The 112,371-nt window shown below is 70.4% G+C and carries 108 protein-coding genes, 3 tRNA genes, 1 other RNA gene and 3 pseudogenes (2 of these 115 cut by a window edge); 64 read left to right on the top strand and 51 right to left on the bottom strand.

The annotated features are described in order from the left end of the window. Both FK529_RS10185 and FK529_RS10190 read left to right on the top strand, forming a co-directional pair. A protein-coding gene (locus tag FK529_RS10185) for a sulfate/molybdate ABC transporter ATP-binding protein (protein WP_146560869.1) crosses the window boundary here: on the top strand, window positions 1-245 show its 3' portion. It extends 754 nt beyond the left edge of the window; 245 of the gene's 999 nt are visible here — the last part of the coding sequence; the start codon falls outside the window, past its left edge; the stop codon is at window positions 243-245. A 27-nt stretch (window positions 246-272) separates the two neighbouring features. Further along, complete coding sequence (locus FK529_RS10190; protein ID WP_146560870.1) at window positions 273-1,514, top strand: GNAT family N-acetyltransferase; 1,242 nt, start codon at window positions 273-275, stop codon at window positions 1,512-1,514. Between the two features lie 22 nt (window positions 1,515-1,536). Here FK529_RS10190 and FK529_RS10195 read toward each other — a convergent pair whose 3' ends face one another. From FK529_RS10195 to FK529_RS10210, 4 genes are read right to left on the bottom strand one after another with little or no spacing between them, the layout of a single operon-like run. After that, complete coding sequence (locus FK529_RS10195; RefSeq protein ID WP_146560871.1) at window positions 1,537-2,814, bottom strand: sulfate adenylyltransferase subunit 1; 1,278 nt, start codon at window positions 2,812-2,814, stop codon at window positions 1,537-1,539. Then, entirely contained in the window at window positions 2,814-3,755 is a 942-nt protein-coding gene (cysD, locus tag FK529_RS10200) for a sulfate adenylyltransferase subunit CysD (RefSeq protein ID WP_146560872.1), read from the bottom strand. The genes FK529_RS10195 and cysD overlap by 1 nt, the downstream gene beginning before the upstream one ends. Then, window positions 3,752-4,498 carry a phosphoadenylyl-sulfate reductase gene (locus FK529_RS10205; protein ID WP_231703025.1) on the bottom strand — a complete coding sequence of 249 codons (747 nt, stop codon included), beginning with the start codon at window positions 4,496-4,498 and terminating at the stop codon, window positions 3,752-3,754. Before FK529_RS10205 ends, cysD begins: the two co-directional genes overlap by 4 nt. Beyond that, window positions 4,495-6,219, bottom strand: coding sequence for a nitrite/sulfite reductase (locus tag FK529_RS10210; protein WP_146560873.1), 1,725 nt, complete (start codon window positions 6,217-6,219; stop codon window positions 4,495-4,497). The genes FK529_RS10205 and FK529_RS10210 overlap by 4 nt, the downstream gene beginning before the upstream one ends. A gap of 257 nt (window positions 6,220-6,476) precedes the next feature. On the opposite strand from FK529_RS10210, the gene hemW reads away from it, so the two are divergent. Next, window positions 6,477-7,649, top strand: coding sequence for a radical SAM family heme chaperone HemW (gene hemW / locus FK529_RS10215; protein ID WP_146560874.1), 1,173 nt, complete (start codon window positions 6,477-6,479; stop codon window positions 7,647-7,649). A 1-nt stretch (window position 7,650) separates the two neighbouring features. Here the strand turns inward: hemW and FK529_RS10220 are convergent, their stop codons facing one another. The 3 genes from FK529_RS10220 to FK529_RS10230 all read right to left on the bottom strand — a co-directional run bounded on the left by FK529_RS10220 (window position 7,651) and on the right by FK529_RS10230 (window position 9,441). Next, the gene (locus FK529_RS10220; protein WP_146560875.1) at window positions 7,651-8,382 is read right to left on the bottom strand and encodes an SIMPL domain-containing protein; all 732 of its coding nucleotides are present in this window, start codon (window positions 8,380-8,382) and stop codon (window positions 7,651-7,653) included. A gap of 67 nt (window positions 8,383-8,449) precedes the next feature. Then, entirely contained in the window at window positions 8,450-9,076 is a 627-nt protein-coding gene (locus FK529_RS10225; RefSeq protein WP_146560876.1) for an SIMPL domain-containing protein, read from the bottom strand. 11 nt (window positions 9,077-9,087) lie between these two features. Next, window positions 9,088-9,441: a type II toxin-antitoxin system VapB family antitoxin gene (locus FK529_RS10230; RefSeq protein WP_068521295.1), complete on the bottom strand. Its 354-nt coding sequence runs from the start codon at window positions 9,439-9,441 to the stop codon at window positions 9,088-9,090. 60 nt (window positions 9,442-9,501) lie between these two features. On the opposite strand from FK529_RS10230, the gene hrcA reads away from it, so the two are divergent. The 12 genes from hrcA (at window position 9,502) to FK529_RS10290 (ending at window position 19,739) form a co-directional block, all read left to right on the top strand. Then, a complete protein-coding gene (gene hrcA / locus FK529_RS10235; RefSeq protein WP_146560877.1) occupies window positions 9,502-10,536 on the top strand; it encodes a heat-inducible transcriptional repressor HrcA in 1,035 nt (344 codons plus the stop codon). 128 nt (window positions 10,537-10,664) lie between these two features. Then, the gene (gene dnaJ / locus FK529_RS10240; protein WP_146560878.1) at window positions 10,665-11,816 is read left to right on the top strand and encodes a molecular chaperone DnaJ; all 1,152 of its coding nucleotides are present in this window, start codon (window positions 10,665-10,667) and stop codon (window positions 11,814-11,816) included. A 6-nt stretch (window positions 11,817-11,822) separates the two neighbouring features. Continuing rightward, window positions 11,823-12,599: a 16S rRNA (uracil(1498)-N(3))-methyltransferase gene (locus FK529_RS10245; protein ID WP_146560879.1), complete on the top strand. Its 777-nt coding sequence runs from the start codon at window positions 11,823-11,825 to the stop codon at window positions 12,597-12,599. Window positions 12,600-12,620: 21 nt separating this feature from the next. Then, entirely contained in the window at window positions 12,621-13,340 is a 720-nt protein-coding gene (locus tag FK529_RS10250; protein ID WP_146560880.1) for an alpha/beta hydrolase family protein, read from the top strand. A gap of 124 nt (window positions 13,341-13,464) precedes the next feature. Next, window positions 13,465-14,511: a PhoH family protein gene (locus FK529_RS10255; RefSeq protein ID WP_146560881.1), complete on the top strand. Its 1,047-nt coding sequence runs from the start codon at window positions 13,465-13,467 to the stop codon at window positions 14,509-14,511. Beyond that, entirely contained in the window at window positions 14,508-15,047 is a 540-nt protein-coding gene (ybeY, locus tag FK529_RS10260; protein WP_146560882.1) for an rRNA maturation RNase YbeY, read from the top strand. The genes FK529_RS10255 and ybeY overlap by 4 nt, the downstream gene beginning before the upstream one ends. A gap of 3 nt (window positions 15,048-15,050) precedes the next feature. Further along, complete coding sequence (locus FK529_RS10265; RefSeq protein ID WP_146560883.1) at window positions 15,051-16,373, top strand: hemolysin family protein; 1,323 nt, start codon at window positions 15,051-15,053, stop codon at window positions 16,371-16,373. Continuing rightward, window positions 16,370-16,693 (top strand): cytidine deaminase-like protein, encoded by a 324-nt coding sequence (locus FK529_RS10270; protein WP_146560884.1) that lies wholly within the window; start codon window positions 16,370-16,372, stop codon window positions 16,691-16,693. Before FK529_RS10265 ends, FK529_RS10270 begins: the two co-directional genes overlap by 4 nt. Further along, window positions 16,690-17,634 (top strand): GTPase Era, encoded by a 945-nt coding sequence (gene era / locus FK529_RS10275; RefSeq protein WP_146560885.1) that lies wholly within the window; start codon window positions 16,690-16,692, stop codon window positions 17,632-17,634. The genes FK529_RS10270 and era overlap by 4 nt, the downstream gene beginning before the upstream one ends. 113 nt (window positions 17,635-17,747) lie before the next feature. Further along, window positions 17,748-18,545 carry a DNA repair protein RecO gene (recO, locus tag FK529_RS10280; RefSeq protein ID WP_146560886.1) on the top strand — a complete coding sequence of 266 codons (798 nt, stop codon included), beginning with the start codon at window positions 17,748-17,750 and terminating at the stop codon, window positions 18,543-18,545. Beyond that, complete coding sequence (locus tag FK529_RS10285) at window positions 18,523-19,335, top strand: isoprenyl transferase (protein WP_146560887.1); 813 nt, start codon at window positions 18,523-18,525, stop codon at window positions 19,333-19,335. Before recO ends, FK529_RS10285 begins: the two co-directional genes overlap by 23 nt. Then, entirely contained in the window at window positions 19,332-19,739 is a 408-nt protein-coding gene (locus tag FK529_RS10290) for a hypothetical protein (RefSeq protein ID WP_146560888.1), read from the top strand. Before FK529_RS10285 ends, FK529_RS10290 begins: the two co-directional genes overlap by 4 nt. Window positions 19,740-19,758: 19 nt before the next feature. On the opposite strand, the gene FK529_RS10295 is transcribed toward FK529_RS10290, so the two are convergent. Genes FK529_RS10295 through FK529_RS10305 form a run of 3 tightly spaced genes read right to left on the bottom strand, consistent with a single transcriptional unit; the run spans window position 19,759 to window position 21,664 of the window. Beyond that, complete coding sequence (locus FK529_RS10295) at window positions 19,759-20,754, bottom strand: zinc-binding dehydrogenase (RefSeq protein ID WP_146560889.1); 996 nt, start codon at window positions 20,752-20,754, stop codon at window positions 19,759-19,761. 35 nt (window positions 20,755-20,789) lie between these two features. Beyond that, window positions 20,790-21,212, bottom strand: coding sequence for an organic hydroperoxide resistance protein (locus tag FK529_RS10300; protein WP_146560890.1), 423 nt, complete (start codon window positions 21,210-21,212; stop codon window positions 20,790-20,792). A gap of 26 nt (window positions 21,213-21,238) precedes the next feature. After that, window positions 21,239-21,664: a MarR family winged helix-turn-helix transcriptional regulator gene (locus FK529_RS10305; RefSeq protein WP_146560891.1), complete on the bottom strand. Its 426-nt coding sequence runs from the start codon at window positions 21,662-21,664 to the stop codon at window positions 21,239-21,241. Window positions 21,665-21,872: 208 nt separating this feature from the next. Between FK529_RS10305 and FK529_RS10310 the strand changes: the two genes are divergently transcribed. Genes FK529_RS10310 through FK529_RS10330 form a run of 5 tightly spaced genes read left to right on the top strand, consistent with a single transcriptional unit; the run spans window position 21,873 to window position 25,301 of the window. Beyond that, window positions 21,873-23,135, top strand: coding sequence for an alkane 1-monooxygenase (locus FK529_RS10310; protein ID WP_146560892.1), 1,263 nt, complete (start codon window positions 21,873-21,875; stop codon window positions 23,133-23,135). Next, window positions 23,132-23,293, top strand: a complete 162-nt coding sequence (locus tag FK529_RS10315; RefSeq protein ID WP_146560893.1) for a rubredoxin — start codon at window positions 23,132-23,134, stop codon at window positions 23,291-23,293. The genes FK529_RS10310 and FK529_RS10315 overlap by 4 nt, the downstream gene beginning before the upstream one ends. 33 nt (window positions 23,294-23,326) lie before the next feature. Next, complete coding sequence (locus FK529_RS10320) at window positions 23,327-23,515, top strand: rubredoxin (protein ID WP_146560894.1); 189 nt, start codon at window positions 23,327-23,329, stop codon at window positions 23,513-23,515. Further along, complete coding sequence (locus FK529_RS10325; RefSeq protein ID WP_146560895.1) at window positions 23,512-24,696, top strand: NAD(P)/FAD-dependent oxidoreductase; 1,185 nt, start codon at window positions 23,512-23,514, stop codon at window positions 24,694-24,696. Before FK529_RS10320 ends, FK529_RS10325 begins: the two co-directional genes overlap by 4 nt. Further along, complete coding sequence (locus FK529_RS10330) at window positions 24,693-25,301, top strand: TetR/AcrR family transcriptional regulator (protein WP_146560896.1); 609 nt, start codon at window positions 24,693-24,695, stop codon at window positions 25,299-25,301. Before FK529_RS10325 ends, FK529_RS10330 begins: the two co-directional genes overlap by 4 nt. A 14-nt stretch (window positions 25,302-25,315) precedes the next feature. Here the strand turns inward: FK529_RS10330 and FK529_RS10335 are convergent, their stop codons facing one another. Both FK529_RS10335 and FK529_RS10340 read right to left on the bottom strand, forming a co-directional pair. After that, entirely contained in the window at window positions 25,316-25,744 is a 429-nt protein-coding gene (locus FK529_RS10335) for a Fur family transcriptional regulator (protein WP_146560897.1), read from the bottom strand. A 2-nt stretch (window positions 25,745-25,746) separates the two neighbouring features. Further along, window positions 25,747-26,094, bottom strand: coding sequence for an ArsR/SmtB family transcription factor (locus FK529_RS10340; RefSeq protein ID WP_438947189.1), 348 nt, complete (start codon window positions 26,092-26,094; stop codon window positions 25,747-25,749). Between the two features lie 167 nt (window positions 26,095-26,261). Here FK529_RS10340 and FK529_RS10345 point away from each other — a divergent pair, with 167 nt between their 5' ends. Next, window positions 26,262-27,665: a glycine--tRNA ligase gene (locus FK529_RS10345; protein ID WP_146560899.1), complete on the top strand. Its 1,404-nt coding sequence runs from the start codon at window positions 26,262-26,264 to the stop codon at window positions 27,663-27,665. A gap of 19 nt (window positions 27,666-27,684) precedes the next feature. Here the strand turns inward: FK529_RS10345 and FK529_RS10350 are convergent, their stop codons facing one another. Next, the gene (locus FK529_RS10350; protein ID WP_158635096.1) at window positions 27,685-28,095 is read right to left on the bottom strand and encodes a lipoprotein LpqH; all 411 of its coding nucleotides are present in this window, start codon (window positions 28,093-28,095) and stop codon (window positions 27,685-27,687) included. Between the two features lie 85 nt (window positions 28,096-28,180). Here FK529_RS10350 and FK529_RS10355 point away from each other — a divergent pair, with 85 nt between their 5' ends. Then, window positions 28,181-28,651, top strand: a complete 471-nt coding sequence (locus FK529_RS10355) for a cold-shock protein (protein WP_146560901.1) — start codon at window positions 28,181-28,183, stop codon at window positions 28,649-28,651. Beyond that, entirely contained in the window at window positions 28,652-29,980 is a 1,329-nt protein-coding gene (locus FK529_RS10360; protein WP_146560902.1) for a deoxyguanosinetriphosphate triphosphohydrolase, read from the top strand. 56 nt (window positions 29,981-30,036) lie between these two features. Here FK529_RS10360 and FK529_RS10365 read toward each other — a convergent pair whose 3' ends face one another. Beyond that, a complete protein-coding gene (locus tag FK529_RS10365) occupies window positions 30,037-30,309 on the bottom strand; it encodes a hypothetical protein (protein WP_146560903.1) in 273 nt (90 codons plus the stop codon). Between the two features lie 163 nt (window positions 30,310-30,472). On the opposite strand from FK529_RS10365, the gene dnaG reads away from it, so the two are divergent. Further along, window positions 30,473-32,404: a DNA primase gene (gene dnaG / locus FK529_RS10370; RefSeq protein ID WP_146560904.1), complete on the top strand. Its 1,932-nt coding sequence runs from the start codon at window positions 30,473-30,475 to the stop codon at window positions 32,402-32,404. Here the strand turns inward: dnaG and FK529_RS10375 are convergent. Further along, window positions 32,401-32,643, bottom strand: coding sequence for a hypothetical protein (locus FK529_RS10375; RefSeq protein ID WP_146560905.1), 243 nt, complete (start codon window positions 32,641-32,643; stop codon window positions 32,401-32,403). The genes dnaG and FK529_RS10375 overlap by 4 nt on opposite strands. Window positions 32,644-32,676: 33 nt before the next feature. Here FK529_RS10375 and FK529_RS10380 point away from each other — a divergent pair, with 33 nt between their 5' ends. From FK529_RS10380 to FK529_RS10390, 3 genes are all read left to right on the top strand, one after another. Beyond that, window positions 32,677-33,423, top strand: a complete 747-nt coding sequence (locus FK529_RS10380; protein WP_146560906.1) for a YggS family pyridoxal phosphate-dependent enzyme — start codon at window positions 32,677-32,679, stop codon at window positions 33,421-33,423. 10 nt (window positions 33,424-33,433) lie between these two features. Beyond that, window positions 33,434-33,976: an Imm51 family immunity protein gene (locus FK529_RS10385; RefSeq protein WP_146560907.1), complete on the top strand. Its 543-nt coding sequence runs from the start codon at window positions 33,434-33,436 to the stop codon at window positions 33,974-33,976. Window positions 33,977-34,107: 131 nt separating this feature from the next. Further along, window positions 34,108-35,115: a DUF5685 family protein gene (locus tag FK529_RS10390; RefSeq protein ID WP_146560908.1), complete on the top strand. Its 1,008-nt coding sequence runs from the start codon at window positions 34,108-34,110 to the stop codon at window positions 35,113-35,115. 56 nt (window positions 35,116-35,171) lie between these two features. On the opposite strand, the gene FK529_RS10395 is transcribed toward FK529_RS10390, so the two are convergent. From FK529_RS10395 to FK529_RS10405, 3 genes are all read right to left on the bottom strand, one after another. Next, window positions 35,172-36,686: a glyceraldehyde-3-phosphate dehydrogenase gene (locus FK529_RS10395; RefSeq protein WP_269432090.1), complete on the bottom strand. Its 1,515-nt coding sequence runs from the start codon at window positions 36,684-36,686 to the stop codon at window positions 35,172-35,174. 98 nt (window positions 36,687-36,784) lie between these two features. After that, window positions 36,785-37,201 (bottom strand): VOC family protein, encoded by a 417-nt coding sequence (locus FK529_RS10400; protein ID WP_146560910.1) that lies wholly within the window; start codon window positions 37,199-37,201, stop codon window positions 36,785-36,787. 53 nt (window positions 37,202-37,254) lie between these two features. Next, complete coding sequence (locus tag FK529_RS10405) at window positions 37,255-37,659, bottom strand: pyridoxamine 5'-phosphate oxidase family protein (protein WP_231703026.1); 405 nt, start codon at window positions 37,657-37,659, stop codon at window positions 37,255-37,257. 204 nt (window positions 37,660-37,863) lie between these two features. Here FK529_RS10405 and FK529_RS10410 point away from each other — a divergent pair, with 204 nt between their 5' ends. After that, on the top strand, window positions 37,864-38,781 hold the full coding sequence (locus FK529_RS10410) for an esterase/lipase family protein (RefSeq protein WP_438947190.1): 918 nt from the start codon (window positions 37,864-37,866) through the stop codon (window positions 38,779-38,781). A 52-nt stretch (window positions 38,782-38,833) separates the two neighbouring features. On the opposite strand, the gene FK529_RS10415 is transcribed toward FK529_RS10410, so the two are convergent. The 4 genes and pseudogenes from FK529_RS10415 to FK529_RS10430 form a co-directional block, all read right to left on the bottom strand. Then, window positions 38,834-39,652 carry an SDR family NAD(P)-dependent oxidoreductase gene (locus FK529_RS10415; RefSeq protein WP_146560913.1) on the bottom strand — a complete coding sequence of 273 codons (819 nt, stop codon included), beginning with the start codon at window positions 39,650-39,652 and terminating at the stop codon, window positions 38,834-38,836. A gap of 257 nt (window positions 39,653-39,909) precedes the next feature. Continuing rightward, window positions 39,910-40,260 (bottom strand): annotated as a pseudogene (locus FK529_RS10420) (recombinase family protein); the annotation flags it as partial. Between the two features lie 87 nt (window positions 40,261-40,347). After that, window positions 40,348-40,833 carry a hypothetical protein gene (locus FK529_RS10425; RefSeq protein ID WP_146560914.1) on the bottom strand — a complete coding sequence of 162 codons (486 nt, stop codon included), beginning with the start codon at window positions 40,831-40,833 and terminating at the stop codon, window positions 40,348-40,350. Between the two features lie 383 nt (window positions 40,834-41,216). Next, window positions 41,217-41,290: transfer RNA gene (locus FK529_RS10430), tRNA-Ile, on the bottom strand. Between the two features lie 252 nt (window positions 41,291-41,542). Between FK529_RS10430 and FK529_RS10435 the strand changes: the two genes are divergently transcribed. From FK529_RS10435 to FK529_RS10460, 6 genes are all read left to right on the top strand, one after another. Next, the gene (locus FK529_RS10435) at window positions 41,543-43,423 is read left to right on the top strand and encodes a carbohydrate-binding domain-containing protein (protein ID WP_146560915.1); all 1,881 of its coding nucleotides are present in this window, start codon (window positions 41,543-41,545) and stop codon (window positions 43,421-43,423) included. 342 nt (window positions 43,424-43,765) lie between these two features. Continuing rightward, window positions 43,766-45,334 carry a hypothetical protein gene (locus FK529_RS10440; RefSeq protein ID WP_146560916.1) on the top strand — a complete coding sequence of 523 codons (1,569 nt, stop codon included), beginning with the start codon at window positions 43,766-43,768 and terminating at the stop codon, window positions 45,332-45,334. A gap of 100 nt (window positions 45,335-45,434) precedes the next feature. After that, a tRNA-Asn gene (locus tag FK529_RS10445) sits at window positions 45,435-45,507 on the top strand. 120 nt (window positions 45,508-45,627) lie between these two features. After that, window positions 45,628-46,176, top strand: a complete 549-nt coding sequence (locus FK529_RS10450) for a pyridoxamine 5'-phosphate oxidase family protein (protein ID WP_146560917.1) — start codon at window positions 45,628-45,630, stop codon at window positions 46,174-46,176. A 235-nt stretch (window positions 46,177-46,411) separates the two neighbouring features. Continuing rightward, on the top strand, window positions 46,412-47,233 hold the full coding sequence (locus FK529_RS10455) for a serine hydrolase domain-containing protein (RefSeq protein WP_146560918.1): 822 nt from the start codon (window positions 46,412-46,414) through the stop codon (window positions 47,231-47,233). A 136-nt stretch (window positions 47,234-47,369) separates the two neighbouring features. After that, window positions 47,370-47,885, top strand: a complete 516-nt coding sequence (locus FK529_RS10460; RefSeq protein WP_068521214.1) for a DUF3145 domain-containing protein — start codon at window positions 47,370-47,372, stop codon at window positions 47,883-47,885. A gap of 130 nt (window positions 47,886-48,015) precedes the next feature. Here the strand turns inward: FK529_RS10460 and FK529_RS10465 are convergent, their stop codons facing one another. The 6 genes from FK529_RS10465 to aceE all read right to left on the bottom strand — a co-directional run bounded on the left by FK529_RS10465 (window position 48,016) and on the right by aceE (window position 56,110). After that, on the bottom strand, window positions 48,016-48,936 hold the full coding sequence (locus tag FK529_RS10465; protein WP_146560919.1) for a type IV toxin-antitoxin system AbiEi family antitoxin: 921 nt from the start codon (window positions 48,934-48,936) through the stop codon (window positions 48,016-48,018). A 294-nt stretch (window positions 48,937-49,230) separates the two neighbouring features. Further along, window positions 49,231-50,538 (bottom strand): KasA/KasB family beta-ketoacyl-ACP synthase, encoded by a 1,308-nt coding sequence (locus FK529_RS10470; protein ID WP_146560920.1) that lies wholly within the window; start codon window positions 50,536-50,538, stop codon window positions 49,231-49,233. Window positions 50,539-50,542: 4 nt separating this feature from the next. Continuing rightward, window positions 50,543-50,848, bottom strand: coding sequence for a meromycolate extension acyl carrier protein AcpM (gene acpM, locus FK529_RS10475; RefSeq protein ID WP_126197080.1), 306 nt, complete (start codon window positions 50,846-50,848; stop codon window positions 50,543-50,545). Between the two features lie 115 nt (window positions 50,849-50,963). Further along, on the bottom strand, window positions 50,964-51,866 hold the full coding sequence (locus FK529_RS10480) for an ACP S-malonyltransferase (RefSeq protein ID WP_146560921.1): 903 nt from the start codon (window positions 51,864-51,866) through the stop codon (window positions 50,964-50,966). Between the two features lie 137 nt (window positions 51,867-52,003). After that, window positions 52,004-53,293 carry a PucR family transcriptional regulator gene (locus tag FK529_RS10485; RefSeq protein WP_146560922.1) on the bottom strand — a complete coding sequence of 430 codons (1,290 nt, stop codon included), beginning with the start codon at window positions 53,291-53,293 and terminating at the stop codon, window positions 52,004-52,006. Window positions 53,294-53,299: 6 nt separating this feature from the next. Then, a complete protein-coding gene (gene aceE / locus FK529_RS10490; RefSeq protein WP_146560923.1) occupies window positions 53,300-56,110 on the bottom strand; it encodes a pyruvate dehydrogenase (acetyl-transferring), homodimeric type in 2,811 nt (936 codons plus the stop codon). A 279-nt stretch (window positions 56,111-56,389) separates the two neighbouring features. On the opposite strand from aceE, the gene FK529_RS10495 reads away from it, so the two are divergent. The 5 genes from FK529_RS10495 (at window position 56,390) to FK529_RS10515 (ending at window position 58,693) form a co-directional block, all read left to right on the top strand. Beyond that, on the top strand, window positions 56,390-56,776 hold the full coding sequence (locus FK529_RS10495; protein WP_146561059.1) for a DUF3052 domain-containing protein: 387 nt from the start codon (window positions 56,390-56,392) through the stop codon (window positions 56,774-56,776). Continuing rightward, window positions 56,773-57,273, top strand: a complete 501-nt coding sequence (locus tag FK529_RS10500; RefSeq protein WP_146560924.1) for a peroxiredoxin — start codon at window positions 56,773-56,775, stop codon at window positions 57,271-57,273. Before FK529_RS10495 ends, FK529_RS10500 begins: the two co-directional genes overlap by 4 nt. Beyond that, window positions 57,264-57,337 (top strand) — tRNA-Val (locus FK529_RS10505). The genes FK529_RS10500 and FK529_RS10505 overlap by 10 nt, the downstream gene beginning before the upstream one ends. Before the next feature lie 172 nt (window positions 57,338-57,509). Further along, window positions 57,510-57,731, top strand: a complete 222-nt coding sequence (gene infA, locus FK529_RS10510; RefSeq protein WP_146560925.1) for a translation initiation factor IF-1 — start codon at window positions 57,510-57,512, stop codon at window positions 57,729-57,731. Between the two features lie 29 nt (window positions 57,732-57,760). After that, complete coding sequence (locus FK529_RS10515) at window positions 57,761-58,693, top strand: cobalamin biosynthesis protein (RefSeq protein ID WP_146560926.1); 933 nt, start codon at window positions 57,761-57,763, stop codon at window positions 58,691-58,693. Here FK529_RS10515 and FK529_RS10520 read toward each other — a convergent pair. Further along, window positions 58,632-59,501 carry an SURF1 family cytochrome oxidase biogenesis protein gene (locus FK529_RS10520; protein ID WP_146560927.1) on the bottom strand — a complete coding sequence of 290 codons (870 nt, stop codon included), beginning with the start codon at window positions 59,499-59,501 and terminating at the stop codon, window positions 58,632-58,634. The genes FK529_RS10515 and FK529_RS10520 overlap by 62 nt on opposite strands. Continuing rightward, window positions 59,494-59,964: a low molecular weight protein-tyrosine-phosphatase gene (locus FK529_RS10525; protein ID WP_146560928.1), complete on the bottom strand. Its 471-nt coding sequence runs from the start codon at window positions 59,962-59,964 to the stop codon at window positions 59,494-59,496. The genes FK529_RS10520 and FK529_RS10525 overlap by 8 nt, the downstream gene beginning before the upstream one ends. Before the next feature lie 73 nt (window positions 59,965-60,037). Here FK529_RS10525 and FK529_RS10530 point away from each other — a divergent pair, with 73 nt between their 5' ends. From FK529_RS10530 to FK529_RS10540, 3 genes and pseudogenes are all read left to right on the top strand, one after another. Further along, window positions 60,038-61,153, top strand: a complete 1,116-nt coding sequence (locus FK529_RS10530) for a Nif3-like dinuclear metal center hexameric protein (protein ID WP_193559684.1) — start codon at window positions 60,038-60,040, stop codon at window positions 61,151-61,153. A 10-nt stretch (window positions 61,154-61,163) separates the two neighbouring features. Then, on the top strand, window positions 61,164-61,922 hold the full coding sequence (locus FK529_RS10535; RefSeq protein WP_146560929.1) for a zinc ribbon domain-containing protein: 759 nt from the start codon (window positions 61,164-61,166) through the stop codon (window positions 61,920-61,922). 17 nt (window positions 61,923-61,939) lie between these two features. Then, window positions 61,940-62,566: pseudogene (locus tag FK529_RS10540) on the top strand (histidine phosphatase family protein); the annotation flags it as partial. On the opposite strand, the gene mhpA reads toward FK529_RS10540, so the two are convergent. From mhpA to FK529_RS10555, 3 genes are read right to left on the bottom strand one after another with little or no spacing between them, the layout of a single operon-like run. Then, window positions 62,544-64,115 carry a bifunctional 3-(3-hydroxy-phenyl)propionate/3-hydroxycinnamic acid hydroxylase MhpA gene (mhpA, locus tag FK529_RS10545; RefSeq protein ID WP_146560931.1) on the bottom strand — a complete coding sequence of 524 codons (1,572 nt, stop codon included), beginning with the start codon at window positions 64,113-64,115 and terminating at the stop codon, window positions 62,544-62,546. The pseudogene FK529_RS10540 and the gene mhpA overlap by 23 nt on opposite strands. Window positions 64,116-64,135: 20 nt before the next feature. Next, complete coding sequence (locus FK529_RS10550; protein WP_146560932.1) at window positions 64,136-65,080, bottom strand: fumarylacetoacetate hydrolase family protein; 945 nt, start codon at window positions 65,078-65,080, stop codon at window positions 64,136-64,138. Further along, window positions 65,077-66,216: a VOC family protein gene (locus FK529_RS10555; RefSeq protein ID WP_146560933.1), complete on the bottom strand. Its 1,140-nt coding sequence runs from the start codon at window positions 66,214-66,216 to the stop codon at window positions 65,077-65,079. Before FK529_RS10555 ends, FK529_RS10550 begins: the two co-directional genes overlap by 4 nt. Before the next feature lie 218 nt (window positions 66,217-66,434). On the opposite strand from FK529_RS10555, the gene rnpB reads away from it, so the two are divergent. The 8 genes and pseudogenes from rnpB (at window position 66,435) to FK529_RS10595 (ending at window position 72,936) form a co-directional block, all read left to right on the top strand. Further along, window positions 66,435-66,847: RNase P RNA component class A (gene rnpB / locus FK529_RS10560), an RNA gene on the top strand. Between the two features lie 59 nt (window positions 66,848-66,906). Further along, window positions 66,907-67,643 (top strand): annotated as a pseudogene (locus tag FK529_RS10565) (DUF2127 domain-containing protein). Window positions 67,644-67,652: 9 nt separating this feature from the next. Beyond that, a complete protein-coding gene (locus tag FK529_RS10570; protein ID WP_146560934.1) occupies window positions 67,653-68,126 on the top strand; it encodes a DUF6194 family protein in 474 nt (157 codons plus the stop codon). A 34-nt stretch (window positions 68,127-68,160) separates the two neighbouring features. Further along, window positions 68,161-69,147: an ATP-binding cassette domain-containing protein gene (locus FK529_RS10575; RefSeq protein WP_146560935.1), complete on the top strand. Its 987-nt coding sequence runs from the start codon at window positions 68,161-68,163 to the stop codon at window positions 69,145-69,147. Continuing rightward, the gene (locus FK529_RS10580) at window positions 69,144-69,983 is read left to right on the top strand and encodes an ABC transporter permease (RefSeq protein WP_146560936.1); all 840 of its coding nucleotides are present in this window, start codon (window positions 69,144-69,146) and stop codon (window positions 69,981-69,983) included. The genes FK529_RS10575 and FK529_RS10580 overlap by 4 nt, the downstream gene beginning before the upstream one ends. Window positions 69,984-69,993: 10 nt before the next feature. Next, on the top strand, window positions 69,994-70,782 hold the full coding sequence (locus FK529_RS10585) for an acyl-[acyl-carrier-protein] thioesterase (RefSeq protein ID WP_231703027.1): 789 nt from the start codon (window positions 69,994-69,996) through the stop codon (window positions 70,780-70,782). An 11-nt stretch (window positions 70,783-70,793) separates the two neighbouring features. Continuing rightward, window positions 70,794-72,200 (top strand): RNB domain-containing ribonuclease, encoded by a 1,407-nt coding sequence (locus tag FK529_RS10590; protein ID WP_146561065.1) that lies wholly within the window; start codon window positions 70,794-70,796, stop codon window positions 72,198-72,200. 4 nt (window positions 72,201-72,204) lie between these two features. Further along, window positions 72,205-72,936: a cutinase family protein gene (locus FK529_RS10595; protein WP_146560937.1), complete on the top strand. Its 732-nt coding sequence runs from the start codon at window positions 72,205-72,207 to the stop codon at window positions 72,934-72,936. 17 nt (window positions 72,937-72,953) lie between these two features. Here the strand turns inward: FK529_RS10595 and FK529_RS10600 are convergent, their stop codons facing one another. The 4 genes from FK529_RS10600 to FK529_RS10615 are packed head-to-tail and all read right to left on the bottom strand — an operon-like array spanning window position 72,954 to window position 78,089. Next, window positions 72,954-74,450 (bottom strand): CYTH and CHAD domain-containing protein, encoded by a 1,497-nt coding sequence (locus tag FK529_RS10600; protein WP_146560938.1) that lies wholly within the window; start codon window positions 74,448-74,450, stop codon window positions 72,954-72,956. A 2-nt stretch (window positions 74,451-74,452) separates the two neighbouring features. Then, window positions 74,453-75,445 carry a prolyl aminopeptidase gene (gene pip, locus FK529_RS10605; protein WP_146560939.1) on the bottom strand — a complete coding sequence of 331 codons (993 nt, stop codon included), beginning with the start codon at window positions 75,443-75,445 and terminating at the stop codon, window positions 74,453-74,455. Then, on the bottom strand, window positions 75,445-76,305 hold the full coding sequence (panB, locus tag FK529_RS10610) for a 3-methyl-2-oxobutanoate hydroxymethyltransferase (protein WP_146560940.1): 861 nt from the start codon (window positions 76,303-76,305) through the stop codon (window positions 75,445-75,447). The genes pip and panB overlap by 1 nt, the downstream gene beginning before the upstream one ends. Window positions 76,306-76,358: 53 nt before the next feature. Beyond that, a complete protein-coding gene (locus FK529_RS10615) occupies window positions 76,359-78,089 on the bottom strand; it encodes an NAD+ synthase (RefSeq protein ID WP_146560941.1) in 1,731 nt (576 codons plus the stop codon). A 53-nt stretch (window positions 78,090-78,142) separates the two neighbouring features. Between FK529_RS10615 and FK529_RS10620 the strand changes: the two genes are divergently transcribed. The 4 genes from FK529_RS10620 to FK529_RS10635 all read left to right on the top strand — a co-directional run bounded on the left by FK529_RS10620 (window position 78,143) and on the right by FK529_RS10635 (window position 85,141). After that, on the top strand, window positions 78,143-79,729 hold the full coding sequence (locus FK529_RS10620; RefSeq protein ID WP_205124379.1) for an alpha/beta hydrolase: 1,587 nt from the start codon (window positions 78,143-78,145) through the stop codon (window positions 79,727-79,729). A 65-nt stretch (window positions 79,730-79,794) separates the two neighbouring features. After that, the gene (glnA, locus tag FK529_RS10625; RefSeq protein ID WP_146560942.1) at window positions 79,795-81,135 is read left to right on the top strand and encodes a type I glutamate--ammonia ligase; all 1,341 of its coding nucleotides are present in this window, start codon (window positions 79,795-79,797) and stop codon (window positions 81,133-81,135) included. A 13-nt stretch (window positions 81,136-81,148) separates the two neighbouring features. Continuing rightward, the gene (locus tag FK529_RS10630) at window positions 81,149-84,178 is read left to right on the top strand and encodes a bifunctional [glutamine synthetase] adenylyltransferase/[glutamine synthetase]-adenylyl-L-tyrosine phosphorylase (RefSeq protein WP_146560943.1); all 3,030 of its coding nucleotides are present in this window, start codon (window positions 81,149-81,151) and stop codon (window positions 84,176-84,178) included. A gap of 24 nt (window positions 84,179-84,202) precedes the next feature. Further along, complete coding sequence (locus FK529_RS10635; protein ID WP_146560944.1) at window positions 84,203-85,141, top strand: endonuclease/exonuclease/phosphatase family protein; 939 nt, start codon at window positions 84,203-84,205, stop codon at window positions 85,139-85,141. A gap of 49 nt (window positions 85,142-85,190) precedes the next feature. On the opposite strand, the gene FK529_RS10640 is transcribed toward FK529_RS10635, so the two are convergent. The 3 genes from FK529_RS10640 to glnA (FK529_RS10650) form a co-directional block, all read right to left on the bottom strand. Further along, window positions 85,191-85,739, bottom strand: a complete 549-nt coding sequence (locus tag FK529_RS10640; protein WP_193559685.1) for an FKBP-type peptidyl-prolyl cis-trans isomerase — start codon at window positions 85,737-85,739, stop codon at window positions 85,191-85,193. 91 nt (window positions 85,740-85,830) lie between these two features. Continuing rightward, complete coding sequence (locus FK529_RS10645; RefSeq protein ID WP_146560945.1) at window positions 85,831-86,022, bottom strand: hypothetical protein; 192 nt, start codon at window positions 86,020-86,022, stop codon at window positions 85,831-85,833. 112 nt (window positions 86,023-86,134) lie between these two features. After that, window positions 86,135-87,568 carry a type I glutamate--ammonia ligase gene (gene glnA / locus FK529_RS10650; RefSeq protein WP_146560946.1) on the bottom strand — a complete coding sequence of 478 codons (1,434 nt, stop codon included), beginning with the start codon at window positions 87,566-87,568 and terminating at the stop codon, window positions 86,135-86,137. 187 nt (window positions 87,569-87,755) lie between these two features. Between glnA (FK529_RS10650) and FK529_RS10655 the strand changes: the two genes are divergently transcribed. Further along, window positions 87,756-88,238, top strand: coding sequence for an RDD family protein (locus FK529_RS10655; protein ID WP_146560947.1), 483 nt, complete (start codon window positions 87,756-87,758; stop codon window positions 88,236-88,238). 59 nt (window positions 88,239-88,297) lie between these two features. Here FK529_RS10655 and FK529_RS10660 read toward each other — a convergent pair whose 3' ends face one another. Together FK529_RS10660 and lipA are read right to left on the bottom strand one after the other, a co-directional pair. After that, window positions 88,298-89,059 (bottom strand): DUF4191 domain-containing protein, encoded by a 762-nt coding sequence (locus tag FK529_RS10660; RefSeq protein ID WP_146560948.1) that lies wholly within the window; start codon window positions 89,057-89,059, stop codon window positions 88,298-88,300. A 39-nt stretch (window positions 89,060-89,098) separates the two neighbouring features. Next, window positions 89,099-90,127, bottom strand: a complete 1,029-nt coding sequence (gene lipA, locus FK529_RS10665) for a lipoyl synthase (protein WP_146561069.1) — start codon at window positions 90,125-90,127, stop codon at window positions 89,099-89,101. 98 nt (window positions 90,128-90,225) lie between these two features. Between lipA and FK529_RS10670 the strand changes: the two genes are divergently transcribed. Further along, the gene (locus FK529_RS10670; protein ID WP_158635097.1) at window positions 90,226-92,040 is read left to right on the top strand and encodes an HNH endonuclease signature motif containing protein; all 1,815 of its coding nucleotides are present in this window, start codon (window positions 90,226-90,228) and stop codon (window positions 92,038-92,040) included. Window positions 92,041-92,046: 6 nt separating this feature from the next. Here the strand turns inward: FK529_RS10670 and lipB are convergent, their stop codons facing one another. From lipB to FK529_RS10690, 4 genes are all read right to left on the bottom strand, one after another. Further along, window positions 92,047-92,757, bottom strand: a complete 711-nt coding sequence (lipB, locus tag FK529_RS10675; RefSeq protein ID WP_146560950.1) for a lipoyl(octanoyl) transferase LipB — start codon at window positions 92,755-92,757, stop codon at window positions 92,047-92,049. 10 nt (window positions 92,758-92,767) lie between these two features. After that, window positions 92,768-93,676 carry a TIGR01777 family oxidoreductase gene (locus FK529_RS10680; protein WP_146560951.1) on the bottom strand — a complete coding sequence of 303 codons (909 nt, stop codon included), beginning with the start codon at window positions 93,674-93,676 and terminating at the stop codon, window positions 92,768-92,770. 21 nt (window positions 93,677-93,697) lie between these two features. Next, window positions 93,698-95,452, bottom strand: coding sequence for a 2-oxoglutarate dehydrogenase, E2 component, dihydrolipoamide succinyltransferase (gene sucB, locus FK529_RS10685; RefSeq protein ID WP_146560952.1), 1,755 nt, complete (start codon window positions 95,450-95,452; stop codon window positions 93,698-93,700). 155 nt (window positions 95,453-95,607) lie between these two features. Beyond that, window positions 95,608-97,137, bottom strand: coding sequence for a leucyl aminopeptidase (locus tag FK529_RS10690; protein ID WP_146560953.1), 1,530 nt, complete (start codon window positions 97,135-97,137; stop codon window positions 95,608-95,610). A 145-nt stretch (window positions 97,138-97,282) separates the two neighbouring features. Here FK529_RS10690 and FK529_RS10695 point away from each other — a divergent pair, with 145 nt between their 5' ends. From FK529_RS10695 to FK529_RS10715, 5 genes are all read left to right on the top strand, one after another. Beyond that, the gene (locus FK529_RS10695) at window positions 97,283-98,599 is read left to right on the top strand and encodes an alanine racemase (RefSeq protein ID WP_146560954.1); all 1,317 of its coding nucleotides are present in this window, start codon (window positions 97,283-97,285) and stop codon (window positions 98,597-98,599) included. Continuing rightward, window positions 98,596-99,933 carry a D-arabinono-1,4-lactone oxidase gene (locus FK529_RS10700; RefSeq protein WP_146560955.1) on the top strand — a complete coding sequence of 446 codons (1,338 nt, stop codon included), beginning with the start codon at window positions 98,596-98,598 and terminating at the stop codon, window positions 99,931-99,933. The genes FK529_RS10695 and FK529_RS10700 overlap by 4 nt, the downstream gene beginning before the upstream one ends. A 20-nt stretch (window positions 99,934-99,953) precedes the next feature. After that, a complete protein-coding gene (locus tag FK529_RS10705; RefSeq protein ID WP_146560956.1) occupies window positions 99,954-101,204 on the top strand; it encodes a uracil-xanthine permease family protein in 1,251 nt (416 codons plus the stop codon). A gap of 10 nt (window positions 101,205-101,214) precedes the next feature. Further along, a complete protein-coding gene (gene gcvT / locus FK529_RS10710) occupies window positions 101,215-102,315 on the top strand; it encodes a glycine cleavage system aminomethyltransferase GcvT (RefSeq protein WP_146560957.1) in 1,101 nt (366 codons plus the stop codon). A gap of 86 nt (window positions 102,316-102,401) precedes the next feature. Then, on the top strand, window positions 102,402-103,505 hold the full coding sequence (locus tag FK529_RS10715) for a branched-chain amino acid aminotransferase (protein ID WP_146560958.1): 1,104 nt from the start codon (window positions 102,402-102,404) through the stop codon (window positions 103,503-103,505). Between the two features lie 81 nt (window positions 103,506-103,586). Here the strand turns inward: FK529_RS10715 and FK529_RS10720 are convergent, their stop codons facing one another. The 4 genes from FK529_RS10720 to FK529_RS10735 all read right to left on the bottom strand — a co-directional run bounded on the left by FK529_RS10720 (window position 103,587) and on the right by FK529_RS10735 (window position 107,975). Further along, window positions 103,587-104,723, bottom strand: a complete 1,137-nt coding sequence (locus FK529_RS10720; RefSeq protein ID WP_146561071.1) for an oxygenase MpaB family protein — start codon at window positions 104,721-104,723, stop codon at window positions 103,587-103,589. 139 nt (window positions 104,724-104,862) lie between these two features. Further along, window positions 104,863-105,618 (bottom strand): adenosylcobinamide-GDP ribazoletransferase, encoded by a 756-nt coding sequence (locus FK529_RS10725; protein WP_331456323.1) that lies wholly within the window; start codon window positions 105,616-105,618, stop codon window positions 104,863-104,865. Beyond that, window positions 105,615-107,285, bottom strand: coding sequence for a nicotinate-nucleotide--dimethylbenzimidazole phosphoribosyltransferase (gene cobT / locus FK529_RS10730; protein ID WP_146560959.1), 1,671 nt, complete (start codon window positions 107,283-107,285; stop codon window positions 105,615-105,617). The genes FK529_RS10725 and cobT overlap by 4 nt, the downstream gene beginning before the upstream one ends. A gap of 3 nt (window positions 107,286-107,288) precedes the next feature. Next, window positions 107,289-107,975, bottom strand: a complete 687-nt coding sequence (locus tag FK529_RS10735; RefSeq protein ID WP_231703028.1) for a DUF3043 domain-containing protein — start codon at window positions 107,973-107,975, stop codon at window positions 107,289-107,291. Window positions 107,976-108,096: 121 nt separating this feature from the next. On the opposite strand from FK529_RS10735, the gene FK529_RS10740 reads away from it, so the two are divergent. Continuing rightward, entirely contained in the window at window positions 108,097-108,444 is a 348-nt protein-coding gene (locus tag FK529_RS10740; RefSeq protein WP_146486505.1) for a HesB/IscA family protein, read from the top strand. A gap of 90 nt (window positions 108,445-108,534) precedes the next feature. After that, the gene (locus FK529_RS10745; RefSeq protein ID WP_146560961.1) at window positions 108,535-109,524 is read left to right on the top strand and encodes a carbohydrate kinase family protein; all 990 of its coding nucleotides are present in this window, start codon (window positions 108,535-108,537) and stop codon (window positions 109,522-109,524) included. Between the two features lie 150 nt (window positions 109,525-109,674). On the opposite strand, the gene asnB is transcribed toward FK529_RS10745, so the two are convergent. Beyond that, a complete protein-coding gene (asnB, locus tag FK529_RS10750; RefSeq protein ID WP_146560962.1) occupies window positions 109,675-111,639 on the bottom strand; it encodes an asparagine synthase (glutamine-hydrolyzing) in 1,965 nt (654 codons plus the stop codon). A 232-nt stretch (window positions 111,640-111,871) separates the two neighbouring features. Between asnB and ctaC the strand changes: the two genes are divergently transcribed. Continuing rightward, window positions 111,872-112,371: the 5' portion of an aa3-type cytochrome oxidase subunit II gene (gene ctaC, locus FK529_RS10755; protein WP_438947191.1), read on the top strand. 607 nt of this gene lie beyond the right edge of the window; the window shows 500 of its 1,107 coding nt (coding positions 1-500); it begins with the start codon at window positions 111,872-111,874; the stop codon falls past the right edge of the window.

Here is a 112,371-nt window from a genome sequence, read left to right on the forward strand (position 1 = left end):
GCCGTACGCCAGAGCTGGCCCGCGCCGGTGAGCTCTCCTCCGAGCAGGCGGGCGTCCTGCGCGCCGAGGTCGAGCGCGTGGTCTACCTCGGCTTCGAGGTGCGCTTGGAGCTCAAGAACGCCGCGACAGGGGAGCGCTTCCAGGCGCAGATCACCCGTGGCGACGCCACCGCTCTGGACCTGTCCGAGGGCGACGATGTGTACGTGCGCGCCACCCATGTCCCGGAGATCGTCGCGCCGAAATGATGTGGTGGTGTCGGTAATGTTGCCGGCATGACCGGTCCGAACGGCATCGACTTCCAGCGTGTCACCACTCAGGAGCAGCTCCTCGGCTTCCAGGAGTGCGCGACGATCGGCTTCCAGAGCCGGCTGCCCGACGCCGAGCAGTGGCTCGCAATGGTGTCGGCGCAGCTGGACTCGCTCGACTTCCGCGTCGCCGTCGACGGGGAGCGGACCGTCGGGACGTTCCTCTCCTTCGATCAGGAGCTGACCGCCGTCGGCGGCGCGACGGTGCCCGTCCGCGCGGTGTCCGCCGTCACGGTTCTGCCGACGCACCGTCGCCGCGGCATCCTCGGTACCCATATGCGGGGCTGCCTCGACGACGCGCGCGCAGCCGGCCACGCCGCCGCCACCCTCATCGCCGCCGAGCATGCGATCTACGGCCGCTACGGCTTCGGGCAGAGCACCGAGTCCGTTGACGTCCGGATCGCCGTGGACCGCGGCCGGTTACCGCAGCCGCCTGTCGACGAGGTGCGGTTCGCCGGGGGCGAGGACTATCTCGTCGCGTCGATCCGGATCCGCGAGCAGCTCGGTTTCCCTGGCCGGGTGTCGAAGCTCGATGTCGAGATGCGCCGCACGGCGGGGCTCGTCAGTGGCGGGGACCCCGACGAGACGCGGCGTGTGGTGCTGCGCCGCGACGGCGACGTGGCGGGGGTCCTGGCCTACACGATCGCGCTGAAGTGGACCGATGGCCGTCCCGATTCCACGCTCAAGGTCACCGAGCTGCTGGGCGTCGACGCTGCTGCTGAGAGGGACCTGTGGTCGTTCGCCATGAGCATCGACTGGGTGCGGTGGGTCGAGGCCGCGCAGCGGCCGCTCGACGACATCGTGACGACCGTCCCCGCCGACCCGCGCACGGTCCAGGTCGCCAACCGCACCGACTTCCTCTGGATCCGGCCCCTCGACGTGCCCGCGCTGTTCGCCGCGCGCACCTACGCCGCGCCGGGCCGGCTCGTGCTGGACATCACCGACCCCGGATTCGCCGGTGCTCCCGGTCCCGCGTACGGGCGGTTCCTGATCTCCACCGACGGCGGAGCGGGCACCTGCACACCCACCGACGAGCCCGCGGATCTCGCGCTCGACGTGACCGACCTCGGCCGGCTGTGGCTCTCCGACGAGCCGGTGGCGCGCCGCGTCGCCGTCGGGTCGGTCCGCGAGCTCTCCGACGGTGCCGCGGCCCGCGCCGACCTCATGCTGTTCAGCCCGCGCCGGGCGTGGGGCGTCGAGTTGTTCTGACGCGGGCGGACCGTCGAACTGCTCAGACCAGGTGGGCCAGGGCGTCTCCGACCAGGCCCGCCGCGAGCGTGTTGCCGCCGGCGGGGTCGATGAGCAGGAACGAGCCCATCTCCCGGTTCTTGTCGTAGTCGTCGGCGACGATGGGCTCCGCGGTCTGGATCGAGATGCGGCCGATCTGGTTCAGCTCCAGCGTGGTGCCCTCGCCGATGGTGAGGTTCTGCTCGTCGAAGACGGCGTCCAGCCCGCCGACGATGGCCTGCGTGGTCTTGGTGCCGTGCTTGAGCAGCAGGCGGGCGCCGACGCGCAGCGGCTTCTCTGCCAGCCAGCACACCGTCGCCTCGAACTGCTGGCGAGGCTCGGGGGCATCGGCGGCGGAGACGATCACGTCGCCGCGCGAGACGTCGACGTCGTCGGCGAGGATCACCGTGACCGAGCGGCCCGTGTGGGCGGAGTCGAGCGGACCGTCGGCCGTGTCGATGCGCTCGACGCGGCTGCGCGTGCCCGCGGGGAGGACGAGGACCTCGTCGCCCACGTCGACGGTGCCGGCGGCCACCTGTCCCGCGTACCCGCGGTAATCGGGGTGTTCGGGGGTGCGGGGCCGGATCACGTACTGCACCGGGAAGCGGAAGCCGATCGGCGTCGTGTCGGGATCCGTCGGGATCGACTCGAGGTGCTCGATGAGCGACGGGCCGTCGTAGTACGGCGTCCGGTCCGAGCGCGAGGCGACGTTGTCGCCGTGCAGCGCCGAGACGGGGATCGCGTGCACGGCCTCGTCGGCCCAGCCCAGCGAACCGGTGAGGGCGCGGAACTCGGCGGAGATCTCCTGGAAGACCGCCGCGGGGTCCTCGACCAGGTCGATCTTGTTCACCGCGAGTACGAGGCGCGGCACGCCCAGGAGCGACAGCACCGCGGCGTGGCGGCGGGTCTGTTCGATGACGCCCTTGCGCGCGTCGGTCAGCAGGATCACGACCTGGGCCGTCGACGCGCCGGACACCGTGTTCCGGGTGTACTGCACGTGACCCGGGGTGTCGGCGAGGATGAACGATCGGTTGGGCGTCGCGAAGTACCGGTAGGCCACGTCGATGGTGATGCCCTGCTCGCGCTCGGCGCGCAGACCGTCGACGAGGAGCGAGAGGTCCGGGGTGTCGAGGCCCTTGTCGACCGAGGCGCGGGTGACGGCGTCGATCTGGTCGGCGAGCACCGACTTCGTGTCGTAGAGCAGCCGACCCACGAGGGTGGACTTGCCGTCGTCGACGGAGCCGGCCGTGGCGAGGCGCAGAAGCGCGGGGGCGGTGCTCATCAGAAGTAGCCCTCCTTCTTACGGTCCTCCATGGCTGCCTCCGAGACGCGATCGTCGCCACGGGTGGCGCCGCGCTCGGTGAGCCGCGACGCGGCGACCTCGGCCATGATCTGCTCGTTGTTCGACGCGGTGGACTCGATCGCACCGGTGGTGGAACCGTCGCCCACGGTGCGGTAGCGCACCGACAGGGTCTGCACCTGCTCGCCCTCGCGCGGGCCGCCCCACACGCCCGAGGTCATCAGCATCCCGTCGCGGACGTAGACCTCCCGCTCGTGCGCGTAGTAGATCGAGGCCAGCTCGATGTCCTCGCGGGCGATGTAGCGCCAGATGTCGAGCTCGGTGAAGTTGCTGATCGGGAAGACGCGCACGTGCTCGCCCGGCGCGTGCCGGCCGTTGTACAGGTTCCACAGCTCGGGCCGCTGCCGTTTCGGGTCCCACTGGCCGAAGGCGTTGCGCAGCGAGAAGATCCGCTCCTTGGCGCGGGCCCGCTCCTCGTCGCGGCGGCCGCCGCCGAAGACGGCGTCGAACCGGTTCTCGGCGATGGCGTCCAGCAGCGGCACCGTCTGCAGCGGGTTGCGGATGCCGTCGGCCCGCTCCTCGAGGCGGCCGTCGGCGAGGTAGTCCTCGACCTTGGCCACGTGCAGGCGCAGGTTGTACTTCTCGACCATTCGGTCCCGGAAGTCGAGCACCTCGGGCAGGTTGTGGCCGGTGTCCACGTGCAGCAATGCGAAGGGGAGCGGCGCCGGCCAGAAGGCCTTCACCGCGAGGTGCAGCAACACCGTCGAATCCTTGCCGCCCGAGAACAGGATCACGGGCCGCTCGAACTCGCCCGCGACCTCGCGGAAGATGTGGATGGCCTCGGACTCGAGCGCGTCGAGCGTGCCGAATTCGGTGGGATCGGGCGCGGCGATGATGGGCTCCGTGGGCTCTGTGATCGTCATGAGGCGTGCAGTCCGCATTCTGTCTTGGTCGAACCGGCCCAGCGGCCGCTTCGAGGATCGGAACCCGGGGCGGGCTTGTTCGTGCAGGGCTGGCAGCCGATGGACGGGTAGCCCTCGTCGACCAGCGGATTCACGAGGATGCCGTTCTCCTCGATGAACCGCTGCATCTGCTCGTCGGACCAGTCGACGATGGGGTTGATCTTCAGCAGCCCGAAGCCCTCGTCGAAGGAGATGAACGGGGCGCGCGCGCGGGTGGGCGACTCGACCCGGCGGATACCGGTGACCCAGGCGCTGTAGCTCGACAGGGTCTCCCGCAGCGGTACGACCTTGCGCAGGTTGCAGCACTGCGCCGGGTCGGAAGCGAAGAGGTTCTCACCGACGGTCGCGTCCTGCTCGCCGACGCTCTGCGCGGGCGTCACGTTGAGCAGTTCGACCTCGTAGATCGCCTCCACCGCGTCGCGCATACCGATGGTTTCGGCGAAGTGGTAGCCGGTGTCGAGGAAGAGCACCTTGGGCCGGTCCTGCACCTGCTTGGCGAGGTGCACCAGCACCCCGTCCTGCATGTTGGACGCGACGACGAAGTCCTCGCCGAAGGTGTCCAGCGTCCACCGCAGCAGGGTCAGCGGGTCGGCGCCCTCCAACTCCTTCGACGCGCGCTTCGCAAGGGCGCGGAGGTCGTCCGCGTCACGTCCGGTCAGGGGCTTCGACGGAGACTCCGTCGCCACGTCCGCTCGTGCCGTCATCGCAGGTCCTCTTCCGCGGCGCGAAGCGTCCACTGCGCGAAGCGCTCGTCGCCTTCGCGCTGCGATACGAAGTTCCGCACCACTCGCTCGATGTAGTCCCCGAGCTCCGTCGACAGCACCTTGTGCTGGCGCAGCTTGCGGCCGAACCCGCTGTCGAGCCCGAGGCTTCCACCAAGGTGAACCTGGAAGCCCTCGACATGATTCCCCTCGTGGTCGTCGACGAGCTGGCCCTTGAAGCCGATGTCGGCGATCTGGGAGCGGCCGCACGAGTTGGGACAGCCGTTGATGTTCACCGTGATGGGCACGTCCAGCTGGGCGTTGAGGTCGGCGAGCCGCTGCTCCAGGTCGGGCACGAGCACCTGCGAGCGCTTGCGGGTCTCCACGAAGGAGAGCTTGCAGAACTCGATGCCGCTGCACGCGATGAGGTTGCGGCGCCAGATCGAGGGGCGACCCTGCAGGCCGAGCGGGGCCAGCTCGTCGATCAGCGAATCGACCTGGTCGTCGGGGACGTCGAGGATGATCAACTTCTGGTACGGGGTGAACGAGGCGCGGTCCGAGCCCACCCTGTCCATGGCGTCCGCCACCCGGCTCAGCGTCGTGCCCGAGACGCGGCCGGCGATGGGGGAGAAGCCGACGGCGTTCAGTCCGTTGCGCAGCTTCTGCACGCCGATGTGGTCGATGGGTCGCTCCGGCTGCTCGGGCGCGGGACCGTCGATGAGCTTGCGGCCGAGGTACTCCGTTTCGAGAACTTCACGGAATTTCTCCACCCCCCAGTCCTTGACCAGGAACTTCAGCCGCGCCTTCGAGCGGAGGCGCCGGTAGCCGTAGTCGCGGAAGATCGAGACCACGCCCTCCCAGACGTCGGGCACCTCGTCGAGCGGGATCCACGCGCCCACGCGCTGCGCGAGCATCGGGTTCGTCGACAGGCCGCCGCCGACCCACAGGTCCAGGCCGGGGCCGTGCTCGGGGTGCACGACGCCGACGAAGGCCACGTCGTTGATCTCGTGGACCACGTCCTGCTGGCCCGAGATGGCGGTCTTGAACTTGCGCGGCAGGTTCGAGTACTTCGGGTCGCCGATGTAGCGGCGCACGATCTCGTCGATCGCGGGCGAAGGGTCGAGGATCTCGTCGAAGGACTCGCCGGCGAGCGGCGAGCCGAGCACCACGCGGGGGCAGTCGCCGCAGGCCTCGGTGGTCTTCAGCCCGACCGCCTCGAGACGCTTCCAGATCTCCGGGACGTTCTCGATCTCGATCCAGTGGAACTGCACGTTCTCGCGGTCCGAGATGTCGGCGGTGTCGCGCCCGAACTCGGTGGAGAGCTCGCCGAGGGTGCGCACCTGCGCGGCGTCGAGCTTCCCGGCGTCGCACCGCACCCGCATCATGAAGTACGGGGCCTCCAGCAGGTCGATGTTCTCGTCGCCCGTGTACGTGCCGTCGTAGCCCTGCTCACGCTGCGTGTACAGGCCCCACCAGCGCATCCGGCCGCGCAGGTCGGCCTTGTCGATCGAGTCGAAGCCCTCCTTCGAGTAGATGTTCTCGATCCGGGCGCGCACATTGAGCGGGTTGTCGTCGCGCTTGGTCTGCTCGTTGGGGTTGAGCGGCGTGCGGTACCCCAGCTTCCACTGGCCCTCCGACTTGCGCTTGACCGGGCGCGTACGCGCGGGCCGGGTCGGGGCGGCCGCAGCGGAGGAGGGGACAGGTGCGCCGGCGATCGACGTCATGGAGACTCCTGAGATTCATGGGATGGCGCGCCGGGCTGGTGGCGCTTCCGGGGCTCGACGCGAAAAGGGCGTCGGGAATCAGGCCCGACAGCCGCTGCTGCAGACCCGCAGGTAATCGATGTGCCGGCGGGACGCCAGCAGCTCACCCTGTCCATCCATCGAGATCATTGTGCCACCGGCTGGGCGGAAAGGCGGAATCGGGTTCCGCTCACCCGCGAGCGAAATCCGGTGGTCGGCGAACCTGACAGACTGAAGCTGTGGCCGCACCCTCGATTCCTGAGATCAGTCGGCTCGACGGTGCCGCGACACCGTTCGGGCTGTACCTGCACGTTCCGTTCTGTGCGACGCGCTGTGGCTACTGCGACTTCAACACGTACACCGCCGGCGAACTGGGCGCGTCGACATCGCCGCAGGCCTGGGCGCAGGCGATCGACGGCGAGTTGGCGCTGGCCCGCCGCGCGCTCGGCGACGTTCCCGTGTCGACGGTGTTCGTGGGCGGCGGCACCCCGTCGCTTCTGGGCGGCGACGGCCTCGCCGCCCTGCTCGAGACCGCCCGCCGCCACTTCGACTTCGCCGACGATGCCGAGGTGACCACTGAGTCGAACCCGGAGTCCACCTCGCCGGAGTTCTTCGCCCGGCTGCGGGCCGCCGGCTTCACGCGGGTCTCGCTCGGCATGCAGTCGGCCGCGGCGCACGTGCTGCAGGTGCTGGACCGCACGCACACTCCGGGACGCGCGGTGGCGGCGGCCAAGGAGGCCCGCGCCGCGGGCTTCGACCACGTCAACCTCGACCTGATCTACGGCACGCCCGGGGAGTCCGACGGCGACCTGCGCGCGTCGCTGGACGCCGTGCTCGACGCCGGCGTGGACCACGTCTCCGCCTACGCGCTCATCGTCGAGGACGGCACTGCGTTGGCCCGGCGGATCCGCCGCGGGGAGCTCCCGGACACCGACGACGACGTGCTCGCGCACCGGTACGAGATGCTCGACGGGGCCCTGCGCGACGCCGGCTTCGACTGGTACGAGGTGTCGAACTGGGCGCGCTCCGAGGCGGGCCGGTGCCGGCACAACGAGCTGTACTGGGAGGGTGCGAACTGGTGGGGCGCCGGGCCCGGCGCGCACGGCCACGTCGCCGGTACGCGGGTGTGGAACGTCAAACACCCCGCCCGGTACGCCGCTGCGGTCGGTGCCGGCGCGCTGCCGATCGCGGGCCACGAGACGCTCACCGACGAGGACCGGCACGTCGAGGACGTGATGCTGCGCGTGCGCATGCGTTCCGGCATCCCGCTCGCCGTGCTCCGGCCCGACGAGGCCTCCCGCGCCCGGGCCGAGGTCACCGTCGGGAACCTGCGCCGGGAGGGCGATGCCTACGTGCTCACGGACGCCGGGCGGTTAGTGGCCGACGGCGTGGTGCGCCGGATCCTGGACTGAGCTACCGCAGCTGCCAGACCACCGTGACCGTCACGGTGAGCGACTGCTCGCCGGCCTCGATGGGGACGGGCGCGGCGGTGGCCGGCGCGTCGAAGCGCTGCGTGACCCTCGGCCGCGCCGCGCTGCCCTCGGTGACGGTGCGGACCTCGCCGAGCGAGCCGCCGGACAGCGTGGCGTACTGCTCGGCGCGGCTCTTGGCCTCGGCGAAGGCCTTGTCGCGGGCGGTCGCCTTGAGCGCGGAGTCGTTCTCGATGTCGAAGCCCACGGAGCTGATGCGGGTCGCGTCGCCGCCGGCGGTCGCGAGGTCGCCGAGCAGCTTCGACGCGGTCTCGAGCTTGCGGACCTTCACCGTCAGCGACTGCGTCGCCTCGTAGGACGTGATCTGCCGGTCGGTGCCGTAGCGGGGATTGACCCGGACGTTCGCCGTGGCGACGTCCTTCTTCTCGACGCCGTTGGCGCCGGCCGCGTCGATCACCTTCTGCGCGCTCGCCGAGGCGTCGTTGAGCGCGGTCGTCACGTCGCCGGCCTGGTGTTGGACCGCCAGCTCCACGGTGAGCACGTCGGGCTTGCCGGCGGCGTCGCCGGTGCCGACCGCCGTGATCTCCCGCGGGGAGTCGCTGGACGTGCTCGACGAGCCGCACGCCGTCACCGAACCGCCCAGGGCGACCGCCGCGAGCAGCGCGAGGCCGGTCACGCGCAATGTCCGTGCCGTGCTGGATGTCGTGTCCGCCATGGCCCCAGCGTGGCAGCGGGCGGGTGCCGCCGCAGCCGATCGCCGGTTACGGCAACGGAGAAGGTGGTTACACCAACTCCCATTCGACGGTGACCCGCGCTCTCACGGTCGTCTCACCGGGCTCCAGCGCCGGGCCCGCGGGCGCCGCGGCGAAGGACTTCGCGGCGACGTGCACCTCGGTGCGTGGCCCCGACGGGTCGTCGGCGATGGCGAGCACAGCGCCGAGGTCGTCGCCCGATAGCGCGGCGTACTGCTCGGCCTGGGCCCTCGCGTCGGCGAACGCGGCCTCGCGCGCCGCGGCGGCGGGGCCGGCACCGTCGGACAGGGTGAAGGCGACGGACTGGATCCGGGCCGCATTGCCCGCGGCCGTCGCGGCGGCCTGCAACACTGCGGGGGCGTCGGCGACGGTGCGGACGGTCACCGTGAGCGACTCGCTCGCGGCGTAGCCCTCGAGCCGCCGGTCCTCCCACGGCCCGGTCTCGACGGCCTGCAGCCCCAGGTTCGACGTGGCGACGTCGCCGTCCGCCACTCCGGCCGCGCGGACAGCGGCGACCACTGCGCGCGCAGCCTCACCTGCGCCGGAGAAGGCCGACGCCACGTCGGACGCCCGGACCTCCACGCCGATGTGGGCGATGACGACGTCGGGGCTCGCGGTGGCGATGCCGGACCCGGTCAGGCGGATGGTGCGCGACATGGGAAGTCCTCTCAGTCTTGGCGGGCGTGCTTGCCGTGCCTCCCCGAGGATGCCGGACGTGGCGGGGTGCCGGGCGGGAGCGCGTGCACGCGGCAGTGCAGCACCTCGCGCCCGCGCAGTGCCGACCGCACCGCGCGGTGCAGGCCGTCCTCGAGGTAGAGATCGCCGTTCCACTGGACCGCGTGCGGGAACAGGTCGCCGTAGAAGGTGGAGTCCTCGGAGAGCAGCCGGTCCAGGGCCAGCACTGTGGTCGTGGTGATGATCGCGCTCAGGCGGACCTGCTGCGGCGGGATCTGCGACCAGTCGCGCGCCGTCAGACCGTGATCCGGGTACGGCTTTCCGTCGAGTACGCCCTTGAAGATCACGGCTCGACTGTATCCCGAGTAAACTCGACGTCCGAAGTTCACACTCGAAAGGACGGCGCGATGTCGACGACGGAGGACCGACGTTTCGAGGTGCTCCGGGCCATCGTGGCCGACTACGTCGAGACGCAGGAGCCCGTCGGGTCGAAGGCCCTGGTGGACCGACACCAGCTGGGTGTCTCCAGCGCGACGGTCCGCAACGACATGGCCGTTCTCGAGGCCGAGGGCTACATCACCCAGCAGCACACCAGCTCGGGGCGTGTACCCACTGAGAAGGGCTACCGGCAGTTCGTGGACCGGATCGCGCAGATCAAGCCGCTCTCGTCGGCCGAGCGACGCGCGATCCTGCAGTTCCTCGAGACGGGCGTGGATCTGGACGATGTGCTGCAGCGCTCGGTGCGACTGCTGGCCCAGCTCACGCGGCAGGTCGCGGTCATCCAGTATCCGGTACTCAGCTCCGCGCGGGTCCGGCACCTCGAGGTCGTGGGCCTGGCCCCGACCCGCCTGCTGCTCGTCGTGATCCTCGACTCGGGCCGCGTCGAGCAGCGGCTCGTCGAGCTCGGCGGCGCGGTGTCGGACGACGATCTCGCCCGCCTGCGTGAGCTGTTCGGCGCCGCGGTGCACGGCAAGCTGATCCCCGACGCCTCGATGGGCGTGGCCGATCTGGCGCCGCTCGCCCCGCGAGACCTGCGCGACGCGGTGATCCGCGTCTCGACAGTGCTGGTGGAGACCCTGGTGGAGCGCGCCGACGACCGACTGGTGCTGGGCGGCACCGCGAACCTGACCCGCAACGCCGCCGACTTCGACGCCGTCTCCGGCTCCCTGCGCAGCGTGCTCGAGACGCTGGAGGAGCAGGTGGTCGTCCTCAAGCTGCTCACGGCCCGGCAGCAGCCGGGCACCGTGTCGGTGGCCATCGGCTCCGAGACGCAGGACGAGAACCTGCGCGGCGCGTCGGTCGTCTCCACGGGCTACGGCGCGCCCGGCGCGGTCTTCGGTGGCGTCGGGGTGCTCGGCCCCACCCGCATGGACTACCCGGGCACCATCGCCTCGGTTGCGGCCGTCGCGCGGTACGTGGGCGAGGTGCTCGGCGAGCGCTGACGGGGCCGGTGGGTCACAACCCCACCTGCAGGAATGGTCCGAAGCGGCCCTGTGGTGGAATCATGGGTTGAGCGCGGTCCGTTCAGGTCCGCTGACTGTCGCCGATTTCGTTAGAGGGTTTCGCAGAAGTGGCACGTGATTACTACCGCATCCTCGGGGTCGATTCGAAGGCCTCCGATCAGGAACTCAAGCGCGCGTACCGCAAGCTCGCTCGCGAGCTGCACCCCGACGTGAATCCCGACGAGGCGGCGCAGAAGAAGTTCCGCGACGTCTCCGATGCCTACGAGGTGCTCAGCGACCCGGAGAAGCGCCGCATCGTCGACATGGGCGGCGATCCGCTCGACAGCTCGCCGGGCGCCGGCGGCTTCGGCGGCTTCGGCGGTGGCGGCCTCGGCGACGTCTTCGAGGCCTTCTTCGGCGGCGGCATGGGCGGCGGCGGCCGCGGCCCCCGCGGGCGGGTCCGCGAGGGCAACGACGCGCTGATCCGCATGGAGCTGGACCTCGACGAGTGCGCGAACGGCGTGAGCCGCGAGCTGAGCGTCGACACGGCGATCCTCTGCGACAAGTGCAAGGGGGCCGGCACCGAGGGGGACAGCAGGCCGTCGACCTGCCCCACGTGCCACGGCGCGGGCGAGGTGCAGTCGGTGCAGCGGTCCTTCCTCGGCCAGGTCATGACCTCGCGTCCGTGCCCCACCTGCTCGGGGGTCGGGGAGGTCATCGAGAACCCCTGCGGCAAGTGCAGCGGCGACGGTCGCGTGCGCACCCGCCGCAACCTGACCGTGAAGATCCCCGCCGGCGTCGGCGACGGAATGCGGGTCCGGCTCGCGGGCCAGGGCGAGGTCGGCCCCGGCGGCGGCCCCGCCGGGGACCTCTACGTCGAGGTCACCGAGAAGGAGCACGAGTACCTCACCCGGGACGGCAGCACGCTGCACGTCACCGCGCGCGTGCCGATGTTCGACGCGGCCCTGGGCTCCCAGGTCGTGGTGCCCACCGTCGTCGACGGCGAGCTCACGGTGGAGGTGCCCCCGGGCAGCCAGACCGGCGATACCACGGTGCTGCGCGGCCACGGCATGCCGCAGGTCAACTCGCAGGTGCGTGGCAACCTCGTCGTGCATTTCGACGTGGCGGTGCCGACGCGGCTGGACAAGAAGCAGACCGAGAAGCTGCGCGAGCTCAAGGCGTTGTTCCCGGGCGAGGGTCCGCATCCTGCGCGGCGCGGCGGCCAGGAACAGGGCGGCGGCATCTTCTCCCGCCTGCGCGACACCTTCGCCGGCCGGTAGCCGCGGGTGGCGGCCACCGTCTTCCTCGCGGAGTCGCTGCCGGCGCCGGGGGAGGAGCACCTCCTCGCCGGCGACGAGGGGCGGCACGCCGCGGCCGTGCGTCGCGTCCGGCCGGGCGAGGAGCTGGTCCTGTCCGACGGTGCCGGTGGCTTCGCCCGGTGCACCGCGACCGCGGTGGGCAAGGCGGACGTCACGGTGCGCTGCTCCGAGACCTGGACGGTCCCACCCGCGTCGCCCCGGGTGGTGCTCGTGCAGGCGCTGCCGAAGTCCGATCGTTCCGAGCTGGCGGTCGAGCTCGCCACCGAGGCGGGGATCGACGCGATCGTCCCCTGGCAGGCCTCCCGGTGCGTCTCCCGGTGGGCCGGCGGCGGGTCCGGCGGCAAGGGCTCGGGGAAGTCCGAGAAGGGCGTCGCCCGGTGGCGCGCAGTGGCGCGGTCCGCCGCGAAACAGGCGCGGCGAGCGTATGTTCCGGAGATCCACGACCTCGTAACGACACGGGAACTCGTTCCATTACTCACCAGTATGGATGCGAATGTAGTTGTCCTGCATGAGGGTTCGGCGGTGCCTCTCGGTGAGGTTGACTTCTCAGTAACCCGCACCGTCGTTATCGTTGTGGGTCCGGAGGGCGGAATCAGCCCCGAGGAACTGGACGCCCTGGTCGGGATGGGTGCGCAGCCCGCGCTTCTCGGCCCGACGGTGCTGCGGACTTCCACCGCCGCGGCCGTCGCCCTGGGCGCCCTGGGAGTCCTGACGGATCGATGGGCCGGCACGCCGCCGGCCTGAGTTGAGGAGTGCTCGGACACGATGGCACGTCGCATCTTCTACGGCAGCGAGGAATCGCAGCACGGGCACTTCTATCCCGGCGACAAGGACAAGCCGCTGATCACCCTCGTGCACGGCGGGTTCTGGCGGAACCTGTACACGATGAAGATGGAGTCGAAGGTCGCCAAGGATCTCAACGACCGCGGGTACCCGGTATGGAACGTCGAGTACCGGCGGGTGGGGGAGCCCGGCGTGACGTGGCCGATCCTCAGCCAGGACGTGCTCGCCGCCATCGACTACGGCACCGACAAGCTGGCCAAGGGCGCCGGGCACATCGTGGCCTCCCACAGCGCCGGGGCCACGCTCGCGGTCTGGGCCGCCGCGCAGCGGCCCGATCTGCTGGGCGTCATCTCCCGCGGCGGCGTGCTCGACCTCATCGAGCGCGGCGACGGCGATCAGTCCATGCGGCTGCTGTTCGACCTCGGGCCGAACGCGAATCCGCGCCTGCTCAAGCGGACCTTCGCGGCCGCCAGCCCCGTCGGGCAGATGCCCTTCACCACCCGCGTGCGGGCGCTGCACGGCCGGCTCGACGAGCAGGTGCCGTACCAGCTCTCCGAGTGGTTCCTCTCGAAGGCGCAGGAGAACGGGATGGACGCGACGCTCACGATGATCGACGGCGAGGGCCACGACGACTTCCTCGAGCCCGGCTCGAAGGGCCACGCCGCCACCGTCGCCGCGATCGAAGAGCTCTCCGCACGGTGACTCTCAGCGCCGCGGGGTCCGCCGCGGGCGAAACCCACGCGCCTTCCGAGGGCCTGCGGTACTAAACTGGGCGTATCCGCACCGTCAGGCGCGGTCACCGCCGAGACAAGGATTGACGCACCGCGTGCCAGACCCCACCAGTTCCGACAGCCGCGCCCAGGCACTGACGCCGGCGCGATCCACCGTCGAGATCCCGATCGAGCTGACCTTCGGGCTCCTCGGTCCTGCGGACGCGAACCTTCGCGCGCTCGAGGGCGCGCTGGCCGCGGACATCCACGCGCGCGGCAACGTGATCACCCTCTCCGGCCGCCCCGCCGACGTCGCGCTCGCCGAGCGGGTCCTCGCCGAGCTGCTCGCCGCCGTGCGCAGCGGCGTCGCCGTGAGCCCGGAGGAGGTGCGCCGGTCCATCGGCATGATGACCGACGGTTCCGGCGAATCGCCGGCCGAGGTCCTCACCCTCGACATCATCTCCCGCCGCGGGAAGACGGTGCGCCCGAAGACGGTCAACCAGAAGAAGTACGTCGACGCGATCGACGAGCACACCATCGTCTTCGGCATCGGTCCCGCCGGCACCGGAAAGACCTACCTCGCGATGGCGAAGGCCGTGCAGGCGCTGCAGTCCAAGCAGGTCAGCCGCATCATCCTCACCCGCCCCGCGGTGGAGGCGGGCGAGCGCCTCGGCTTCCTCCCGGGCACGCTGAACGAGAAGATCGACCCGTACCTGCGCCCGCTCTACGACGCGCTGCACGACATGATGGATCCCGAGGCCATTCCGAAGCTGATGGCCGCAGGCGTCATCGAGGTCGCGCCGCTGGCGTACATGCGCGGCCGGACCCTCAACGACGCCTTCATCATCCTCGACGAGGCGCAGAACACCACCGCCGAGCAGATGAAGATGTTCCTCACCAGGCTCGGCTTCGGCTCCAAGATCGTGGTCACGGGCGACGCGACGCAGGTCGACCTGCCGGGCGGCGCCACCAGCGGTCTGCGCGCCGCGGTCGGCATCCTGCGCGGTATCGATGACATCCACATCGCCGAGCTGTCCAGCGCCGACGTCGTGCGGCACCGCCTGGTCGCCGAGATCGTCGACGCGTACGCGCAGTTCGAGGAGCAGCTCGACGCCGCCAAACGCCCCCAGCTGGGCGCGCGACGCATTCCGGGACGCCGATGAGCATCGAATTCGCCAACGAGTCGGGCTTCGACGTCGACGAGGCGGAGGTCGTGGCGGTGGCGGCGTTCGCCATCGCCGCGATGGACGTGCACCCGGGCGCCGAGCTGAACATGCTCGCCGTCGACCTCGACACCATGGCCGACCTGCACGTGAAGTGGATGGACCTGCCCGGCCCCACCGACGTGATGAGCTTCCCGATGGACGAGCTGACGCCGGGGGGCCGCCCGGACATGCCCGATGCGGGACCCGCGACGCTCGGCGACATCGTGCTGTGCCCTCAGTTCGCAGCGGAGCAGGCGACCGCCGCCGGGCACTCGACCGGCCACGAGCTCAACGTCCTGACCGTGCACGGAGTGCTGCACCTGCTGGGCTTCGACCACGCCGAGCCCGACGAGGAGCGCGAGATGTTCGCCCTCCAGGACAGCATCCTCGCCGAGTACTACGCACAGCAGCGCGACCAGGAGCGTCGCGCGCGCCAGTCCGCGCGCGACGAGAAGCTGCTGGGCCGCACCGGGTTCCTGGGGCGGCGGGACTGAGCCGTGTCCTCGTCGATCCTGCTGATCGTCGGCGTCCTCGCCCTGGTCCTGCTGGGTGGGCTGTTCGCGGCGGTCGACTCCGCCCTGCTCACGGTGTCCCCGGCGCGCGTCGAGGACCTCGTCGAGGACGGCCGCCCGGGAGCGAAGCGACTGCAGCGCGTGCTGGCCAACCGGCCGCTGTACGTCAACCTCGTGGTCCTGCTGCGCACCGCGTGCGAGGTCCTCGCGACGGTCCTCGTCTTCCTGGTCCTCGACCGCTACCTGTCCACCGTGTGGACGGCCGTCGTGACCGCCGCCGTCATGACGGTCGTCAGTTACGTGCTCATCGGCGTGGGGCCCCGCACGCTCGGCCGCCAGCACGCCTACTCGCTGGGCTGCGCGACCGCCGTGATCCTGCAGGTCATCGCGATCCTCATGGGCCCGATCACCCGCCTTCTCATCCTGCTCGGTAACGCGATCACTCCCGGCCGGGGTTACCGGAACGGCCCGTTCGCCACGGAGGTCGAGCTGCGCGAGCTCGTCGATCTCGCGCAGCAGCGCGGCGTGGTGGACGCGGACGAGGGCAAGATGATCCAGTCCGTCTTCGAGCTCGGCGACACCGCTGCCCGCGAGGTCATGGTGCCCCGCCCCGAGATGGTGTGGATCGAGGCCGACAAGTCCGTCTCGCAGGCCACTCGGCTCGCGGTCCGCTCGGGTCACTCCCGCATCCCCGTCATCGGTGAGAACGTCGACGACGTGCGGGGCGTCGTCTACCTCAAGGACCTCGTCGCCCTGCCCGACGGTGCCGACCGGGACGGTATCGAGGTGGGCCGGATGGCGCGCCCGGCGGTCTTCGTGCCCGACTCGAAACCGGTGGATGCGCTGCTGCGGGAGATGCAGCTCACCAACAACCACATGGCCGTCCTCGTCAACGAGTACGGCTCGATCGCGGGCCTGGTGACCATCGAGGACGTGCTGGAGGAGATCGTCGGCGAGATCACCGACGAATACGACGCCGGCGAGATCGCACCGGTCGAGGAGCTCGGCGACGGGGTCTTCCGGGTGTCAGCTCGGTTGGACCTGGAGACCCTGGGTGAGCTCTTCGACAAGGAGATCGAGGAGGACGAGGTCGACACCGTCGGCGGCCTCCTCGGGCTGGCGCTGGGCCGCGTGCCGCTGCCCGGCTCGGAGGTCCGGGCCCACGGCCTGCTGCTGGAGGCCGAGGGCGCCACCGACCGCCGCGGCCGGATGCGGATCTCCACGGTCCTCGTGCGCAGCGCGGAGACCGAGGGAGCGGCACCGTCGGACGACGGCGCGACCGCCGAGCACGAGAAGGAGTCCGCGTGACAGAGACCTCCGATGAGGACCGCAAGCTGGTGACCCTCGCGCGGGGCGTGATGGCGAGGGCGGGCGCGGCGCACGGCGCAGCGGTCCGCGACCTCGACGGCCGCACGTACGCGGGCGCGCCCGTCGCCTTGGAATCCCTCACGCTGACGGGGCTGCAGGTGGCCGTCGCGACGGCCCTGAGCTCCGGGGCCGAGGGCTTCGAGGCCGCCGTCCTGGTCGGCTCCGTCGACGGATCCGATGCCGGCGTCGCGGCGATGCACGAGGTGACGCCGGACGCTCCGGTGTCGCTGTTCGATGAGCGTGGAGAGGCCCGACCGTGACCGAAGAGACCCAGACCTCCGAGGATTTCCGCTCCGGTTTCGTGTGCTTCGTTGGGCGGCCCAACACCGGCAAGTCCACGCTGACCAACGCCCTCGTCGGGACGAAGGTCGCGATCACGAGCTCCCGGCCGCAGACCACCCGCTCGACGATCCGCGGCATCGTCAACCGGCCCGACTGCCAGATCGTGCTGGTCGACACCCCCGGCCTGCACCGCCCTCGCACCCTCCTCGGCCAGCGCCTCAATGACCTGGTGCGCGACACCTACTCCGAGGTCGACCTGATCTGCCTGACCATTCCGGCGGACGAGAAGATCGGCCCCGGCGACAAGTACATCCTCGATCAGGTGCGGCACATGGCACCGCGCACGCCGCTGATGGGCGTGGTCACCAAGATCGACAAGGTGGGGCGCGACAAGGTCGCCGAGCAGCTGCTGGCGGTCTCGGCGTTCCTCGGCGAGAACTGCGACGTGATCCCGGTGTCGGCGACGTCCGGCGAGCAGGTCGAGGACCTGGTGCGGCTGATCGCATCGAAGATGAAGCCGGGCCCGGCGTTCTATCCGGACGGCGAGATCACCGACACCGACGACGACACGATGATGGCTGAGCTGATCCGCGAGGCCGCGCTCGAGGGCGTCCGCGATGAGCTGCCGCACTCGCTGGCCGTCGTGATCGAAGAGGTGGTCGAGCGGGAGAAGACGGAGGCGCAGGAGAAGTCCGGCAAGCCCGCGATGCTCGAGGTGCACGCCCTGCTGTACGTCGAGCGGCCCTCGCAGAAGGCGATCATCATCGGCAAGGGCGGCTCCCGGTTGAAGTCCGTCGGCACCGCCGCGCGTGGCGAGATCGAGAAGCTTCTCGGTCGCAAGGTCTTCCTGTCGCTGCATGTGAAGGTCGCGAAGGACTGGCAGCGCGACCCGAAGCAGCTCGGACGTCTGGGCTTCTAACGGCCGAGCAGCCGTTCCCCCATCCGATGATGCCGGCATCGTGCCGCGGTGCACGGACGAGCGGCGGCGCGGCGTGGGCATCGATGTCGGCGCGGGGTGGGATGATGGAGGGTATGAGGTCGTACCGGGACAGCGCTGTGGTGCTGCGGCAGCACAAGCTGGGAGAGGCCGACTACATCCTCACGCTGCTGACCCGGGACAACGGCCTGGTCCGTGCCGTCGCGAAGGGGGTGCGCAGGCCGCGGTCGCGGTTCGGCGCCCGGCTGGAGCTGTTCGCGCACGTCGACCTGCAGCTGCACCCCGGCCGCAACCTGGACATGGTGACGCAGGTGCACTCCATCGCCGCGTATTCAGGCGATCTGGCGGGCGACTACGGCCGCTACACCACGGCCTGCGCGGTGATCGAGACCGCGGAGCGGCTGGCGGGCGAGGAGCGGGCCCCGGCGATGGAACTGCACCGGCTCACCGTCGGCGCGCTGCGCGCCATCGCGGCCGGCGTGCGCGACCGGGACCTGGTGCTGATCTCCTTCCTGCTGCGCGCCATGGAGTCGGCGGGCTGGGCGCCCGCGCTGACGATCTGCGCCCGCTGCGGCGACGAGGGGCCGCACCGCGCCTTCCACGTGGCCGCGGGCGGCGCCGTCTGCGTGCACTGCCGTCCGTCGGGCTCCGCGGTGCCGGGGCAGGGCGTGCTGGACCTGATGGCGGCCCTCGCCCGGGCCGACTTCGACTTCGCCGAGACCACGGGCGAGCGGGTGCGCAGGCAGGCCAACGGCCTCGCCGCCGCGCACCTACAGTGGCACGTGGGGCGGCAGTTGCGCTCGCTGCCCATGATCGAGCGGCACGCGCCGCACAGCCCGGCCTTCGCGGCCGGTGAGAGGGAGGTCGACGGTGCCGGGACTGCGGCGGGGTAGGTCCAAGACTGCTGTTTCCGCGGCGCCGGCCACCGTCCGGCCCCCGGACCCGCATCCGTCGGGTGTGACGCCGCCGGAGATCCCCGCGGAACTGGTACCGAATCACGTCGCCCTCGTCATGGACGGCAACGGCCGCTGGGCACAGGAACGCGGAATGCCGCGCACCGAGGGACACACGCGCGGCGAGGCCGTGCTCATGGACACCGTCTGCGGGTGCATCGAGATCGGCGTGAAGCAACTGTCCGCGTACGCCTTCTCGACCGAGAACTGGTCGCGTAGCCCGGAGGAGGTGCGTTTCCTCATGGGCTTCAACCGCGACGTGATCCGCCGGCGTCGCGACGAGATGCACGAGATGGGTGTTCGGGTGAAGTGGGCCGGCCGTCGTCCGCGCCTGTGGGCCAGTGTGATCAAGGAGCTCGAGGTGGCAGAGGAGCTGACCAAGCACAACACCGTCATGACGCTCACGATGTGCGTCAACTACGGCGGCCGGGCCGAGATCGTCGATGCGACACGGGAGATCGCCCGTCGGGCCGCGGCGGGGGAGATCAAGCCCGACCGCATCACCGAGCAGTCCTTCCAGCAGTACCTGTATCAGCCCGACATGCCGGACGTGGACCTCTTCCTGCGGCCGTCGGGGGAGAAGCGCTCTTCGAACTTCCTGCTCTGGGAGAGCGCGTACGCCGAGTACGTCTACCAGGACACCTTGTTCCCCGACTTCGACCGGCGGAACCTGTGGGACGCCTGCCTCGAGTACGCCAAGCGCGACCGGCGGTTCGGCGGTGCCCAGTGACAGCGCAGGATCCCCGACTCGACGCGCTGCGCTCGCGGCTCGAGTCCGCGCTCGCCGACGGCGTGGTGCTGCGTCGCGACGAGAACCAGGCCGTGCTCGTCGATTTCGGCGAGACGCCGGCCTCGGTGCAGGTCTTCGAGCTCGCGCGCGACGTGGACGTCTACTCGCTGACCCAGGTGGTGGCCTGGGACCTCGCGCTGACCGACGATCTCCGCGCCGATGTGCGAGCCGTCGCGGAGGGCGTGCAGTTCGGATCGCTCCGGCTCATGGAGCGGGAGGTATCGGCGGATCTGGTGCTGCACTACAGCTTCCCGGCCGGCACGCTCGCGGGCGAGGCACTGCGGGAGTTCGTGCTGTTCGTGCTGGCGCAGGGTGTCGAGGCGCGCCGTCGCCTCGTGGCGTGACGGCGCGCCTGCCGATTGGTCAGGGGCGCAGCAGCACCTTGCCCACGCGGCCCGGACGGCCGCTCGCCTTTGCTGCGGAGGACATCTCCTCGAGCGGGTAGACCCCGTCGACCGGAAGCGCGAGGGTGCCGGCGGCGACGCCGCGCACGACCTCGCCCATGAGCTCCGCCCGCTTGCCGGGATCCATCTCCTGGCTCACGGTGCGCCCCCAGAAGCCCTTGACCACGATCTCCTTGAAGATCGCGACGTTGACGGGGATCTCCAGCATCGCGCCCTTGCCCGGATCGGTCGCGCTCATCGCGCCGAACGAGACGAGGGTGCCGCGCTGGCCGAGGAGGAGCGCGAGCTGGGTGCTCGCCGCGCCGCCGATCGAGTCGACGGCGGCCGCGTAACCGGCCTCACCCGCGAGCTCCTCGGCGCGCCCGCGCCAGCCCTCGGTGTCGGTGGCGATCACGTTCGTCACGCCGAAGGTGGCCAACTCGTCGATGGCGGCGGACCGTCGGACCAGGCCCGTGACATTGATGCCCCGGGCGGTGGCGAGCTGTGCCAGAAGGCGTCCGACCATGCCGTTGGCGGTGTTCTGCACGATCCACTGCCCGGGTTCGACGTTCAGGTAGTCGAGCAGGCTGATCGCGCTGAACGGCATCGAGAACAGCTGTGCTGCAGCCTCGTCGGGGATCTCCCCGGGGACCGGCAGGAGCCCCGCGGCACCGGCGACGAAGTACTCGGCCCAGGTGCCGAAGGCCGACCCGGTGGCGACCCGTTGGCCGACGGTGAAGCCTTCGACGCCCTCGCCGAGCGCGTCGATGACACCCACGGCCTCGGAGCCGGAAGCGGCGGGAAGGTCGGGCTTGTACCCGTAGTCGCCCTTCACGGTCCACAGGTCGTGGTTGTGGATCGGCGCCAGTAAGGTTCGGATCCGCACCTGGCCGGGGCGGGGCTCGGGCAGGGGGACGTCGCGGACGGACAGGACGCTCGCGGGGTCGCCGAACCGGTCCTGGATCAGTGCACGCATGGAGATCTCCTCGGTCGGGGGAATGGAGGGGGAGTTCAGTCGTCGGCGACGGTCACGGTGACGTCGACGTTGCCGCGGACGGCGTTCGAGTACGGGCAGACCTGGTGCGCGGCGTCCGCGAGCGCCTGCGCCGCGTCGTGCTCGACGTCGGGGATGACGACCTCGAGTGCGACGGTGAGCCCGAAGCCCCCGGAACCGTTGGGGCCGATACCGACTCGGGCGCCGACGCTGGAGTCGCCGAGCGCCACCTTCTGCGTGCGGGCGACCATCTGCAGTGCGGAGTGGAAGCAGGCCGCGTAGCCGGCGGCGAAGAGCTGCTCGGGGTTCGCGCCGTCCCCCGAGCCACCCATCTCCTTCGGGACTGCCAGCTGCAGATCGACGCGGCCGTCGTCGGTGCGGGTGCGGCCGTCGCGGCCAGCTCCGGTCGCGATCGCCTCGGCTGTGTACACGGTGCTCATGGTGTTTCCTCCTGGAACTGCGGTGATCAGGTATGTGCTGCGCAGAAGCGGTTCGCCAGGTCGCGGAGCGCGATCGCGTCCTCGACGGGCAGGGTGAATCCCTCGTAGACCCGCTGCCGGGCCGCGTCGACCCGGGGCCGCAGGGCGCGCCCCGCCTCGGTGACGTGGACCGTGACGAGCCGTTCGTCGGTCTGATCGCGGCGGCGCTCGAGGAGGCTCGCCCCCTCGAGTCGTCTGATCAGCGGCGACAGGGTGCCGCTGTCGAGTCGAAGGCGCTCACCCAGTGCGGAGACGGTGACTCCGTCGCGCTCCCACAGTGCGAGCAGGGTCACGTACTGCGTGTAGGTGAGGCCCAGCTTCGACAGCTCCTCGCGGTAGGCGTTGGATGCCACCCGCGCGGCCGAGTACAGCGCGAAGCACAGCTGGTCCTCGAGGGTCTGGTTCGCTTCCACCCCTCAACAATGACACGCAATTCAATTGTGCACAACTCAAATGTGGTGAGTGGACGAACTAGCCTCGACTGTCCACAGGAGGCTTTACAGAATTCGAGAAGGTGTCCAACAATGCTTGACAAACAGAGCATTGCTGTCAAATACTGATCGCAGAGCGTATGACCTCAGTCATAGCCCCTATCGGGGCGAACGGATTAAGGAGGGCACCGTGAAGGGCCTGGCTTACATCGACGCGGACGGCAAAGAAGCCGTCTGGACCGACCACAAGAAGCGACTCTGGCTGTGGGGGCTGTTCGTGCCCACCGCCCTGTTCTTCGCCGTGGGCCTCATGATGCTGCTCGGCATCGGCCACACCCCGCTGATGTACCTGGCGCCCGTCCTGTGGTGGATCGGCCCGCTGCTGCTCTACGTCATCCTTCCGATCGTCGACATCAAGGCCGGCGACGACGGCGAGAATCCGCCGGAGGAGGTGATGGAGGCGCTCGAGGAGTCCAGGTACTACCGCTGGCTGACCTACATCTTCCTGCCCTGCCACCTCGCCTCACTGATCGCGATGTGCTACTTCATCACCGCCGACGACCTCTCCTGGCTGGGCGGCGTCTACTCGGACGGCGGCGGCCTCGGCCTCATCAGCCAGATCGGCATCACGCTGAGCCTCGGTGTGGTCACGGGTATCGGCATCAACACCGGCCACGAGCTGGGCCACAAGAAGCCCGAGAACGAGCGCTGGATCGCCAAGCTCACCCTCGCTCCCGCCATGTACGGCCACTTCTTCATCGAGCACAACCGGGGGCACCACGTGCGGGTCGCCACCCCGGAGGATCCCGCCAGCGGTCGCTTCGGTGAGACCTTCTGGGAGTTCCTGCCGCGCAGCGTGTGGGGCAGCCTGAAGTCGTCGTGGAACCTGGAGAAGACGCGCCTGGAGCGCCTCGGCAAGAGCCCGTGGACGCTGAAGAACGACGTGCTCAACGCCTGGCTGATGACCGTCGTCCTGTACGGGGCGCTCACCGCGGTGTTCGGTTGGTACGTGTTGCCCTTCCTGATCCTCCAGGGCATCTACGGGTTCAGCCTGCTCGAGTCGGTGAACTACCTCGAGCACTACGGCCTGCTGCGCCAGAAGACCGCCTCCGGCCGCTACGAGCGCTGCGCGCCGAAGCACTCGTGGAACTCGGACCGGATCATCACCAACGTCTTCCTGTACCACCTGCAGCGTCACAGCGATCATCACGCGAACCCCACGCGCCGCTACCAGACCCTACGATCGTTCGAGGAGGCGCCGTCGCTGCCCCAGGGCTACGCCACGTTGATCGGCGTGACGTATTTCCCCCCGCTGTGGCGCAAGATCATGGATCACCGGGTCCTGGACCACTACGACGGTGACATCACCAAGGTGAACATCCATCCGCGCGTCCGCGACGAAGTGCTCGCCAAGTACGGCGCGCCGAGCGCCGGTGAGCAGGCCGCCGCATGAGTGCCTTCAAGTGCCCCGTGTGCGACTACGTGTACGACGAGGCCACAGGCGCGCCCCGCGAGGGGTGGCCGGCCGGCACCGCGTGGGACGCCATCCCCGACGACTGGAACTGCCCCGACTGCGGCGTCCGCGACAAGATCGACTTCGAGCCCGTCTGAGACGGGTCAGCAAGACCGAGAAAGGATTCCATCATGAGTGACGCACCCTTCAAACTGTTCCGCTGCCTGCAGTGCGGCTTCGAGTACGACGAGGCCGAGGGTTGGCCCGAGGACGGTATCGCGCCCGGCACCCGCTGGGACGACATCCCCGACGACTGGTCCTGCCCCGACTGCGGCGCGGCCAAGGCCGACTTCGAGATGGTCGAGGTCTCCCGGGCATGAGTACCGACGGCGTGGTGATCGTCGGCACGGGCGTCGCGGGCGCCACCGCGGCCCTCGGGCTGCGGACCGGCGGATACGACGGTGCCGTGACCCTCATCGGTCGCGAACCGCACCTCCCGTACCGGCGGCCCACGCTGTCGAAGGACGTGCTGCTGGCGGGCATGCCCGCCGAGAAGGCGCTCCTCAAGCCGGCGACGCACTGGGAGGACATCGGGGTCGCGGTCCGCACCGGGGTCACCGTCAGCGGGGGCGACACCGCGGCCCGCACGCTGGAGCTGTCCGACGGCGCCGCCCTCACCTACGGCTCCCTGGTCCTGGCTACGGGCGGCGCGGCGAGGGAGCTCCCGGGCCTGTCGCCCGCGCCGCGGGTGCGGTACCTGCGGGACTTCGCCGACGCGATCGCGCTGCGCCACGAGCTGGGCCGCGCCGGCACGGTGATCGTCCTCGGCGCAGGTCTGATCGGCTCCGAGGTGGCCTCGGCCGCCGCGACGCTGGGCGCGAGGGTCACCGTGATCGAGCCGGCCGATCTGCCGCTCGCCCGCGTCGTGCCGCCGGCGATCGGCGAGCGCTTGGCCGCCCTGCAGCGCGGAGCAGGCGTCGACCTGCTGCTCGGCGTCCGGCCGGGAGAGATCACCGTCGATCCCGAACGTGTTTCCGTCGCCCTGCCCGGCGGCGGCGCCGTCGTCGCCGACCTGCTGGTGGTCGCGGTCGGCTCGAGCCCCGACACCGGGCTGGCCGAGCGCCTGGCCCTGCGCGTGGACGACGGTATCCTGGTGGACGAGCGGTACCGCACGTCCGCCGACGGCGTCTACGCCGTCGGTGACTGCGCGCGGGTGCCGCAGCCCTTGGAGGGCGGCACCTACCGCGCCGAGAACTGGTCCGCGGCGCAGGACCAGGGTTCGGCGGTCGCGCAGGTGCTCCTCGGCGGCGCGCCGGCACCCACGGTCCCGTGGGGCTGGTCGAACCAGTTCGGGGCGGTGCTGCAGTTCGCGGGATGGCCCGCGGCGGACGACGAGGTGGAGGTGGACGGCCCGATGGACACGGCGAGTGGCGATCCGTTCATCGCGCGGTGCAGCCGCGGCGGCAGGCTTGCCGGCGCTGTGGCGATCGGCCGGCCCAAGGAGCTGCGGTCGGTTCGCGGCGAACTGTCCGAGCAGATCGCGGCGGCGGTCGCACGATGACCGTCGTCGTGGGGCGCGATGCCGCTGACGCCGCACCCAAGCAGACGGTGCGGGATCAGGCGCTCGACGCGGTGAGCGGCGTGCTCAGCGGGCGCGAGTGGTCGGCGGTCACGATGGCCGCCGTCGCCCGCGAGGCCGGTGTCAGCAGGCAGACCCTCTACAACGAGTTCGGCTCCCGGAAGGGCATGGCGGTCGCCTACGTGACGCGCTTCGTCGACGGCCTGCTCGCGTTCGTGCAGGAGCGGATCGACGCCCACCCGGGCGAGATCGACACCGCCGTCGAGGACGCCATGCAGGGCGTCTTCCAGATCGGTATGGGCGACCCGGTGGTCATCAACATCGTGGGCCCGAATCCGCACCGCGACCTCATGGGGATCGTGACGGTCGACGGTACGCCGATCCTGCAGCGCGCCACCGAGGGCCTCGCGGAGATACTCGCGATGAGCTGGGCACAGGTCCGTCGGGCCGATGCCCAGGTCGCGGCGGCGGTGCTCGTGCGGCTCGCGTTCAGCCACCTCACCATGCCGATCGAGGGCCCGGGCGAGGCGGCTCGCGAGGTCTCCGCCGTGCTCTCGCCCTTCCTGGCCCAGGCCGTCCGAGCCTGAGCCGCGCCGACCTGTCAGGGGCGGGAGCAGTCGGCGCAGCGGCCGAAGATCTCCAGCGTGTGCGTCACGTCCGTGAAGCCGTGCGCCGCGGCGGTCCGCGCCGCCCACGCCTCGACGGTCCGGTCCGTTACCTCGACGGTGCGCCCGCACTCCCGGCAGACGAGGTGGTGATGGTGCTCGTCCGAGCAGAGCCGGAACATCGCCTCGCCGCTGTTCGTGCGCAGGGTGTCCACGGCGCCGGCGTCCGCCATCGCCTGCAGGTTCCGGTAGACGGTGGTCAGGCCGATGGACTCGCCGTCCGCACGGAGCTGTTCGTGGAGCTCCTGCGCCGACTTGAACTCCGAGACCGACCGCAGTGCCTGCGTGATGGCGCCACGCTGTTTCGTCGCCCGGATGCCGGTGCCTCGTGCCGTAGCGGCGCCCGTGGTCGCGTGGGCGGTCATCGTCAAGCCACCGGCCGCTCGGTGGCGTGGGCGACCGCGTCGACCACGATGTGCGCCAGGTGGTCGTCCACCAACCGGTAGACGATCTCTCGGCCGTTGCGCTCGCCGCGGACCACGCCCGCGGACTTGAGGACGCGCAGGTGCTGGCTGACCAAGGGCTGGGTCACCCCCAGGGTGTCGACCAGCTGGTGCACGCACAACTCGGAGTGCATGAGCTCGAGCACGATGGCGATGCGGACCGGCGCGGCGAGGGCGCGCAGCAGATCACCCGTGGCGGTGAGCACCTCGGGATCCGGTTGCGCGTGCGGCGGGTCCTCGGGTGCGACGGGGCAGTCGGCGACGACGTCGATGGGAATGGCGGCCTCCTCTTATCAATAATCATTTTCATATGCGAGGTCGGGCCCCGTCAAGCGGCGAGGTGGGGAGGCGTCCCATCGCGCCGCGGGTGAGACGGCGAACGGTAGAGTCGGCGCGTACGTTTTTCTGGTCTCACAACCCGTCGGAGATGAAGCGCGCCGTGGCCAAAGCAACCAAAGTCGATACCGTCGCCAACCTGTGTAAGCGCAGGGGCCTGGTCTTCCAGTCGGGCGAGATCTACGGCGGCACGAGGTCGGCGTGGGATTATGGGCCGCTCGGCGTGGAGCTCAAGGAGAACATCAAGAAGCAGTGGTGGCGCAACATGGTCACCTCGCGCGACGACGTGGTCGGCCTCGACAGCGCGATCATCCTGCCCCGCCAGGTGTGGGTCGCTTCCGGGCACGTCTCCGTGTTCAACGATCCGCTGGTCGAGTGCCTGAACTGCCACAAGCGGCATCGTCAGGATCATCTGCAGGAGGCGTACGCGGAGAAGCGCGCCGCCAAGGGCGAGGAGATCGACCCGGACGCCGTACCGATGACGGAGATCGTCTGCCCGGACTGCGGCACCAAGGGGCAGTGGACCGAGCCCCGTGACTTCAACATGATGCTCAAGACCCACCTCGGCCCGATCGAGTCCGACGAGGGCCTGCACTATCTGCGCCCCGAGACGGCGCAGGGCATCTTCGTGAACTTCAAGAACGTGATGACCACGGCGCGCAAGAAGCCGCCGTTCGGCATCGGCCAGATCGGCAAGAGCTTCCGCAACGAGATCACCCCCGGCAACTTCATCTTCCGGACCCGCGAGTTCGAGCAGATGGAGATGGAGTTCTTCGTCAAGCCGGGCGACGACGACGAGTGGCACCAGTACTGGATCGACTACCGCCTGAAGTGGTACACCGATCTCGGCATCGACCCGGAGAACCTGCGCCTGTTCACCCACCCGCAGGAGAAGCTGAGCCACTACTCCAAGGGCACCGTCGACATCGAGTACCGGTTCGAGTTCGCGGGCGGCGAATGGGGTGAGCTCGAGGGCATCGCCAACCGCACCGACTTCGACCTCGGCACCCACACCGAGCACTCGGGCGAGTCGCTGGAGTACTTCGATCAGCAGTCCGGCGAGCGGTACACCCCGTACGTGATCGAGCCCGCAGCCGGCCTCACTCGCTCCCTGATGGCCTTCCTCGTGGACGCCTACACCGAAGAGGAGGTGCCGAAGGCCAACGGCGGCAGCGATACCCGCGTGGTGCTCAAGCTGGATCGCCGCCTGGCGCCGGTCAAGGCGGCGGTGCTGCCGCTCTCGCGCGACGAGAAGCTCTCGCCCAAGGCGCGCGAGCTCGCCGCGCAGCTGCGCCAGTTCTGGAACGTGGAGTTCGACGATGCGCAGGGCATCGGTAAGCGTTACCGCCGCCAGGACGAGATCGGCACCCCGTTCTGCATCACCGTCGACTTCGACACGCTCGAGGACGAGTCCGTGACCGTGCGCGAACGCGACACCATGGCGCAGGAGCGGGTGCCGCTGGCGGAGATCCAGCAGTACCTGGCCGGGCGCCTCGCCGGCTGCTGACGCCGGGCCGCCGGTCCGGCTAGCCGCAGGTGATCTCGACCCGGAACTTCTTGGTGCTCAGGTCCGCGGCGCGGGCCTCGCCGGTGATGGTGTAGCGATTGCCCGCCTTCGAGGCCGTGGCGGAACCGACCTTGCCCACGGGGGTGTTCAGTACCGTCATCACGTTGCCACCGGTGGCGACGAACAGGCTGTTCACCGTGGGCGGGTTGCCGTCGGTCAGGATGGCTCCGACGCCGCGCGCCGTCTGCACGCTGCCCGAGCCCACCGTGATCGAATCGCCGTTGCGTGAGCATCCGGCGTTGACGTACTCGGCCGCGCTCTCGGCCTTGCCGTCGATCTCGACCACGGTGCTGGAGTCGGTGTTGGGGGAGGTGCACGCCGCGAGTGCCACCAGGGTGGAGCCCGCGAGGGCGACTGCCGCTTTCTTCATGGGGATCACGGTACCGGGGGATCGCGCCAGGTCCGACCCGCCGCACCAACGGGGTCGCACCGTCTCACTATGGGATACTCGACCCATGACGAACGGCAAGGTGGTCCATTTCGACACGCAGCGCGGCTTCGGCTTCCTCGCGCCGGACGCGGGGGGCGAGGACGTCTTCCTCCATGTGAACGACATCGATTTCGACGAGTCGGCGCTGCGGCCGGGCACTGCCGTGACCTTCGAGGTGGAGAAGGGTGACAAGGGGCTCAAGGCCGTTAACGTCGCCGTCGTCGGTGGCGCTCCCGCGGCGTCGTCAGCGCCCCGTAGGGACAGCCGCGACCAGCGCGACCACCGGGGCGACCGCGGTGACCGGCGCGAGCACGCGCCCCGCCGGGAGGCGGCGCCGCGCGCGGCCGCGACCGGTGCACTCGACATGCAGTCCTTCGTCGACGAGCTGACCGAGCTGCTGCTCGACTCCTCGGACGATCTGACGGCCGGCCAGATCATCGAGATCCGACAGCGGATCGCCGATTTCGCCTTCGCGCGCGGCTGGGTCACCGAGTAGGTGCCGTTGCTGCCCGGGCCGCCGGCCGCGTACCAGCCGGCCGACGTCGAACGCCTCGTCGCCGAACCGCCCAAAACGGCGGGCCTCGAATCGGATACGGAGCCCACGCTGTTCTCCGGCCCGCAGTGGGAGGCGGTCCGCTGGGAGGGGCACAGTTCCGCCTTCGCCCGGGATCGCGCGCGCGTGCTGCACAGCGCAGCCCTGCGTCGCCTCGCCGATAAGACGCAGGTCGTGGGCCCGCGGGAGGGGGATACCCCACGCACCCGGCTGACCCACTCGCTGGAGGTCAGCCAGATCGGCCGCGGCATCGCCCTCGGCATCGGCTGCGATCCCGACCTGGTTGACCTGGCCGGCCTCGCCCACGACATCGGGCATCCGCCGTACGGCCACAACGGCGAACGCGCGCTCGACGAGGTTGCCCGGAACATCGGCGGATTCGAGGGCAACGCGCAGAACCTGCGCATCCTGACCCGACTGGAGCCGAAAGTGCTGGGCGCCGCGGGGGAGTCGGTGGGCCTGAACCTCACCCGCGCCGCTCTTGACGCCGCCACCAAGTACCCGTGGCTGCGCCGCGAGCCGGGAGGCAAGTTCGGCGTCTACGACGACGACGCCCACGTCCTGGACTGGATGCGCGGCGGCGAGGACGGCCCGCACGGCACCCGGCAGTGCCTCGAATCCCAGGTCATGGACTGGTCCGACGACGTGGCCTATTCGGTGCACGACGTGGAGGACGGGGTCCTCTCGGGGCGCCTCGACCTGCGCGCCCTCTCCTCACCGTCGGAAGTGCGGGTCCTCTCCGGCTTCGGTGCGAGCAGCTTCCGCGGCGCTGAGGCGGCCGAGCTGGAGGAGGCCGGCGCCCGACTGGCCTCCTTCGAGGTGGTGGCCGCGGCCGCGAAGTACGACGGCGGGCTCGCGTCCTCGGTCGCGCTCAAGCGCATGACCAGCGAGCTGGTCGGCCGCTTCGCCTCCGCCGCGATCGACGCGACGCGCGCCGCAACGGGGAACGAGCCGGTGTGCCGGTACGAGGCGGATGTGGTCGTCCCGTCGTCCGTGCGCGCCGAGGTGATCCTGCTGAAAACGATGGCGCTGCAGTACATCTACTCGAATCAGATGCACCTGGCGATCCAGCAGGGCCAGCGTGATCGGATCCTGCGCGTGGCCGACTACCTGATGGGCGCGTCACCGTCGAACATCGATCCCCTCTACTCCCCGGCGTACCTGGCCGCGGACTCCGACGCCGCGCGCCTGCGCGTGGTGGTCGACCAGATCGCGTCGATGACCGAGACGCGCCTGGAGCGGCTGGATCAGGTGGTCTTGGAGCGACCCTGAACGTACGCCCCGCCCGGCTGGTACCGTGCCGGTCGAAGGGGCGAGGGGTGACGGTCCTACGGAGATCGTGCGGCCGGTGGGGGAGCGGTGCGCCGATGCGCGAGCGGGGCACCATTGGGCTCACCGAACCGCAAGGGCGAGAGCGACGTTGCGCGCGATCGAAGTGGGTGGGACGGGTGTGGGACCAGCGGGGCGACGTCGTCGGCGGGCTCCTCGATCGCGAGGTCCGCGAGCTCGGTCGCGATCGCCTCGTTCACGGCGCACTCGAGCTCGTGCTGCTCTGCCGCCTGAATCCACAGCGGACGAGAATCGGTGAACGGTCGGCTCATGACGCTCCTCCTCGGTCCGGTCCAGCATAGTACAAGTGTTCGTTCGTATGCAACTGATCGAACTCCCGCCCGGGTTCATGTTCGATGCGCGATGGTGCGCGGCGCGGATCGTCGATGCACGACCTGGCGGGATCGCGTCCTCGAACACAAGTAGAGTGAACCCGTGGTCGGCAGAATCCCGGAGCGTGACATCGCGGCGATCCGCGACCGTGCACGCATCGAGGACGTCGTCGGCGAGTACGTGGCGCTGCGCCCCGCCGGCGTGGGGTCGATGAAGGGCCTGTGCCCGTTCCACGACGAGAAGACGCCCAGCTTCCACGTGCGTCCTACGCAGGGCTTTTTCCACTGCTTCGGCTGCGGCGAGGGTGGCGACGTCATCTCCTTCCTGCAGAAGATCGAGCACGTGCCCTTCGTGGAGGCGGTCGAGCAGCTCGCCGACAAGGTGGGCATCCAGATCTCCTACGAGGGCGGCGGCCCCGGACCGAAGCAGGACCGCGGCACGCGCATGCGGCTCGTCGCCGCCAACGCGGCCGCGCAGAAGTTCTACGCCGAGCAGCTGCGCACGCCGGAGGCGGAGACCGCCCGGCAGTACCTCACCAGTCGGGAGTTCACGGCGGAGGACGCCGCCTTCTACGGCTGCGGCTACGCCCCGTCGGGCTGGGACACGATGACGAAGGCGCTGCTGCGGCAGGGATTCGAGGTCAAGGAGCTGGAGGCCGCGGGCCTCACCAAGCAGGGACAGCGCGGCCCGATCGACCGCTTCCACCGGCGGCTGCTGTGGCCCATCAAGAACCTCGGCGGCGACGTGATCGGCTTCGGCGCCCGCAAGCTGTACGACGACGACAACCTCGGCAAGTACATGAACACCAACGAGACCATGCTCTACAAGAAGTCCCAGGTGCTGTTCGGTCTCGACCACGCGAAGAAGCACATCGCCAAGGGGCACCAGGTGGTGGTCGTCGAGGGCTACACCGACGTGATGGCCATGCATGCGGCGGGTGTGGAGACGGCCGTCGCCTCCTGCGGCACGGCGTTCGGCGAGGAGCACGTCGCGCTGGTGCGGCGACTCATGATGGACGACAGCTACTTTCGCGGCGAGGTGATCTACACCTTCGACGGCGACGAGGCCGGCCGCGCTGCCGCGATGAAGGCCTTCGACGGCGACCAGAAGATCGCCGGGCAGACGTTCGTGGCGGTTGCGCCCGACGGGATGGACCCCTGCGAGCTGCGCCAGAAGCACGGCGACGAGGCCGTGCGAGATCTCATCGCCCAGCGCGTTCCCATGTTCGAGTTCGCCGTGAAGACGCTGATCACGGAGTTCGACCTCGACACCGCCGAGGGCCGGGTGCACGCCCTGCGCCGCTCGGTGCCCGTGGTCGCGCGGATCAAGGACATGGCGCTGCGGGACGAGTACGCCCGGCAGCTCGCCGGCTGGGTCGGTTGGGACGACGTGACGCAGGTGCTGCGCCGGGTGCGCGAGGAATCCGCGCGGATCCGCCGCGGCGAGGGCCGGCCCGGGCCGGGGGCGCCGGCACCGTCGAACAACAGGTTCCGCGAGCCCGCGCAGGCCGCCACGGTGCCCCCGGTGAAGAACGCCGGGCCGCAACGCCCCAATCCCGCCGACCCGGTGCTGTGGGTGCAGCGCGAGGTGCTCAAGGCCGCGCTGCAGGTGCCGGCGCTGGCGGGCATGGTCTTCGACGCCCTCTCCGACGACATGTTCACCGATCCGGCGTACCGCCAGGTGCGGCTGGCGATCGAGGCCGCGGGCGGCATCGCGGCGGGCCTCGGGGGGCCCGAGTGGGTGGACACCGTGGTGCGGCACGTCGACGGCCCCGTGCTAGAGCCGCTGGTCACCGAGCTCGCGGTGGAGCCGATGCAGGTGGCGGGCGATCCGTCGCCGCGGTACGTCGAATCCGTGATGGCGCGCCTGCAGGAGGTCTGGGTCGGCGGGCAGGTGGCCGACCTGAAGTCGAAGCTGCGCCGCATGTCGCCCAACTCCGACGCCGACTACAACAGGCTGTTCGGCGATCTCGTGGCGCTCGAGAGCTACCGGCAGAGCCTGCTCAAGATGGCCGTCGGCGACGCCGGCTTCTAATCCAGATCCGTCTTGGGGGAGTAGATCACCGTCTGCGCGTCGATCTCGCGCATGGTGCGCATCTTCGGATCCGGGCTGAGCTGCTCCGAGAGCTTGCGCCGGCCGACCTCGACCGCCTTCTTCGTGGCGGGGCTGGTGGCGATGGCCTTCGCGGTGCGATTGATCTGCTCGTAGCGGCGGCGTCCGGCTTTGGTTCCCAGTACGTATCCCGCTCCCGCGGCGATCACCAGTCGAAGCATGAGCCCACTCTACCCGGCCGATAGGCTCGAGCCATGACCTCGCCCTACCCGCCTGCGCAGACCGTCGAAGAGTTCGAGGCGAACATCGCCGAGGTGTTGCGGCGCATCGACGCGGCCGCGGTCCGGGCGGGCAGGTCACCGTCGGACGTGCGGCTGCTCCCCGTCAGCAAGACGGTGCCCCAGGAGCGGCTGCGGCTCGCGGTCGCCGCGGGGTGCCGGGAGCTGGGGGAGAACAAGGTGCAGGAGGCCAAGCGCAAGAGCGCCGAGATGGCCGACCTGGACGTCTCGTGGGCCGTGATCGGGCACCTGCAGACCAACAAGGCCAAGGATGTGGCCGCCGTGGCCGGTGAGTTCCAGGCGCTGGACAGCGTGCGGGTCGCCGAGGCGCTCGACCGCCGCCTGCAGGCTCTGGGCCGCGGGCTCGACGTCTATGTGCAGGTGAACACGTCCGCGGAGGCGCAGAAGTACGGGCTGCCGCCGGCGGAGGTTCCGGCCTTCCTCGCGGAGCTGCCCGCGTTCGCGTCGCTGCGCGTGCGCGGCTTCATGACGCTCGCCGAGCTCTCGTCCGATCAGGAGCGGGTGCGCGCCTGCTTCCGCCGGCTTCGCGACGTGCGGGATCAGGCGGTGCAGACCTGGCCCGAGGCGGTGGAGCTGTCGATGGGCATGTCCGGCGACTACGAGACCGCGGTGGAGGAGGGCTCGACCTGCGTGCGGGTGGGCCAGGCGATCTTCGGCTCCCGCGCGCTGCCGGACAGCCACTACTGGCCCCCGGGGCAGTAGTCTTCCCCTCGTGCTGACCGACGACGAGGACCGCCAGTTCACCGCCGCCGACATCGCCGAGCTCCTGGCGGTCGTCGTGGCGCTCGGCGTGCTGTTCTGGCTGCTCGATCCGCTCAACCCGTGGCTGAAGTACCCGGCGATCCTCTTCGGCTCCGTCACCGTGCTAGCGGTGTGGCGCGGTGTGCGCAGGGTCATCGCGAAGCGCGGAGGCGGCCGCGCCGGCGGGATCGCGCCGTTGCGGATCGTCGAGGACGTTCCGGGCGAGTACTCGCTGATCCTCGTGGCCGGCGGCACCCCGTCCGATGACGCCGTCGTCGCGCTCGGCCACGAACCGAACGGCTACTTCTGGCAGGCGATCGCCGAGCGGATCCTGCCGGAGAAGACGTGCCCGGGGGTCCGGTTCGACGTCGAGTCGGGCAGGTTCAGCGCGCAGAGCGACCGGGAGACCCTCGAGGTCCTCGGCTCGGAAATGGCCCGGATCGTCAACGATCCCGCGCGGCTGCGCGAGACGGTGACGGCCGCGGAGGCCGACGGCTTCGTCTTCGACGACTGAGCGACGGCGTTCCGCCGCGGGTCGCGTTGCCCGCGGTGTTCGCAATTCTTCGGTGGATCCTCCGGAGACGATGCGCCGGTGGCAAAATGGGCGGTGCCCACCCGGTTGCCGCCGCTGATCGGAGACCGCTCGTGCTCGGACTCGTCCGCCCGTGTGTCGCCCACCTGGAACCCGACGTGCGTGCGCGCTGGCGCGCGCACGTGTGCGGGCTGTGCCTGAAGTTGCGGGACACCGGTGGGCAGCCGGCACGGGCGGCGACCAACACGGACGCGGCTCTGCTCTCCGCCTTGGTCGAGGCGCAACAGAGCAGCCCCGCGTCCACTCGCACCGCCGGCCCCTGCGCCCTGCGGGGCATGCGGAGCGCCCAGGTGATTGCGCCCTCGGAACTGAGTGTGCGGCTCGCGAGTACCGCATCGCTCGCGCTGGCCGCCGCCAAACTGGGTGACCGGGCCGCGGAACACGAGAACGGCCTCGTGGGAACGGCTTCGACAGTGGGGCGGCGTGCCGTCGGGCTGGTGCGGCGCGCCGAGCGGCGGCTGGTGCGCAGCGCCCTGGCGGACTCCGCGGTGGCGGAGGCCGCACACGTGCCGGATTCTCTGAGCGGTCTGGCGGATCAAGCGCTGATCGAGGCGACTGCCACCACGCTGGCCGAGGTGACGGCGCCGACGGCGGACGCGGTGGGGGAGATGTTCGCCGCATCGGCGACGCTGGCCGGACGTCCGGAGAACGTCGGCCCGCTATCCGAACTGGGGCGGGCGTACGGGGAGTTCGCGCACCTCGCCGATGCCGTGGAAGACCTTCCGCGAGACCGGGCACGGGGCGATTACAACCCGCTCGACGCGACGGGCACGACCGTAGAGCAGGCGGTCGATCGTCTGAAGGTGTTGCACGGCATCGTGATCGACCGTTTGGGAAGCGTGAAGCTGCGAGACGACCGGCTGGTCCGGCCTCTGCTGCTGACCGCGATGGCGACGGTGCTCGTGGCGAACGGGGTGTCGAACGAGAAGACGCCGGGCGACAAGAAGAAGTCGGAGGACAAGCTCGCGAAGAGGGCCGTACAGGGCGCAGAGGCGAAGGAGAACTGCGGCGACTGCTGTGACTGCTGCTGCGGTGACGGGTGCTGCTGCGACTGCTCGTAAGACGACTCCGCCCCGGTGGAAGCGGGGCTTCCACCGGGGCGGTGACGGATCCTGTACTAGGCCTCGACGCGGACGTCGGCGCGGGCCGGGATCACCACGGGGTGCACGCCGGACATGCGCTCGAGCACACGGACCACCTGGCAGGAGTAGCCGTACTCGTTGTCGTACCAGACGTAGAGCACGAGGTCCTTGCCGTCAGCGATGGTCGCCAGGCCGTCGACGATGCCGGCGCGGTGCGAGCCGACGAAGTCGGTGGACACGACCTCGGGCGACTCGATGTAGTCGACCTGCTGGCGCAGCTTCGAGTGCAGCGAAACGCGGCGGAGGAAGTCGTTGACCTCGTCCTTGCTGGTGGGCTTCTCGAGAGTGATGTTGAGGATCGCCAGCGAGACGTCCGGGGTGGGAACGCGGATGGACGAACCGGTCAGCTTGCCCTCGAGCTGCGGCAGCGCCTTCGAGACCGCCTTCGCGGCGCCGGTCTCGGTGATCACCATGTTGAGCACCGCCGAGCGGCCGCGACGGTCGCCCTTGTGGAGGTTGTCGATCAGGTTCTGATCGTTGGTGAACGAGTGCACCGTTTCGACGTGGCCGCGCTGGATGCCGTAGGCCTCGTCCAGCGCCGCGAGCACCGGCGTGATCGCGTTCGTGGTGCACGACGCGGCCGAGAGGATGGAGTCCTCGTCGGTGATGGTGCTGTCGTTGATGCCGTGCACGATGTTCTTCAGCGGCGCCTTGCCGGGCGCGGTCAGCAGCACGCGCGCGGCGCCCTTGCTCTTGAGGTGCTGGCCGAGGCCCTCCTCGTCTCGCCACTTGCCGGTGTTGTCGACGATGAGCGCGTCCTTGATGCCGTACGCGGTGTAGTCGATGGTCGACGGGTCGTCCGAGTAGATGACCTGGATTCGGGTGCCGTTGGCGATGATGACGTCGTTCTCGGCGTCGATCGAGACGGAGCCGGCGAACGGGCCGTGCACCGAGTCGCGAGCGAGCAGGCTGGCGCGCTTCTCAAGGTCGTTCTTGACGCTGCGGCGCACGACGATCGCGCGCAGACGCAGCCCGTGGCCGTTGCCGGCGTGGCTGATCAGGATGCGGGCCAGCAGGCGGCCGATGCGGCCGAAGCCGTACAGCACGACGTCGGCGCCGTCACCGTCGGAGACCGGAACGTTGCGCTTGGCGATCTCGGCGCGCAGCAGCTCCTGGACGGCCTCGTCGGAGTCGAGGTCCGACGCAAGGATGGCGAGGCGCGCGATGTCGATCGACGCGGGCTCGGGAGCGATCTCCACGAGACCGCGCAGCACCTTCTCCGTCTGCGACAGGCTGAGGGCCTGGTGGCCCAGCTCCTCGGCGCGCTCGTGCGCGGAGATCACCGCGGAGGTGGAGAGATTGATCAGGCGGTGCCCGTGGATCGACGAGACCACTCCGTATTGGCGGTACAGCCGGCCGATGATGGGGATCAGGCGCTCGGCCTGCTCCTCACGGGCGACCCAGGCGTCGCGGTGGGTGTCGTACGCCTCGCGATGCGCACCGGCAGTCGCGGAGTTCGACGGGGATTCAGGCTCCAGCTGTTGCGTCACGACAATCATTATGCAATGCGCCGACGGCGCGCCGGGCCACGGGGGCGATGGTGAGGACGTGCAACGACTCGGTCGTGAAAGGCCGGATTCCCGCTCGATCAGGGCGATGCCGCAGGCCAGTCACGCTCGCAGAGCACCAGCAGATAGCCGTCCGGATCCCTCAGCGTCACACCCCAGCGGTCCCAGTACGGGTTGCGGGAGGCGACGACGGTGCCGCCCGCGGCGGCGATGCGCTCGACGAGGTCCGTCGGCACCGGACTGTCGAGGTACAGAACGAGCAGGTCTTCCGGTCCGGGAGGGTGGGCGTTCGCTATCGCGCGGTCATCGACGAGTTCGAGGTGCCAGGCCGCACCGGGCAGTCCGACCATGAGCAGGGCGTGGCCGATTTCAGTGCCGGCATCCGCTCGCCATTGAACCGCCATGCCGACACCGTCGACCCAGAACCGTTCGGCGACGGTGATGTCGTGGCTCGGGCGGGCGATGCGAAGGGGAGCGTGGGCAGGCACTGCGGTCATGGTCGCAGTGTGAGGGCTGAAGTCCGGTTGAGGTCAACGGCGAGCGGACCAGTTCACTCGTCGTACGTCAGCGATCGGACCTTGTCCCTGTGGATGGTGATGATGACGTTGCCCTCGGTAGGGTTCGAGTCGAGGAATTCATCTCCGCCCGATTCGCCGAGGTAGCGCCGTGCAATCCGTCGCGCCGTCGCATCGTCGGCCGGCGCGACTGTCGTGTGGCCCTCGACAGACACGTACGCATACGGCACCGTCTCACGCTGCACCGTGAGCGACGCCCGCCCTGCCCTGCTGACCAGTTTGGCTTTGAGCGAGCCTCCGTGAGTCCAGACGATGACGTTGCCCGAATCGTCCACGTCGTACCAAATCGGCACTGCAAGGGGCGGATTCGCACTTCTTTCAACGGCTAAGACGCCGAGGTGGAGGTCGCGGAGGAAGGCGTCAGCGTCCGCGTCAGTCATTTCTGGCATGCGCTCGGGTCCTTGTCCTGTTGTGTGGGGCGGCCGGACTTTCGGCAAGTTGCACCATCACCGTAGCGCGACGTGCTCCATCCAGGCGCTCCTCTTCGCCGATTGATAGAACGAGTTCCAGGAAAGGCGCATGGCCTTGTGGAGGATCAATTACCGTTCGCAGTCATGTGGTTCTCTACCGTGCGGCGTGGCCTGATGGGTGCGCTGGCTGCGGCACTACTGGTGACGGGGGCACCGTCGTCCGCGGCCCCGCTGCCTGAGAACTTCAACTTCTTCGGCGGTGTTCCGTTCGAGCTGACGAACCCGAACGGCTCGCTGCCCGGAACGAACGACGCCGGGTGTAGGCCGACGGCGCTGCACCCGAACCCCGTCGTTCTGGTACACGGGACGGGCGGCGGCTCGCAGACCAACTGGGGCGCGTACGCGCCGCTGTTGAAGAACAGCGGGTACTGCACGTTCACCTTCACGTACGGTGCGCTGCCGGGCGCGCCGTGGCCGGTCAACCAGATCGGCGGCACCCGAGCGCTCACGGCGAGTGCGCAGGAGCTCAAGGGTTTCGTCGATCGTGTCCTGGCGGCGACGGGTGCGCAGAAGGTCGACCTGATCGGCCACTCGCAGGGAACGCTGATGCCCGCCTACTACGTCAAGTACCTCGGCGGCGCCGACAAGGTGGGCAGATACATCTCGCTGGCGCCGCTGTGGCGTGGGACCGGCGGCGAAATCGGCAGGGCTGCCTCCGTGTTCGTCCGCGGCCTGGGTGTTCGTGACCCGTACACGCCGATCTTCGAGTCCATCGGCGACATGCTGCCGGGATCGCGCTTCCTGGAGAGGATCTGGGCCGACGGTTCGCCGTACGTGAGGGGGATCGAGTACACGAACATCTCCACCCGCTTCGACGAGCTCGTGTTGCCGTACACCAGCGGTCAGGTACCGGGCCCCGCCGGGATGACGGTGCGCAACATCGTCGTACAGGACACCTGCGCCCAGGACCTCTCGGACCACCTGGCGATCGCCGGGGCCCGGCGCGCGGCGTACATGGTGCTCAACGCGCTCGATCCAGCACACCCACGGCAGGTGCCGTGCTATGTGGTACCGCCATTCGCCGGCGCCTGAGTGCCCCCCCCCGGCCCGACCAGTCGCACTCGGCGTAGCACTGATCCGATCACTAACGGCGACCACGTAGTGCCGGGCTCTGGCTGGCGAGCGCGCGCGTCAACAGAGTTCGGGGAACCAGCGCGCCCAGGCGTCGCGCCACCTGGTTCGCCCTGCCGGGGATCACCACCGGACGCCCCTTGTCGAGCGCGTCGATCGCGGTCACGGCGACGTACTCCGGTGACTTCCACATGACCGCGGGCAGCGCCGCCTCGGCGTCGGATTTGGTGAATCCCGCCTTCTCTCCGAAACCGGTGTCGACGGGTCCGGGGCACAGTACCGTCGCGGTCACGCCCGTCCCGTCGAGCTCGCCGACGAGGCTCTGGGTGTACGAGAGTACGAACGCCTTCGCGGCGCCGTAACTCGCTTGCCCGGGCAGCGGCTGGAACGCGCCCGTCGACGCCACATTCAAGACCGCGCCGGCGCCATGGGCGACCATGGGGCTGAGGAACGTGACGCACAGGTCGACCACGGCCGCCACGTCGAGTTCGACGACCGCGAGCTCGGCATCGAGGTCGGCGTCCGCCACAGCCGCGAGGGTGGACATTCCCGCGTTGTTCACCAGCACCGTCACCGTGAGTCCGAGATCGGCGACGCGGGCGGTGAGGTGTCGACGTTCGGCGCGATCGGTGAGATCGCAGGCGATGATGTGTGCACGACCGCCCCGCTGGGTGATCGTCGATGCAACAAGCTCAAGCTGGTCGGTGTGGCGGGCGACCAGGATCACCTGGTGGCCTCGGCGAGCCAGCTCGTACGCGAGCTCGCTGCCGATGCCCGAAGATGCACCCGTGACAAGGGCCGCGGTGGCGGGGGAAGGATTCGGCAGTCCCATGATCAGCTCCCGCCGAGGCCCGGGGAGAATCGCTTGGCAATGTGCGCCACGTTCGTCCCGGCCAGCGGTCGGCCGAATCGTCGGGTGAGGAACATCGTGGGGATGCGTGCAGGGATCCGTGGTTCTGATTCGACGAATGCGCAGTACATGACTCGACGGTACGCAGGGCCTCAGGATTGGCTCGGCTCCGCGATCGATCCCGCGATTGATGGATAGCGTCGCGACATTGTGGGGCAGGTGGGGCTGGAACCCACGACCAGCATCCTGCCTGCGGCGGTTGCGGGGTCAACGCCCTCTCGCAGCGACCTCAGCACGATGCCCTGCGCGGCGAGGTTGGCAATCGTCGCGGACACCTCGGCCACGGATCGCCCGAGCCGATCAATGCCCACCACCACGACGGTGTCGCCGCTCCGCGCGTAGTCGAGGAGGCTGTCGAGGCCCGCCCGCTCGGTTCCAGCCTTGCCGCTGAGCTTGTCGCTGTACACGCGATCCTCGGGCACACCGGCAGCCGCGAGGGCGTCGCGCTGTTGATCCAAACTCTGCCCCTCCGTGGACACGCGGACATAGCCGTGCAGGTGCGTGGAGAGCGTGGAGGTCTCAGATGTCATGCGCCGATTCTGCGACTGAGCACCGACATTGAGGGGCTGCGCAGTGTCACGACCTTCGCGGTCAGTCGCCTGTCGTGGGCGACAGAATCAATCGAGATACAAGAGGAGGTCTGGACTCGCGACACGCGCGAAGGCAGCGCTGCCGATTGCCCTCAGAGAGTCAGTGCGCGCAGCTTCGACGAAGAGCGCGGCGAACCGATCTTCGTCGAACTCGGCGTTGGTCACCGAGGGCAGGTCTTCCTCCGGAAGACGGATTCCGACTTCCTCGGTCGGCGTTCCTTGGACTACTCCGATGTCGCGCACAACGGTTCCGCGCTCATGCACCTCGAATCCGTACCCACCACCAGTGCTGCCGAAGTATGTGACGACGATCCGTGCAGATGTCCTGCTTGAAAGCTCGGCGACCGCCTGCGGGCGGAAGACGCCACCCGTGACGACTGTGGTCCCCGAGTCGTCCACGTACGCCCAAGCGGTGTTCTCGTCGTGGTCAGGTTCGTACGTCGTGTCCTCGCCGAGGTGAAGCAGACCTTGTGCCGACGGACCCAGATGCATCAGTGCGAAGTTCCATCCCATAAGACGGAACAGTAACCCCCGTATCTGTGGCGCGCTCGACGGCGGTTGCCTCGCGCTCGCGGTAGTGCCTAACTCTGCACGCGTCGCTGCACCACCGCCTCCTCCGCCCAGTGCGCGGTTGGCGGAGGAGGCGGGTACAGACGGGGCATCGCAGCGGCGAAGTTTCCGCCCGGCGACCAGGCGAATCGCCCGTGGCTGTTCGGAAACGTCGAGGCCCGAAAGGGGCGTGTTCGCCCACAGCACCTCCGTGCGCGCGGACCCTCGCGGAGCGGTCGAGCCGCCCTGCGCGGTGTGCGTCTCCAGCTCGTAGCGGTGCTAGTGGGTGAGAGCGAATTCGAATCTCGGAAATTGCCGAGTCGAGCCGCCCGTGCAGGTCAGCGCAGTGGGGCAGGTGGGGCTCGAACCCACGACCAGCGGATTATGAGTCCGCGGCTCTAACCGACTGAGCTACTGCCCCCTGCTGGCTGTCCCCTGTCGCGGGAGGGCGCATTCGCTTACTTAAGCCCTGACCAGCGCGAATACAGTAGCACCCGGTGTACGCGCATGAGGCAGCGACCCTTCTTCGCCAGACAGCTCAGAGGAAATTGCGATCGCATCTGTTGCAATTGGTGTGATTGTGGTTCAATTTGTCTTGATGGGCGGAAGTGGCAGGAGTGATTCGGCCTCCTCCGACGATGCTTCAAAACAGTGAGCACCCGAGGAGACCACCATGGCTAGACGAAGCTGGAATATTCGCGCCACGATCGCCGTTCTCGCCGTGGCGCTGACCGCGACCGGCATCGCCGGGGTGGCCGCCGCAGACACCACCGTCGGTCCTTCGGGAATGACCGTCACCCCGTCGGGCACGGGTGGGCCGGTGACCGACTCGAGCGCCGGCACGGTGATGAAACTTTGGACCAACGGCGCCATCTCCATTCCCGCCATGACGGCGAACCCGGGTGCGACGCTGGAGATTCGCGCCCGCGGGGAGCAGTGCTCGGGTGCGCCGGTCATGGTCGTGAAGCGTCGGGGCGTCACCCTCGCCACCCTCTCGCCGGGGTCACGCTGGAGCACGTACACGGTGAGTCTCGGGGCGCAGACCGGGGTGGAACCGATACGCCTCGAATTCACCAATGACTACCGCGGCTGGTTCTGCGATCGGAACCTCTACGTCGCGAGCGTCACCGTGCGTGACGGAGCGGTGACCACGACTCCGGCTCCGACCACGACGGTGCCCGCTCCGACCACGACCGTGCCGGTGCCCACGACGACGGTGCCGGCTCCGACCACGACGACGCCGGTGCCCACGACGACGCCGGTGCCCACGACGACGGCGCCGACCACGACGGCCCCGCCGACGGGGTGTCCTGTGAATCAGTTCCAGGCGAGGTACTTCAACAACACCAGTGCTACGGGGACGCCGGTCGCGGTGCAGTGCGAGAACGCCCCGGGCGGCTTGTTCACCGGACAGCCGCTCGCCGGAGTCAACGCCGACAACTTCTCCGTCGATTACAACGGTGTACTCAATTTCCCGCAGACGACGACCTACGTCATGTCGGTGAACGTCGGGAACGTGGGCGCCCGGATCTGGATCGACGACGTGCTGGTCTTCGATCGTCCCCCGCAATGGGGCACCACCAACACGCTGCGAACCGTGAACGCCGGCCAACGCCGGGTTCGAGTGGCGTACGCCCACACGTCGGGCATCGCCCAATTCGGGGTCTCCTTCCCCCGCGCGACGCCGAGCGCCCCGTCGAACAACGGCAACTACTTCGCCGCGGACTCCTTCTGGAACCAACCCGTGCCGGCGAACGCCCCAGTCGATCCGCGGAGTGCCGGATGGATCGCGAGGTTGGATGCGATCAGCTCCCGCTTGTCGATCAACAGCCGGGAGTGGACGACCACGGTCTACAACGCCCCGCCGGGCACGCCCACCGCCGAGATCCAGATCGGCAACACCGGGCGCAAGCTCACCATTCCGTACCTGCCGTCGTATCGGCCGACAGAGGACGCCGATGCGCACGTGGCAGTGATCGATGACGCGACCGGCTGCCTGTACGAGTTTCAGAGCTTCAATCCACAATCACTGTGGGCGAACGCCTCGGCGAGCTATCGCGTGTACACCGGTTCCGGGGGGCACGTCGCGGGAGCCGGTCACGCAGGTGGCGAGTTCTCGTACCTCGCCGGAATGATCACGCCCCAGGACGTCGCGTCCGGCGTGATCGATCATGCGCTCAGGTATGCGCTGCCGCTCGGCGCGCCGAAGTACGTCTACCCGGGCACGCGGACCGACGGCACCGTGGCCGACGGAATCCCGCAGGGCACCCGACTGCAGTTGGATCCGAACCTCGACCTCTCCAGGTTCGGCCTCACACCGTTCCAACTCATGGTGGCGAGGGCGCTGCAGGTGTACGGCGGGTTCAACGCCGATCACGCGGGCGTGTTCACGCTGTATGCGCGGAGCACTCTCGACGGCACGACGTACGCGCAGCCGATTCAATCGCTCCCCGATGCGCTGATTCCGCATATGCGCTTCCTCGCGCCCACGATCTCGTCGACGGAGGTCTATCTCGACCGCGCCGACGATCCGGGCTGCAACCAGCAGCGGTGAACCCGGGCGCGCTCGATGGCCGTCGGGCAGCGCTGTGCCGAATCCTCGCGTGCTGCACGACCGACGCAGCGTCATAGCGGCGTCGGGACGGTTGCACGATCACCCGAAAGGGGCCGCTGCCAGGCGTGATAGCGCCGGCTCGGGGCCGACGGGGTGTTCTCCTGTACCGGCCTTCGCTGTGCGTCCGCTGTACTGATCCTCCGGGATTCCCCCGAATTTCTCGAAATGCACGACTCGGGCTGTAACGAACCGTGCCACCGTCCCTATAGAGCGTGTGACTTGAGTCCTAGAGTCCAGCGGCGGCACTCGTGCCCCGTCTCAACTTCCAAGGATGGGAACCAGATGAATACGAAGAAGATCGGGGCCGCGTCGTTCGCGGTCGTGGCCGCTGCAGGCCTCCTCGCCGGGTGTGGCAAGTCGACCGAGGGCGACAGCCCCGTCGCCTTCTCGCCCGTGACCGGCGACCAGTTCACCGCGAATCCGGGTGCCTTCCAGACCGACGGCATCGCCGTGCCCCCGAAGGACGTCACGATGGTGGGCAACACTGTTGCCGCGCAGGCCGTGGCCAACGCCGGCCTGCCGCAGGGCACCATCACCTCGACGACGAACAACACCACCGTGTACTACCCGCCGGCCCCCCGTATCGCAGGTGTGCCGCAGTCGCCGCAGCCGACCCCGCCCCCGCCGATGGTGCGCCCGGCCAACTACAAGCCGTGGAACTACACGCAGCAGGAAATCGAGATCTACCAGCAGATCTGCGAGACGGGTTCCTGGAAGCAGACCACGACGACCCCCGGTGGCCGAGTGAGCACTGAGGTTCAGAGCCAGACCTGCTACACGCTGTACGGCCGTCAGCTCGGCGTCAAGCCGTGGCAGCCCGGTCAGCCGCGTCCGTGGCAGCGCCCGGACTACCCGAAGCCGTGGTTCTCGGCCGACTTCAAGGTCGACGTGCCGGTCTTCTGGGTCTACCCCCCGACCTGGACCCAGCCGCGGCCCCAGCCGATCATCTCGGTCTCGATCAGCCTTAACCTGAGCACCAACCCGTACCGTCGCGTCAACCCGGCCTGGGATCAGCCGTACTACCCGGTGTGGGCGGTCACGCCCGGCCGCGTCGTCGAGGTCCGCGACCAGGCTCGCGTCGTGGCTCCGGTCTACACGATCACCGCGTCGGCCAGCGCCAGCGCGACCGTGGTGGCGCCCGTCTTCCCGGGCATTGTGCTCCCGCCGCTGCCGGCTTCGGCCAAGGTCGAGACCGTCACCGCGGTGCCCGGCGCCAAGGTGACCGGCAACGTGAACCTCGATGCGAACGTGACCGTCCCGACCGCTGCCGCCCTCAAGGGCGCGACGATCCAGGCGGGCACCACGGCGTCGCTGAACGCGGCCGTCGGCACCTCCGTCGAGGCGACCGTCGCGAAGCCGAGCTCGGACAACGGCAACCGCGTGACCGTCGGCGGCAACGCCGGTGCGACCGTGACCGGCGGTGCCGGTGCGGGTAACGGCACCGTCACCGGTGGTGCGGGTGCCAACGTGACCGGCGGCGCCGGCGCGGGTAACGGCACCGTCACCGGCGGTGCGGGTGGATCTGTGGCCGGCGGTGCCGGCGCGGGTAATGGCACCGTCACCGGCGGTGCCGGTGCGGGCGGGTCCGTGACCGGCGGTGCCGGCGTGGCCCCCACGACCACCAAGCCGGCCGAGCGCACGCAGGCACCGACGGAGGAGCCCGCGCCGACGCAGACGCAGGAGACGAAGCCGCAGACGACGCAGCCGCAGGCGACCACCACGACCCCGGTCGCGACCCCGCAGGCGGCCACCCGGACGCAGACTAAGGCGTCGACGGCCCCCAAGCCGGCGACGAACCCCAGCTGCACCCCGGCTCAGGTCGAGGCGGGTACCTGCTCCACCGGTAGCTGATCGCCGACGCCCTCGGGGAGACCTCCGGCAGGCCCTCTGACCTGCTGATTGGTCTCCCCGAGCGCGTATGCGCTAGAGTCTCTTCTCGGTCGAAGTTCAATCCCCCATAGCTCAATTGGCAGAGCATTCGACTGTTAATCGAAGGGTTACTGGTTCGAGTCCAGTTGGGGGAGCAAGCAAAACCGCCTCTTCGGAGGCGGTTTTCTGCTTTCACGGGCGCCGTGAAGCCGGTGCTCGAGGCCCGAACGCGGAAAGTCGTCGGGAAGGTCGCGGCCAGGCGCGATACTGGAGCCATGGCCACCCAGTACGAGCAGATCTCCGATCGACTGCGGCAGTTCATCGAGGCACAGCAGGTGTACTTCGTGGGCACCGCGGCGTCCGACGGTCGGGTGAACGTTTCCCCGAAGGGACTCGACTCCCTGCGGGTGCTGGGCCCGAACCGGGTGGTGTGGCTCAACGGCACGGGGAGCGGTAACGAGACCGCGGCGCACCTCCTTCGGAACCCGCGGATCACGATCATGTTCTGCGCCTTCGAGGGGAAGCCGCTCATTCTGCGCCTCTACGGCACCGCGCGGGCCGTCCACGACGGAGACCCGGACTGGGACTACCTGGTCGGGCTGTTTCCGCCGATGCGGGGCGCGCGCAACGTCTTCGACGTCACGGTGGATCTCGTCCAGACCTCCTGCGGCTTCGGCGTGCCGCAGTACGAATACGAGGGGCAGCGCACGCTCATGGACTCGTGGGCCGCGAACAGAGGCGACGAGGGCATCGCGCAATACCAGCGCGAGCGCAACACCCACAGCATCGACGGTTTCCCGACAGGGATCAACGGCCTGGCGTAGGTACGTCTATCCACTGGTGCGAGAGGTCGACGGTCCTATTCGTGGCCGGTGGTCGATCCGATCGACGATCTGCTGCACCGGTGTGCCCTCGCGATGTTTCCCTCCGGCACCGCTTCTGTCACAGCAAAAATTGGAGAGGTTCGCGCCTGAGGGTCTGTGCTCGCGCTATTGACCGCGCCTAAGGTCCTCGATGCCGCCGCGATAGGGTGGCGGCATCCAGGTGAAAGGAATCCCGATGAGTCTCGCGGAGCTGTCGGAGTGGCCCGTCGACAATGCCGCCGGTGCACTCGTGCGGACCGGGGCCTCGGGCACCGTCGAGGCGCACGGCGACGTCGATCGGCACTACGAGTTGGCTTCCGTCACCAAGCTTCTCGTCGCGTACGGTGTCCTCGTCGCGATCGAGGAGGAGGCCATCGCGCTGCGGCAGCCGGCGGGCCCGGAGGGGAGCACCGTCGAGCACCTCCTCGCGCACGCCTCGGGCTCGGCCTTCGACTCCGCAGAGGTCGTGGCGCCCCCGGGCGCGCAGCGCATCTACAGCTCGTACGGCTACGAGATCCTCGCGGATATCGTCGAGAAGGAAACGGGAATCGCCTTTCCCGACTACCTCGGCGAGGCGGTCTTCGAGCCGCTCGGGATGGGGAGCACCGTACTCGCGGGGCCGGCCGGGCATGGCGTCCGGTCCACGGTGTCCGATCTGGCGCGGTTCGCCGCGGAGGTGGCCGCGCCCACTCTGCTCGATCCCGGCACCGTCGACGGGGCGCGGTCCGTCCACTTCCCGGGCCTGCCGGGCTTCGTCCCGGGCTACGGCAAGTTCGCGAACAACACCTGGGGGCTCGGCTTCGAGGTCAAGAGCGACAAGCGGGCGCACTGGACCGGAACGCGGAACTCGCCGCGCACCGTCGGGCACTTCGGACAGGCGGGCACCTACCTGTGGCTCGACCCCGACCTGGAGCTCGCAGCGGTCGTTCTCACCGACCGGCCCTTCGGCGCCTGGGCCAAGCCGCTGTGGTCCGAGTTCAACGATCGGCTGATTTCTCAGGAACTTCAAGGCGGGTAACTGGCGCAACACGCGCATCATGGTGCACAATGGCTCCATAACTACATCGGTGTGATAAAGCGCGGCTGGTAGCTGAATCCGTTTCGACAGGTGGCTTGGGGAAGACGTCCTCGTCGAAACGAAGAAGGTGGCAACCATGCAGCAGCTGAGTCAGTTTGCAGAGGTGACGACGGGAGTCGTCTGGATTCACGCCGCACCTGCTGCACTGTGCCCGCACGTGGAGTGGGCACTGTCGAGGACCCTCGACGCCCGGGCCACCCTCAAGTGGTCCGCGCAGGAGGCCGTCCCCGGCATGCAGCGTGCCGTCGTCGACTGGGTGGGCCCGGTCGGCAGCGGCGCGCGGATGGCGAACACCCTCAGGGAGTGGAACTCCCTGAGGTTCGAGGTCACCGAGGACCCCTCCGAGGGGGTCGACGGTGAGCGGTTCTGCTACGCCCCGGGGCTGGGGCTGTGGCGCGGCACCATGAGCGCGTCCGGCGATACCCTGCTGGGCGAGGCGCAACTGCGCTCGATGATGCTCGATCAGGGCCCTGAGGGCCTGCAGACGTCCCTCGACTCGCTCCTGGGCACCGCCTGGGACGAGGCCCTCGAGCCCTTCCGCATGGGCGGCCAAGGCGCCGAGGTCACCTGGCTGTCGCAGGCCGTCGGCTGACGGCCCGAAAACCTGCCTAATACCCGGCCCTGGCGGGCGAGCGTGGCGCTTCGGCGACGGCGCCCCGCCGGGACCGGGACACGAGGATCCTGCGCCGCGACGATGCCGGCCCGATCTGCCACCATCGGGCTCAGCCGGGGAACAGGGGAATCCGCGGGATCACGCCGCAGTGCAGCATCTGCTTGGTGAGGATGTCGTAGATCCGCTCGCGATCCGCGAGGTCCTCCCAATACCAGTTCACGACAGCGATGCCGTCGCGCCGGAAGTCGCCGCCGCGCCGAGCCTCGTATTCGGCGCGGCCCGGATCGTTGCGGTACTTGGCCGTCCCGTCGAACTCGCCGATCATTCCCGGGTAGCTGAAGTCGGCGTAGTACGTGCTGCCGCTGAGTAGGTAGTGTTTCTGCAGCTCAGGCATGGGGAGCTTCCAGTCGATCAGCATTGCGCGCGTGCGCGATTCGCCCGCGGACTCGCTGTGCTCGGAACTCTCACCGATTACGCGCCGGTACATCGGAGCACCCGGACGGCGTCCGAGGTACTCGGCCACCTCCTCCAACTGGTCGACGGTGACCGGTTTCCGCGCACCCGCTTTCGGGAACCGCGGCCGCAGGCGGGCCGAATCGATGATCGCCAGCGCCTGCCCGTGGTCGCCGTTCATCGCGACGTCGGCGGCGGTCCGAGCAGGGGAGGTGACGCGGATTCCCCTCACCTCGACGACGTCCTCGGCGCGCAGCGGGCGGGCATGGATGTGCAGACCGCCGCGGATCCCGCCGCCACCCGTGGCATCGACGGTGACGTGCACGGTCTTGTAGCCGAACCCGTAGGCCGCCATGCCGTGCACCGCGGCCGCACTCTGATGGGAGAACACCCAGTTCCCTCGGAGGGCGATCGCCTCGATGAGCAGGAGGTGCTCGTCCCACGGCTTGCCGGCCGGCTGCCTGGTGTACGCGGCGTGTGTGACGCGCCGAAGCGTCCCCTTCGTCAACTCGGCATCGATCGTGCGTTGCGTGTATCCGTCGGCGTCGAGCACCGCGCGCGTCAGAATTCTCCCCATCCCCGCACTATGCCGTCGCCCACCGACATGCTTGTTCGCTCGGAGGGGCGCATCGCGCATCTGTCGCTACGAACATCTCCCGCCGCACTCGAAATCTCTCGACGCTACGGGGATCCGCGTAGCGCCCGGAGGTTTGAACGGCGTCGGGGGATATCCGTAGCGTCCGGCCAGTGGCGGACCGTCGGCAGGCCGGATGCCCCGCCGCACTTCCCGCCCGACGGTGCCGGCGGCCCGTCGGAAACGCGAAACCGGCCGCCGGGGGAATCCCCGACGACCGGCTTCTCGAGAAACGTCCTAGTACTTGCCGAACGCCAGCGCCACGTTGTGGCCGCCGAACCCGAACGAGTTGTTCAGCGCATAGGTGATCTCGCCCGTGCGAGCGGAACCGTGGACCACGTCCAGCTCGATCTCCGGATCCTGGTTCTCCAGGTTCAGGGTGGGCGGGATGACGCCGTCCCGGATCGAGAGCACCGTCAGTGCCGCCTCGAGCGCGCCCACGGCACCGATGGAGTGACCCAGCGCGCCCTTGGGCGCGTAGATCGCCGCGTCGGTGCCGACGACCGCGTTGATGGCCTTGGCCTCCGCGGTATCGCCGATCGGCGTGGCCGTGGCGTGCGCGTTGATGAAATCGATGTCGGCGCGGGACAAGCCCGCGGTCTCCATGGCCCGCTTCATCGCGCGGGCGGCGCCGCCGCCCTCCACGTCCGGCGACACCATGTGGTAGCCGTCGGAGGTGATGCCGGCGCCGAGCAGCCGCGCGATCGGCTTCGCGCCGCGGGCGAGGGCGTGCTCCTCGGTCTCGATGATCATCAGAGCCTGCGCCTCGCCGAAGACGAAGCCGTCCCGGTCCTTGTCGAACGGACGGGAGGCCGCCTGCGGATCGTCGTTGCGGGTCGACAGAGCGCGCATCATCGCGAACGACGCGATGGGCGGCGAGTCGATCCGGCCCTCCACGCCACCGCAGACCGCGATGTCCGCGTCGCCGAGCACGATCTGGCGCCAGGCGTGCGCGATGGCCTCGTTGCCCGTCGAACAGGCCGAGACAGGGGCGATGGCGCCCGCGCGGGCACCGATCTCCAGCGCCGAGACGGCGCACGCGCCGTTCGGCATGGACATCTGCACGGCGAACGGCGAGACCTTGCGGACGCCGGAGTCGCGCAGCGCGTCCACGGCCTGCACCATCGTTTCGCCGCCGCCCAGCCCGGTGCCGACCACGGCCGCGAGGCGGTTCGGGTCGACATCCGGGCGGCCGGCGCCGTCCCACAGCCGCTTGGTCATCACGTGGGAGACCTGCTCGACGTAGGACATGCGCCGCTTCGACACATGCTGCTTGCTGATGTCCCCGGCGTACTGGCGGTCGGGCCGCTCGGGTACGTCGTCCGACGGGTCCGACAGCAACTGGCCGCCGAACCGCACCGGAAGATCGGGGATCTGCACGCCGATGAAATCGCCCTCGAGCGGACGGATGCCGCTCTCGCCGGCGAGCAGTCCCTGCCAGGTGGAGTCGGTGTCGACTCCGATCGACGTGGTCAGCTCGATGGCCGTCACGACGACGCTCGGGAACTCACCCCCCAGCGTCGAGAAACTCCTCAGCGATGACAAGGGCTTACTTACCCTTCTCGGCCTCGTACTTACCCTTGAGCTCGGCAGCGAGCTCGGAGTTCTCGGCCTCGAGCTTCTGGATGTACGCGACGGCGTCGCCGACGGTCTTCAGGCCCGCGAGATCCTCGTCCGGCACCTTCACGCCGTACTTGTCCTCGAGCTGCACGGCGATCTCGACCATCGACAGCGAGTCGATGTCCAGGTCGTCGATGAACGCCTTGTCCAGGGTGACCTCGGAGGGCTCGATGCCGGTGACCTCTTCGATGATCTCGGCGATGGCGGCGACGATTTCGTCCTGGCTGGTGGCCACAGTGGGTCCCTTTCCTTGTGTGACCCGACGCGCGATTTCGCGGCGACGGGAGTATCTGTGCGACGAGAGGTCGCGGGCACGACGGGGCCGGATGGCACCGTCGATGGTCTAGACGCTACTGCGCGGGGGCGAGCAGCTCGGTCAGATCGGCCGGGGTCTTGACGGCGACCTGGGGCACACCCTTGAGCTCGCGCTTGGCGATGCCCACGAGGGCGCCGGCCGGAGGCAGCTCCACGACCGTGGAGACCTCGGCCTCGCGCATGGTGGCGGTGCACAGGTCCCAGCGCACGGGCCGAGTCACCTGCGCGACGACGGCCGCAAGAGCCTCGGCGCCGGAGGTGACGGGCTTGCCGTCGCGGTTCGACAGCAGCGTGAGCTGCGGGTCGCGCGGGACGATGGCCTGCGCGGCGGCCGCGACGGCCTCCTGCGCGGGCGCCATGAACTCCGTGTGGAAGGCGCCGGCCACGGCGAGGGGGCGCAGGCGCGCCTTCTCGGGGGCGTTGTCCGCCAGCTTCTGCAGATTCTCGACGGTGCCCGCGGCCACGATCTGCCCGGAGGCGTTCATGTTGGCCGGGATCAGGTCGAAGGATTCGAGCGTGGCGAGCACGTCAGCCTCGTCGCCGCCGAGGACGGCGGTCATCGAGGTGGGGACCAGCGCGCAGGCCGCGGCCATGGCGCGGCCGCGGATGGCGGCCAGGCGCACGGCGTCGTCGGCCGTGATGACACCGGCGATGGCGGCGGCAGCCAGCTCACCGACGGAATGGCCGGCGACGACCGTGTCCGACGGCTGCGTGCCCATCTGCTCGAAGGCGAGCAGGGCGGCGGCGACCACGAGGGGCTGCGTCACGGCGGTGTCCGTGATCTCGTCGGCCTCGGCAATGGTGCCGAGGCGGACCAGGTCCAGATCGGCGATCTGGGACCAAGCGCGCAGGCGCTCCACGGCAGAAGGCTGATCGAGCCACGCGGTCAGCATGCCGGGCTTCTGGGAACCCTGTCCGGGTGCGAGCAGTGCAATCACGTGTACCAGGAAACACCCCGGGAACCTGAAAAGAAGGTGTTGGAGCCTGAGAACCTGACTCATCGAATTTGTGGGGTTTCCACAAAAGTGCTGCTCAGCGAGTCCTCGCTGTTACCAGAGTGTTATGTGTGACTGGATTAGTTTAGCGAGATGTCTGTGATTCGGGTCATAGCAGCGGGGGTGAAGCGGTCCGGATTCGCCGCCGCGAGACGCCCGATCGTCGCTGCCACGCGCAGGACGAAGGCGTCGCGCGGGTCCTGTGGATCGCGCCCGGTGATCTCCGCGATCTTCTTCAGGCGGTAGCGCACCGTGTTGGGGTGGACGAACAACTCGCGGGCGCACGATTCCACCGCACCGCCCGAGTCCAGGTACGCGTCCAGCGTGTCCGAGAGCGCCGATCCCGCCTCTTCGAGAGGTTTGACAAGGAGCTCGTACAGGGTGCGGCCGGCATGAGTGTCGCCGATCAGGGCGCGCTCGGGCAGCAGCTCCCAGCTGTGCACCGGGCGCGGCGCGCCGGGCCATCCGGCGACGGCGTTCACGCCCGCGATGGCCTCGACGGCCGAAGCGTGGGCGTCCTCGAGCGTCGGCGTCGTGTGCCCGATCACGACGGGGCCGTCGGCGAAGTGCGGCATGAGCGCACCCGCGAAGGGGTCGCCGGACGTCACGGCGCCGCTGACGATGACCACCAATTTGGTGCCTTGCACAACGGCCAGCGCCGACCGGCCGTGCGACCGCGCGGTGTCGTGGACCGATCCGGCCACCGAGACGTTCTGGTCCGGCGGGGGATTGCCGACGATGACGGTGGCCGACGCGACCGGGTCCCAGTTCAGCGCCGCGGCGCGGGAGAGGAGGTTGGCGCCGGTGTCGCCGCGGACGACCGCGTCGACGACCAGGGCCTCCATCCGCGAGTCCCACGCGCCGCGGGCCTCGGCGGCCGATGCGTAGATCGACGCGGCGCCGAAGCCGATCTCTCGGCCGTACCGAAGCACGGCTTCGGTGAGCGCGATGAGCTGGTCCTCGTTGCGGGCCAGTAGCGGCAGCCAGCGCTCGAAGAACTCCATCGCCACGCGGACCATCTCCACGGTCTGCCGGAGCGAGACCCGGCGGGCCAGGTCCTGCGGCACCGTCTGGAACGAGGCGACCGTGTACTCGACGTTGCTGGGGTTCTCGATCCACTCCGCGAAGTTGACCACCGCCGTCTGGACGACGAGCTGGATCGACGCCCGCTGGCTGGCCTCCAGGTCCGCGAAGTACGGGAGCTGCTCCTCCATGGAGCGCACCGCCTCGGTCGCGACCCGGCCCGAGTACTGGCGGATCCTGGCGAGGATCGCCTCGGGCAGGACGTCGCGAGGCTCGGGACGCTTCCGATTGAAGCTCCCCTTCCCCGGCTTCCCGGGGAGAGGGAACGAGCCCGTATCAGCGGTCATGGAGTCCTAGGCTACGCCGGGGTCCGACGTCTGCTTCGGGGCGGCGAGGACGTCGTCGATCCGGTACCGCTTCGCGGCGTCCGCGGCGACCGAGAAATCCAGGGCGCCGTCACGGGCGAGCCCGAGGAGAACGCCCACGACGATCGACTCGGCATCGACGTTGAAGAACCGCCGGGCGGCCGGGCGCGTGTCCGAGAACCCGAAGCCGTCGGTGCCGAGGGTGACGTACGTACCCGGTACCCACTGCCGGATGAGGTCCTGCGTGCCGCGCATGAAGTCGGACGCCGCGATCGTCGGGCCCTCGGTGCCGCCGAGGACCTTGGTGACGTGCGGGGTGCGGTAGTCGGCACCCGGGTCGCGCAGCGCCGCCTTCTCCGACTCGATGCCGTCGCGCGACAGTTCCACCCAGCTGGTCACCGAGAAGACCGATGCGGAGACGCCCCACTCCTCGGCCAGCATCTGCTGGGCCTTGAGCGCGTCGGGGACCGTGACGCCGGAGGCGAGGATGTTCGCCTTCAGCTCGTGCCCGGTGTCGGCGGGCTTGAAGAGGTACAGGCCCTTGAGCAGACCGTCGACGTCCAGGTCCTCCGGCTCGGCCGGCTGGTGGATCGGCTCGTTGTAGACGGTGATGTAGTAGTAGATGTTCTCCTGGTTCTCCCCGTACATCCGCCGCAGGCCGTCGATCACGATGTACGCCAGCTCGTAGGCGAACGCGGGGTCGTAGGCGACCACCGCCGGGTTCGTCGACGCGAGCACATGGCTGTGGCCGTCGGCGTGCTGCAGGCCCTCGCCGGTCAGTGTGGTGCGGCCGGCAGTGGCGCCGAGGAGGAAGCCGCGGGCCATCTGGTCGGCGGCCGCCCACAGGCCGTCGCCGGTCCGCTGGAACCCGAACATCGAGTAGAAGATGTACAGCGGGATCATCGGCACGTCGTGGGTGGCGTACGACGTGCCCACCGCGGTGAACGACGCGGTGGACCCGGCCTCGTTGATGCCCTCGTGCAGGATCACGCCCTGCGGGTTCTCCTTGTACGCCAGCATCAGCTGTGCGTCGACTGCGGTGTACGTCTGGCCGAGGCGGTTGTAGATCTTCAACGTGGGGAACCAGCTGTCCATGCCGAAGGTCCGCGCCTCGTCGGGGATGATCGGCACGATGCGGGGCCCGACCTCCGGGTCGCGCAGCAACTCCTTGAAGATGCGCACCACGGCCTGCGTGGTCGCGACCTCTTGCTTGCCCGAGCCCTTGAGCATCACCTTCACCGCGTCGATGCCGGGCGTGGTGAGCACCTGGGCCTGCGTGCGGCGCGTCGGCACGAAACCGCCGAGCTGCTTGCGCCGATCCAGCATGTACTGGATCTCCTTCGACTCCGGACCGGGGTTGTAGTACGGCGGGAGGTACGGGTCCTTCTCGAGCTCGGCGTCCGAGATGGGGATCCGCAGGTGATCGCGGAAGCCCTTGAGATCGTCCAGGGTGAGCTTCTTCATCTGGTGGGTCGCGTTGCGGCCCTCGAAGTTGTGGCCGAGGCCGAAGCCCTTGACGGTGTGGGCCAGGATCACCGTCGGCTGACCCTTGTGCTCCATCGCCGACTTGTAGGCCGCGTACAGCTTGCGGTAGTCGTGGCCGCCGCGGCGCAGGCCCCAGATCTGCTCGTCGGTCATGTCCTTGACCAGTTCCTTGGTCCGCGGGTCGCGGCCGAAGAAGTGCTCCCGGACGAATGCGCCGTCGTTCGCCTTGAAGGTCTGGTAGTCGCCGTCGGGCGTGTTGTTCATGATGTTCACGAGGGCGCCGTCGCGGTCCTTGTGCAGCAGCGAGTCCCACTCGCGGCCCCAGATCACCTTGATCACGTTCCAGCCGGCGCCGCGGAAGAAGGACTCGAGCTCCTGGATGATCTTGCCGTTGCCGCGGACGGGACCGTCGAGGCGCTGCAGGTTGCAATTGACCACGAAGGTGAGATTGTCGAGGGCCTCGGTGGCGGCGATCTGGATCTGGCCGCGCGATTCGGGCTCGTCCATCTCGCCGTCGCCCAGGAACGCCCAGACATGCTGGTCGGACGTGTCCTTGATGCCGCGGTCGTGCAGGTAGTGGTTGAACCGCGCCTGCTGGATCGCGTTGATCGGGCCGAGCCCCATCGACACCGTCGGGAACTCCCAGAAGTTCGACAGCAGCCGGGGGTGGGGGTAGGAGGGGAGGCCCTTGCCCTTGTCCTCGTGGGACTTCTCCTGCCGGAAGCCGTCGAGACGCTCCGCGGGGATACGGCCCTCGAGGAAGGCGCGCGCGTAGATTCCGGGGGAGGCGTGGCCCTGGATGAACACCTGGTCGCCGCCGCCGGGGTGCTCCTTGCCGCGGAAGAAGTGGTTGAAGCCCACCTCGTACAGCGAGGCCGCGCCCGCGTAGGTGGAGATGTGGCCGCCGACGCCGACACCCGGGCGCTGCGCGCGGTGCACCATGATGGCCGCGTTCCAGCGGATGTATGCGCGGTAGCGGCGTTCGATCTCCTCGTCGCCGGGGAACCACGGCTCGAGGTCGGTGGGGATCGTGTTCACGTAATCGGTCGACGTCAGCGACGGGATGGACACGCGCTGCTCGCTGGCGCGCTCGAGCAGGCGCAGCATCAGGTAGCGGGCACGGGCGGGGCCGTGGGTCGCGATCAGGTCGTCGAGAGACTCGATCCACTCCCCGGTCTCGTCCGGGTCGATGTCCGGGAGGTAGGACGCCACCCCCTCGCGGATCACGCGCACGCGGTCCGGGCGACCGTCGTTCGACGGTGCGGGTCCCTGCCCTGGGGCGGTGGCCGGGCTGGTGGCGATCGAGTCTGTCACTGGTGCTCCTCACGGGTCGCGAAGGCGGTGCTGGATGTTGCCAGGGGTCTGCGCTGTGTCGCAGATCCCATCCTGCCGCATTCGAAAGTTACTCGACAGTCGTATTCCGCGTGGTGGAATTCGGCAGGTCCACCGCGCGAGTTCCGCCTACCCCGCTTGCGCGCGGGCGCAGGTGCCGTAAGTTGACACGGAACAGTGGTATGCGGGTGGCAACGGGCCGCCCGCGTGAACGCGAGGAGGCTCCCACCGGTGTCCACGAATGGGTCATTCGCCCAGAAGATGGGCCTGCAGCCCGGAAACATCGTGCAGGAGATCGGTTGGGACGAAGACACCGACGATGACCTGCGCCTTGGCATCGAGGAACTCACCGGCGCGGAGATGCTCGACGAGGACGCCGACGAGGTGATCGACGTCGTCGTGCTGTGGTGGCGCGACGACGACGGCGACCTCGTCGACACCCTCATGGACGTGATCACCCCCCTTTCCGACGACGGCTACGTCTGGGTGCTCAGCCCCAAGACCGGCCAGCCGGGCCACGTGCAGCCCAGCGAGATCGCCGAGGCCGCGCCGACGGCCGGCCTCACCCAGACCTCGTCGACCAATCTCGGCTCGTGGATCGGCTCGCGCCTGGTGCAGCCGAAGTCCGGCCGCGTGGCCAAGAGGTGACCTCTCCCCAGCTCGACGGTCCGCTGCCGGTCGGGGCCGAGGCCCCGGCCTTCACGCTGCGCGACCAGAACAACCGCCCCGTCTCGCTGGAGTCGTACCGCGGGCGCAAGAACGTGCTGCTCGTCTTCTTCCCGCTGGCCTTCACCGGCACCTGCGAGAGCGAGCTGGGCGGGATCCGCGACTCCCTCCCGTCGTTCGAGAACGACGACGCCGCCGTGCTCGCCGTCTCCGTGGGCGCGCCGCCCACGCACAAGGTGTGGTCCGGCTCGCAGGGCTACCTCTTCCCGATCCTCGCGGACTTCTGGCCGCACGGCGAGGTGGCCGACGCCTACGGCGTGCTCAACGGCAAGAACGGCTACCCCAACCGCGGCACCTTCGTGATCGACCGCGAGGGCGTGATCCGGTTCTCCGAGATGAGCGAGCCCGGCGTCCCCCGCGATCAGTCGCTTTGGGAAGAGGCGCTCGCTGCGCTATCTTCGACCGGCAAGCGCACATAGCTCAGTTGGTTAGAGTCCCGGTCTTACACACCGGTTGTCGGGGGTTCGAGTCCCTCTGTGCGCACTCCTGGACGGAGGTTCTCCCGCCCCGTCGTGCGCCAGGCGCTGAGCCCTGTTGTCGGTGTTCAGGGCGAGGACTATCCGCCGAGGCCATGCAGTTCACGCATGCCCTGTGAGGCCGATGCCGGGGGGGGTTGTCTCGGCCCCCACTCTGCCGCGGCGGACCGTTTCTCGCGGTGCACGCCGACCCCGCCCACGCGGCCGCCGGCACCGTCATCGAGGGGCTGCGCGACGCGACCTTCCGGGTCGAGCTCGACAACGGGCACGTGGTCCTCGCGCACATCAGCGGGAAGATCCGGAAGAACTACATCAAGATCGTCCCGCTCGACCGGGTGCTCGTGGAGATCAGTCCCTACGACCTCACGCGAGGCAGGATCGTCTTCCGCTACCGGCAGTGAGGGGCGTGCCCGAGGTACGGTCTCACCCTGTGAACCGCACCACCGAGCTCGCGCTGGGCGTCGTCGCCGACGAGGTGTTCGGCGACCCTCGGCGATTCCACCCCGTCGCGGGCTTCGGCACCCTCGCCGCCGCGCTCGAACGGCGGATGTACGCACCGTCGAAGCTGCGCGGACTCGCCTACGCCGCGATCCTCGTGGGCGGGGCCGCGGCGGTCGGATGTGCGGCGCGGAACGTGCCGGGCGCCACCGCCGTCGGCACCTGGGCCGTGGTCGGGGGAGCGGGCCTGCGCACCGTCGGCTCCACGCTGGGCGCCGACCTGGCGCGCGGTGATATCGACGGCGCGCGGACCCTGCTGCCCAGCCTCTGCGGACGCGACCCGTCGGTGCTCGACACCGCGGGGCTCGCCCGCGCGGCCACCGAGTCCGTCGCCGAGAACACCTCCGACGCCGCGGTCGCGCCCCTGTTCTGGGGTGCGGTCGCGGGCCTGCCCGGGCTGCTCGCGTACCGGGCGGCCAACACCCTCGACGCGATGGTCGGCTACCGCAACGACCGCTACGGCGACTTCGGCTGGGCGTCGGCGCGACTCGACGACGTCCTCAACTACGTTCCCGCCCGGCTGGCGGGCGCGGTCACCGTGGCGCTCGCGCCCGCGGTGGGCGGGACACCGTCGGACGCCCTGCGAGCCTGGCGGCGGGATGCGGCGAAACACCCGAGCCCCAACGCCGGGGTGGCGGAGGCGACGGCCGCGGGGGCGCTCGGCCTGCAGCTGGGCGGCCGAACGCAGTACGCGCACGGCGTGGAACTGCGGCCCACGCTGGGCGACGGTCGCGCGCCCGAGCCGCGGGACCTGGCGCGGGCAGCGTGCCTGTCCCTCGTGGTGGAGCTGGGCGCCCTGGCCGCTACTGTCCTTTGCGCCCGTACCGGTCGGCGAGTCGCGCGGCGCGCGCGGCCTCGGGCGTGACCTCGGGCGTCGTCTCGTCGCCCGAGCCGTCCGCGGAGTCCGTGGTCCCGGCGTCGAAGACCGCTTTGTCCTCGCGGCGGCGGCGCACCTCGGACCACACGAAGTAGCCGATCGCCAGCGGCGCCATGATGCCGAAGGCCAGCCACTGCAGGCCGTACGAGAGGTAGGGGCCGGCGTCGAGCATCGGCAGCGGGACCGGGTCGAGCCCGCCGGGCTGGCCCTCGTCGAGATTCAGGTAGCCGGGGGCGAAGGCGATGCCCTGCGCAGGGCCGATCGCCCCCGGGTCGATCGCGAAGACCTGCAGGTACCCGCCCTCGGTCCGCGGACCCCGCGCGGGGTCGGTCTGCTCCGGGGCGCGCACGCGGGCCTGCACCGTCACCGTGCCCGACGGTGGCGGCGCGATCTCCGGCACCACGCCGCCGGTGGGCGTCCGCACGAAACCCCGGTCCACGAGGTAGGTCGCGCCGTCGTTCGCGGCGAAGGGCACCAGCACCTCGTAGGCGGGCTTGCCGTCCTGGTTCCGTAGGCGCGCGAGGGCCTGCTTGTCGGCGAGGTACTGCCCCGTGAGCACCACCCGCCGCCACTCGGCGTCCTTCGGTACGTCGGTGCGGCCGCCGAGGACCTGCGCCGCGGGCACCGGATCGGCGTTCACGGAGTCGGCGATCTGCTGGTTGCGGTGGTTGGTCGAGGAGTTCTTGCCCAGTTGCCACGGCGCGAGCAGCGCCCAGCACAGTGCCGTGAAGGCGACGGCCGCGATGGCGAGGGCGATCCACCGGGGCTGGAAGATCACCTTGATCCAGCTAGTCAAGGTTCGCTCGCGTCCACTCGACGAGGCCCGGTACCGCGCCTTCGACCTGCGACAGCGTCGCGCGGAAATCGTCGTGGTCGCCGTAGTACGGGTCCGGCACGCTCTCGTGCGCCGCGTTCGGGTCGAAGCTCCGGAGCAGGCGGATCCGGTCCGCTGCGACGCCCCGCCGCCGCAGCGGCCCCACGTGGGAGCGGTGCAGCGCGACGACGAGGTCGGCCCCGAGGTGGTCGTCCGTGAGCTCCGCCGCGGTGTGCTCCGTCGGGTACCCGGCCTCGGCGAGCACGTCCCGCGCGCGCCGGTCGGCGGCGCCGCCCTCGTGCCAGCCGTCGGTGCCGGCGCTGGTGACCCGCACCGCCTCGGCCAGCCCGGCGTCGGCGACCGCCCGCTCGAAGACGATCTTGGCGATCGGTGATCGGCAGATGTTGCCGGTGCACACGAACGTGACATGCAGCGGAGTACTCACCCCTCCATCTTGCCCGACGGACGCGAGCCGCGAATCCGGTGCGGACGGAGGTGCCCCGCATACGCTGACAACCATGAAGCTTGCAGAGGTCATCGAGATGCTCGATCAGGCATATCCGCCCCGGCTCGCGGAGGGGTGGGACAGCGTCGGACTGGTATGCGGGGACCCGGAATCCGAGGTCACGCACGTCCTGGTGTGCGTGGACGTCACCGCCGACGTGGTCGACGCCGCACTCGCCCGCGGCGCGCAGCTCCTCGTCGCCCACCACCCCCTCCTGCTGCGCGGCGTCGACACCGTCGCGGCGAGCACGCCGAAGGGCGCGCTGATCCACCGGCTGATCCGCGGCGGCTGCGCGCTGTTCACCGCGCACACCAACGCCGACCGCGCCCGCGGCGGCGTCAACGACGCCCTCGCCGCAGCCCTCGGCCTCGAGGTCACGGGCCCCGTCGAACACCTCGACGCGCCGCAGGGTCTGGATCGGTGGGGCGTCATGGTCCCGCCGGCCAGGGCGGACGAGGTCCTCTCGGCGATGTTCGAGGCCGGCGCCGGCGAGGTCGGAGAGTACTCCGAGTGCGCGTGGCGGGTCGACGGCGTCGGCCAGTTCCGGCCCGGCGACGACGCGAACCCCGCCATCGGCAGCGCCCGCGAGCTCACGACGCTCGCCGAGACCCGGATCGAGCTCGTCGCGGGCCGCGGCCGCCGCGAGCGGGTCGCCCGTGCGCTCCGCGGCGCCCACCCGTACGAGGAGCCCGCGCACGACATCGTCGAACTCGTCGGCGGTGAGCGGGAGTGGGGCCTGGGCCGCGTCGGCGTGCTGCCCGAGCCGATGTCGCTGGCGTCCTTCACCGCCCACGTCGCGACCGCACTCGGTGCGCCCGCTCGTGCAGCGGGGGATCCCGACGCCCCGATCCGCACCGTCGCCGTGTGCGGGGGAGCGGGGGACTCGCTCCTCGGCACCGTCGCGCGACTCGGAGTGGACGCCTTCGTCACCGGCGACCTGCGGCACCACCCCGTCGATGAGCACCTGCGCGCCGGCGGGCCCGCGGTCGTGGACGCCGGCCACTGGGGTACCGAGTTCCCCTGGTGCGCTTCCGTCGCCGAGCTGCTGTGGCCCTACCTCGACGTCGCCGTCCACGACGCACCGACGGATCCGTTCACGGTGCGGGCCGCGCCCGCGCCCGATGCGTAGAGTGGCGCAGATGAACGCTGATCCGGCCGCCCAACGCATTCTGCTGGACCTCGCCGAGGTCGATGCGGAGATCGCCCGCCTGGCCCACCGCGAAAGCCACCTCCCCGAGGACACCGAGATCGCTGCGCTGGAGAAGCGCGCGACCACCGAGCGCGACGAGTCGGTGCGGGTGTCGATCCTGGTCGAGGACCTGGACCGCGATATCAGCAAGCTCGAGAAGGAGGTCGAGCAGACCCGACTTCGCGAGCGGAAGGACCGTGAGCTGCTGGCTTCGGGTAGCGTGCCGGCCAAGCAGCTCACGGAAATCGAGCACGAGCTGCGCGGGCTCGAGCGGCGCCAGTCCGTTCTGGAGGACGAGGAGCTCGAGCTCATGGAGAAGCGCGAGGCGGTCGAGCTCGACCAGCAGCGCGCCGAGGCCACCGTCACCGCGACCAACGACGAGATCGCCGCGGCGGCGCGCCGCCGCGAGGAGACCGTCAAGGACATCGAGGTCGCGAAGGCCCGCACCGCGGCCACCCGCGAGCAGACCGTCGGGCGGCTCCCGGCGGACCTCTACGCCGAGTACGAGCGGTGCCGGGAGCGCTCGGGTGCCGGGGCGGGGCTGCTGCAGGCCCGACGGTGCGGCGCCTGCCGGCTGGAGCTCGACCGCGGCTTCCTCGACGCCGTGAACCGCAAACCCGCCGACGCCGTCGTGCACTGCGACGAGTGCGGCGCGATCCTGGTGCGGACCACCGAATCCGGCCTGCCCCAGCCGAGGCCCGAGGAATGACGGGGGCACAGCGCGGGGGATGGACCACCTCGGCGCACGAGCCCACCCGGGTGATCCTGCTGCGGCACGGCCAGACCCCCGCGTCTGTGCGGCGGCTGTACTCGGGCCGCGGCAATCCGTCGCTCACCGACCTGGGCCGGGAGCAGGCCGCCGAGGCCGCGGCGCTGCTCCGGCTCACGCCGATCGACGCGATCCTCTCCTCTCCGCTCGACCGCGCGCGGCAGACCGCCGACGCCGTGGCCGCGGGGCGCGGACTCGCCGTCGAGGTGGACGACGCCCTGATCGAGACGGACTTCGGAGACTGGGAGGGGCTCTCGTTCGGCGAGGCCCGCGACCGGGACCCGGAGCTGCACGGCCGCTGGCTCGGCGACACGTCGGTGGCGGCCCCCGGCGGGGAGAGCTTCGACGAGGTGCACGTCCGCGTCGCCGCGCTGCTGGACCGCGTCATCGCCGACTACGCCGGACGCACCGTGCTGCTGGTCTCCCACGTCACCCCGATCAAGACCGCGCTGCGGATCGCGCTCGACGTCGGGCCGCAGCTGCTCTACCGGCTGCACCTGGACCTGGCCTCGATCTCGATCGCCGACTTCTACCCGGACGGCGGCGCCTCGGTGCGCCAGATCAATCGCACGTCCGGACTCTGACGGCGCACGACGAAGTCGGGATGTGGGTGTAGACCTTGTCCACCGATCTGCCCGCGGCCATGACCGTCCCGTCGGGCCGCACCAGTGCGGCTGCGGCGTTGTGCCGTTCCAGCCACCGGCCGAGACCTCCGGTGGCGTCGACGACGATCGCCGCACCACGGCGGGAGATCTCGAATCCCTGGTCGGCGGTCGGTTCGTCACGGCTCACGAGCACGAATCCCGGCGGCCGGTCGTCCAGCCGGCGGCCGTCCGCGTCGGCTACCGCATTCGGTGCCAGCGTTCCCACCAGCGCGGCGCAGCTCCTGGCCGCGCCTCGGAACGCTCCGGGGAGGCGCCCGGCGCCGCCTCGGACGTAGTACGACCGCGGCAGGGCCGGTGTGGCGCTGTCGGTCAATCGATTCACGACGGCGGGGGCGCGTGCGAGGATCGGGGCGACGACGCCGCGGAGACGGTCGCCTCCGCGGCCGCCGCCGGTCATCAGCGCGCCGGTCATCATGGCCAACCGGATCATCCCGAGGGCGTGCGGTTTCCGCTCGTCCTCGTAGCTGTCGAGGGTCGCCTGGGGCGCGTCCCCGGACAGGACGGCCGCCAGTTTCCACCCGAGGTTCGCCGCGTCCCGGATCCCGGCGCCCATGCCCTGCCCGATGAACGGCGGCGTGAGATGTGCGGCGTCGCCGAGGAGGAAGACCCGGCGATCACGCCACCGCTGCGCCACACGGGCATTGAACGTGTACTCGGCGCAGCGGATAAGGCGCAGTTCGGGGTCGACGAGGTGGGTCAGCCACGGGGCGAGCAGCGGGAGTACCGCGGAAAGGTCGGGGAAGTCCGAGGCGGTCTCGCCGTCGTGGAGCTGGAACTCCCAGCGGTACCGGGTGTCTCCGATCCGCATGTACGTGGCCGCGCGCCGCCGGTCACAGACCTGCTGCACGCCCTCCCATTGCCGGAGATCGGCGGTCGTCTCGATGTCGATCACCAGCCACCGCTGGCTGAACCCGAGGTCGCGCCACGGGGTGCCGACGGCCGATCGGGTGATGCTGCCCGCGCCGTCGCACCCCAGCAGGTAGGCGCCTTCGACGGTGAACCGCTCCCCGCTGGCCCGATCGGTGGCGTGGACGGTCACCGAGCCGTCGCCCTGGGTGATGGCGTCGACCTCCGCGCCGCCGCGCAGCGTGACCAGGCCGCTGCGGCGGGCGACCGCGTTCCGCAGGAGCTGTTCGAGTTCGGGCTGGTCGAACATCGACGCCGCGGGGAATCCGTACTCCCCGGCATCGAGGTCGCGCGGGAATTCGGCGATGACGTCGAGCGAGCCGGTGACGAGCCGGAGGCCCCGCGCCGGGCGCGATATCCCTGCGAACTCCTCGGCGAGGCCGAGGCGGGCGAGGACCCGATAGATCTCGTCGTCGAGGTGGACGGCGCGCGGCCGGCGATAGATGTCGTCCCAGCGCTCGAGGAGCACGGACGGCACGCCGTGGTCGGCGAGCAGGGCGGCAGCCGTCAGGCCGGTGGGGCCCGCGCCGATGATGACGACGGAAGTCCTTTGCGTGGTCACGGGATCGGTGTCCGTCCCGCTTACGCGTACCGCACCACGGTGCGTTGGGTACCCAGGTCCAGGGCCCCGTCGCCCGATCGGACGGTGGCCTCCACCACGTCCCCGTCGCGGAGGTACTTCGGATTGCCCGCCTGCCGCTTGAAGAAGGTCCGCCATTTGATGTGCGCCGGCAGCAGCGAGCCGAGGATCTCCACGGGCTTCGCGGGTGCGGTCAGCGCCGTGCCGCCGGGCGTCCCGGTGAGCAGCAGGTCACCCGGGTCGACCCTCTGGAACCGGGTCAGGGTGCGCAGCGCCTCGAGCGGTCCGTAGATCATGTCCGCGACGGTGCTGTTCTGGCGCGTCACGCCGTTGACCCGCAGTTCGAGGGTCAGCGTTGAGAAGCTCTCCCACTCTCCGGGTTCGAGGAGAAGCAGAACCGGGCCGACGGGGGTGAAGGTGGGGTACGACTTGGCCTCGTAGAACTGCGTTTTCGGCAGCTGGATATCGCGCGCCGACACGTCGTTGGTGACGACGAGACCGGCGACGGCGTCGGCGAGACCATCGGCGTCGATCGACGATCCCACGGGGACGGTCCTCCCGAAGACGATGCCGATCTCGACCTCGTAGTCGAGCAGTGAGACGTGCGCGGGCTTGACGATCTCGTCGAACGGCCCGGCGATCGATCCCGACGACTTCCGGAAGAACGTCAGGGGTACCTTCTCGGGGTTCATTCCCGAATCCTTGACGTGGGAGACGTAGTTCGTCATCTGCGCGACCACGCGACAGGGAGCGGTCACGGGCGAGACGAGCGACAGCGTCGCGGGATCCACCAGCTCGCCGTCGCCGGCTGTCGCCGCGGCCGCCGCGACGGCTCCGGTGTCGGCGATCAGCTCGGCGGTGGTGGTGGCGTCGGTGTCGACGCGGCGGGCACCGGCGGAGACCAGGACCCACCAGGCGTCGGTGGTGCGGAGGACGGAGTAGCTCATGTGCGTGCAACTTTCAGTAGGCCGAGTAGGCGTTGGATATCGAATTCGTTGTCGGACTCCCGCAACGAGGTGAGGATGGAGGTGAACTCCTTCAGTGCGGGCCCCCCGGGCTTGATGCCGAGGAAGTCCGCGGTCGCGGGCGGACCCCATTGGTTGAGTCCCGACGCCGTCATCGGTGCCCAACCGGCGGGCACGGTGTGGTCGAACAGGTCGCCGTCCGTGAAGTGTTCGACGAGGAGACCGTCGGGATCGCGCCAATAGTCGAAGATCTGGCTGCCCTGGATGTGTCGGCCGACGCCCCACGAGCGGTGGTGGCCCCGGTCGGCGAGGAACTCACCACCGGCGGCGAGCGCGTCCAGATCGCTCACCTGGTACGCCGAGTGCACGTACCGGTTGGCCGGCCCGAGCGCCATTGCCAGGGTGTGATGATCCGACGGCTCCGAGCCGCGGTCGCAGCGGAGGAAACTCATCACCGGCCCGCGATCGCGCTGCCCCGGGTAGTAGAGGAAGTCGCTCACGATGAGCCCCAGGTGACGCAAGTACCAGTTCAGCGATTCCAGGTATCGATTGGATTGCAGCACGACGTGGCCGAGTCGTTCGACCACCGCGGGTGCTCGGGGTGGCCGCTGGGGCGTATTCGCCCGCTCCACGGACCGCGCGAAGTTGAAGGGGGCGCGCACCGACTGCGTCGGCAGCGCCGGCCATTCGGTCACGTCGGAGACCACCCGGACCCGACAGCCGCTCGGATCGCGCGTCGTGACCGCGTGGCCGCCGAGCGCCGCCCCCAACGGATGGACCTCCCGGCCCCATGCGGACGCGACCGTCGAGAGGTCCGACCGGTCGCCGGCACGGAACGCCACTCCGGTGAACGCGGTACGCGGAGCGCGCCGCACGATCGCACAGGGCGGCCCCGCGAGAGCGCCACGCAGGTGCAGTTCGTCGCGGGTCTGCAGGACCGGGGTGAGCCCGAAGTCGACGGCGAACGCCGCCGTGCGCGCCAGATCCGGCTTGTCGAACTCCAGCCACGCGATGTCATGCACCTTGATGACGGGGTCGGAGTGCCGGCCGGGGTGCTCTCCCTTCAGTGCGCCTTCGTCGGCGTGCAACCCGTGGTGCGGGTCGTGGGTTGAAGACATCTCCGCTCCGTTCTCGTGTCTGATGATATCATCACATATGACGGTACCGTCATGCAAGGGGTTCTGATGTTTTCGTCAGGATCGGTTCGGGTGGCGAAGACTGCCCCCGACAGCGGCGCCCGATGACCGGGATCTCGCGAGTGCGGCGGATGAGCCGCCCCACGCTCCGCCGCGAGTGCCGATGTCGCACCGTCCGGGGGTATGGTCGTGGACGCGGACGAGCTGACCGGGCGGCCGCGGCGTCGGGAACGACTGGGTGACCAGTACGCCCGGGTCGAGGAAAGTCCGGACTCCACAGGGCAGGGTGGTTGCTAACGGCAACCCGGGGTGACCCGCGGGACAGTGCCACAGAGAACAGACCGCCCGGGCTTCGGCCCGGGTAAGGGTGAAACGGTGCGGTAAGAGCGCACCAGCGCGGCGGGTGACCGTCGTGGCTCGGTAAACCCCACCCGGAGCAAGGTCGAAGGCGTCACCGCACGGTGGCGCTGCGCGCGTGTACGAGGGCTGCCCGCCCGAGCGCGCGGGTGGACCGCTCGAGGCACCCGGCAACGGTGTGTCCAGATGGATGGTCGCCACCCCGCCGCAGCGATGCGGCGGGGGACAGGATCCGGCTTACACGTCAGCTCGTCCGCCCCGAATCTCCCGAATTTCCTACGGGGGCCTTCGGCAACCGGGGTCTAGCCTGATCCGATGGATCTCTCCGTGCTCTCCTGCGGTGTTCGCGGCCATGTCACCTACGCGCCCGACGAGGCGGATCTCCGCGATCGTGTCCACGCCGATACGCCCGAGGGCGAGGCGTGGCGCTGCCTGCGCTGCGAGAACTTCGTGGTCGGACCGCCGGGGGCTCCGGCCCGGCGGCGCACGCACCGTCTGTCCCGCGCGGCCGGGCGCTGCGGGACGAACTGATCCTGCGCTTCCTCGCGGTCGAACGATTCCTGCGCGGGATCGTCTTCGCGGCCGCCGGCGTCGTCGTGTGGCAGTTCCGCGGCACCCACGACCACCTGCGCGAGGTGTTCCAGTCCAAGTTGCCGGTGCTCAGTCAGCTCGGCTTCAACGTGGGCGATTCGAAGATCGTGCACACCGTTGATGCAGCGCTCGGTCTGTCGGGCACGACACTCGCGTGGATCGCGGCAGGCCTGCTCGCCTACGCCGCGGTCGAGCTGATCGAAGCGGTCGGACTGTGGCTGGGCAAGCGCTGGGGTGAGTACTTCGCGGTCATCGCGACGTCGGCCTTCCTGCCCTTGGAGATCTACGAGATCTCCGAGAAGGTCACCGTACTGCGAGCCGGAGCGCTGGTCGTCAACGTCGTCGCAGTGGCATGGCTGCTCTGGAGCAAACGGCTGTTCGGGCTCAACGGCGGCGCGGCGGCGTACCGGGCCGAGCGGGAGTCGGACAGCGTCCTGACGGTGCGCCGCGCCGGCGAGTAGCGTGCAGAGGTGACCGATTCGAACGCCCGCGAGGCCGTCATCGCACTGCTGGAGAACCTCCCCGATTCCACCGTCGACACCATCGCGCCGGGTGCGATCGCCGCCGACGGGAAGACCCCGGTGCCGGAGATCGCCTGGGGCGACACCTTCGTGTACTACACCCCGAACGGCGAGCCCGGCGTCATGCCGTACCTCACGATCGTGACCAAGAACTATCCCGAGGACGCCCTGTCCGACCTCGACCGGCCCGGCGCCTTCCGGCTCAACGCGAACGTCGGACGCGAGGTCTTCACCGAGCTGATCGGCTACCCGCCGTCGGATCACGCGGTGCACGCCGGCGAGTGGGACTACGCCACCGACGGTGCCGTGATCCCGCACCCGCTGTTCGCCAAGCTGGGGTGGGTGTCGGTGGTGAACCCGGGTACCGGGCCGGAGGTCCGCGCGCTCCTCGAGCGCGCTCGCGCCCACGCGCAAAAGCACTAGGAACTTGTCGGTGGGCCCTATTACCGTCTAGTTCGTGACACACGGAGAGAGCGGTGACTGGGCGATCGAAGCCATCGGCCTGGTGAAACGGTTCGGCGACTTCACTGCGGTGGACGGGGTGAGTTTCCAGGTGCCGCGCGGCTCCGTCCTCGGGCTGCTGGGGCCCAACGGCGCCGGCAAGACGACCACGGTGCGCATGATGACCACCCTGTCGCCGCCCACGGAGGGCACGGCCCGCATCGCGGGGTACGACGTGCGGGAGAATCCCATCGACGTGCGCCGCCACATGGGGCTCACCGGCCAGGCCGCGACGGTGGACGAGATCCTCACGGGCCGCGAGAACCTGACGATGATCGGCGGGTTGTACGGCATCCCGCGGGCGGCGCTGAAGCGGCGCAGCGCGGAGCTTCTCGAGCAGTTCTCGCTGGCCGACGCCGCCGATAAGCAGGTCAAGGCGTACTCGGGCGGCATGCGCCGCCGGCTCGATCTTGCGGTCAGCCTGCTCACCGCGCCGCCCGTGCTGTTCCTGGACGAGCCCACCACCGGGCTCGACCCGCGCGCCCGCTCCGAGCTGTGGGATGTGCTCCGCGCCCTGGTCGCGAGCGGAACCACGCTGCTGCTCACCACGCAGTACCTGGAGGAGGCGGACCAACTGGCCGACGAGATCATCGTCATCGACAAGGGGCGGATCATCGCGCAGGGCACCCCGCTCCAGCTCAAGGAGCGGGCCGGCGCCGCCAACCTGGTGCTGACGGTGTCCGATGCGGCGGATCTGCCCCGCGCCCGCGACATCCTCGCGCGGCTCGGCGGCGAGGTCTTCGTCGATGAGGGCGCGCGCCGGGTGAGCAGCCCGGCCAACGGTCTCGACGACCTGAACCGGGCCGGGGCACTGCTCGGCGAGTGCGGCATCGAGGTCGACGACATCGGCCTGTCCCGCCCCAGCCTCGACGACGTCTTCCTCTCCCTCACGGGACACCGCACCGAAGTCGACGTCACCGACACTGAGGAGGCCTCCGCATGACCGCCACCACCGAGGCTCCCGGCGTGGGCGGCATCGAGACGCACCAGACCAGCCTTTGGCAGCAGTCCTGGATCATGGTTCGCCGCAGCATGATCCACACCAAGCGGATGCCCGAGATGCTCTCGGACGTGACGATCCAGCCGATCATGTTCACGGTGCTGTTCGCGTTCGTCTTCGGCTCCGCGATCCCCACCGAGGGCGTCTCCTACCGCGAATACCTCCTGCCCGGCATCCTGGGGCAGACGATGGTCTTCACCTGCTTCGTGGTGGCCGGCGGGCTCACCACCGACCTGGAGAAGGGCGTCATCGATCGGTTCCGGTCGCTGCCGATCAGCCGCGCCTCCGTCCTCATCGGCCGCAGCATCGCCAGCCTGTTGCACTCGTCGATCGGCATCGTCGTCATGTGCCTCACGGGCCTCGCCATCGGCTGGCGGATCCGGACGAACCCGGTGGACGCGGTGCTCGGATTCGTGGTGCTGCTGGGGTTCGGCTTCGCCATGATCTGGTTCGGCATCCTGGTGGGCTGCATGATGCAGTCGATCGAGGCGGTCAACGGCTTCATGTTCGCCACCATGTTCCCGATCACCTTCCTCTCCAACGCCTTCGTCCCCACGGCCGGAATGGCTCCGTGGCTGCGGACGATCGCGGAGTGGAATCCCGTCTCGTCGCTGGTCCAGGCCATGCGCGAGCTCTGGGGCAACGATATGCCGTTGCGCGACGGAGCCCCCTGGCCGCTGCAGCACCCCGTGCTCGCGACCGTGATCTGGTCGATCGCGTTGACGGCCGTCTTCGCACCCCTCGCCGTGCGGGCGTTCAACAAGCGCACCGTCGACTAGGCTCGGGCGAGTGATCGGAGATCCCCTGCCCCCGCGTATCACCGAGCCCGACCGCCGCCGTGAGTTGCTGGACAGCGGCGCCATCTACACGGCGCAGCGGTCCGTGCGGGGTGACGCCGTCAGCCCCGACCGACGTCTCAAGTTCGACGGGGTGGCCCGCTACCTGCAGGACACGGGCCAGGACCACCTGCGCCACCTCGACTACGAGGAGATTCACCCGTACTGGGTGGTGCGGCGCACCGTCATCGAGATCCTCGAGGGCGGCGAGCAGCCCGACATCCTCACCGTCGAGCGATGGGGTTCCCGGATGGGCTCGCGCTGGTGCAACGTGCGCATCGGCATCGACGGGGAGAAGGGCACCCGGATCGAGACCGAAGCCTTCTGGATCAACTTCAACATCGACACCCTCACGCCGTCGGCGCTGAGCGAGACCTTCCTCACCACGTTCGGCGCCGCCGCCGAGCCCGGCGTGCTGCGCTGGAAGCAGTGGCTGGATCCGAAGCCGCACCCCGACGCGGTCGAGGTGCCCTTCCTGCTGCGCGCGGCCGACCTCGACATCATCCAGCACGTCAACAACGCCGTGTACTGGACCGCGCTGGAGGAGGTGCTCTCCTCCTACCCGGACCTGCGGGAGCGGCTGCCGCTGCGCGGCATCGTCGAGCACAACTCGGCGCTGCAGCTCGAGGACGAGCCCCGGCTCCTCGCGCACCGCGAGGGCGACGTGGTGCACGCCTGGCTGGTGGCGGGCGAGCGTACCGCCGCCGCGATGAGCGTCGAGGCGCTGGAGGAGCAGGCGTGACCGGCATCCCGATGCGGGGCCCCGTCCCGACGAGCGCCGTCGACTTCGGCTCCGTCCGCGCCGAGTTCGAGCTGGTCGAGGACTTCCCGGCCGACGTGCTCGCCGAGGCACAGGCGAGCGCCGACCGGTACCCCGAGGGCCGGGAGGACCGCCGCGACATCGAGTTCGTCACGATCGACCCGCCCGGAGCCAAGGATCTCGATCAGGCGGTGCACATCGCCGCCGAGGGCGAGGGCTTCCTCGTGCGCTACGCGATCGCCGACGTCGGCGCGCTGATCGTGCCCGGGGGACCACTCGAGGCGGAGACCCGCCGCCGCGGCCAGACGATGTACCTGCCCGACGGCTCCGTGCCCCTGCACCCGCGGCCGCTCTCGGAGGGAGCCGGATCGCTCCTGCCGGAGCAGGACCGGGCGGCGGCGCTCTGGGAGATCCATCTGGACGCCGCCGGTGAGGTCACCTCCGCCACCGTGCGCCGCGCGCTGGTCCGGTCCCGCGCGCAGCTCGACTACGCCGGCGTCCAGGCCGACTTCGACGCAGGCCGCGTGCACCCGAGCATCGCGCTCCTGCCCGAGGTCGGCACGCTGCGGGCGGCGTGGGGCCGCGCGCACGGCGCGATCGACCTGCGACTGCCCGCACAGGAGGCCGTGGAGGGCCCCGACGGGTGGACGGTGCGGATCGAACCCCGGACCGATTTCGACGCCTACAACGCGCAGATCTCCCTGCTCACCGGCGTGTGTGCCGCCGACATCATGCTCCGCGCGGGGATCGGGCTGCTGCGCACCCTGCCCGCCGCTCCGGAGGACGCGGTTGCCGACCTGCGGCGCTCGGCCGCCGCGCTCGGGCAGGACTGGCCGCGCGGGGTCACCGTCGGCGACTTCCTTGCGGGCCTCGACGTCACGACCCCGCAGGGCCTGGCCGTCATGACCGACGCCGCGCGACTGCTGCGCGGCTCGGGCTACGCCGCCTTCGGCACGGCGGCCGCGGCCGAGCCGCCCGCCGACCGGGGCCACGCCGGCGTCGGCGCGCCCTACGCCCACGTCACGGCGCCGCTGCGCCGCCTGGCTGACAGGTACGCCACCGAGGTGTGCCTCGCCGCGTGCGCGGGAACCCCGGTCCCGGATTGGGCCCGCGATGCCCTCGACGACGTCGCGGAGATCATGACCCGTACCAACACCCTCGCGAACAAGGTGGACCGCGCGTGCATCGACCTCACCGAGGCCGTGATCCTCGCGGGCCGCGTGGGGCAGGAGTTCTCCGCCGTGACGATGCGCGCCGACCAGGTGCTCCTCGACGACCCCGCCGTGATCGCGCCCTGCACCGGCAACCCGCCGGAGGGCAGCCGGGTGACTGTACGTCTCGACATCGCAGATCCGGCATCGCGAAAAGTGTGCTTTGCATACGAGAAAGCGTTAGCGTGAGGCCATGAGCCGTCGTCTCGTCCTCATTCCTGCCGCATTCGCCCTGCTCGCACCGCTCGTCCCGGCCTTCGCGGCACCCGCCGCCGCAGCCCCGGAGTGCGCCGACTACACCGTTATCGGGGCCGCGGGATCCGGCGAGGGGCAGTCCGCCGGTGGCCTCGGTGCGACCGTCAACTCCGCCGCGCAGACCTTCGCGGGGCGGGCCAGGGCAGCCGGGAAGACGGTGGCGATCCGCCCGATCTACTACCCGGCCGCGGCCGTGCCCACCCGGGTGGAGCAGCTCGGCGGCTTCCTCGCAAGCATGAACACCGGCGCTGCGAACACCCAGGGCGACGTCGAGATCGTGCTCAAGGCCTGCCCGTCGACGAGGATCGTTCTCGCCGGGTACTCGCAGGGCGCGTCCGCCGTCCACCGCGCGCTGCAGCGGCTCGGCGACCGGAAGCAGATCACCGCGGCGGCACTCATCGCCGACCCCGACCGCATCCCGAACGACACCACCCGCTACCTCGGCTCCGCGCCGCGGTCGCTGGGTATGGCGCAGGCCTCCGCGGTGATCAGCGGTGCCAACCCCGCCCCGCTCGCTCCGCGCATCGGCGGGCGCACCCTGAGCATCTGCACCGCGGGCGACCCGGTGTGCCACTGGACCGGTGACCTCGCGAACGCGGTCCCGAACGCCCACGCCTCCTACTCGGGCGCCGACATCGGCGGCCGGCTCGCGGGCATCGCGGGTCTCTGACGGTCGCGGAGCCGGGCTCAGCGCAGCGCGCGCAGCATCTTGGGCAGGCTCGCGCGTGCCTGTGTGGCACGCAGCTCCTCGACGGCGTCGAGCCGGCCCAGTCGGAAGGCGATCGCCGGATCGGTCGTCTCCGCGGCGAGGTCGGCCACCGCATCGCGGGCGATCGTCGCGTCCTGGAACTCGCCGAGCCGCGTCTGCACCTTCGACAGCGCCTTCACCTCGGAGCGCAGACTACCGCGCACCACCGGGTCGACCACGGCGGAGGCGTAGCGCAGCCGCTTCGCGTGCTTGCGGATGGCGTGCACGTCGTCGTCGGTGCACGTCGGGTCTGCGAGCAGCGACAACGACTGCCGGGCGAAGGACCGGATCCGCTTGTCCAACAACGGTGCCAGGCTCTTGAGCGCGATGGTGTCCGCGCGCTCCCGGAGCGGCGGGTCGGCGATGAAGGCGTCGATCGCGTCCAGCATCACGTAGTACCGGTCCGATTTCAGCGCGAGGTCCACGCGCGTCCAGCCGCGCGCCTCTGCGGCGCGCTGCCGCTGCGCCAGCACAGCGCCGGCCCCGCCGAGCTCGTCGTCCGCGTCGAAGCCGTCGAACCGCTGCGCCAGCACCTCGGCGTCGCGCACGGCGCCGAGGACGGACGCGAGCAGCTTGAGCTCCGAGCTCAGCGCGGACCGGGCGGGGCCCTCGAAGAAGCCGGAGAACTCGGTGAGCACGCTGCGCAGTTGCCGCGTGGCGACCCGCATCTGGTGCACGGAGTCCTCGTCGCGGGCCCGCACGCGCGGATCCTCGCGCAACAGCTTGTCGCGGTAGGCGGCGAGCGCCGCGGTCAGCAGCTGCCCGGCCGTCGCGTGCGTGATCTTCTTCGGCAGGTCGACGGCCTCGCGCGCCACCTCGGCGTCGATCGCGCGCGCCAGCTTCGAGGCCGCGTCCGGCTCGCCGCCGCCGGCCGCCCGTAGCGCCTTGCCGACGGCGATCGCGGTCTTCCTGCCGAGCGCGGTGTCCGGGACCTCGAACTCCCACTCGCGCCACTGCTTCTCGGGTCCGTCCGGGAGGAGCGAGACGGAATGCACGTGGTCGTCGACGAACTCGCCGAGGAGTTCCCCGTCGACTGCGTGGCAATACGTGGTGTGCCGTTCGTTCTCGACGATCGCGACGGGGGCGAGGGTGCGCCCGCGCACGATGGCGCGGACCCGATCCAACAACTCCTCGGGCACCTCGGCGGGCGCGCCCTCAGGTGCGTCCGCCTCGTCGCCGAGCGGCACCGTCACCTCGCGGCGATCGCCGCCGTCGGGCAACTTGAGGTGCCACCCGTCGTCCTTGCCCCCGGTGCGGCGGCGCAGCGTGATCCGGTGGGCGGCGAGGTCCAGCGCATCGGTGTCGTAGTACACCGCCACCAGGTGGAAGACCTCGTCGGTCGAGACGTGGTCGACGCCGGTCACGGCGGCCAACCCGGGCGCCGCCGTCTCCGGGCCGACCTCGTACTTCGTCTCGATCTCGCGGTGCTCGGCCATGCTCAGTCCTTCGCGTAACGGTCGGTGGCGTCGATCAGCGCCGAACGGATGCCCGGCTCGAACGCCGAGTGCCCGGCGTCCGGCACCATCACCAGTTCGGCGGTGGGCCAGGCGCGGTGCAGGTCCCAGGCGCTGCGGGCGGGGCACACCACGTCGTAACGGCCCTGCACGATCACGCCCGGGATGCCGGCGATGCGGTCGATGTCGCGCAGCAACTGACCTTCGTCGAGGAAGCCGCCGTTGACGAAGTAGTGGTTCTCGATCTGCGCGAACGGGATCGCGAACCGCGGATCGTCCGCGTCGGCCGAGCTCTCCGGGGTGTTGATGAGGTGGCTCGTGCTGCGTTCCCATTTCGACCAGGCCTTCGCGGCGGCCAGCGCCACGTCCTGGTCGTCCGCGTGCAGGAGTCGGTGGTAGGCCGCGATCTTGTCGGCCGACGGTGCCCGGTCCGCCTCGTCGAGCGGGGCCAGGTAGTCCTCCCAGTTGTCCGGGTAGATGTGGGAGGCGCCCTCGTTGTAGTACCAGTCCAGCTCGCTGCGGCGCAGCAGGAAGATGCCGCGCAGCACCAGCTCGGTCACGCGCTCCGGGTGGGTCTGCGCGTAGGCCAGGCCCAGGGTGGAGCCCCAGGAGCCGCCGAAGACCTGCCACCGGTCGATGCCGAGGTGCTCCCGGATCCGCTCGATATCGCTGATGAGGTGTGCGGTGGTGTTCACGGCGAGCCGGTCCGCCAGCGAATCACCCGCGCCCGACGGAGGATCGGCGATGTGCGGCTTGGACTGCCCGCAGCCGCGCTGGTCGAAGACGACGATCCGGTAGGCGGCGGGGTCGAAGAACCGGCGGCACTCGGGCGAGGTGCCGCCGCCGGGGCCGCCGTGGATGAAGACCACCGGCTTGCCCGCAGGGTTGCCGCTCTGCTCGACGTACAGCAGCTGCCCGTCGCCCACGTCCAGCAGCTCGGTGCTGTAAGCCTCGATCTCGGGGTAGAACTCGCGCATCAGAATCCGTGCTCCGGTCCGGGGAACTCGCCCGAGGCGACCTCCGCCACGTACTCCTGGGCGCCGCGCAGCAGCTCGTCGCCGATGTTCGCGTACTTCTTGACGAAGCGCGCGGTGCGGCCGCGGTTGAGGCCGGAGAAGTCCTGCCACACCAGGACCTGGCCGTCGCACTGGTTACCGGCGCCGATCCCGATGGTGGGGATCGAGATCTCGGTGGTGACCTGCGCGGCCACCTCCGCGGGGACCATCTCCAGCACCACCGAGAAGGCGCCCGCGGCGTCGACGGCCTTCGCATCGTGGCGGATCTTGTCGGCCGCCTCGGTGCCGCGGCCCTGGACCCGGTTGCCGCCCAGCGAGTTCACCGACTGGGGGGTGAAGCCGATGTGCGCCATCACCGGGATGCCGCGGCGCTGGAGGAAGTCGATCGTGGGCGCCATGTGCGCGCCGCCCTCGAGCTTGACCGCCTCTGCGCCGGCCTTCATCAGCGTCGCGGCGCTGCGGTAGGCCTGCTCCGGGGATTCCTCGTAGCTCGCGAAGGGCATGTCCGCCACCACGAGCGCGTACTTCGTGCCGCGGCGCACCGCCGCGACCATCGCCGCCATCACGTCCAGTTCCATCGGCAGCGTGGAGTCGAACCCGTACACGGTGTTCGCTGCGCTGTCGCCGATCAGCAGGGCGGTGACGCCGGCCTCGTCGAAGATCGAGGCGGTCAGGTAGTCGTAACTGGTGAGCATCGCCCACTTCTCGCCGCGCTCCTTGAGCTCAGCCAGGTGGTGGATGCGCACCTTCTTCCGCGGGGTCGGTGCGGCGGCCGCGCCGTCCGCGACGGATCCACTTCCGTACAACGGGGTCTCGCTCATCTCGTCACTTCACTTTCACCAGTCCCAGCCGGTCTTTCCGGTCCGGGCAGTTTTCAGGCCGGGTCGTGCCAACGGTTCGTGATCGGCATCCGGCGGTCGCGGCCGAAGGCCTTCGGCGTGATCTTCGGGCCCAGCGGGTACTGACGGCGCTTGTACTCGGCGCGGTCCACGAGGCGGGCCACCTTGCGGATGAGCTCCGGTTCGTAGCCGGCCTCCGCGATCTCCGCGACGCCCTGGTCCTGCTCCACGTAGCGACGCAGGATGTCGTCGAGGATCTCGTAGTCGGGCAGCGAATCGCTGTCCTTCTGGCCGGGCCGGAGCTCCGCTGAGGGCTCCTTGGCGATCGAGTTCTCCGGGATGGGAGGGACCTCACCACGCTCGGCGGCGACCCTGTTGCGCCACCGCGCCAGCTCCCAGACGAGCGACTTCTCGACGTCGCGGATCGGGGCGTAGGCGCCCACCGCGTCGCCGTAGATCGTCGAATAGCCCACGGCGAGTTCGCTCTTGTTGCCGGTGGCCAGCACGAGGTGGCCGTCGAGGTTCGACAGCGACATCAGGGTCATGCCGCGGCATCGGGCCTGGATGTTCTCCTCCGCCAGGCCGGTCAGGTGCAGCTGTCCGACGAACGCCTCCACCATGTGCTCGATCGGCTCGAACCGGAAGTGGATGCCCATCCGCTGCGCCTGGTCGGCGGCGTCGTCCTTGGAGTGATCGGAGCTGTACTTCGACGGCATGCCCACGCCGTAGACGTTGGCGGCACCCACCGCGTCGGCGGCGATCGAAGCGACCAGGGCCGAGTCGATGCCGCCGGACATGCCCAGGCCGACGGTGCGGCCGCCCACCTTGTGCACGTAATCCCGCGTACCCGTGACCAGGGCCGCCCAGATCTGCGCGAGCTCGTCGAGCTCGGTCCACGAGGTCGACGGGTCTGCCAGGACGGTGGGGCGGGCGGGCAGGGGCACCTCGGTCACGCTCCACCCGTCGACGGTGGCGGCGCGCGCGAGCCCGCGCGGCTCGATGTCGATGAACTGCGTGTTCTCCACGAACTGCGGGCCCACGGCGGGCGCGCCGTCGGCGCCCAGGACGAACGAGTCGCCGTCGAAGACGAGCTCGTCCTGCCCGCCGACGAGGTTGACGTAGACCAGCGGCGCGCCGCCCTCGGCGACGCGGGCGGCGACCACCTCGCGGCGCTGCGCGGGCTTGCCCACCTCGAAGGGGCTGGCGTTGAGGCACAGGATCGCGTCGACGCCGAGTCCGCCCAGGCCGGCCACCGGCCCGTCGGGCCACCAGACGTCCTCACAGATGGTGAGGCCGAGCCGGACCCCGTCGACGTCGAGGACCACGAGCCGGTCGCCGGGGGTGAACCAGCGCTTCTCGTCGAAGACGCCGTAGTTGGGCAGGAAGTGTTTGTCGTACCGCGCGACGAGCTCCCCGCCGTGCAGCACTCCCGCCGCGTTGCGCGCGCCGCCCGTGGGGTTGGTGCTGGTCTCCGGCGCGTCCGGGTCGCGGTCGAGGAAGCCCACGACCACGATCAGATCGCCGCAGCCGGTCGCGTCCAGGGAGCGCGCCAGCTCGTGCACCGCCTGGCGGGAGTCGACGGCGAAGGAGCGGCGCAGCAGCAGGTCCTCCACCGGGTAGCCCGTGAGGGCCATCTCACCGAAGACGGCGACCTGTGCACCGCGCTGCGCGGCGTCCCGGGCTGCGGCGGTGATCCGAGTGACATTCGCGTCCAGGTCACCCACGACGGGGTTGATCTGGCACGCCGCGACACGAAGGGGCGTCATGGCTCAACCCTAGCGTCCCCGGAACCGGGAGTGCGCGTGGCAGGATCGGGAGGATGAAGGCAGGCAAGCCCCTCGTGGCCGCGATCGCGGTCGTCTCCGTGGCGGTTCTCGCGGGATGTTCGGTCCAGATCGACGGGACCGCGGAACCGGCGGGCGGGTCGTCCGCGCGGTCGTCGGAGCAGGGCGTGCCCGCGGGTCTGCAGAAGTACTACGGGCAGACGATCGAGTGGGGCTCCTGCGCCGCGATCGCCAAGGCGGACGCCGTCACCGAGTACGACGAGTCGAAGCTCGAGTGCGGGCGCCTGACCGTGCCGATCGACTACGACGATCCCGCGGCGGGGGAGACGAAGCTCGCCGTCGCGCGGGTCAAGGCGACGGGCCAACGGCAGGGTTCGCTGTTGATGAATCCGGGTGGCCCCGGCGGCTCGGGCGTGCAGCAGGTCGCGGGCAAGTCCATGGAGGTCGACAAGTTCGAGGTCGCGCGCAGCTTCGACCTGGTGGGATGGGACCCGCGCGGCGTGGGCGCCAGCGAGCCCGCCGTGAAGTGCTTCAGCGACAAGCAGCGCGACGAGAACCGCCTCTCCACGCTCGCCTTCGACAATTCGCCCGCCGGCATCGCCAAGCAGGAGGCGTTCAACAAGTCGCAGGCCGACCTGTGCGCCCAGCAGATGGGCAGGGCCTTCCTCGCCAACGTCGGCACCGCGCAGACCGTCCGTGACCTGGACGTCTTGCGCGCCGCCCTCGGCGACCCGAAGCTCACCTACCTCGGTTACAGCTACGGCACGCTGATCGGCGCCATCTACGCGGAGACCTTCCCGGAGCGGGTCCGCGCCATGGTGCTCGACGGTGCCGTGGACCCCGCGCTCGACTCGATCACCTCGAGCGTGCAGCAGATGGCAGGTTTCCAGACGGTCTTCGACGACTGGGCCAAGGACTGCGCCAGGTACGCCGACTGCCCCGTCGGCCCCGATCCGGCGAAGGCCACCGAGCGGTACCAGCAGCTCACGCGACCGCTCATCGACAGAACGGTCAACGGGCAGGGCGGCAGGCAGCTCAGCTACAGCGACGCCACGACGGCCACGGTCCAGGCGATGTACGCGCAGCAGCTGTGGGAACCCCTGCGGCGCGGACTCAGCGCTCTCCAGCGCGGCGACGGCTCCCTGCTCCAGCGGATCGCCGACCTGTACCTCAACCGCGACGAGCAGGGCCGGTACTCGCCGATGATGGACGCGAACACCGCGATCAACTGCGTCGACGGCCCGGCCGTCACCGAACCGGCCGACCTCTCGCGCCTCGACACCGAGATCCGCAAGGCGGCGCCCTTCCTCGACGACGGCCGCGGGACGGGGCGCGGGGCCAAGGGCACGTGCGCGTTCTGGGCCGCCGCGCCCACCCTGAAGCCGCACGAGGTGAACGCCGTCGGCGCGCCGAAGCTCGTGGTGGTCTCCACGACGCACGATCCGGCGACGCCCTACGAGAACGGGGTGAACCTGGCGCGCCAGCTCAGGGCGTCGCTGATCAGTTACGAGGGCAGCCAGCACACCGTCTCGCTGGAGGGGAACGCTTGCGTCGACGGCGCGGTGACCGCCTACCTGCGCGATCTCACGACCCCGGCGCCGGACCTGCGCTGCACGGCGTGACCGGCCGCCACGTCCTTCGCCGGTTGTAACACGCCGTTAACACCTCCTCGCTTAGGGTCGATCCCATGGACCGGCAGCAGGAGTTCGTGCTTCGCACCATCGAGGAACGGGACATCCGCTTCGTGCGGCTGTGGTTCACCGACGTCCTCGGTTTCCTCAAGTCCGTGGCGATCGCCCCCGCGGAGCTGGAGGGCGCGTTCACCGAGGGGATCGGTTTCGACGGCAGCTCGATCGAGGGCTTCTCCCGCGTGTCGGAGGCCGACACCGTCGCCAAGCCCGACCCGTCGACCTTCCAGGTGCTGCCCTGGACCAGCGGCGACGGGGAGATGCACTCCGTACGCATGTTCTGCGACATCGCGATGCCCGACGGGACGCCGTCCTGGGGCGACAGCCGGCACGTTCTGCGGCGCCAGCTCAACCGCGCCGCCGATCTCGGCTTCTCCTGCTACGTGCACCCGGAGATCGAGTTCTACCTCCTGAAGAGGGAGTCCGGGCCGCACGGCATGCCGATCCCCGCCGACACCGGCGGCTACTTCGACCAGGCCGTGCACGAGTCCGCGCCGAACTTCCGGCGCAAGGCGATCGAGGCCCTCGAGGCCATGGGAATCTCCGTCGAGTTCAGCCACCATGAGGCCGGCCCGGGCCAGCAAGAGATCGACCTACGGTACGCGGACGCGCTCTCCATGGCCGACAACGTGATGACCTTCCGCTACGTGGTCAAGGAAGTCGCGATGACCGAGGGCGTGAAGGCCTCCTTCATGCCGAAGCCCTTCACCGCCCACCCGGGCTCGGGCATGCACACCCACATGAGCCTGTTCGAGGGCGACTCCAACGCCTTCCACGACCCCGACGACGAGCTGCAGCTCTCCGCCACCGGCAAGGCCTTCATCGCGGGCATCCTGCACCACGCCCCCGAGATCTCCGCAGTCACCAACCAGTGGGTGAACTCCTACAAGCGCCTGGTGACCGGCGACGAGGCGCCCACTGCCGCGACGTGGGGCGCAGCGAACCGCTCCGCGATGGTCCGCGTGCCGCTGTACACGCCGAACAAGGCGAGCAGCCGCCGCATCGAAGTCCGCTCGCCCGATTCGGCGTGCAATCCGTACCTGGCCTTCGCGGTGCTCTGCGCCGCCGGGCTCGAGGGCATCAAGGGCGGCTACGAGCTGCCCGAGGCCGCCGAGGACGACGTGCGGCAGATGACCGCCCGTGAGCGCCGATCCATGGGCTTCAAGGACCTGCCCGCCAGCCTCGACGATGCGCTCGTGCGCATGGAGAAGAGCGAGCTGGTCGCGGAGACGCTGGGGGAGCACGTCTTCGAGTACTTCCTCCGCAACAAGTGGTCCGAGTGGAACGATTACCGTGCGGTGGTCACCCCGTTCGAGCTCGACCGTTTCCTCTCCCTGTAGAGCGGAGCCGACGGTGCCGCCCCCGAACCGCGAGGTCCGCAGCCCGAGCGCGGGCCGCTTGGGCCTGCTGGATGCCGATGCCGAGCCGAACCTCGAATCCCTGGGGTGGGCGAACGCCGAGAGCACCGACGTCCTGTGGGCGCTCTCCCGCGCCGCGGACCCCGACTGGACGCTGCGGGCCCTCGTGCGGCTGCGGGACGCCGCGGGGGACGACTGGGCCGAGATCGACGGCCTGATCCGCGGGGACACCAGGTTCCGCGGGCGGCTCTTCGGGCTGCTCGGCGCCTCCGACGCGCTGGGCGACCACCTCATCAGTCACCCGGCGTCGTGGCGGCTGCTGCGGGACACCGCGCCGCTGCGCTCGCGTGACGACCTGATCGTCGCGATGCTCGCCACCGTCGACGCCGTGAAGGTGCCGGGCCGCCGGGACGACGACCTGCTCTACCGCGCCGCGCTCACGGGCGCCGCCGCGATCGCCGCCCTCCGGGACGGCTACCGCGACCTGGTGATGGTGCTGGCCGCACGCGATCTCGCCGAACTGGTGGAGAACGAGCCCACGCTGCCCTTCTCCGTGGTGGGCGCGCACCTCGCGGACCTCGCCGACGCCGCGCTCACCGCGGCGCTGTCCGTCGCCGTCGCGACCGTGTACCCCGAGAGTGACCCGCAGGGCCGCCTCGCCGTGGTCGCGATGGGCAAGTGCGGTGCGCGCGAACTGAACTACGTCTCCGACGTGGACGTGATCTTCGTGGCCGAGCCCGCGGACGGGGCCTCCGCCCGGCTCGCCGGAGAGATGATGCGGATCGGCTCCGCCGCGTTCTTCGACGTGGACGCCGCGCTCCGCCCCGAGGGCAAGGCCGGCAGCCTCACGCGAACCCTGGAATCCCACGTGGCGTACTACAAGCGGTGGGCGAAGACCTGGGAGTTCCAGGCGCTGCTCAAGGCCCGGCCGCAGACCGGCGATCTGGCGCTGGGCCACGAGTACCTCGGCGCCCTGAGCCCCATGGTGTGGGAGGCCGCCGAGCGCGAGGACTTCGTACAGGACGTGCAGGAGATGCGCCGCCGCGTCGAGGAGAACATCGCGCCCGACCTCCGCGAGCGCGAGCTCAAGCTGGGCCGCGGCGGCCTGCGTGACGTCGAGTTCGCCGTCCAGCTCCTGCAACTGGTGCACGGCCGCACCGACGAGACCCTGCGCGAGCGGAGCACCGTCGATGCCCTCGAGGCACTCACCGTCGGCGGCTACGTCGGTCGCGACGACGGCGCGAACTTCACCGCCTCGTACGAGTTCCTGCGCACCCTGGAGCACCGCCTGCAGCTGCGGCGCATGGAGCGGACGCACCTGCTGCCGCCGTCCGACCACGAAGAGGCGTGGCGCTGGCTGGCCCGCGCCGCCCACATCCGCCCCGACGGGGACCGCGACGCCGCCGGCGTCCTGCGGGCGGAACTCAAGCGGCAGTCGGCGCGAGTGCGCAGGCTGCACACCAAGCTCTTCTACCGGCCGCTGCTGGACTCCATCGCGAACCTCGACGCGGACGCGGTGAGCCTGAGCGACGACGCGATCGTCGCACGATTGGCGGCCCTCGGCTTCCTCCAGCCGCAGCACGCCCTCGCGCACCTCAAGGCGATGGCCGACTCGTCGCGGCGCGGCCGGATCCAAACCATCCTGCTGCCCACGCTGCTCGAATGGCTCAGCGAGACCCCGAACCCCGACGCCGGACTGCTCAACTACCGCAAGCTCTCCGAGGAACTGCGGGACGTGGAGTGGTACCTGCGGGTGCTGCGCGACGAGTCCGTGGTCGCGCAGCGGCTGATGACGGTGCTCGGCTCGTCGACCTTCGTGGCGGAGCTGCTGGCCCGCTCGCCCGACGTGATCCGCCTGTACGCCGACGGCGCCACCGGCCCCAAGCTCACGGAGCCCTCGCCGCGCGAGGTGTACAACGGGATGCTCGCGGCGGTGAGCCGGGCACACCACCGGGACCGGGCGATCGCGGTGGCGCGAGCGATGCGGCGCAGCGAGATCGCGCGCGTCGCCTCCGCGGACATCCTCGGCATGATGACGGTGCCCGAGGTGTGCGCGGCGCTCTCCTCGGTCTGGGGCGCGGCCCTCGACGCCGCGCTGGTCTCGGAAGTGGCGACGTCCGTGGTCGAGCGCGAGTCCAGCCGCAGCGCCTACCCGCCCGGGGCCCCGGCGCGGATCGCGGTCATCGGCATGGGCCGGCTCGGCGGCCACGAGATCGGCTACGGCTCCGACGCCGACGTGCTGTTCGTTTGCGTACCCAACGAGGGCTATGAGGACTCCGACGCGGTGCGCTGGGCGAACCAGGTCGCCGATGCGGTGCGGACGCGGCTCGGCGCACCGTCGGTGGACCCGGGCCTGGAGGTCGACACGGGCCTGCGCCCCGAGGGACGCAACGGCCCCGTCGTGCGGACGCTGGCCGCCTACCGCGCGTACTACCAGCAGTGGGCGCAGCCCTGGGAGGTGCAGGCACTCCTGCGCGCCACCCACGTGGCCGGTGACGAGGCCCTCGCCCGCGAGTTCCTGCACATGGTGGACGAGACCCGCTACCCCGAGGGCGGGGTCTCGCCGGCGACGGTGAACGAGCTGCGGCGCATCAAGGCCCGCGTCGACTCCGAGCGGCTGCCCCGCGGCGCCGACCCCGCGACGCACACCAAGCTCGGTCGCGGCGGCCTCTCCGACGTGGAGTGGACGGTGCAGCTCGAGCAGTTGCGGCACGCCAGCGCCGTCCCGGCGCTGCGCAACACCTCCACGCTGGAATCGCTCGACGCCATCGAGGAGAACGATCTGCTCCCGGCGGCCGACGTCGAACTGTTGCGGGCGGCCTGGCTCACCGCCACCCGCGCCCGCAACGCCCTGTTCCTGGTGCGGGGCAAGCCCGTGGATCAGTTGCCCGGCCCCGGCGCGGTGCTCTCCAACGTGGCGTACGTGGCCGGCTGGCGCGGCAGCTCGCTGGACTACCTCGACGACTATCTGCGCACGACCCGCCGCGGGCGCGCCGTCGTCGACCGGGTCTTCTGGGGCGAATAGCGCCGCGGCGGGCAGGATGTGCGCATGAGGTTCTTCTTCCGGATGGCGGCGAGCATCGTCGGCACCGCGGCGCTCCTGGGCGCGATCCTGGCGCTCGTGCTGCATTTCTGGCCCGGTACCGACCGGATCACGGTGGCCGCCGCCGCGGTCTCCCCGGTCCTGTGGGCGGCCTGTGCCGCGATCGCGGTGGTGTGCCTGCTGTACGTGCGCGCGCTGCTACGCCTGTTCCTGGCCGTCGCGGTGGTCGCGGCGGGCATCTGGGTGCAGTCACCGCTGTGGCGCGGCGAACCGGCGCCCGCGGGCCCGGTGCTCACTGTCCTCAGCGCGAACATCCAGCTCGGGGCGGGCGATGCGGGCACTCTCGCGAAGCTGGTGCGCGACAACCGCGTGGACGTCCTCGCCGTCCTCGAGCTGACGGGCGAGGGGGCGCAGCGGATCGCCGCGTCGAGCATCGCCACCGACCTGCCGCACTCGCTGGTGCGGCCCGCGGCCGGCGCCGGCGGCACGGCCCTCTACAGCCGCTATCCGCTCGCGAGCACCGGCGTCGTCCCCGGCTTCGTTCTGAACGCGCTGACCGCCGTCGCCTCGGTCCCCGGCCGCGGCGACGTGCAGCTGTTCGCGCTGCACCCGGTGCCGCCCCTCGACACCGAAACCTGGGACTCGGAGCTGCGCCGGATCGGGACCCTGCTGCAGGGCGTGCCCGAGGGGCGCCCCGTCATCGCCCTGGGCGACTACAACGCCACCTACGACCACGTGCGCTTCCGGAGCCTGCTCACCGGCGGCTACCGCGACGCGGGGCAGCTCGCGGGCGCCGGCTGGCTGCCGACCTACCCGACGGACAAGACCTACCCGCCGGTGGTGGCGATCGACCGCGTCCTGCTGCGCGGGCTCGGCGCCGCCTCCGTCACCGGGCACGACGTCCCCGGCGCGGATCACCGCGCCGTGCTCGCCCGGGTCGGCTGAGCGAGAATCGGGCCGCGCGGTTCAGGGCGATCCCCGTCGGCGATGCGAGCTACGAGGCCGAGAGGATCTTGATCGCGAAGATCAGGGTGTCGCCGGCCTGGATCCCGGCCGAGGGCTGGCCCGAGGGGTAGCCGTCGGCGGGGGCGATCGCCACGCCGACGGACGTACCCACCTTCTGCCCGGCGATCGCCGTCTTGAAGCCCGGGATCACGCCGTCCAGGGAGAAGGATGCGGGTTTGCCGCGGTCGTAGGTGCTGTCGAAGCGTTCACCGGTGCGGCCGTTCACGCCGAGATAGCAGACCGAGACCGTCGCCGTCTCGCCGACCACGGCACCGTCGCCGGGCGGGTTGAAGGCCTGGACATGGGTCTGCGCCACCGAGAAGGGCTTCTCGACGGTGATCTGCGGGGACGCGGTGTCGGTGGGCCCGGTGACCACGATGGAGCCGCTCTGCCCCCGGTAGGTCCAATCGGGGGAGTTCGCCGTGCTCGGGCCACCCGTGGGGCAGGCTGCGGAGGCCTCCGGCGTGCTGCAGGCGGTGAGCGCCGACGCCACGAGGACGGCGGAGACGGCGACGACGGTCGGGCGGAAGGCACGCATGACAGAAAACCTACCGCCTCGCCCGAGACTCACGGCACAGCCCCACGCTCGGTGAAGCGGAAACGGAACGCGCGCCTGGGTGGCGCGAGTTCTACGACGGATCCGGGCGCGCGGAGCTGGGGCCGAGGTTCTTGGCGTCGTGCTGACGGCTCATGTCCGCGGTGGGGATGATGAGCACCTCACCGTCGGGGAGCGTCGTGCTCACCTGTGGGCGCGCCGGGCCGCCGGAACCCGCGCCGGACCGGTCCACCACGTCATTGCCCTTGAGCTTCGTTTCGAACATCGTCGCCTCCTTGTTCCTCACCGACGATACGCGCGGCGGGGCTCACCAGGAACGGGACCGGCCCCGCACCGTCGAACGACGGTGCGGGGCCGGGAGCCTGTGTTCCTACGACTCAGACGTCGTAGTAGAGCTCGAACTCGTAGGGGTGCGGGCGGAGGTTCACCGGGGCGATCTCGCGCTCGCGCTTGTAGGAGATCCACTCCTCGATGAGATCCTCGGTGAAGACGCCGCCGGCGGTGAGGTACTCGTGGTCCTCCTCGAGACGGTCGATGACGTCCGAGAGCTGCGTCGGGGCCTGCGGGATGCCCTTCGCCTCCTCGGGCGGCAGCTCGTAGAGGTCCTTGTCGACGGGGGCGTGCGGCTCGATCTTGTTCTTCACGCCGTCCAGGCCGGCCATCATCATGGCGGCGAAGGCCAGGTACGGGTTGCCCGAGGAGTCGGGGCAGCGGAACTCGATGCGCTTGGCCTTCGGGTTGTTGCCCGTGATCGGGATGCGCACGCACGCCGAGCGGTTGCGCTGGCTGTACACCAGGTTGATCGGAGCCTCGTAGCCCGGCACCAGGCGCTTGTACGAGTTGATCGTCGGGTTGGTGAAGGCGAGCAGCGACGGGGCGTGGTGCAGGATGCCGCCGATGTAGTAGCGCGCGATGTCCGACAGGCCGCCGTAGCCGGCCTCGTCGTAGAACAGCGGCTTGCCGTCCTTCCACAGCGACTGGTGGGCGTGCATGCCCGAGCCGTTGTCGCCGAACAGCGGCTTCGGCATGAACGTGACGGTCTTGCCCTCCTGCCACGCGGTGTTCTTGACGATGTACTTGAACAGCTGGACGTCGTCGGCCGCGTGGAGCAGCGTGTCGAACTTGTAGTTGATCTCGGCCTGGCCGCCGGTGCCGACCTCGTGGTGCCCGCGCTCGAGGGTGAAGCCGGCGTTCGTGAGGTTGGTGGAGATCTTGTCGCGCAGGTCCACGTAGTGGTCGTACGGCGCGACGGGGAAGTAGCCGCCCTTGTTGCGGACCTTGTACCCGCGGTTGGGGGTTCCGTCCTCCTCGATCGGGCGACCGGTGTTCCAGGAGCCCGAGATCGAGTCGACCTCGTAGAACGAACCGTTGATGCTCGAGTCGTAGGAGACCGAGTCGAAGATGTAGAACTCGGCCTCGGCGCCGAAGTAGCAGGTGTCGGCGATGCCGGTGCTGAGCAGGTACTCCTCGGCCTTGCGCGCGATGTTGCGCGGGTCGCGGGTGTACGCCTCACGGGTGAACGGGTCGTGGACGAAGAACGAGACGTTCACGGTCTTCGCGGCCCGGAAGGGGTCGACGCGCGCCGTGGTCACGTCCGGCAGCAGCATCATGTCGGACTCGTCGATCGACTGGAAGCCGCGGATCGACGAACCGTCGAACGCCAGGCCGTCCTCGAAGACGCTCTCGTCGAACGCCGCGGCGGGGATGCTGAAGTGCTGCATCGTGCCGGGCAGGTCGCAGAAGCGGATGTCGACGTACTCGACGTTCTCCTTCTTCAGGTAGTCGAGAAGTTCCTCTTTGGTAGTGAACACCTGTTACTGGCTCCTTCGTCGTCCGGCGGTGACGTTCACGGTCGTACCGTTTGCGCCACCACCGAGGTTACGAGAATGAACGCTATGGACGGGGTGTTGCCCGAGAACTAACGGAATGTTTCAACGGTGTTACACCTCCAGGGCCATCCGCGGGGTCGTCGAATCGGACCCCACGTACCCTGAGGGCATGCGTCGAGAAACGGGATCATGGCTGTCCGGTGCCTCCGCGGCACTGCCGGAGGGCGCCCACGGGGACTACCGCGGGCAGGCTCTGGGCCTACCGCGCGACGGTGTCGGGTCGGTCGCGGGGTCGGGCCGCCGCGTGCTGGGACTGTTCCTCGACTGGGTGCCGTCCGCGCTGATCGCGGTGGCGATCGCGGGTCCGAGCCGCGTCTTCGCGGGGGAGCCGACCTCCTTCGACACGCTCGCGCTGGGGATCTGGTTCGCCGTGGGCGTGCTGTCGGTGACCCTGTTCGGCTTCACGCCGGGGCAGTACTTCGCCGGTATCCGCGTCGCCCGGATCGAGAACCCGCAGATGCGCGTCGGCATCCTCCGCGCGCTCGCGCGCAACCTGCTCATCGTCTTCATCGTGCCGCCGCTCATCCAGGATGTGGACGGCCGCGGCATGCACGATCGCGCCACCGGAACGATCCTCGTCCGGTCGCGCTGAGCGTCGTCCCTGCGCCGGGACGACTCAGGGCCCGCCGTAGCGGGCCCCGAGTGTGCGGATCAGTTCGAACCGGTCTTGCGCCGGACGGTGCGCTGCACGCTGCGCATCTTCGCACCCTGCGGCAGCGGGCCGCGTGGCATCTGCGCGCCGCCGGCCCGGTTGGTCAGCGCGGCGAGCCGGCCCTCCAGCTCGTCGATCTTCTTGCCGTTGATGTTCGACGGGAGCTTGTTCAGGGAGCGCTGCAGCTTCCGCAGCGGGACCTGCCCCTCCTCGTTGCCCACCGTGAACTCGTAGATCGGGGTCTGGCCCACGATGCGCGCCGTCTTCTTCTTCTCCTGCGCGAGCAGGCCCTTGATCCGGCCCTCGTTGCCCTCGGCCACGAGGATCACGCCGGGCTTGCCGATCACGCGGTGCACCGCGTCGGCGTGGGTGGTGCGCGCGACGGCCTGCGTCACGCGCCACGAGCCGCGCATGTTGTCGAGCGCCCAGCCCGCAGCGCCGACCTGGCCCTCGTTCTTCGTGTACACGCTGCGCTCGAGGCGGCGGGTGAAGACGATGAACGCGCCCAGCGCGCCGAGCAGTACGCCGAGGATGAGGAACATCCACCACGTGCCGGCGAAGTACCCGATCACCAGCGAGAGCGCCACGGCGGCGACGAAGACGCCGACCATGATCGGTACCAGCGCCTTGTCTTCCTTGCGCTGCATCTGGAACGCCTGCCACATCTGCTTGCGGCGTTCCTTCGAAGCGGCCCGTCGTACCCGCTTCGCCTCGGCCTTCTGCGCCTTGAGCTTGTCGGCCGCTGCCTTGTCCTGTGCCATGTCTCCCAGCTTAATGTGCGACTACTTCGCGCCGAACCGCTACTTCGCGGCGGCGGCCATCCGGCTCAGCACCGACGTGGCCTCCTGTGCCGCGTCACCCTCGGCGGTGAGGTGCGCCATGTTCTCCGGGATCGGCCGGCCGTGGTGCGCCATCGCCTTCGCGTAGAGCTTGCCCGCACGGTAGGACGAGCGCACGAGCGGACCGGCCATGACGCCGGCGAAGCCCATCTCCTCCGCGGCCTGCGTGTGCTCGACGAACTCCTCGGGCTTGACCCATCGCTCCACGGGATGATGCCGCGGCGACGGGCGCAGGTACTGGGTGATCGTGATGATGTCGCAACCCGCGTCGTGCAGGTCGCGCATCGCCTCGGTGACCTCCTCGGGGGTCTCGCCCATGCCGAGAATGAGGTTCGACTTGGTGACCAGGCCGAAGTCGCGGGCCTGGCGGATCACGTCGAGCGAGCGGTCGTAGCGGAACGCGGGGCGGATGCGCTTGAAGATGCGCGGCACGGTCTCCAGGTTGTGGGCGAGCACCTCGGGGCGCGACTCGAAGACCTCGGCCAGCAGCTCCGGCTTCGCGTGGAAGTCGGGGATGAGGTTCTCGACGCCGGTATTGGGGTTGAGCTGGTGGATCTGGCGCACCGTCTCGGCGTACAGCCAGACGCCCTCGTCGGGCAGGTCATCGCGGGCCACACCGGTGATGGTGGAGTAGCGCAGGCCCATCGCCTGCACCGACTCGGCCACGCGCCGGGGCTCATCGCGATCCAGCTCCGCCGGCTTGCCCGTGTCGATCTGACAGAAGTCGCAGCGGCGGGTGCACTGCTCACCGCCGATGAGGAAGGTAGCCTCGCGGTCCTCCCAGCACTCGTAGATATTGGGGCAGCCCGCCTCCTCGCACACCGTGTGGAGGCCCTCACGCTTGACGAGGCCCTTGAGCTCGGTGAATTCAGGGCCCATCTTCGCGCGCGTGCGGATCCAGTTCGGCTTGCGCTCGATCGGGGTCTGTGCGTTACGGACCTCGAGGCGGAGTAGCTTGCGGGGGGTCTCCGGGGTACTCACCCCGTCCATGCTACGCCCGGTCACGCGGCCCGCCGGTGGCGCGGGTCGCGCCCGGACCGAGACGTTCGAGCTTGCCGAATTGATCGAACATAAGTATTATGAATGACATGGAGCTTCCGAGCATGATTCGCGATCTACCAGGGGAGATCATCCCCGAGGGGTTGGCGGGCGTGCACGGTTTCCGTGAGCAACTGTCGCGGTTGGTTTTCGAACAACGGCGCGCGGAGAACGCGGCCTACTGCCGTCGCATCGCGGCGTTGTACTGCCTGTACCGCACGATGTACGCCGACGCGGAGGCGGAGCTGCTCGGGTTGCCCGCGGACGCGGAGATCGCCGATCTACGGGCTCGCAAGCGGGATCTGCGATTGCGGGAAACGGCGCTGCAGGCGCAGGTGTCGGTGGTGCTGCGGGTCGGTTCCGCCGCCGCGGACCGCGCCGTGGAGGAGGCGGTGGGACTCGTCGAGCGCCTGCCGCGGGTCTTCGGGTTGATCGGCGCGGGCGTGATCTCCGTACAGGGCGGGCGCGAGGCGCTCGCACGGTCACGGGCGCTCGGCAGGGCTCAGGCCCGCGAGTTCGACGGCGCCCTCGCCGACCGGTTGGAGGCCGATGCGCGGGAGCTGCTGGCGATCCCGGCGTTGCGGGAGTTCGCGGACCGGCTGGTGCAGCGGATCGATCCGGAGGCCGCGGCCAGGCGGCGGGAACGATCCCGCGACGACCGCACCGTGACGTTCCGCCCGGAAGAGGACGGAATGGCCTCGGCGTTCGCGCTGCTTCCCGCGGAGGACGAGGTGGAGTTCGCGCAGCGCCTCGACGACATCGTCGCGACGGTGTGCGACAACGATGGGCGGACCGTGCCGCAGCGCCGTGCCGACGGGCTCATGATGCTTCTGCGCGGGTACGTGACGCTGGGGTGCGACTGCGGCGTGTGCGACAAGGCCGAGGCGCGGGCCGCGGAGGAGGGCGACGAGGACGGAGTGATCGTCCGGTACCGCGCTCTGGTGCACGTGGTGGTCAACGAACGCACGCTCGCCGATCCCGAGAACGACGAGTCGGGGTACCTCAGCGGGTACGGGCCGGTCACCGCCGCGCACGCCCGCGATCTCGCTCGCCGGGAGGACGCGGTGGTCCGCGAGTTCGGCGAGCGGATCGACGCCCCCGGCACCAGTGCGCCCGAACCGGACGTCACGGACGCCCCGGAGAAGACAGATGCTGACGCCGCCGCCGGCACCGCGCTCGTGCGGGCTCGCGGGAGCGGTACGTACCGGTTGACGGCGGACCTCGCCCGCTACCTCACGCTCCTGTACCCGCGGTGCGTGTTCCCGCTGTGCACCCGGCCCGCTCGACGGTGTCAGATCGATCATTCGCGCGAGTTCGATCACACCGATCCGCGCCGCGGCGGCCGGACCGCGGCGGACAACCTGCAGCCGCTGTGCACGAAGCACCATCAGCTCAAGACCGCCGGTGGATGGATCGACGCGCGACTCACGGACGGCCGGATCCTGTGGATCGCCCCGGACGGCGAGCGCATCATCGTCGATCCGGCCGGCGTCGTCCTCGCGCTGTTCCCCGACCTCAAGCGGGTGCTGTGGACCGCGCCGGACGTGCCCGGCCCGCGATACCGGGCCAGGAACGGGCCCACCAAGCTGCAGCGGGAACACCGGCGCCGCGAGGAGATCCGCGAGCGCAACCGCGAGGCGGCAGAACGGCTGCGCGAGCCGCGGCCGCCGGAGGAATCACGCCTGGCGCACGCGCGCACCAGCATCAGCATCGTGGAGGAGCGACTGCGATGTGTACTGCGCACCCACAACCGACGGGTCCGGGTCGAGATCCGCGCGCAGCGCGCTGCGATGCTCCCCGGGTGGCAGGCGCATCGTCGGGAACCCGAGCCGACACACCCCGACGACGAGCCGCCCCCGTACTGAGGCGGCCTAGTGCGACGTCGGCACCGAGGCCACGTGCAGCGACTGATCCGTGACGGGGAGGTCGCCGTCGAGCGCGCGCTGCACCGCGTCGACGACCGCGTCGCGCACCGCACCGACGGTCACGTCGCGGCCCAGCTCGGCGCTCAGCGTCGTGACGCCCGCGTCGGGGATGCCGCAGGGGATGATCGCGTCGAAGCCGCCGAGCGTGTTGTCGCAGTTGAGCGCGAAGCCGTGCAGCGTGACGCCCCGGGCCACCCGGATGCCGATCGCGGCCACCTTGCGCTCGGGGCGCGCATCGTCGGCGGGGAACCACACGCCCGAGCGGCCCTCGACGCGGCCGACGGAGAGCCCGAGGCCCTGGCAGACCTCGATGAGCGCCTGCTCGATGCGCCGCACGTAATCGACGACGTCCATCGCCGAACCGAGCTTGATGATCGGATAGCCGACGAGCTGCCCCGGACCGTGCCAGGTGATCTTGCCGCCGCGGTCCACCTCGATGACGGTGCTGCCGTCCGACGGCAGGTCCTGCGGCTCGGTGCGCTTGCCCGCGGTGAACGTGGGCGGGTGCTCGAGGAGGAGCAGGCGGTCGCCGATGGCGCCGTCGGCGCGCTGGTTCGCAAGATCGTGCTGGAGGTCGAAAGCCTCCTGGTAACCGATGGTGCCGAGGTCCTCCACCACGATCGGGGCGGAGTCGGCGCGGGCGGAACGTGCGGGCATGCCGTCGACGCTACGCCTCGTCGTTCATGGCTGCGGCGAGTGCCGCGGGAAGGGTGGTGTGCGCGAACCGGAATCCGCTGTCGTGCAGCACGCGGGGTACGGCGCGCTGGGACGTGAGCAGGCCTTCGTCGGCGATCTCGCCGACCGCGGCGCGCAGTGCGAACCGCGGTACCACCCAGCGGGCCGGGCGGTGCACCGCGCGGCCGAGGGCCTCGCTGAAGGCCTGCTGCCGGACGGGCGTCGGCGCGACCACGTTGACCGGTCCGGAGATCGTGCCGCCGAGGGCGCCGTCGAGCACGTGCAGGACGGCGCGGGCCGCGTCGTCGCGCGAGACCCACGACAGCCACTGGTGTCCGCTGCCCAGCCGACCGCCCAATCCGAGGCGGTAGACCGGGCGCAGCGCCGGGAGCAGGCCCCCCGCCGCAGAAAGGACGTGGCCGAAGCGCAGGTGGGCCACCGTGACCCCGGCGGCGCGAGCGGGTCCGGCGGCCGCCTCCCACTCGACGCAGAGGCTCGCGAGGAAGCCGGACCCCGGGGGCGTGCCGGCCGGACCGTCGAGGCACTCGGTCTCACCCGCGTCGCCGTAGACGCCGATCGCGCTCGCGCCGAGGAACACCGGCACGCCGTCGCGCGCAGCGGCCTCGGCGAGCGCGGCGGCGGACTCGATGCGGGAGTCGCGCAGGTCCTGCTTGACCGCACCCGTCCAGCGGCGGCCGGCGATGGGGGAACCGCCCAGCCCGATCACCGCGTCGAAACCGGCCAGGTCGGGGACGTCGCCGCGCGCAGGATCCCAGGGGAGTCCGCGCGCGGTATCGCCTCGAACGAGCGGAACGACGGTGTCACCCCGCCGCGTCAGCGCTCGTGACACCGCAGTGCCGATGAGCCCCGACGATCCGGCGAGGGCGACCCGTCGTTCCATGAGATCGGGTGGTTTCCGGGGCTACAGGCCCAGGTCCGCCTCGAACGCGCCCTCCTCGAGACGGTGCTTGACCGTCGTGAGGAAGCGGCCCGCGTCGGCACCGTCGATGAGGCGGTGGTCGTAGGTCAGCGGGAGGAAGGCCATCGGGTGGATGCCGATGGACTCGGTACCCGCGGCGTCCGTGACCACGACCGGGCGCTTGACGATCGCGCCGGTGCCCAGCATCGCCGCCTGCGGCGGGACCAGGATCGGGGTGTCGAAGAGCGCGCCCTCGCTACCGATGTTGGTGATGGTGAAGGTGCCACCGGACAGCTCGTCGGGCTTGAGACCGCTGTTGCGGGTGCGCTCGGCGAGGTCCACGATCGCGCGGGCCAGACCGGCCAGCGAGAGGTCGTCGGCGTTCTTGATCACCGGCGAGAGCAGGCCCTGCGGGGTGTCGACGGCGATGCCGAGGTTCACCGCACCGTGGTAAGTGATCTCCTTGAAATCGTCGCTGATCGACGCGTTGACGTTCGGGTGCACCTTGAGCGCCTCGATGACCGCCTTCGCGATGAAGGGCAGGTAGGTGAGGTTCACGCCCTCGTTCGCCTTGAACGCCGCCTTCGCCTGCGCGCGCAGCGCCACGATCTTGCTGAAATCGACCTCGAAGACCTGGGTGAGCTGCGCGGAACCCTGCAGCGACTCCCGGGTCACCTTCGCGGTGATCTGACGGATGCGGTTGGTCTTCTGCGAGGTGCCACGGAGCGCCGCCAGCTCGGGGCGGGCGCTCTTCGGGGCCGACGGTGCCGGAGCCGCGGGGGTCGCGGGCGTGGCGGCAGCGGCCGGAGCGGCGGGGGCCTTGGCGGCCTCGGCTGCGGAGAGCACGTCCTGCTTGCGGATGCGGCCACCGACGCCGGTGCCCTTGACCGCGTTCAGGTCCACGTTGTTCTCGGCGGCCAGCTTGCGCACGAGCGGGGTCACGTACGGCGTCGATTCCGACGTCGACGCGGCAGGGCTCGCGGGCTCGGCCGGGGCGGCGGGCTCGGCCGGTGCAGGCTCGGGGGCCGGGGCAGGCTCGGGCTCCGGTGCGGGCTCAGGCTCGGGGGCCGGTGCGGACTCGGGCTCCGGTGCGGGCTCGGCCGCAGCCGCGGGAGCGCCGGTGCCGACGACCGCGAGCACGCCGCCGACGGCGACGACGTCGTCCTCGTTCGCCCTGATCTCCAGCAGCGTGCCGGCGACGGGCGACGGGATCTCCGTGTCGACCTTGTCGGTGGAGACCTCGAGCAGCGGCTCGTCGACGGCGATCTCGTCGCCGACGCCCTTGAGCCAGCGGGTGACGGTGCCCTCGGTGACCGACTCGCCCAGTTCGGGCATCGTCACCTCGGTGCCCGACGCCGCCTCAGCCGGAGCGGCGGGCGCGGCCGGAGCGGCCTGAGCGGCGGGAGCGGCGGGCTCGGCGGGAGCGGCCGGCTCGGCGGGAGCGGCCGGCTCGGCCGGGGCGGGCTCGGACTCGGACTCAGCGGCGGGAGCGGGGGCGGACTCGGCGGGGGCGGACTCGCCCTCCTCGCCGATGGTGGCGAGGTCGCCACCGACCTCCACGACGTCGTCCTCCTGCGCCAGGATCTTCAGCAGCACACCCGAAGCCGGGGCCGGGATCTCGGTGTCGACCTTGTCGGTCGAGACCTCGAGCAGGGGCTCGTCGACGGTGACCGTGTCGCCCTCCTGCTTGAGCCACCGGGTGACGGTGCCTTCGGTGACGCTCTCGCCGAGTGCCGGCATCTGGACGGAGAAGGCCATTTCCTCTGACTCCTCAGGTTCGGTTATCTGCTGTGATACGAGCTGAACGCGGGTTTCGGCTGGTGGCCTCCACCACCACCTGACCCTACCCGCAGAGGTACGGTCTGCGCGGCGCTTGGGGGCTTACTCGCCGGTAACTCCCACCGTGCGGGACCTCAGCCGCGCTGCGCGATGTCGCGGAGCACGGCGAGCATGGTTCGAACCGGGACGCCCGTGCCACCCTTGGTGATGTAACCGAAGGGGCCGCCGGCGTTGAACGCCGGGCCCGCGACGTCGATGTGCGCCCACTGCACGCCGTCGGCGACGAACTCCTTGAGGTACACGCCTGCGGTGAGCATGCCGCCCCACCGGTGCGGGCTCACGTTCGCCAGATCCGCGACGCGCGAGTTCAAGTCGGCGCGCAGCTCCTCCGGGAAGGGCATCGCCCAGCCGTTCTCGCCGACCGACCGCGAGAGCTCCGCGACGCGGTCCCGGAAGTCGTCGGTGCCCATCACGCCGGGGGTGCGGGTGCCCAGCGCGACCATCTGCGCGCCCGTCAGGGTCGCGGTGTCGATGAGGTAGTCGGGGCCGTCCTCGCAGGCGCGCACGATCGCGTCGGCGAGGATGAGGCGGCCCTCGGCGTCGGTATTGATGACCTCGACGGTGATGCCGCCCTTGTCGGCACCGGGGTATTGGGTGAGGACGTCGCCGGGGCGCTGCGCGGTGTGGGACGGCATGTTCTCCGCCATCGGCACCGTGGCCGTCACGTCGACCGGCAGGCCCAGCTGCGCCGCCAGGATCACCGTCGCGATGACCGCCGCCGCGCCGCCCATGTCCGAGGTCATCTGCTCCATCCCCGCGGCCGGCTTGATGGAGATGCCGCCGGTGTCGAACGTGATGCCCTTGCCGACGAGCGCGACGTGCTTGGCACCGTCGGCCCCCGAGACGTGGCGCAGGCGCACGAGGCGCGGGGGACGCGAGCTGCCCTTGCCCACGCCGACGATGCCGCCGTAGCCGTTCGCCTCGAGGTAGGCCTCGTCGAAGACCTCGACCTCGAGGCCGGCCTCGGTGCCCAGGCGCCGCGCGCGGTCGGCGAACTCGCCGGGGGAGAGGACGTTCGGCGGGGTGTTGACGAAGTCGCGGGCCAGCGCCACCGCGGCGGCCGTCAGGCGGGCCTGCTCGACGGTGCCGCGCACCTCGTCGGCGAGGGCCTCCGACGCGGGCGCCGACAGCAGCGCGAGCGAACCGAGCACCGTCTTCTTCGGCGCCGACGTGGTGCGGAACTCGGCGAACCGGTAGGCGCCGAGGACGGCGCCCTCGACGGTGGCCGGAAGGTCGACCGCCGACAGGGTGGTGGCCGCCGTGGCGACGCCCTCGAGCGCGCGGGCCGCGACTCCGGCGGCGCGGCGCACCACCTCCGCGGTGACCTCCGCCTCGTCTCCGAGGCCGACGCCCAGCACCGTCGCCGCGCCCAGGCCGGAATCCGCCGGAGTCGCCACACGGACGGCCTCGCCCGTCTTACCCTCGGCGCCGAGCAGCGCGAGAGCCGCCGCGACCGGGCCGCGTGCAGCCTCCGGAACGCCGCCGTCGAGCGTGATCTCCGACCCGTCGCCCGCCGCGGAGTACACGCCCACGACGAGTACGTCGGTGGTCGCCGACAGGTCGTCGGTCAGCGTGATGGCGGGTCCGGTGAACGGCGTGCTCAAGGGGATTCCTCTCGTCGGGGCGGCGGCTGTGCTTGCCCGTACGGATGGTACGCCCGCGACTTCCGCCGCGCCCTGCGCGCAGTGGACCGGGGATCTGCGGTCACATCGAACTGAGGTGCTCGCTGCGCACGTACCATCAGTGCTCATGACGGGGAACGGAACGGGTGAGCCGACGGCCCGCACGGGCGCACTGGACCTGGCGGCGGCGCCGTCGCCCCTCGGCCGGGAATGGGAGATCGACCCCTCCGCCTACTGGGCGACGATCGATGCCGCGACCCAGGCGCTCGACGCCCCGATCCTCGCCGCCGACCTCGACGCTCTGCACTACAACGTCGCCGACATGCTGCGCCGCGCGGCCGGCAAGCCGATCCGGGTGGCCTCCAAGTCGATCCGGTCGCGGCCCGTTCTGGACGCACTGCTCCGGGTGCCGGGATACGCGGGCGTGCTGGCCTACGACGTCGCGGAGGCGCACTGGCTCGCGGCCGACGGTGTCGACCACGAGGGCGCGGCCCGACCCGGGTGCACCGACGTCGTGGTGGCCTACCCCAGCGCCGACCTCGCGGCGATCGCCGCGCTGGCCGCGGACCCGGTGGCCGCGCTGCGGGTGACGCTGATGATCGACGACGCCGAGCAGCTCGACCTCATCGACGCCGCCGTGCCGCCGAGCCGCCGCCCCGAACTGCGGGTGTGCATCGACATCGACGCCTCGTACCATGCGCCCGCGCTGGGTGCGATCGGCGCGCGCCGATCGCCGGTCCGCACGCGGGCCGAGGCCTCGGCCCTCGCGGCGACGGTGGCGGGGCGCAGGGGCTTCCGGCTCGTCGGCGTGCTGACTTACGACGCGCAGATCGCCGGCGTCGGCGACCTCAGCATCCGCCGTCCCGGCGCCGGCACGCTGCTGCGCGCGATGCAGCGCGCCTCCTGGGACGAGCTGGTCACGCGGCGCCGCGAGATCCTCACGGACCTGCGCCGCATCGCCGACCTCGAGTTCGTCAACGGCGGCGGAACCGGCTCCCTGGAGCGGAACGCGGAAGATCCGAACATCACCGACATCGCGGCCGGTAGCGGCCTGTTCGGCCCGCACCTCTTCGACGGCTACTCGCACTTCCGCCCGGCGCCCGCGATGGGCTTCGGCCTCGCCGTGGTGCGCCGCCCCGCACCGGACACCGTCACCTGCCACGGCGGCGGGTGGATCGCCTCCGGCGCCGCGGGCGCCGACCGCCTGCCGCGGCCCGTATGGCCCGAGGGCCTGAAACTGACGGGCCGCGAGGGGGCAGGTGAGGTGCAGACGCCCCTGACCGGCGAGCGGGCCGAACGCATCTCGCTCGGCGACCGGATCTGGTTCCGGCACACCAAGGCCGGTGAGCCGGCCGAGCACTCCGACCACCTGGTGGTCGTATCCGACGGTGCCGTGCACGCCACGGTCCCGACCTATCGCGGCGAAGGGAAGTGTTTCCTGTGAACCAGTGGATTCCGGGCCTGGACCAGCTGACCGGCACGGTGGGCGAGTGGCGCAACTGGGGCCGCACCGCCTCGGCGTTCCCGTCCTACATCTCGCGTCCCGCGAAGCTCGAGGACGTGGTGCGCACCGTCGAGCGGGCGCGCGAGCGCGGTGGCACGGTCAAGGCGCTCGGCGCCGGGCACTCCTTCACCCCGATCGCCGCCCCGCGGGACGTGGCGCTCGCGCCCGACCACCAGGGCGGCCTCGTCACCGTCGACGTCGATGCCAAGCGGGTGACGCTGCGCGCCGGCACGCGACTGGCCGACGTGCCCGCGCTGCTCGAGCCCTACGGGCTGGCCATGGTCAATCTCGGCGACATCGACCGGCAGACCGTCGCCGGTGCGATCTCGACCGGCACGCACGGCACCGGCCTGGGCTTCGGCGGCATCGCCACCCAGGTGGTCGGGGCGACGCTGGTCTCCGGGACGGGGGAGGTGGTCACCGTCGGCGAGGACGACCCGCGGCTGAAGGCCGTGGCCCTCGGGCTCGGCGCGCTGGGGATCCTCGTCGAGGTCACGCTGCAGTGCGTGGACCGGTTCGTGCTCGAGGCCACCGAGGCGCCGGTGCCGCTGGCGGAGGCGGTGGACGGCTTCGTCGAGCGCGCGCGCGGCGTCGACCACTTCGAGTTCTTCTGGTTCCCCGGGACCGACGGCGCGCTGACCAAGTCGCAGATCCGCCGTCCGGGCGACCACAAGCGCACGCCGATCGGCGCGGTGCGGCGGTTCGTGGACGACAAGGTCGTGGGCACGGGTGCGCTGCTCGCGGTCTGTGAGGTGGGGCGCGCGTTCCCGTCGCTGACGCCCCGGCTGGTCTCGCTCGCCACGTCGATGCTCTCCGGGCACACCGAGACCGACTACTCGGCCAACGTGCTCACGACGGAGCGCTCCGTGCGCTTCCGGGAGACGGAATGGGCGGTGCCCCTGGAGAACACGATGCCCGCGTTCGCCGCAATCAAGGCCGCGACCGAGAAGCACGACTGGAACCTCACCTTCCCGATCGAGGTGCGCGTCGCGGCTGCCGACGACCTCATGCTCTCGACGGCGACGGGCCGGCAGTCCGGGTACATCGCCGCGCACCGCTACGTCCGCGACAAGCCCAGCGACTACTTCGCCGAGGTCGAGCGGATCATGATCGAGCACGGCGGCCGCCCGCACTGGGGCAAGATGCACACCCGCACCGCCGAGTTCTTCCGCGGCGCCTACCCCCGGTTCGACGACTTCCTCGCCGTGCGCGACGAGCTCGACCCGGACCGCGTCTTCGCCAACGACCACCTGGACGCGGTGCTCGGCCGCTGACTGGTGCATGATGTGCCGCCATGAGGACATTCGGCTGGACGCCGACCACTGACGGTGCGGGCGTCGTGGGGCCCGGTGAGCGGCTGAGTTGGCCCAAGACCTTCGGCATCGGCGTGCAGCACGTGGTCGCGATGTTCGGCTCCACGTTCCTGGTGCCGGTGCTCACCGGCTTCCCGCCGGCGACGACCCTGCTCTTCTCCGGCGTGGGCACGCTGCTGTTCCTGCTGCTCACCGGCAACCGGCTGCCCAGCTACCTGGGGTCGAGCTTCGCGGTGATCGCGCCGATCACCGCGGCGACGGCGTCGCAGGGGATGGGGAGCGCGCTGGGCGGCATCGTCGCCGTGGGCGCGCTCCTGATCCTGGTGGGCGGCGTGGTGCAGCTGGTGGGCACCGCATGGATCGAGAGGCTGATGCCGCCCGTCGTGACGGGTGCGATCGTCGCGCTGATCGGCCTCAATCTCGCGCCCGCGGCGAAGGCGAACTACGAGCAGGCCGCCGTCACGGCCACCATCACCCTGGTGTGCCTCATCGCCTCCCTCGCCCTGTTCACGGGCATGCTCGGGCGGCTCGCGATCTTCACCTCGGTGGTGATCGGATACGTGGTCGCGTGGACCCGCGGCGAGGTCGACCTCTCGAGGGTCTCCGCGGCGTCGTGGGTCGGCTTCCCGGAGTTCCACGCACCGTCGTTCTCCTGGGTCGTGCTGCCCATGTTCCTGCCCGTGGTGCTCGTGCTCGTGGCCGAGAACGTGGGGCACGTGCGGTCCGTCGCGCAGATGACGGGGGTGGACTACGACCCGGTGATGGGGCGCGCGCTGGCCGCCGACGGCCTCGCGACCGTGCTCGCCGGCGCCGGCGGCGGCTCCGCCACCACGACCTACGCGGAGAACATCGGCGTCATGGCGGCCACCCGCGTGTACTCGACGGCCGCGTACTGGGTGGCCGGCATCGCGGCCATCCTGCTCGGCCTGTCGCCGAAGGTGGGAGCCGTGATCGCGTCGATCCCGCCCGGCGTGCTCGGCGGCATCACGACGGCGCTGTACGGCCTCGTCGGCATCCTCGGCGTGCGGATCTGGGTGCAGGCGCGCGTCGACTTCAGCAAGCCCGTCAACCAGCTCACCGCCGCGGTGCCGCTCATCATCGGCATCGCCGACTTCACCTGGTCCGCCGGCGATGTGACCTTCACCGGCATCGCGCTCGGTTCCGTCGCCGCGATCGTGATCTATCAGGGGATGCGGCTGTTGGGCCGATCCGGGAGTGCGGCCCTGGACTAGAGTGCCGGGCATGAGTGAGACGCTGATCGAGGGACCCCTGAACGCCGTGCACACCGAGCTGGGGGCGGCGTTCGCGCCCTTCGGGGGCTGGTCGATGCCCGTCAAGTACGCGGGCACCGTGGGTGAGCACACCGCCGTCCGCGAGGCCGTGGGGATCTTCGACGTCAGCCACCTCGGCAAGGCCACCGTCGCCGGGCCGGGCGCCAGGGATTTCGTCAACCGCGTGCTCACCGCCGACCTCGACAAGATCCGGCCCGGCAAGGCGCAGTACACCCTGTGCACCAACGAATCCGGCGGAGTGATCGACGACCTCATCGTCTACTACGTCGCCGACGACGAGCTCTTCCTCGTCCCGAACGCCGCGAACACCGCCGCGGTCGTGGCACACCTGCGCGAGCGCGCACCGGAGGGGATCACCATCACCGATCAGCACCGCGACTACGCCGTGCTCGCCGTGCAGGGGCCGAAGTCGGCCGAGGTGCTGGCGGCCGTCGGGCTGCCCACCGACATGGAGTACATGGCGTACGAGGACGCCTCCCTCGACGGCACCCCGGTGCGCGTGTGCCGCACCGGCTACACGGGCGAGCACGGCTACGAGCTGATCCCCGCGTGGGGCGACGCCGAGACCGTCTTCCGCGCCCTGCTGCCCGAGATCACCGCCCGCGGCGGCCAGCCCGCCGGCCTCGGTGCCCGCGACACCCTGCGCACCGAGATGGGCTACCCCCTGCACGGGCACGAGCTCACCGTCGACATCACGCCGGTCCAGGCCCGCGCGGGCTGGGCCGTGGGCTGGCGCAAGCCCGAGTTCGTGGGCCGTGAGGCGCTGCTGGCGGAGAAGGAGGCCGGTCCCGCCCGGCGGCTCTGGGGCCTCCGCGCGACCGGCAAGGGCGTGCTGCGGGCCGACCTCACGGTGCTCTCCGCCGACGGTGCGCCGATCGGCACCACCACGTCGGGCACCTTCAGTCCCACCTTGAAGACCGGAATCGCCCTGGCGCTCATCGATTCCGGGGCGGGCGTGGAGAAGGGTGCCGTCGTGAGCGTGGACGTGCGCGGGCGCGGGATCGAGTGCGAGGTGACGCTTCCGCCGTTCGTCGAGGCCAACACCAAGTAGCCCCGGGGAGGCCCCGGAAAAAACTCGGAGTTCCTACTGATTGGTACGGCCCGCGCGCGCGAGCGCGGGTCGTAGAATCGTCTCCCATGACAACTGGCACGGCCTTCGCCCTCACCCGCAACGACCACCCCCGCTCTGCGGCTGAGCGCTCCGAGATCCTGGCGAACCCGGGATTCGGCAGGTACTTCACCGACCACATGATCTCGCTCCGCTGGAACGAGGAGCAGGGCTGGCACGCTCCCGAGGTGCTGCCCTACGGCCCCATCCCCATGGAGCCCTCCGCATCGGTCCTGCACTACGCGCAGGAGATCTTCGAGGGCCTCAAGGCCTACCGCCAGCCCGACGGTTCCGTCGCGACCTTCCGGCCCGAGGCCAACGCTGCGCGCTTCCAGCGCTCCGCCGAGCGGCTCGCGATCCCGCCGCTGCCCGAGGACGTCTTCCTCGCCTCGCTCAAGGAGCTCGTGGCCATCGACGGCGAGTGGGTGCCCGCAGCCGGCGGCGAGGAGGCCCTGTACTTCCGGCCGTTCATCTTCGCCGACGAGGAGACCCTCGGCGTCAAGCCGTCGAACAGCTACCGCTTCCTGGTGATCGCCTCGCCCGCCGGCGCCTACTTCGCGGGCGGCGTGAAGCCCGTCTCCGTGTGGCTCTCGCGCGAGTACGTGCGCGCCGCGCCCGGCGGCACCGGCTTCGCGAAGTGCGGCGGTAACTACGCCGCGTCGCTGGTCGCGCAGGCCCAGGCCGCGCAGCAGGGCTGCGACCAGGTGGTGTGGCTCGACGCCATCGACCACCAGGCGATCGAGGAGATGGGCGGCATGAACCTGTTCTTCGTCCTCGGCTCGGGCTCGAATGCGAAGATCGTGACGCCGGAGCTGTCCGGCTCGCTGCTCCCCGGCGTGACCCGCAGCTCGCTGCTGCAGCTCGCGCGCGACGCCGGCTTCGAGACCGAGGAGCGCCGGATCACCGTCGACGAGCTCAAGGAGGGCGTCGCGGCCGGCACCATCACCGAGGTCTTCGCGTGCGGCACCGCGGCCGTCATCACGCCCGTCGGGCGGGTCAAGGGCGCGTCCGAGGACTTCGTGATCGGCGACGGCGAGCCCGGCGAGATCACCATGGCGCTGCGCGAGACCCTCACCGGCATCCAGCGCGGCACCGTCCCCGACACCCACGGCTGGATGACGACGCTGAGCTGACGCTGCGCGTACCCGCGGCAGCGGCCCGCCGGCCACGGCTGGGCAGAGCCCGGGGCCGGCGGTGCCGTGCCGCCCGGTCGCTCAGGCGGTGACGATGTGCGCCGAGTGGCCGACGGTGGCCTCGTCGCCGAGGGTGCGCATGAACCTCGCCTGGCCCGCGTCGCCGCGGCGGGCGGCGCGCTCGCGGCCACCGGGGAGCTGGTTGATCACCGATTCGACGAGGTGGTACGGGATCCGGAGCGCGGGGTACCAGGGGAGCGTCGACGGGACGCCGAGCTTGTTCATCGCGTCCCGCCCCAGGTAGGCGGTCGCGATCGACAGGTGCTGTGAGCGGGCGACCCGGCGCCGCAGCCCGGCGAGCCGCCCGTACGTCCAGCGCATCGGATCGTCGGCCATCGGCTGTGCGAGCGCGCGGCTGGTCTCGTCGGGGGTCGAGAGCGCGCGCGAGGTCTGGAACAGGATCCGCAGGCTGTCGCGGAAGCTGTGCGGCAGGAAGTCGTCGTGCACGCCCATCAGCCGGCCGACGTACCGCGTCAGGTGTGCGGCCGCCTCGTACTCGCGGGGGTGGGCGATCATGCCGATCCCCGTGCCGGCGGTGACGGGCGCGATGAGCGCGCCGACCAGCGTGGCCGCCATGTCGGTCTGGTTGATGGGCAGGCCGTAGGTCGTGTAGTCCCAGTCCGGCAGGGCCATCACGTGCCGGCGCACCATGGAGTGGATGAACCGCACGTGCAGCGTCGACCGGTAGCCGGCGCCGCCCGGCCGCAGGCCGTCGGGGGTGATCACATCGAGCGCCCACTGCGAGGTCTCCGCGAAGCGCTTGTTCGAGCCCTTCTCCAGAGCGCCCGTCCGCAGCAGGGTCTGGTTGAAGCCGGAGAAGAGATAGCCGCCCATGAGTGCGACGTCGCGCGCGATCGAGAAGCCGTCCGCGCCGCCGCTCCGCAGGAGCTGGCCGCCGAGGAGGATGGTGTCCCAGTCGAGCCAGTCCGGGGCGGTCTCCATGTCCTCGAAGAAGGTCCGCAGTTCCGACGGTGCCTCGGGGACCGAGGCGATGCCCTCGTTCAGCGCGCGGTCGAACATCGGTTTGCGGGTCGCGCGGTCCTCGTAGATCCAGTCGACGAGCTCGTCCATCGGTGCATCGCCGACCGTGAGCAGCTCGCCGAAGCGCTGGAATTCGGCCTCGGTCGGCTCGGGCAGCCGGAGGAGCGCGCTCACCATGCGGATCCCCGGCGGCACGCGCCGCGGGCCCGTGGGGTGGCGCGCGGGGATCGGTCTCGGGGTCTCCACTACCGGCACACCACCGTGTCTACTCCTGACAACGCCCGTTGTCGAGGGGGCGTGGGGACCGCTGCCTCCGCTAGGAGGCGCTGAGCCCGATGAGTGCGACGACCGTGGCGAGTTCGATGCCGAAACCCAGGACGTCGCCGCTCATGCCGCCGAACCGGCGCACGCAGTGCCGCATCGTGAGGGTGGCGACCAGCAGTGCGACCGCGACCGCGACCGGGCCCTGCCAGGGCAGGTCCGGCACCGCCGGGACCGCGGCGCCCAGCGCGATCACGATCCACAGGCCCTGCGCCGCGGCGCCCTGCGTGCCCGCCGTCAGCGCCCCGAAGCCGTCCGGGTTCGACGGTGCCCACCCGCGCCGGCACCCGAGGACCGCCGCGACCCGGGCGGCGCCCACCGCGACGCCGATCGCGAGCCACATCCCGCGGTCCGCGAGCGCGCCCACGGCGGCGGCCTCCGCCATCAGGAGCAGGGCCACCGCGGCGGCGCCGAACGGCCCGACGGTGCCCTGGCGCATGATCTCGCGGGCCCGCTCGGGCGGGCCGTAGCTGCCGAGGCCGTCGACGCAGTCCGCGAAGCCGTCGAGGTGCATGCCGCGCGTCAGCAGCGCCGCGGCGGCGACGGCGAGAGCGCCGACGAGCACCGTCGGCAGACCCGCGGCGTGCGCCGCCCAGGCGACCGCGGCCACCGCGGCGCCCACGACCGCGCCGGTGAGGGGCACGCGGGCGACGATGCGGGCACCGTCGGCCCGCGTGATCGGGGTCGGTTGCAGCGAGCCGGGCACGGGCAGCACCGTCATCCAGGCGACGGTCGCGAGCGCGTGCTTCACACCTGCGACACCCCGGCGGATTCGAACGTGGCCATCTCGCCGAGGACGGCGACCGCCGAGCGGACGAGGGGGAGCGCGAGGGTCGCGCCGCTGCCCTCGCCGAGCCGCAGGCCCAGATCGAGTAGCGGCTCGAGGTCGAGGCGGCGCAGCGCGAGGGCGTGCGCCGGCTCGGGGCTCTTGTGCCCCGCGACCCACCAACTCACGGCGCCGGGGGCGAGGTCGTTCGCGACCAGGGCCGCCGCCGTGACCACGACACCGTCGAGGATCACGGGCGTGCGCCGGACCGCGGCCTGCGCCAGGAAGCCCGCCATCGCGGCCAGGTCCGCCCCGGCGACGGTGCGCAGCAGCGCCTTCGGGTTCCCGGTGTGCGGACGGGCCCGGTACATGGCGTCGCGGATCGCGGCGGCCTTGCGCATCCAGGCGTTGTCGTCGATGCCGGTGCCGCGGCCCACGACGAGGGCGGGCTCCGTCTCGGTGAGCGCGCCGACCAGCACCGCTGCGGGCGTGGTGTTGCCGATGCCCATGTCGCCGGCGATGAGGAGGTCCGCGCCGGAATCGACCTCCTCGTCGGCGATCCGGCGGCCGGCGGCGATCGCGGCGATCGTCTCCTCGTCGGTCATCGCATCCGTCACCGCGATGTCGCCCGACGAGCGGCGGATCTTGTTGCGGCTCAGGTCCTCGCGGGTGTCGCCGGCGACGGCGATGTCCTCGACGCGGACGGTGGCGCCCGCCTGTGCGGCCAGCACGTTGATCGCGGCGCCGTCGGCGGCGAAGTTCGCCACCATCTGCGCCGTGACCTCGGGCGGGTACGCCGAGACGCCGCCCGCGGCCACGCCGTGATCGCCGGCGAAGACCACGATGCGTGCGCGCTCGAACTGCTTCGGCGGGCACACGCCCTGACATGCGGAGATCCACGCGCCGAGCTGCTCCAGGCGGCCCAGCGAGCCCGCGGGCTTGGTCAGCTCCAGCTGGCGGTCGCGGGCCTCGCGGCCGACGAACGGATCCGGCGGAGAGAGCTGCGGGAAGGCCAAGGGATCGGCACCCGGCTCGAACGGGGGGAGCACGATCGGCGGCGCCGCGGGGACCTCGGGCACGGGCTTGACCAGACTCGGTGCCGGCGCACCGGGAGCCGCCGGAGCCGCCGCCGACGCGCCGGCCAGGGCCACGGGGATGCCGGCGACGACGAGCTCGGCCCGGTCGGCGATCGCCGCGAGCCGGGCGTTGAGCGTGCCCAGAAGGTCCTGGAAGACGCGGCCCGCATGCGTCGGGGGCACGACGGACAGGCCCACCTCGGGGCTCACGATCACCAGCTCGCCCGGGAAGGCCGCCACAGCCGCGACGAGACCGTCGAGGTCGGCGGAGACGTTCTCGGGCGTCTCCCACCCGACCGCGTCGAGGCGGGCGGCGAGCCATCCGCCCAGGTCGTCGATCAACGTGGGCACCGAACCCTCGGTCAGGACGGCGCGCACGTCCTGCGTCTCCACCGTCGACCACGACGACGGCCGCCGCTCGCGGTGCGCGGCGACGCGAGCGGTGAGGTCGGGGTCACCGTCGGGATAGGGGGCCGTGGCGACGTACCGGACGAGGGCTCCGGATCCGGTGATGAGCTGCTCGGCGCGGGCGGACTTACCGGAGCGGACCCCGCCGAGAACGAGGGTGAGCGCCACGGTCTAGACCGCGTCGCCCGGCTTGACCCGCGGCCGCGGGATCCGCATGCGCCGCAGCTGCGTCGAGCGCATGAACGCGTACCAGCCGAGGCGGAAGCCCGTCTCGGTGGTGTCGGGCCAGCGCTCGCGGACCCGGTTGTTGACGCGACGGCCGGTGAGGACGCCCTCGATCGCCATGACGGCGATCATCAGCAGGAGAAGCACCATCGGGATGCCGGCGAGCTCCGGTCGATTGGCCGTGGTGAACATGAACACCATCACGACCACGGCGAACGGGATGAACATCGTGGAGAGGTGGCGCTTCGCATCCACCAGGTCGCGCACGTAGGCCTTGACGGGGCCCCTGTCCCGCACGGGCAGGTACCGCTCGTCGCCCTGCATCATCAGCTCGCGGCGCTCGTTGGCCTGCGCGCGGCGATCCGCCGCAGCAGCCTTGCGCTCCTCCTTGCTCAGTGAGTTGCGCAGCTCCTTCTTCCGCGCGCGGGCCTCGGCCCGCGTCATCGGCGCGGGAGCGACGGGGCCGCGCTTGCGGCCCTGGGCCTCGCGACGGCTGGGCGTGGGGCGGCCCTTGCCCGCCGTCTGCGCGGGCTTGGCGAGCGGATCCGCGGCGGACTCGTCGACGGTGTCGGCGGCCGCGGACTCGGCCGCCTCGGAGGTCGATTCGTCGGCCTTCTGCCAGGGGAGTTTCACGCCGCCCAGGGTATTCGATCCCGGCGAGTGGTCGACGACGCGGGTGATGGTGACTGCCGGGAATGTGGGGCGGGGGAGTACCGTTGAACCAGACACCGACGCGCGTCTGTGAGGAGAACCAATGACTACTGCTGAGAGCGAAACCACCGGTGTGGTGCTGACCGAGGCCGCTGCCTCCAAGGCGAAGGCACTGCTGGACCAGGAGGGTCGTGACGACCTGGCGCTGCGCATCGAGGTGCAGCCGGGCGGTTGCGCGGGCCTGCGGTACCAGCTGTACTTCGACGACCGGTCGCTCGACGGTGACGTGGTGTCCGAGTTCGGCGGTGTGAACCTGTCCGTGGACCGGATGAGCGTTCCGTTCCTGATCGGAGCGAAGATCGACTTCGTCGACACCATCGAGAAGCAGGGTTTCACCATCGATAACCCGAACGCCACGGGGTCGTGCGCGTGCGGTGACTCGTTCAACTGACGCACGAGTAGACGCCCGCGAGGCATCCGGAGCCCTCTCGCGGTTAGGCTGACGGAATTCGTCCGTCGCCGACCACGGGAGGGTTTCGTCGTGCCGATCGCCGTTTCCGGTTCCATCGCCACCGATCATCTGATGCGTTTCGAGGGCAAGTTCTCCGAGCAGTTGCTCGCCGAACACCTCGCGCACGTCTCGCTGAGCTTCCTCGTCGAGGACCTCGTTCTCCAGCGCGGCGGTGTCGGCGCGAACATCAGCTTCGGCATGGCCCGGCTCGGCCGGCGGCCCGTGCTGATCGGCGCGGTCGGTGCCGACTTCGACGAGGGCTACCGCGGCTGGCTCGAGGACGCCGGCGTCGATACCCGCGCCGTCCGCGTGTCGGAGACCGCGCACACCGCGCGCTTCCAGTGCACCACCGACTCCGAGATGGCCCAGATCGCGTCCTTCTATTCGGGGGCCATGGCCGAGTCGCGCGAGATCACCATCGCCGACGTCGTCGCCGCGGTCGGCGACCTCGACCTCGTCGTGATCGGTGCGAACGATCCTGCCGCCATGACGCTGCACAGCGCGCAGTGCCGCGAGGCGGGTATCCCCTTCGCCGCCGACCCGTCGCAGCAACTCGCCCGCCTCAACGGCGAAGAGGCCCGCGAGCTGGTCGAGGGCGCGAAGTTCCTGTTCACGAACGAGTACGAGTGGGGACTGCTGCAGCAGAAGACCGGCGTGAGCGCCGAACGGCTGACCGAGATGGTCCAGGTCCGCGTGACGACCCTCGCCGAGAAGGGTGCCGAGATCGTCCTCTCCGGTGCCGACGGCGGCGGCCAGCAGCGGATCCAGGTCGACGTGGTGCCCGATCGCGGTCGGGTCGACCCCACGGGCGTCGGCGACGGCTTCCGCGCCGGCTTCCTCGTCGGCCTCGACGCGGGCCTGTCCTACGAGCGCTCCGGACAGCTCGGTTCGTACGTAGCCGTGAAGGTGCTCGAGACCGTCGGGCCGCAAGCCTGGGACTACGACGCCGACGACGCCCGCGAGCGCCTCACCGAGGCCTACGGCGCCGAGGTCGCGGCGGAGATCCTCGCCGCGCTGTAGCCGCGCTCCTGATTACTCGGCTGCACCGGTTCCTCGGGTGCGCCGGGCTTGACCTTGACGCCACGTCACGGTGTGTACTTGCCACGTCACCGTCGACGAGCCCCGCCGCTTGGCGGCAGCGATCGCCGAGGCCGGGGCCCCTGCCCGACCCTAGAGACGGACCGGGTAGACCGGCTCCTCGATGTGCGGGTGGATGCGGTCCTCGACGAAGATGCCGTGCCAGACCATGAACACCAGGACGGTCCAGATCCGTCGGGAATGATCGGTGCCGCCCGGCCAGCCCTCGGGGGCCTTCGCCTTGTGCTCGTCGAGCATCGCGAGCACGGCGCGACGGTCGATCCACTCGTCGGTCTGCGACTCCTCGATGACGTTCCGCGCCCAGTCGTAGAGCTCCGGGCCGGCCAGCCAGTGCCGCAGCGGCACGGGGAAGCCGAGCTTCTTCCGATGCAGCACGTGCGGCGGGATGATCTCCTCGAGCGCGCGGCGCAGCGCGTACTTCGACGTGCCCCCGGCCAGCTTGAGATCGGCGGGCAGGGTCTCCGCGACGCGGAAGACCTCCTTGTCCAGGAACGGCACGCGCAGCTCGAGCGAGTTGGCCATCGTCATCTTGTCGGCCTTGACCAGGATGTCGCCGCGGAGCCAGGTGAACTGGTCCAGGTGCTGCATGCGTTCGACGGGGCCCCAGCCGCGGGTCTTGGCGTAGATCGGGGCGGTCACGTCGGTGTGCGTCCACTCCGGTCGGAAGTCGCGCAACACGTAGTCCAGCTGAGCGTCGTTGAACGACCGGGCGTTGCCGTAGTAGCGCTCCTCGAGCGGCAGCGAGCCGCGCTGTAGCAGCGATTTGCCGCGCCTGCCCTCGGGCATGCGGTCGCCGATCCGGCCTGCGGTCCGCCGCGCCCACGCGGGCAGCTTGTCGAAGGGCGCGAGCGAGAGGGGCTCCTTGTAGATGGTGTAGCCGCCGAACAGCTCGTCGGCGCCCTCGCCCGACAGCACGACCTTGACGTGCTTGCGGGCCTCCTTCGCCAGGTAGTAGAGCGGGACGAGCGACGGATCGGCGACCGGGTCGTCGAGGTACCAGACGATCGCGGGGATCGCGTCGCGGAACTCCTCGGGCGAGACGGTCTTGACGACATGCCGCGCGCCGATCGCCTCGGCCGACTCCGCGGCCACGTCGACCTCGCTGTAGCCCTCGCGCTGGAAGCCGGTGGTGATGGTGATCAGGTCGGGGTTGTGCTGGATCGCGAGCGCCGCGACGGCCGTGGAGTCGATGCCGCCGGAGAGGAAGGATCCGACGGTGACGTCGGCGCGCATGTGCATTTTCACCGAGTCGCGCAGCGCGTCGGCGATGTCGCGGTAGACGGCCTTCGCCTCGGCGGACTCCAGGCCGCCGGTGACGGGCTTCACCGGGAAGCGGGGCTCGAAGTAGCGCTTCCCCACGACCTCTCCGCCGGGGGAGAGGGTGGCGAAGCACCCCGACTCCAGGCGGCGGACGCCCAGGTGCAGCGACTCGGGCTCGGGCACGTACTGCAGCACGGTGTAGTGCTGCACGGCGCGAGCGTCGATGCCCGGTTGCAGGCCCGCCTCGTCGGCCAGCGCAAGGACGGACTTCTTCTCGCTGGAGAAGACGGTGCCCTTCGATCCGGTCGCGACGTACAGCGGCTTGATGCCGAACTGATCGCGGGCGAGCGTCAGCTCCCGCGTCTCGGTGTCCCAGAGGGCGAACGCGAACATGCCGCGCAGCTGTGCCAGCACTCCCTCGATGCCCCAATAGTGGAACCCGGCGACGATGGCCTCGCCGTCGCCCTCGGTGCGGAACTCGGCGCCGAACTCGTCGGTCAGGCGTCGGCGCAGCTCGAGATAGTTGTAGATCTCACCGTTGAACGTCAGCGCGTACCTGTCCGGGTTCTCCGGCGGACCCCAGCGCAGCGGCTGATGGGCGTGCTCGATGTCGATGAAGGCGAGCCGGTTGAAGCTGAGCGCGAGGTCGTCGTCGTGCCACGATCCGCCGAATTCGTCCGGGCCGCGGTGCCGCATGCACCGGCCGGCGGCGGTCACCGCGTCGACGACGTCGCCCGCGCGCTGATCGGCGGACAGGAATCCCAGGAGGCCACACACGGTGGTCCAGTATGCCGGACCGGGCCCGTGTCGACGGAACGCCGCAGGCCCGCCACCCGGGCACACGAAAAGACGCGCCATTTGCCGACCCCGGAGCGTGGACCCCGGCCCGTTGGTCTACGCTGCGTAGTACAAGGGGAACGAGCAGCCCCGGCCGTGAGTTCCCGGCAGGGAAAGACGGTCCGGATCGGGCCCCGTAGCACTGACCGTGTTTCAGCAGGAAGGCGCGACATTGGCACCCGGAAGTAACGCCCACGGTGGGGCCGCGTCCTGGCGTAAGCGCCTGGGTCTGGCCGCCGGGCTCGTCGCCGGCATGTTCGCTCTGGCGGGTTGCTCGGCCGACGAGGTGATGCGTTTCGGTTGGCCCGAGGGTGTGACTCCCGAGGCCCGCGACATGACGGAGCTGTGGAGCTGGTCCGTCGTGGCCGCCCTGATCATGGGTGTCCTCGTCTGGGCGCTCACGTTCTGGACGATCACGTTCCACCGGCGCAAGGCGGACTCGCCCGATTTCCCCCGGCAGACCGCGTACAACGTGCCGCTCGAACTGCTGTACACCGCGGTCCCGTTCCTCATCATCGCGGTCCTCTTCTACTTCACCGTGGTCGTGCAGACCAAGGTCGAGAAGATCGAGGACAACCCCGGCGTGACCGTCGACGTCACTGCCTTCCAGTGGAACTGGCGTTTCGCGTACCGCGAGGTCACCCTCGACGGCAACAAGATCAAGCTCGAGCG

The organism is Tsukamurella asaccharolytica (assembly GCF_007858435.1).
Lineage (GTDB): Bacteria > Actinomycetota > Actinomycetes > Mycobacteriales > Mycobacteriaceae > Tsukamurella > Tsukamurella asaccharolytica.

Excerpts from the sequence above, each read along its gene's own strand:
- FK529_RS10190 (WP_146560870.1), top strand. The coding sequence starts at position 273 with ATGACCGGTCCGAACGGCATCGACTTCCAGCGTGTCACCACTCAGGAG.
- FK529_RS10195 (WP_146560871.1), bottom strand. The coding sequence starts at position 2,814 with ATGAGCACCGCCCCCGCGCTTCTGCGCCTCGCCACGGCCGGCTCCGTC.
- cysD (WP_146560872.1), bottom strand. The coding sequence starts at position 3,755 with ATGACGATCACAGAGCCCACGGAGCCCATCATCGCCGCGCCCGATCCC.
- FK529_RS10205 (WP_231703025.1), bottom strand. The coding sequence starts at position 4,498 with ATGACGGCACGAGCGGACGTGGCGACGGAGTCTCCGTCGAAGCCCCTG.
- FK529_RS10210 (WP_146560873.1), bottom strand. The coding sequence starts at position 6,219 with ATGACGTCGATCGCCGGCGCACCTGTCCCCTCCTCCGCTGCGGCCGCC.
- FK529_RS10220 (WP_146560875.1), bottom strand. The coding sequence starts at position 8,382 with ATGGCGGACACGACATCCAGCACGGCACGGACATTGCGCGTGACCGGC.
- FK529_RS10225 (WP_146560876.1), bottom strand. The coding sequence starts at position 9,076 with ATGTCGCGCACCATCCGCCTGACCGGGTCCGGCATCGCCACCGCGAGC.
- hrcA (WP_146560877.1), top strand. The coding sequence starts at position 9,502 with ATGTCGACGACGGAGGACCGACGTTTCGAGGTGCTCCGGGCCATCGTG.
- FK529_RS10250 (WP_146560880.1), top strand. The coding sequence starts at position 12,621 with ATGGCACGTCGCATCTTCTACGGCAGCGAGGAATCGCAGCACGGGCAC.
- ybeY (WP_146560882.1), top strand. The coding sequence starts at position 14,508 with ATGAGCATCGAATTCGCCAACGAGTCGGGCTTCGACGTCGACGAGGCG.
- recO (WP_146560886.1), top strand. The coding sequence starts at position 17,748 with ATGAGGTCGTACCGGGACAGCGCTGTGGTGCTGCGGCAGCACAAGCTG.
- FK529_RS10295 (WP_146560889.1), bottom strand. The coding sequence starts at position 20,754 with ATGCGTGCACTGATCCAGGACCGGTTCGGCGACCCCGCGAGCGTCCTG.
- FK529_RS10300 (WP_146560890.1), bottom strand. The coding sequence starts at position 21,212 with ATGAGCACCGTGTACACAGCCGAGGCGATCGCGACCGGAGCTGGCCGC.
- FK529_RS10315 (WP_146560893.1), top strand. The coding sequence starts at position 23,132 with ATGAGTGCCTTCAAGTGCCCCGTGTGCGACTACGTGTACGACGAGGCC.
- FK529_RS10320 (WP_146560894.1), top strand. The coding sequence starts at position 23,327 with ATGAGTGACGCACCCTTCAAACTGTTCCGCTGCCTGCAGTGCGGCTTC.
- FK529_RS10325 (WP_146560895.1), top strand. The coding sequence starts at position 23,512 with ATGAGTACCGACGGCGTGGTGATCGTCGGCACGGGCGTCGCGGGCGCC.
- FK529_RS10330 (WP_146560896.1), top strand. The coding sequence starts at position 24,693 with ATGACCGTCGTCGTGGGGCGCGATGCCGCTGACGCCGCACCCAAGCAG.
- FK529_RS10335 (WP_146560897.1), bottom strand. The coding sequence starts at position 25,744 with ATGACCGCCCACGCGACCACGGGCGCCGCTACGGCACGAGGCACCGGC.
- FK529_RS10350 (WP_158635096.1), bottom strand. The coding sequence starts at position 28,095 with ATGAAGAAAGCGGCAGTCGCCCTCGCGGGCTCCACCCTGGTGGCACTC.
- FK529_RS10355 (WP_146560901.1), top strand. The coding sequence starts at position 28,181 with ATGACGAACGGCAAGGTGGTCCATTTCGACACGCAGCGCGGCTTCGGC.
- FK529_RS10365 (WP_146560903.1), bottom strand. The coding sequence starts at position 30,309 with ATGAGCCGACCGTTCACCGATTCTCGTCCGCTGTGGATTCAGGCGGCA.
- FK529_RS10375 (WP_146560905.1), bottom strand. The coding sequence starts at position 32,643 with ATGCTTCGACTGGTGATCGCCGCGGGAGCGGGATACGTACTGGGAACC.
- FK529_RS10380 (WP_146560906.1), top strand. The coding sequence starts at position 32,677 with ATGACCTCGCCCTACCCGCCTGCGCAGACCGTCGAAGAGTTCGAGGCG.
- FK529_RS10400 (WP_146560910.1), bottom strand. The coding sequence starts at position 37,201 with ATGACCGCAGTGCCTGCCCACGCTCCCCTTCGCATCGCCCGCCCGAGC.
- FK529_RS10405 (WP_231703026.1), bottom strand. The coding sequence starts at position 37,659 with ATGACTGACGCGGACGCTGACGCCTTCCTCCGCGACCTCCACCTCGGC.
- FK529_RS10410 (WP_438947190.1), top strand. The coding sequence starts at position 37,864 with ATGGGTGCGCTGGCTGCGGCACTACTGGTGACGGGGGCACCGTCGTCC.
- FK529_RS10415 (WP_146560913.1), bottom strand. The coding sequence starts at position 39,652 with ATGGGACTGCCGAATCCTTCCCCCGCCACCGCGGCCCTTGTCACGGGT.
- FK529_RS10425 (WP_146560914.1), bottom strand. The coding sequence starts at position 40,833 with ATGGGATGGAACTTCGCACTGATGCATCTGGGTCCGTCGGCACAAGGT.
- FK529_RS10435 (WP_146560915.1), top strand. The coding sequence starts at position 41,543 with ATGGCTAGACGAAGCTGGAATATTCGCGCCACGATCGCCGTTCTCGCC.
- FK529_RS10440 (WP_146560916.1), top strand. The coding sequence starts at position 43,766 with ATGAATACGAAGAAGATCGGGGCCGCGTCGTTCGCGGTCGTGGCCGCT.
- FK529_RS10450 (WP_146560917.1), top strand. The coding sequence starts at position 45,628 with ATGGCCACCCAGTACGAGCAGATCTCCGATCGACTGCGGCAGTTCATC.
- FK529_RS10455 (WP_146560918.1), top strand. The coding sequence starts at position 46,412 with ATGAGTCTCGCGGAGCTGTCGGAGTGGCCCGTCGACAATGCCGCCGGT.
- FK529_RS10460 (WP_068521214.1), top strand. The coding sequence starts at position 47,370 with ATGCAGCAGCTGAGTCAGTTTGCAGAGGTGACGACGGGAGTCGTCTGG.
- FK529_RS10465 (WP_146560919.1), bottom strand. The coding sequence starts at position 48,936 with ATGGGGAGAATTCTGACGCGCGCGGTGCTCGACGCCGACGGATACACG.
- FK529_RS10485 (WP_146560922.1), bottom strand. The coding sequence starts at position 53,293 with ATGACCGCTGATACGGGCTCGTTCCCTCTCCCCGGGAAGCCGGGGAAG.
- FK529_RS10495 (WP_146561059.1), top strand. The coding sequence starts at position 56,390 with ATGGGCCTGCAGCCCGGAAACATCGTGCAGGAGATCGGTTGGGACGAA.
- FK529_RS10530 (WP_193559684.1), top strand. The coding sequence starts at position 60,038 with ATGAAGCTTGCAGAGGTCATCGAGATGCTCGATCAGGCATATCCGCCC.
- FK529_RS10535 (WP_146560929.1), top strand. The coding sequence starts at position 61,164 with ATGAACGCTGATCCGGCCGCCCAACGCATTCTGCTGGACCTCGCCGAG.
- FK529_RS10550 (WP_146560932.1), bottom strand. The coding sequence starts at position 65,080 with ATGAGCTACTCCGTCCTCCGCACCACCGACGCCTGGTGGGTCCTGGTC.
- FK529_RS10555 (WP_146560933.1), bottom strand. The coding sequence starts at position 66,216 with ATGTCTTCAACCCACGACCCGCACCACGGGTTGCACGCCGACGAAGGC.
- FK529_RS10580 (WP_146560936.1), top strand. The coding sequence starts at position 69,144 with ATGACCGCCACCACCGAGGCTCCCGGCGTGGGCGGCATCGAGACGCAC.
- FK529_RS10590 (WP_146561065.1), top strand. The coding sequence starts at position 70,794 with ATGCGGGGCCCCGTCCCGACGAGCGCCGTCGACTTCGGCTCCGTCCGC.
- FK529_RS10595 (WP_146560937.1), top strand. The coding sequence starts at position 72,205 with ATGAGCCGTCGTCTCGTCCTCATTCCTGCCGCATTCGCCCTGCTCGCA.
- FK529_RS10600 (WP_146560938.1), bottom strand. The coding sequence starts at position 74,450 with ATGGCCGAGCACCGCGAGATCGAGACGAAGTACGAGGTCGGCCCGGAG.
- pip (WP_146560939.1), bottom strand. The coding sequence starts at position 75,445 with ATGCGCGAGTTCTACCCCGAGATCGAGGCTTACAGCACCGAGCTGCTG.
- panB (WP_146560940.1), bottom strand. The coding sequence starts at position 76,305 with ATGAGCGAGACCCCGTTGTACGGAAGTGGATCCGTCGCGGACGGCGCG.
- FK529_RS10615 (WP_146560941.1), bottom strand. The coding sequence starts at position 78,089 with ATGACGCCCCTTCGTGTCGCGGCGTGCCAGATCAACCCCGTCGTGGGT.
- FK529_RS10620 (WP_205124379.1), top strand. The coding sequence starts at position 78,143 with ATGAAGGCAGGCAAGCCCCTCGTGGCCGCGATCGCGGTCGTCTCCGTG.
- glnA (WP_146560942.1), top strand. The coding sequence starts at position 79,795 with ATGGACCGGCAGCAGGAGTTCGTGCTTCGCACCATCGAGGAACGGGAC.
- FK529_RS10635 (WP_146560944.1), top strand. The coding sequence starts at position 84,203 with ATGAGGTTCTTCTTCCGGATGGCGGCGAGCATCGTCGGCACCGCGGCG.
- FK529_RS10640 (WP_193559685.1), bottom strand. The coding sequence starts at position 85,739 with ATGCGTGCCTTCCGCCCGACCGTCGTCGCCGTCTCCGCCGTCCTCGTG.
- FK529_RS10645 (WP_146560945.1), bottom strand. The coding sequence starts at position 86,022 with ATGTTCGAAACGAAGCTCAAGGGCAATGACGTGGTGGACCGGTCCGGC.
- FK529_RS10655 (WP_146560947.1), top strand. The coding sequence starts at position 87,756 with ATGCGTCGAGAAACGGGATCATGGCTGTCCGGTGCCTCCGCGGCACTG.
- FK529_RS10660 (WP_146560948.1), bottom strand. The coding sequence starts at position 89,059 with ATGGCACAGGACAAGGCAGCGGCCGACAAGCTCAAGGCGCAGAAGGCC.
- lipA (WP_146561069.1), bottom strand. The coding sequence starts at position 90,127 with ATGGACGGGGTGAGTACCCCGGAGACCCCCCGCAAGCTACTCCGCCTC.
- FK529_RS10670 (WP_158635097.1), top strand. The coding sequence starts at position 90,226 with ATGGAGCTTCCGAGCATGATTCGCGATCTACCAGGGGAGATCATCCCC.
- lipB (WP_146560950.1), bottom strand. The coding sequence starts at position 92,757 with ATGCCCGCACGTTCCGCCCGCGCCGACTCCGCCCCGATCGTGGTGGAG.
- FK529_RS10680 (WP_146560951.1), bottom strand. The coding sequence starts at position 93,676 with ATGGAACGACGGGTCGCCCTCGCCGGATCGTCGGGGCTCATCGGCACT.
- sucB (WP_146560952.1), bottom strand. The coding sequence starts at position 95,452 with ATGGCCTTCTCCGTCCAGATGCCGGCACTCGGCGAGAGCGTCACCGAA.
- FK529_RS10695 (WP_146560954.1), top strand. The coding sequence starts at position 97,283 with ATGACGGGGAACGGAACGGGTGAGCCGACGGCCCGCACGGGCGCACTG.
- FK529_RS10705 (WP_146560956.1), top strand. The coding sequence starts at position 99,954 with ATGAGGACATTCGGCTGGACGCCGACCACTGACGGTGCGGGCGTCGTG.
- gcvT (WP_146560957.1), top strand. The coding sequence starts at position 101,215 with ATGAGTGAGACGCTGATCGAGGGACCCCTGAACGCCGTGCACACCGAG.
- FK529_RS10715 (WP_146560958.1), top strand. The coding sequence starts at position 102,402 with ATGACAACTGGCACGGCCTTCGCCCTCACCCGCAACGACCACCCCCGC.
- FK529_RS10720 (WP_146561071.1), bottom strand. The coding sequence starts at position 104,723 with ATGGTGAGCGCGCTCCTCCGGCTGCCCGAGCCGACCGAGGCCGAATTC.
- FK529_RS10740 (WP_146486505.1), top strand. The coding sequence starts at position 108,097 with ATGACTACTGCTGAGAGCGAAACCACCGGTGTGGTGCTGACCGAGGCC.